This window comes from Symbiopectobacterium sp. (assembly GCF_047692315.1).
Classification (GTDB): Bacteria; Pseudomonadota; Gammaproteobacteria; order Enterobacterales; family Enterobacteriaceae; genus Symbiopectobacterium.
Genome location: NZ_JBLLJS010000014.1, coordinates 1 through 105,498, shown reverse-complemented (window position 1 = coordinate 105,498; position 105,498 = coordinate 1). Strand labels below are relative to the sequence as shown.

The following is a 105,498-nucleotide window of genomic DNA, read 5'->3' as shown; positions in this document are numbered from 1 at the left end:
AAGTCAACATCTTTCGTTCAACTTTCTAACTGACCTCGCAACCGCGAATCGCTGTTGCCGTGTCAGTGGAGGCGCAGTATAGACACTTCTCGCGCCCTGACAAGCGCTAATTTCAATTTTATTTCTGAGTGCGCATTTTTTCGGCGAATAGCATATCAAACCAGCATAGCTGACTCTGTTTTATTCCGATCGCCCCATTTTACCGCGCATTAATCCCCATTGACCGATGAGCAACCGACTCGCGCATCACTAACTCCGGCGTTAACACCAACACCGTTGGCTCCGTATCGGGGTGTTCCAGGCGATATAACAGCGTATCTACCGCCAGTTCTCCCAATTCATCTTTGGGTTGATGAATGGTTGTTAATAGCGGAGACATATAACGCGCCAGTTCAATATCGTCATAACCCACCACAGCCATATCCGCAGGAATAGACAATCCCGCCTGATAGAGCGCGTGATAAACCCCGACGGCCATTGCATCATTGCTACAGAACACGGCATCCGGCCTTTTCGTCAGCGACAGCAATTTACGCATCGCCTGATATCCGGTTTCAAACTCGAAATCGCCCAAGACAACATAGTCATCAGGAACGGGCAAACCTGCACGCTGCATCGCTTGCCGATAACCTAACAGTCGGTTATAGGCCGTTGTTTTATCTTGTGGGCCAGCAATACAGGCGATATTACGGTAACCGCTGTCGATCAGATGGCTGGTTGCAATATCCCCGCCAAGCAAGGAATTATCCTTGATAACATCGCTGACGCCTTCAAACGGCGACCAGTCCATCATGACCAGAGGAATTGACGGGTAACGATTAATGGTTTCAGAGGAAGGGCGATGACTCTCGGTGCACATGATTAGCAGACCATCAACCCGTTTTTGCATCAAGGTTTCCAGGCTACGGTCCAGCCGGTTATGATCGCCTTCAGTATTGCAAAGGATCAGGCTATATCCGCGCTCATAGCAGCTGCGCTCAACGCCACGCACCACTTCAGCATAAAACGGGTTGCTACTGGCCGTAAGCAACATACCGATGGTTTGCGTCTGATTGATCTTCAAACTGCGTGCCAGAGCAGACGGCGCATAGTTGAGCGAATCAACCGCCGCCAATACCCGCTCACGCACCGTGTCGCTAACGAAGCGATTGTTATTAATTACATGTGAAACTGTTGAAGTCGACACGCCCGCCAGGCGAGCAACATCCTTCATTGTGGCCACGTATCACCCCTGGGAGTGTAAAAATGCGTCGATCTCATTGCGCCACGGCACGGAAGGTTGAGCGCCAGAGCGAGTTACCGCAATTGCAGCGGCAGCATGGGCAAACTTCACGGCTGTTTGCATTGGTTGATTTTCCAGAAGTGCCGTTACCAGCGCACCATTAAAGGTATCGCCCGCCGCAATAGTGTCTACCGCCTGAACCCGAAAACCGGGAATGCGCTGACCTTGCCCGTTTTCACCCAGCCATACGCCCCGACTGCTCAACGTAATCAGCACAGTAGCAATGCCTTTATTATGCAATATTTGCGCAGCCTGCGCGGCATCTTGCTCGTTTTGTACGGTAACACCAGTAAGACGCTGCGCTTCGGTTTCATTCGGCGTAATCATATCCACCAGCGCCAGCAGTTCATCCGGCAAGTCACAGGCAGGAGCCGAGTTTAAAATCACGCGGGTTTGGTGCTGATGCGCTAACTGGGCAGCGGCAATAACGGTCTCCAGCGGAGACTCGAGCTGCATTAACAAGGCAGAAGCATCAATGATCTTTTGACGATGGCGCGCCAGAAAATCGGGGGTGACCGCCGCATTAGAGCCTGCATTAATGCCAATCATATTCTCAGCATCGCCATTAACAAAAATCAGCGCCACGCCAGTGGTTTCATGCGCAACGGTTTCAACGGCAGAAACATCTATCTGGTCGCGCGTCAGCTGCTGGAGAATACGGGTACCAATATCATCCTCACTCACACCCGCAATAAATGCAATATCAGCACCGCTACGCCCGGCAGCAACTGCCTGATTGGCACCTTTACCACCAAAAGCGACCTGATATTGCTTACCGATCACCGTTTCGCCTAGTTGAGGGAAGTGTGCCAGATTAAGGATATGGTCAGCATTAATACTGCCCAACACCACGAGTTTGCCCGTTTTCATAGAAATCTCCCCAAAAGTGATTAAAAGCGCCGCCTTATTTCGGAAGCGCAGTTTTTCTTTGTTGTAATAACTTATTCTTTAGCAACCAGTTTCAGGTCAACCGGGATAATGGCCTGCACCTTTTCACCTTTGATGACTTTGTCAGCGGTTTGCACACCGATTTCACCGATTTTTTCAGGGCGTTGTGCAACCGTGGCCGCCAGTTTTCCGCCCTCAACTGCTTTTACGCCATCCTGAGTGCCATCAAAACCGACCACCATCACGTCAGTTTTACCTGCGGTTTGCAGAGCACGCAGCGCACCTAGTGCCATTTCGTCGTTTTGTGCAAAAACGGCTTTTACATCAGGATGTGCAGTGAGCAGGTTCTGCATTACGTTCAACCCTTTGGTACGATCGAAATCGGCTGGCTGGCAAGAATGGCGAATTTATTTTTCTCAGCGGATTTCATGAATCCGGCTCCGCGCTCACGGGCAGCGGAAGTCCCTGCAATGCCTTCAAGTTGGATCACTTTGGCACCTTCACCCAATTTTTTCGCGATGAAATCACCAGCAACTTTACCGCCAAATGCGTTATCAGAAGCTACATGACTCACGACCGTGCCACTGCCCGCCACGCGGTCCAGCGTAATCACCGGAATGTTAGCTTGATTCGCCAGTTTCACCGCATTGCCTACGGCATCAGAGTCTGTCGGGTTGATAAGCAGCAGCTTGGTACCGCGCACTGTCAGATCCTGAACGTTGGAGAGCTCTTTCGCCGGGTTGTTTTGCGAATCCAGCACCACTAGGTTGTAGCCCAATTTATCGGCTTCTTTTTGCTCTCCGTCTTTCAATGACACGAAGAACGGGTTATTCAGGGTAGAAACCACCAATGCTATCGACTCTTTTGCCAACGCATTGGCGCTCACAGTGGCACTTAATGCAACAGCAGAAACCAGCGTAACCAGTTTTTTCATATTCATAATCCAATTCCTATGCGTGTGAATGAAGGTTATTTACTGCTTTTGTTATCTACCAAAACCGCCAGCAAAATAACGGCTGACTTAACGATCATTTGGTAGTAAGAAGAAACACCTAACAGGTTCAGTCCATTGTTGAGGAACCCAAGAATCAGCGCGCCGATTAGCGTGCCGACAATGCGCCCTTTACCGCCAGCCAAACTGGTTCCGCCCAGAACCACTGCCGCAATCGCATCCAGTTCATACCCCGTGCCCGCCGTCGGCTGCGCCGACGACAAACGCGCGACTTCGATAATCCCAGCCAGTGCGGACAACAACCCACATAAGGCATAGACGATAATTTTGACTTTATCGACGCTGATGCCCGACAAGCGTGTTGCCGCTTCATTGCCTCCCAACGCATAGATATAGCGCCCGAGCCGCGTGTGGTGCAGCATGTACCAGGCAGCAATAAAAACGATAACCATCAGCCAGATCGGTGTCGGAATTCCGAGAGGGCGACCAATACCAAACCAGCCGAAGGCATCGGAAACATCGGAAAAGCCGGTGTTGATCGGGCTGCCGTTGGTGTACACCATGGTGACACCGCGCAGCAGCATCATCACCAGTGTGGCGATAAACGCCTGCACTTTCCCTTTGGCGACAATAATGCCTGTGCCCGCGCCGATTGCCGCACCGAGCGCCAACGCGCCAAATACCGCAAGCAGCGCATTCACTTCCAGGCCAACAATTGATGCCGCCACCGCCCCGGTCAACGCCAGCAGCGATCCGACCGACAAATCGATGCCTGAGGTCAGAATAACCAGCATCATCCCCACCGCCATGATGGCGTTAACCGATGTCTGTTGCAGGATATTGAACAGGTTATTGACCGTGAAAAAATTGGGGCTCATGGATGAGACCACTGCGATCAAGATCAGCAGGGCAATCAGCGACTTTTGCTCCAACAGCCACTCTTTACTGAACCAGCACTTTGCCGTGATAGATTCGGAACTCATGTCTGACTTACTCCTGCTTTACGCTATATTGCTTGCCAACCGCAGCTGCCATCAGCACTTCCTGGGTTGCCTGCTCAATGGGGAATTCACCGCTTAGGCGGCCTTCATGCATCACCAAAATGCGATCGCTAATACCAAGTACTTCCGGCATTTCGGATGACACCAAAATGATGCTGAGACCTTCTTGCTTGAACTGGTTGATTAACTGATAAATCTCTTTCTTCGCACCCACATCGACACCACGAGTAGGTTCATCAAGAATCAGTACTTTTGGCCGCGTCATCAGCCCGCGAGCAATGGCAACCTTCTGCTGGTTACCGCCGGATAACAGGCCTATCGGCTGCGCCATTGAGGGGGTTTTGATATTGAACAAACGGATAAAATCACTGACGGCTGTGCGTTCGTCTTCATGTTTGAGTGCACCAAAACCACGGCTAAAATAACGCAATGCCGTCAAAGACATGTTCTCTTTGACGGACATCCCGAGCACCAGGCCATCACGTTTGCGATCTTCAGAGATATAAACGATGCCGTTTGCCAGCCCATCCTGCGGACTGCGCGTCACCACCTCACGGCCATCCAGCGCCACGTAACCGCGCGTGCGGGGTAGTGCACCGTAAAGGATCTTCATTAGTTCAGTGCGCCCTGCGCCCATCAGGCCGGAAACACCGAGAATTTCACCCTGCCGAAGCGTAAAGCTGACGCCTTCGACACCGGACCCCGTCAGGTCTTTAACATCCAGGCGAATATCTCCCGGTGCCGTATTCAAACGCGGGTACTGCTCTTCCAGCTTGCGCCCCACCATCATTTCAATGAGTTGTTCTTCATGCAGTTGGTTGACCGGGCGTTCACCAATAAACTGGCCGTCACGCAGCACAGTTACGTCATCGCAAATTTCGAAAATCTCTTTTAAACGGTGGGAGATATAGATGATGCCGCAACCTTGTGCGGTTAACTCCTTAATCACGGTGAACAACGACGCAGTTTCAGTATCGGTGAGCGCATCGATGGGTTCATCCATGATGATCACTTTGGATTCAAAGCTCAGCACCTTGGCAATCTCGACCATTTGCTGGTCACCAATCGACAACTCGCCGACCAGTCGGCGACTGTTGTAGCGCAGATTGAGCTTTTTCAGCAGCTTATCCGCCTCGGCGTACATCCTCTTCCAATCGATATGCCCCAACGTGCCGGTAAATTCACGGCCAAGAAAAATGTTTTCAGCAATCGTCAGTTGGGGAATCAGGTTGAGTTCCTGGTGAATAATACCGATACCCGCATGCTGTGAAGATTTTGGCCCGTTAAAGGCAACCTCCTCCCCGACAAAACAAATATGACCAGCATCTTTGCGGTAAATGCCGGTGAGCACCTTCATTAGGGGGGATTTTCCGGCACCGTTTTCTCCCACCAGCGCCATCACCTTGCCGGGATAGACATTCAGGGCGGCACCGGACAGCGCTTTTACGCCGGGAAAGGTTTTTAAAATCCCCTGCAACTGTAATAAAGGTTCCATCTCGGCCTCAGAAGGTTACGCCAGCACACAAAATAATATTGGCATAGGGCGAGCATTCGCCGCTGCGAAAAACGGCCCTGCTCTGCCCGCTTTGCGTCTTGAATGTCTCGTGACTGACATAGTGCAACGCAATGGTGTTTCCCTGATGTTGTTCAAGCTGTTGCAAATGCTCACGAATAGCTTCATGGAGCACCGGGTTCTTCTCGATAATCTCTTGCGCAACGATGGCCGCTTCCACCTGCATCTCCTGCGTAATCACGCTCAGCACCTGTATAAAGGTAGGCACATTGTGTGTTAACGCCAGATCAACACGGGTTGTGGTTGCAGGAATGGGTAACCCAGCATCACACACCACTACCTGGTCGGTATGCCCAAGGCGGGCAATCACGCTCGAGACTTCGGAATTGAGTAGTACGCCTTTTTTCATTATTAACTTCACTCGCCTTAATCTCTATAGCGAAACGTTTCGCTTGCAGTAAAGTTTAAGAAAAAGTCCTGATAAAGCAAAAAAGAGTTCGCGGAATTGTGATCGTAATCGAAACGTTTCGCTATCCCAAAAATGGAGGCATAAGAAAAACATTGGGTTAGAAAATAGCCGTTGATCGCAGTCACAAAGGAAAAACAAACAATGAAACCAAATAGTGTATTTATTAAAGCATCGTTTCTTTTTTCGTATGATTCATCTCACTTCCTTTAGCTCACATCACCATACTCACAATTTAAAGAATAACGGCACCCTGACTCCTGCCGAAAAACGCTGGTTTGTTAACAGGGACATTAACGATGAAAAACATATCCCTCTCTTTGGCAGCCATCTGCTGCATGGCAGCACTCGCTGGTCAGGCACACAGTGCCGATCGGTTAACTATTGTAAAACAGTATGCCGATACGGTACTGGATAAAGCGGGCGACCATTATCACGGCACCCAGCCTTCACCTTTATTGGCGAGCGGTGTCGATCCCCGCACCGGTAAACAGCTTGAATGGATTTTCCCTGATGGGCGCACCGCAGTACTCTCCAACTTTTCCGCACAGCAAAATTTTATGCGCGTGCTGGTTGGCCTTTCTAACCTGACGGTCGATGAACGTTATCAACAGCGCGCCAAAACCAGCGTGCGTTACTACTTCGACAACTATCAGGATAAAAGCGGTCTGCTAATTTGGGGTGGACACCGTTTTGTTGATTTGAAAACGCTTCAGCCTGAAGGGCCGAGTGAAAAAGTGTTGGTGCATGAGCTGAAAAATGCCTATCCCTTCTACGAGCTGATGTTTGCCGTGTATAAACCGGCTACGGTTCGCTTCATTCGCGCGTTTTGGAATGCCCACGTGTATGACTGGCAAATATTGGAAACCAGCCGTCACGGTCAGTACGGTAAGGACATAGGTAAACTGTGGGACAACAGCTTTACCCAGCAACCGCCTTTCTTCGCCACCAAGGGGCTGAGTTTCCTTAATGCCGGTAACGATCTGATCTACTCTGCTTCTCTGCTCTATAAAAACAACCATGAAGCCGGAGCACTGGTGTGGGCAAAACGGCTGTCTGAGCAGTATGTTCTGCCGCGCGATAAAAAAACCGGTCTGGGCGTTTACCAGTTCACTCAGGCGTTAAAGCGTGCTGAAACTACTGACGACAGCGATACCAACTCCAAATACGGTGACCGCGCTCAACGTCAGTTCGGACCGGAGTTTGGGCCTGCTGCGCTGGAAGGCAATATGATGCTGAAGGGCCGCACCAGCACGCTCTATTCTGAGAATGAGCTGATGCAGTTACAACTGGCGAAAGAGTTGGGCAAAGATGGCGATGATATCAAGAAATGGACGCTGGACGGCCTGAAGGCTTTCGCCAAATACGCTTATGACGAAAGTAACAACACCTTCCGCCCGATGTTGGCTAACGGTACCGATCTTTCTAACTACTCGCTGCCGCGCGATGGTTACTACGGTAAGAAGGGCACGGTGCTGAAAGCCTACCCAGCCAGCAGTGATTTCCTGTTGTCTTACGCCCGCGCCTATACGCTGGAGAAGGATGCCGATCTGTGGAAAGTGGCGCGCGGTATCGCCAAGGGGTTGGATCTGGGGGATATCGGCTCCGCACCGGGTAAAGGCGTCAGCGTCAATGTCGGCACCAAGAATAGCGACCCGTATGCTATTTTCGCGCTGATCGATCTGTGGCAGGCAACGCAGGATAAAACCTACCTGACGGTAGCAGAAAAAGTGGCCGACAACATCGTCAGCAATAACCTGCATAACGGCTTCTTTATGAATTCTGCCAAGTCGCAATATGCATCTATCGATAGCATCGATCCCTACGCGCTACTGGCACTGGAAGCTACGCTGAAAAATAAACCGCAGACCGTTGCCCCGTTCTTAAACGGTTCCGGCTTTACCGAGGGGGCTTATCGCATGCCGGACGGCAGCGCCCGCGTCTCCACCCGTGATGATGAACTGTTTGCCCTGAAGGAAGGAGAAACCTTAAAACCGAACGGTAAATAGTCGCCTAAAAATGACGCCCTCTATCAATGAGGGCGTCATACGCTAAATCTCTACCTGAATCCCCAGCTCTATCAGCCGGTTCAGCGGTATCTCAAACTGATCGGCCGCGCGCAACGCATTACGACTCGGCATCATAAACACCTTTTGCCGCGTACGCGCAGATACCAGGGCCGTTTGCCCATGGTCAGCGACTCGTTTGGACATGAAAAACGACGTTTCCATCATTTGGCAAGCCAACCCCTCCTGCCAGCAGCGGTGAAACACCTCTTCCACGTTGGGGGTTTCACGCCAGCCGTAGTTGGCTATCACGCGCCAGAAGGTTGGAGAAAGCTGTTCAACCGTGACTCGCTGCACGTTATGCACATAAGGAACGGCTTCTGTACGCATGGTCAGCAGCACCACTATTTCGTGCAATACCTTGTTGTGCTTGAGGTTATTCAGTAATGCAAAGGGGATGACGTGCGTAGCGCGCGAGAGATAGACCGCCGTACCCGGCACCCGTACCGGCTGGTTTTTTTCAAGCGAGACAATCATCGCATCCAGTGAATTACCATGTTCGTGCAAACGGCGCAGCAAACGGAAACGCTCGCTCTTCCAGGTCGTCATGATGGTGAACATGATTAACCCCAGCGGCAACGGCAACCAACCACCGGAAAGGATCTTGACCACGTTGGCGAGAAACAGCGGAATATCAATCAACAACATCGCCACCAGCAGCAGCCACACCAGATAGCGGTGCCAGTGCCAGTTTTTTACCGCCACGGTCGCGGAAAGAATGCTGGTCAGCACCATGGTTCCGGTTACCGCAATACCGTAAGCCGCCGCCAGATTGCCAGAATGCCAGAATGCTCAAAGCTGACGATGACAATCACTACCGCCGTATACAGCAGCCAGTTTATCGCTGGAATATAAATCTGCCCGGATTACATGTCTGACGTATGGACAATCCGCATCGGCGGCAGGTACCCCAGACGCACAGCCTGGCGCGTCAGCGAGAATACACCGGAAATGACGGCCTGGGAGGCAATGATGGTAGCCAGCGTTGCCAGGATCAGCAGCGGTATCAGCGCCCAGTCGGGTGACAGTAAAAAGAAGGGATTTTTGATGGCTTCCGGATTGCGCAGCAGCAATGCCCCCTGACCGAAATAGTTGAGCACCAACGACGGCAACACGACGGTGAACCAGGCCAAACGAATGGGGAATTTACCAAAGTGCCCCATATCCGCGTATAGCGCTTCCACCCCGGTGATCGCCAGCACCACGGCGCCCAGCGCAAAGAAGGAGATAAACTTGTATTCCATAAAGAAACGCACGGCATAAACCGGGTTCAATGCCTGAAGCACCTGTGGCGTTTCCATCACGCTGCGCGCTCCCAGCACGGCCAGCGTCAAAAACCAAATCAGCATCACCGGACCCACACTGCTAGTGCCGTGCTTCTGAATGGCGAACAGCAACGTCAGGACAATCACCGACAGCGGCACTATGTAGCTATCCAGCTCAGGCGCAGCAATTTCTATCCCTTCCATCGCGGAAAGCACTGACATCGCTGGGGTGATCACCACTTCACCATAAAAGAACCCGCCGCCAATCAACCCCATGATCACCACAATGGATGTCATGCGATCGCTGGTGTGACGTCCAGCCAGTGACATCAGGGTCAAAATGCCCACTTCCCCGGCGTTGTCGGCCCGCATCACATAGGAGAAATACTTGAGCACCAGTAGCCAAAAGATCAGCGAGAGAAAGCCAAACACCGAATGTTGCTCGACGTCAAACCCAAACTGTCCGGAAAGACATTCCCTTAATGTATAAAGCGGGCTGGTGCCGATATCACCGTAAACCACGCCAATAGCTGCCAATGTAATGGCAGGAAGCGATTGCTTATGCTCTGAGCTCATAACGCCTATCTTCTGTTGTTTTCACTTTGCGACTTCCGCTGTTTTCACTGCGTAGAGAGCAACGCGTTTTTCGTAGACTTCGCCCAAAAGCACACAGTATGCATATATTCATGCAAAAACCTATCCCTTCACGCTCTATCGAAACATCCGGAAATAAAGTGGTTTATTGATTAACATAGCCAAAGATGGCAATAATCGACGCTTATATAATTAAAAAATCTGTGATCTGCCGTATATTATTGCATCGTCGTTGATGACTTCATCTCTCGCCATCTTTTCGGACGTCGTTGCGCTCACTTGATGATTTTTGACAACAGGCGACAGTAGTAGCCCCTGTTTTGGGTCATCAGAGAAAAAACGGATTCATTATGCTTCAATCATCCTCCTCGGCCGATCGTATTACACGCCTAAGCCATGCTCTCGAACACGGCCTTTACGAGCGCCAGCACGCTATACGTCTGTGCCTGCTTGCCGCGCTCAGTGGCGAAAGCGTGTTTTTACTCGGGCCACCGGGTATCGCCAAAAGCATGATCGCGCGTCGCCTGAAGTTCGCTTTTCGTGACGCTCGCGCTTTCGAATACCTGATGACACGCTTCTCCACTCCGGAAGAAGTGCTTGGCCCGCTGTCGATTCAGGCGCTAAAAGATGAAGGGCGCTATCAGCTCCTTACCGACGGCTACTTGCCGGAAGCGGAAATCGTCTTTCTGGATGAAATCTGGAAAGCAGGCCCAGCCATTCTCAATACCTTGCTGACAGCCATCAATGAGCGGCGCTTTCGCAATAGCAGCCATGAAGAAACGATTCCCATGCGGCTGCTGGTTACTGCTTCCAACGAACTGCCCGAATCAGACAGCAGTCTAGAGGCACTCTATGACCGCATGCTTATCCTCCTGTGGCTGGATAAAGTGCAAGAAAAACAAAACTTCCGCGCATTGTTGACGCACACAGGAAGCGATCGCGACAACCCGGTGCCACCTTCTCTGAGCGTCAGCAACGAAGAATACCAGGCATGGCAAAGCGCCATCGATCGTATCGCCCTGCCTGATGCCTGTTTTGAGCTGATTTATGCACTGCGCCAACAGTTGAATACCACAGACAACGCGCCTTATGTCTCCGATCGATGCTGGAAGAAAGCGCTGCGATTGCTACAGGCGTATGCTTTCTTCAGCGGCCGTGAAAGTATCGTTCCACTCGATGTCATCTTGCTGAAAGATTGCCTGTGGCACGATAGGGATTCACAGTCGCTGGTGGAACAGCAAACCGAGCAACTCGTCACCGCACACGCCTATCAGCAACAGGCACCGTTGTTCCGTTTGCAGCAGTTAAATGTAAAACGGCAACAATATCAGCAGCAACAAAGCGAGTTGCAGGCGATTACGGTCGAAAAACAGGGGGCATTCCTCAGCCGTAAAGCCCACTATCTGCTGCCGGAAATACTGAATAAAGAGACGCTGACATTGGTGTTGCAGCGCCCGTTGGTACTGAATAATATTGACGTTACACATATAGTGTTAGAAAAAAACGCCTTGCAGTCATGGCTGCAAAAAGGCGGAGAAGGCGAAATCAGAGGGAAACTCAACGGCATCGGGTTTACCCGGCATCTCGATATGTACGTGGATGATCACCTTCATCTTGCGGTGCGTGATATCAGCCTACAAACCACCATTCTTTCTTTACCTGAAAAGCGAGACTGTACCATTCCGAAATAACTAAATGATAAATATTAAAATTTAGTCAGAAATTGCGTGAGCAGCGACGCCTATTTCACCACCATCAGCCGTGTTTGTTCGTCCCTGCCGACTGGCTGGCAAAAATAGAAGACAGCCTGCAACAGGTTGACGAGCAGATACAGCTCTCGTTACAGGATTGATCGGATGTTGACGTTAGAATCGCTGGAAATGCTGTTGTCCATTGACGAAAACGAGCTCTTGGACGACCTGGTTGTCGCGCTGTTGGCTACGCCACAGCTTGTGACCTTTCTTGAACAGCACCCGAGAATGAAAGCGGCGCTGCTGCACGATCTGCCCGAATGGAAAGCGTCACTCAAACAGCGCCTGCCGAACTGGAGCGGGAATTTACCTGTTATCAAAATACTCAGGCCATCGACAATCTGACCTTCCAGTCACGCATTCCGCGCATTGTGGATACGTTACAAACAGTTGATACCCCTTTTCTTCCTCAGGCAAACAAGTTGATCGCCCATGCGGAACCGACGCTTGGGCAGCGGTTTAGCAATGCCTTTCATTCCCTGTTCTTACAGCGCTGGAAAATGAGTCTTTCTCTGCAAACAGTCTCCTTGCACCATCAATTGATGGAAGCAGAAAAAGAGACCCTGTTAGACGAATTACAGCAACGGCTGACCTTGACCGGCAAGCTGGAAGACGTTTTGGCGGAAAACGAGACAGCCGCTGGGCGATTATGGGATCTTAGCGCCGGTAAATTGATTAAAACGAGCTACAAACGCTGAGCAACTTCTGCGATTTTCTGCAAAAACAGCCTTCACTACAACGTTTAGCCGAACGTTTAGGCCGCAGCCGGGAAACTAAATCCGTTCTCTCTACCGAGGCACCGCGTGAAGCCTTTCGCGTTATGGTTCGCGAGCCAGATACCGTGCCAGAGCAGGTCGATGGCATCCACCAAAGTGATGATATTCTGCGTCTGCTTCCCGCCGAACTGGCCTCTATGGGCATCAAAGAGCTGGAATATGAGTTCTATCGCCGTTTGTTGGAACGACGGCTGCTGACCTACCGGTTACAGGCACGAAAAGGTGATTGAGCGTCCTGTTTCGCATCAGCAAAACGAACAGCAGCCCAGAGGGCCTTTTATTGTCTGCGTAGATACCTCCGGGTCCATGGGAGGCTTCAATGAACGCTGTGCCAAAGCGTTCTGCCTGGCATTAATGCGCGTCGCTCTCGCGGATAATCGCCGTTGCTACATCATGCTGTTCGCGACGGATATCGTGCGCTATGAATTGACCGCCGTAACCGGTATCGAACAGGCTACACGTTTTCTCGGCCAATCGTTTCGTGGCGGCACCGACATGGCGGCCTGCATGACATCCCTCTTGGACAAACTGGAAGATGATGTTTGGCACGATGCGGATGCAGTGGTGATTTCCGATTTTATCGCGCAGCGCTTGCCTTGAAGAGACAGCGCAACGTATTCGGCAACGACAGCAGCAACATCACCAAGCGAGACTGCCCAATACCACCGCCAATGGTTTGCGGCATTTCACCGCGTAACAATGCCTGGTGCCATTCCAGTGCCAGACGATCGACATCGCCCGTCAGCGTCAGTTGACGTTTAAGCGCATCAGCATCCACACGAATACCCATAGAAGAGAGCTCAAAGGCATCGTTCAACGCCGGGTTCCATACCAGAATATCGCCGTTCAACCCTTTCAGACCCTGTTCACCCGCTGACGACCAGTCATCATAATCCGGTGCACGCACATCGTGACGCTCACCGTGGGATAGCGTTCCACCGATGCCGATCAGGAACACGGCACCCAACTCTTTGGCAATGGCGCGTTCGCGTCCTTTCGCATCCAGTTCAGAGTAACGCTTGAGCAGCGTATCGCTGTGCACAAAATGAATGGTTTCCGGCAGGAAAGGCGTCAGGCCAAACTTACGTCTGACCTCCGCTTCGGTGCTTTTTATTGCCTGATAAATGTTCTCAACGGTAGATTTCAAATAGCCGATGGAACGCTCGCCATCACACGTTCCCAGTCCCACTGATCAACATAGACAGAGTGGATCGGGCTTAAGCGATCTTCATCCGGACGCAGCGCTTTCATGTGGATATAGATCCCCTCCCCCGCGCTAAAGTCATATTCACCTAAGGTTTTACGCTTCCATTTCGCCAGGGAGTGCACCACTTCAAACGTGGCGTCAGGTAGCGCTTTCACGTGTACCTGCACCGCTTTCTCGCTACCGGAGAGGTTATCCTGAGTGCCATCGCCCACGCGGCTCAGAATCGGTGCCTGAACTTCAATCAGACCCAACTTCTGCGCCAGTTGTGCAGAGAAAAAGGATTTCACAAACGCAATTTGTTGTTGTTTTTAGATATAGCTCTTTTTCATTTACCCATGTCCGTCGTCACTGTCTATTGTGCAATTAAGCAATAGAATGGCAGTGAAACTCAATAATCCAGCAAAGAAACAGGCATCATGGTTTTGATTCCTCATTTAACGCATGCTAAAAATGAGAAAGAGCCAAATATAAGGAAAAATTATGACTGAAATTTATCAGATCGATAATCTCGATCGCGGCATCCTCAACGCCTTTATGGAAAATGCCCGCACTCCTTACGCCGAGTTGGCCAAGCAATTTTCGGTTAGCCCAGGCACTATTCACGTTCGCGTCGAAAAAATGAAGCAAGCGGGCATTATTGTCGGCACCCGGGTCGATGTCAGCCCTAAGCAACTGGGCTATGACGTGTGCTGTTTTATCGGTATCATTTTGAAAAGCGCCAAGGATTACCCCTCTGCCCTTGAGAAACTTAATAATCTGGAAGAGGTGGTAGAAGCTTACTACACCACTGGGCACTACAGCATTTTCATCAAGGTAATGTGCCGTTCCATCGATGCACTGCAACACGTACTTATCAACAAGATCCAGACCATCGATGAAATTCAGTCCACTGAAACGCTGATCTCACTACAGAATCCGATCATGCGGACGATTGCGCCTTAAACGTCAACAGGTATATCCCTATTATCCACAGGTAGATAACAGCTCGATCACAGCGTACAATACCGCATCTTTTATTCTGACGGGCTCGGGCATGGCAGACATTACGCTTATCAGCGGCAGTACGTTAGGCAGTGCGGAGTATGTGGCAGAACATCTGGCCGAGTTACTGGAACAGCAAGGCTTTTCCACCGATGTTCAGCATGGCCCGCAACTGGACGATCTCCCGCAGAACGGATTATGGCTACTGGTGACTTCAACTCACGGTGCCGGTGAATTACCGGACAACCTGCAACCGTTGTTTAAACAGATTAGCGATCGGCAACCAGATCTTTCACTGGTTAGCTATGGGGCAATCGGGATCGGCAGTAAGGAATATGACACCTTCTGCGGTGCGATCGTTACTGTGGATCGTATTCTTGCGGATCGCGGAGCAAAAAGGATCGGTGAGATGTTGCAGATCGACATCTCCGAACACGATATTCCTGAGGATCCCGCAGAAGTTTGGCTGGTTCCCTGGGTAAAATTACTCAGATAAGCGGTTTATTTAACCACTTAATTGTGTACAACTTTATGTATATCCGGGTGAAAACCGGTAGTTATCCCAATAACTACCGTTGTTCATTTTTTGTCTTGTGAATAACCCTCTATTTTGATCCCAGTCTATACGGTATGGGATCACCGATCATTCACAGCAAACGATCATCAACAATCTGTTGATCTTCATTTGGAAAAAGTACTTATCCACATGCAGGGCGGATCTTAATAGAAGATCTAATAAGAAGATCTCTATATAAAAAGATCTTTCTTTAACTAACGACGATCCAACAGTCTTGGTCGTTTGCGTAAACTTGAGTAGAATCCCCTTCCCCAAGGCAAGCAATGATCCTAGGCACACATCGTTAGCTCGACTATTCTCGTTAACACCAGCGAGGTGCAGTACCATGTTTTATCTAGATCCTTTTGACGTCATCGTGATCGGCGGTGGTCATGCCGGCACAGAAGCCGCTATGGCAGCGGCGCGCATGGGGCGTCAAACCCTGTTATTAACTCACAATATCGATACGCTGGGACAAATGTCCTGCAACCCGGCCATTGGCGGGATCGGAAAGGGACATCTGGTTAAAGAGATCGACGCCATGGGTGGCTTGATGGCTCGCGCAGTCGATCGTGGTGGCATACAGTTTAGAATACTAAACAACAGCAAAGGTCCAGCCGTTCGCGCTACGCGTGCACAGGCGGATCGCGTGCTTTATCGTCAGGCGGTACGCACCGCGCTGGAGAATCAACCAAACCTGACGATCTTCCAGCAGGCGGTTGACGATCTTATCGTTGAGAACGATCGTGTTGTCGGAGCCGTGACCCAAATAGGGATGAAGTTCCGCGCGAAAACCGTCGTGTTGACCGTAGGGACTTTCCTTGACGGTAAAATTCATATTGGCCTGGACAACTACAGAGGCGGACGTGCTGGCGATCCGCCATCAATACCGCTATCGTGCAGACTGCGTGAGCTGCCCTTACGTGTCAGTCGTCTTAAAACCGGTACGCCACCGCGTATCGATGCACGCACCATTGATTTCAGCGTGCTGGCACAGCAGCATGGCGATAACCCGATACCGGTGTTCTCGTTCCTGGGGAACGCCAGTGAGCACCCGGCACAGATGCCGTGTTACATCACCCACACCAATGAGAAAACTCATGAGGTGATCCGCAATAACCTGGATCGCAGCCCCATATATGCCGGTATGATTGAAGGTATTGGCCCTCGCTATTGTCCATCAATCGAAGATAAGGTGATGCGTTTTGCCGATCGCAATGCGCATCAGATTTTCCTTGAGCCAGAAGGGTTGACCAGTAACGAAATTTACCCTAACGGCATTTCTACTAGCCTGCCGTTTGACGTTCAGTGGCAAATTGTCCGTTCCATGCGGGGAATGGAAAATGCCAAGATCGTGCGTCCGGGCTATGCCATCGAATATGATTTCTTCGATCCGCGCGATCTTAAACCCACGCTGGAAAGCAAATTTATTCACGGTTTGTTTTTTGCCGGGCAGATTAACGGCACGACCGGCTACGAAGAAGCGGCAGCTCAAGGCATGCTGGCCGGCTTGAATGCAGCACGTCTGGCGTTCGATCAGGAAGGTTGGTTCCCGCGTCGCGATCAGGCTTATCTGGGCGTGTTGGTGGACGATCTGTGTACGCTCGGTACCAAAGAACCCTACCGCATGTTCACTTCACACGCTGAATATCGCCTGATGTTGCGTGAAGACAACGCCGATCTGCGTTTAACTGAAATCGGCCGTGAGCTCGGCATGGTAGATGATTATCGCTGGGCGTGCTTCAACGAGAAACTGGAACATATCGAGCAAGAACGACAGCGCTTACGCGAACTGCGCGTTCACCCTCACAGCGAACAGCGTGATGCCGTGGATGCGTTGCTAAAAACGCCGCTGTCGCGCGAAGCAACCGGTGAGGAACTGCTGCGTCGCCCAGAGATGGATTACTCCACCCTGACGGCTTTACCGATGTTTTCACCCGCACTGTCAGATGTTCAAGCGGCAGAGCAGGTTGAAATTCAGGTGAAATACGAAGGATATATCGCGCGTCAGCAAGATGAGATTGAAAAACAACTGCGCAATGAAAGTACCGTGCTACCAGCGGATCTGGATTACCGCCAGGTTAGCGGGCTTTCCAACGAAGTGATTGCCAAGCTTAACGATCATAAACCGGGATCCATCGGACAAGCTTCGCGCATTTCGGGAATTACTCCAGCAGCGATCTCTATCTTGCTGGTTTGGTTGAAAAAGCAAGGGTTGCTGCGTCGCAGAGCCTGATAACTGTGCTGCGCATATAGCGCAATATGGTGTGTCATCGTATGTGGCTGTTCCTGACAGCCATATTTCATCAGATATGGCAGGATAAGCGCGTGAAAGACAAATTAGACGCTCTATTGCAGCGAGCGGATATCTCTGTGAGTGAGCAACAAAAAAATTCGCTACTCCAGTATGTTGAGATGCTGCACAAATGGAACAAGGCCTATAATCTCACGTCTGTGCGCGACCCGCAGGAGATGCTGGTACGCCATATCATGGACAACATTGTGGTTGATCCACATTTGCAAGGCGATCGGTTTATCGATGTGGGGACAGGACCGGGATTACCGGGTATTCCACTGGCTATCGTACGTCCGTCTGCGTTGTTTACGCTGCTGGATAGTCTGGGAAAACGTGTGCGTTTTCTGCGTCAGGTTCAGCATGAACTCAAGCTGGATAATATATTTCCTGTTCAGTCCCGGGTGGAGGAATTCACCATTGAGCCGCCTTTCGATGGCGTTATCAGCCGAGCGTTTTCCTCTTTGCTTGATATGCTCGAGTGGTGCAAGCACCTGCGACCGGGCGCTTTTATGCCCTGAAAGGGGTAGTTACCGAAGAGGAATTAGCCGCATTGCCTACATCGATAGGGGTAGAACGTGTCGTACGTCTATCTGTACCTGAACTGGAAGGTGAACGTCATTTGGTGGTTCTTAAACCAAACTAATTTTGCGTTTTATCAAATAAATTATAACTAATTGTATCAGAAAGACCATTTACGCCTGATGGGTATTATTTACGGAAAAATGGGCGCCGATCACCATTTTTTTACAAACCATAGCGGCATTGCATAAAGTTTGTTTCCATTTGAATAGTAACATGAGAAATTAATCGTTACTGTGGATACTCGATGATAAATCCACATGTTAAAGACATAAGAAAATAATGTTAACGATGTCAATGCTCGGTTTGTGTGATGTTTTTGGGGCGTTTGAAAAAATGCCATTATTTAACTATTTGAATTTAATTAAGATAAATAGCTATTTTTGCTAAAGACTTAAAAAAACCGATCTGATATAAAGCGTATATGTCATTTTTATGTGATTGATATCACATATTATCGGTTAATTGAAAGGCTTACGGGCTGCGGCTGTTGTCTCGATTGTTAGTAAAAATAAGGCTTGAGAAAGAGTTTTAAATTATTGTTCACCTTTTTGCTACTTATCGATTGAATTCGCAGGCGTGAACCGTATAATTTGCTCGTTTTTCGCCGCTTGACTCGATGGGATAAAGGCAGTTTTATACGTCAGTCAGTCTCTGGAAAAGGAACGAAGAGCAAAACGCATGTCTGTCTCCCTTATACAGTGGAAAACCGGCCTTTTTGGGGCTGATGTTGCAGGCGGCTACGTTCGTGTTAATCAGCGCCGTTTTTTTCCTGCGCAGCGTGGAGGCCGGAGCTTCCGCTTTAGCGGGGGGGCTGCCGAATGTGTTTTTTGTGCTTTTCGCCTTGTGTCATCAGGCGGGTAAGCCAATCGAAGATCGCGTTGCCTGGTCGTTTGCTGTTGGCGAAGCGCTGAAAGTATTTATCACCATCGCATTGCTGGTGGTGGCGTTAGGATTTTTCAAGGCGGCGTTTGTTCCCCTTGGCCTGACGTATCTGGCGGTGCTGATAATGCAGATAGTGGCGCCAGCCGCCGTTAACCGTTACCGTATTAACAACAACAGGGTAAGGAACATCATGTCTGCATCTACTCCCCAAGAGTATATCGGTCATCACCTGAAACATTTACAGGTGGGTTCTGGGTTCTGGTCGATTAACGTCGATTCGATGTTTTTCTCAATCGCACTTGGGATCCTGTTTCTGGTCATCTTCCGCAAGGTGGCGAAAAACGCGACCAGCGGTGTGCCCGGTAAACTGCAAACCTTTGCGGAGATGATCATTGGTTTTGTTGATGGCAACGTGCGTGACATGTTCCATGGCAAAAGCAAACTGATCGCCCCTCTGGCGCTGACCATTTTCGTTTGGGTGTTCCTGATGAACGCCATGGACCTGTTGCCGATCGATCTTCTGCCATTTATCGGCGAGCATTGGATTGGATTGCCTTACCTGCGCGTAGTACCGACGGCGGATGTCAATATCACGCTTTCCATGGCGCTGGGCGTGTTTATCCTGGTGCTGTTCTACAGCATCAAAATGAAAGGTGTTGGCGGTTTTGTTAAAGAACTGACCATGCAACCTTTCAACTATCCGGTCTTTATTCCCATCAACCTGATTCTTGAAGGTGTCAGCCTGCTGTCCAAACCGGTTTCTCTCGGCTTGCGATTGTTTGGCAACATGTATGCGGGTGAGTTGATCTTCATCCTGATTGCCGGTTTGCTGCCGTGGTGGTCGCAATGGTTGTTGAATGTGCCTTGGGCGATATTCCACATCCTGATCATTACGCTTCAGGCCTTTATTTTCATGGTTCTGACGGTTGTTTATCTCTCGATGGCATCTGAAGAGCATTGATTTTTCTTTCAACACAATAACGTTCTAACTGAAACAAACTGGAGACTGTCATGGAAAACCTGAGTGTGGATCTGCTGTACATGGCTGCCGCGTTGATGATGGGTCTGGCAGCGATCGGTGCTGCGATCGGTATCGGCATTCTGGGTGGTAAATTCTTGGAGGGAGCGGCTCGCCAGCCTGACCTGATTCCTCTGCTGCGTACACAGTTCTTTATCGTTATGGGTCTGGTTGACGCCATCCCGATGATTGCTGTTGGTCTGGGCCTGTATGTGATGTTTGCGGTCGCCTAACCCGGTAACGCTGGTTAGGTATTTAACATCAATCATTTAACTTAAAAGAGGCATTGTGCTGTGAATATTAATGCAACAATCCTCGGCCAAGCCGTTGCGTTCGTCCTGTTTGTCTGGTTTTGCATGAAGTATGTATGGCCGCCGCTGATGGCTGCCATCGAAAAGCGTCAGAAAGAGATTGCTGACGGTTTGGCTTCTGCGGAACGTGCCAAAAAAGATTTGAACTTAGCGCAGGCTAATGCCACCGATCAGCTGAAAAAAGCCAAAGCGGAAGCTCAGGTGATCGTAGAGCAAGCCAATAAACGCCGTGCTCAGATCCTGGATGAGGCCAAAGCGGAAGCAGAAGCTGAACGTAGCAAAATCGTGGCGCAGGCGCAGGCTGAAATTGAAGCCGAACGTAAACGTGCTCGTGAAGAGCTGCGTAAACAGGTTGCCATGCTGGCGATTGCCGGTGCCGAGAAGATTATTGAACGTTCCGTGGATGAAGCTGCTAACAGCGACATCGTTGATAAACTGGTCGCTGAACTGTAAGGAGGGAGGGGCCGATGTCTGAATTTGTCACGGTAGCTCGCCCCTACGCCAAAGCAGCTTTTGACTTTGCGGTTGAACATCAGGCTGTTGAACGCTGGCAGAACATGCTGGCGTTTGCCGCTGAGGTCACACGCAATGAACAGGTTGCCGCTCTGCTGTCTGGTGCTATGGCACCGAATCTGCTGGCGATCACCTTCATTGACGTTTGTGGCGATCAACTGGATGAGCCCGGCCAGAACCTGATCAAGGTGATGGCGGAAAATGGGCGTTTACTGGTGCTTCCTGAAGTTCTGGAACAGTTTGCGCAACTCCGCGCCGCGCAGGAATCGACGGTTGACGTCGAAGTTACCTCCGCAAGCGCACTGAGCGAGCCGCAACTGGACAAGATTACTTCCGCCATGGAAAAACGTCTGTCACGCAAAGTGAAGCTGAATTGCAAAATTGATAAGTCTGTTGTCGCAGGCGTGGTGATCCGCGCGGGCGACATGGTGATAGATGGCAGCATCCGCGGTCGTCTGGAACGCCTCGCAGACGTCTTGCAGTCTTAAGGGGACTGGAGCATGCAACTGAATTCCACCGAAATCAGCGAACTGATCAAGCAGCGCATTGCTCAGTTCAATGTGGTGAGCGAAGCTCACAATGAAGGTACTATTATTTCCGTCAGTGACGGGATCATTCGCGTACACGGCCTGGCCGATGTCATGCAAGGGGAAATGATCTCCCTGCCCGGCAACCGTTACGCTATCGCCCTGAACCTGGAGCGCGACTCCGTAGGTGCGGTGGTGATGGGGCCGTACGCTGATCTTGCCGAAGGCATGAAGGTCAAATGTACTGGCCGTATTCTGGAAGTGCCGGTTGGCCGTGGCCTGCTGGGCCGCGTGGTGAACACCCTGGGGGCACCTATCGACGGCAAAGGCCCGGTTGAGAACGACGGGTTCTTTCCGGTAGAAGCGATCGCTCCGGGCGTTATCGAACGTCAATCCGTTGATCAGCCGGTACAAACGGGCTACAAGTCCGTTGACGCCATGATCCCGATTGGTCGTGGTCAGCGTGAATTGATCATCGGCGACCGTCAGACGGGTAAAACCGCACTGGCTATCGACGCCATCATCAACCAGCGTGATTCCGGCATCAAGTGCGTGTACGTGGCTATCGGCCAGAAAGCCTCCACCATCTCCAACGTGGTGCGTAAACTGGAAGAGCACGGCGCATTGGTCAACACTATCGTTGTTGTGGCAACCGCGTCTGAATCTGCTGCCCTGCAATACCTGGCTCCGTATGCCGGTTGTGCGATGGGTGAATACTTCCGTGACCGCGGTGAAGATGCACTGATTATTTACGATGACTTGTCCAAACAGGCCGTCGCTTATCGTCAAATTTCCTTGCTGCTCCGTCGTCCGCCAGGTCGTGAAGCTTACCCAGGCGACGTTTTCTACCTCCACTCCCGTTTGCTGGAGCGCGCGGCGCGCGTTAACGCCGATTACGTAGAAGCGTTTACCAAGGGTGAAGTAAAAGGGAAAACCGGTTCATTGACGGCGCTGCCCATCATCGAAACTCAGGCAGGTGACGTTTCCGCGTTCGTTCCTACCAACGTAATCTCGATTACCGATGGTCAGATCTTCCTGGAATCGAACCTGTTCAACGCCGGTATTCGCCCTGCGGTTAACCCAGGTATCTCCGTATCCCGTGTGGGTGGTGCAGCGCAGACCAAGATCATGAAGAAACTGTCCGGTGGTATTCGTACCGCATTGGCACAGTATCGTGAACTGGCGGCGTTCTCCCAGTTTGCTTCGGATCTGGATGATGCAACGCGTAAGCAGCTGAATCATGGTCAGAAAGTAACTGAACTGCTGAAACAGAAACAGTATGCGCCGATGTCCGTTGCGCAGCAGTCTCTGGTGCTGTTTGCCACTGAACGTGGCTATCTGGCGGATGTAGAACTGGCGAAAGTAGGCAGTTTCGAAGCGGCGCTGTTGGCGTATGCCGACCGCGAGCACGGCGATCTTCTGCAACAAATCGACCAGACTGGCGCTTATAACGATGAGATCGAGGGTAAGTTCAAAACTATCCTTGATACCTTCAAGGCAACCCAGTCCTGGTAACGCCCGTTGGCCTGCCTGATGGCAGGCCTTCAGGCATTGAGGAGATGCAAAGATGGCCGGCGCAAAAGAGATACGTAGTAAGATCGCAAGCGTCCAGAACACGCAGAAGATCACCAAAGCGATGGAAATGGTCGCCGCTTCCAAAATGCGTAAATCGCAGGATCGTATGGCGGCCAGCCGTCCTTATGCAGAGACCATCCGCACGGTGATTGGTCACCTGGCGTTAGGGAATCTGGAATATAAACATCCGTACCTGGAAGAGCGTGGCGTTAAGCGCGTCGGGTATTTGGTGGTGTCCACTGACCGTGGCCTGTGCGGTGGCTTGAACATTAACCTGTTCAAAAAACTGCTAGCAGACATGAAAGCCTGGAGCGATAAAGGTGTACAGAGCGATCTGGCGATGATCGGTTCCAAAGGCGTTTCGTTCTTCGGTTCTGTGGGTGGCAACGTTGTTGCTCAGGTTACCGGCATGGGGGATAACCCTAGCCTGTCCGAACTGATCGGGCCGGTAAAAGTGATGCTGCAAGCCTATGACGAAGGTCGTCTGGACAAGCTGTATATCGTGAGCAATAAGTTCATCAATACCATGTCTCAGGAACCCCAAGTGGTTCAGCTTCTGCCTCTGCCTCTGCCTCTGCCGCCTGCGGACGATGGCGAGTTGAAGAAAAAATCCTGGGATTACCTGTATGAACCCGATCCTAAGTCGCTGCTGGATACCCTGTTGCGCCGCTATGTGGAGTCTCAGGTTTATCAGGGCGTCGTAGAAAACCTGGCCAGTGAACAGGCCGCTCGTATGGTTGCGATGAAAGCCGCAACGGATAACGGCGGTAGCCTGATCAAAGAGCTGCAGTTGGTTTACAACAAGGCTCGTCAGGCCAGCATCACGCAGGAACTTACCGAGATCGTATCGGGAGCCTCCGCGGTTTAAACCAGGTTTACGAATTACGTATTGTCGAATTACGTAGAGGATTCAAGATGGCAACTGGAAAGATCATCCAGGTAATCGGCGCTGTGGTCGACGTCGAGTTCCCGCAAGATGCCGTACCAAACGTGTACGATGTGCTTGAGGTTGAAAACGGTGCTGAAAAACTGGTGCTGGAAACGCAGCAACAATTGGGCGGCGGCGTTGTTCGTTGTATTGCAATGGGTTCTTCCGACGGTTTGCGCCGTGGGCTGAAAGTGAACAGCCTGGGCCACCCGATCGAAGTTCCGGTTGGTAAAGCGACGCTGGGTCGTATTATGAACGTACTGGGCGAACCGGTCGACATGAAAGGCGAGATCGGCGAAGAAGAGAGTTGGGCGATTCACCGTCCGGCACCGAGCTACGAAGAGCTCTCCAATTCCCAGGAACTGCTGGAAACGGGTATCAAGGTTATCGACCTGATGTGTCCGTTTGCCAAGGGCGGTAAAGTGGGCCTGTTTGGTGGTGCAGGTGTAGGTAAAACGGTAAACATGATGGAGCTGATCCGTAACATCGCGATCGAGCACTCCGGTTACTCCGTATTTGCCGGTGTAGGGGAACGTACCCGTGAAGGTAACGACTTCTACCACGAAATGACCGACTCCAACGTTATCGATAAAGTATCACTTGTCTACGGTCAGATGAACGAGCCGCCAGGTAACCGTCTGCGCGTGGCACTGACCTGCCTGACCATGGCGGAAAAATTCCGTGATGAAGGTCGTGACGTACTGCTGTTCGTCGATAACATCTACCGTTATACCCTGGCCGGTACGGAAGTATCCGCACTGCTGGGCCGTATGCCTTCTGCGGTAGGTTATCAGCCGACGCTGGCGGAAGAGATGGGTGTGCTGCAAGAACGTATCACTTCTACCAAAACCGGTTCTATCACGTCTGTGCAGGCCGTATACGTTCCTGCGGATGACTTGACTGACCCGTCGCCAGCCACCACCTTCGCCCACTTGGATGCGACCGTGGTACTGAGTCGTCAAATCGCGTCTCTGGGTATCTACCCGGCTGTTGACCCGCTGGATTCCACCAGCCGTCAATTGGATCCGCTGGTGGTTGGTCAGGAACACTACGACGTAGCGCGTGGCGTGCAGTCTATCCTGCAACGTTATCAGGAACTGAAGGATATCATCGCGATTCTGGGTATGGACGAGCTGTCTGAAGAAGACAAACTGGTCGTTGCCCGTGCGCGTAAAATCCAGCGCTTCCTGTCGCAGCCGTTCTTCGTGGCAGAAGTATTTACCGGTTCTCCGGGTAAATATGTGTCACTGAAAGACACTATCCGCAGCTTTAAAGGCATTATGGACGGTGAATACGACCATCTGCCGGAGCAGGCGTTCTACATGGTTGGCTCCATTGACGAAGCAGTGGAAAAAGCCAAGAAACTGTAACGCCTGTGAGGAGGGTGATATGGCTGCAATGACTTACCATCTGGATGTCGTTAGCGCAGAACAGGAAATGTTCTCCGGCCTGGTGCAGAAGATCCAGGTGACGGGGAGCGAGGGTGAACTGGGTATTTACCCGGGCCATACCCCTCTGCTCACTGCCATTAAACCTGGTATGGTGCGTATCGTTAAGCAACACGGTGAAGAAGAGTATATCTATCTGTCCGGCGGCGTCCTTGAGGTGCAACCGAACTCCGTGACCGTGCTGTCCGATACCGCCATCCGTGGGCAGGATCTTGATGAAGCACGCGCTCTGGAATCCAAGCGTAAAGCGGAAGAGCACATTCGCAATTCTCATGGCGATGTGGATTTCGCACAAGCTTCCGCGGAATTGTCGAAAGCAATTGCGAAGCTGCGTGTTATTGAGCTGACCAAAAAAGCGATGTAACTTGCGCATTCAGTAAAAAAGGCCGATCTACCGATCGGCCTTTTTTTATTTCTGGGCCTTGGAAAGATCCATTTGGTGAACAAGTGTGGCAGTCTGAACCTCTTCAGGTATTTGATAGTTAAATCTTATTAGGGTGTAGCATCTAAAATAAAACGGAAAAGGACGTTAGTGAAACATGGAACAGGAAATGGGTTTTGTTTTTATGCCGTCATTGATCTCGATACTCATCAATGCTCAGGAGAAAAAAGGTGCGTTGCTGACTCAGGAAGAAGTTGAGGGTATCCGCGATCGCTCGGTTGTTATGAGTATGCCGAAATCTGTTTGTGAGAAAATGGATAAAGACCGAGGCTACAAGGATATTGATCCTGAATTTGCCTGGCTTGAATACTTACATCACAACGGGGTTCTTGATGAGATTATCAAAGAGATTAAATCGGAAGATTAATTATTAAATTTCAATATGTTAATCGCGGTTTTTTCGATGCCTGGAATAACGCGAACCTGTTGAGCCAATAAAAAAACGGCGGGATGACTCCCGCCGCTTGTCCGAATTTTTTTCAGTCAATCATTTCTTTTTCAGGAAATCACCCAGTACCAGATTGCCTTTCGCATCGCGTGCGAAGGTTTCCGGCACCGTGACCGAGACAAAGTTCTTCACTGTCATCTCTTTTCCCTGGGCGTTAACAGAGAGGCCGTCTTTGATAAAGAAGTTGCTGTTGTCTACATTTCCCACCACGGCGTCGTCGTATTTGCCTTCTTTGGTTTTCAGGGAAACGTTGTTTTTAAACACACCTTGTTTTTCCGGGCCAGAGTAAGGGCTTGGGCGGAAAATAAAGTTGAAGCGTTGGTTATCCAGCGCCGTGTTGTTTTCTACCGCCAGCGCGCCGGGGTTAAAGTTATCAGTAAAACCATCCAACTGGTTGCCAACAGCGATGCTGTTTTTCACCTTGTGCGCCACTGGCTGCCCTTCACCGCCCATTTTGAAGCCGTTACTGGTGTTGTTCATGGCAATTGAATTCTCGATCACCACAACGCCGTTAGCGCCGTCTTCAATCTTGTTGAACAGATCGAAACCATCGTCAATGTTGTTGTGAGAAAACGCACCGTGAATCACGTTGCCTTCACCAACGCGCATTTTGACTGAGAAACCGTCGGCGTTGATTTTGCCTGGATCCTGGTTGCTGTGTGATTCAGAGTTCAGAATCAGGTTGTGGCTGGCCCACAGCGGACGGCCTACATCACCGGAAGAGGAAACCTGAATCCCGGTATCGTCACAATGGTGTGCCAGTACCTGTTCGATGGTGTTGTAGCTGCCTTCGATACGGAACGGCTTCTCAGTTATTTCGATGCCTTTCACATGCCAGTAGCTGGCGTTCAGTTGCAGCCCGTGAATCACTGCTTTTTTGCCCTGAGCGAACAGTTTTTTCGGTGCCTTCTGGCTGCCGCTGGCGCTGACGGGAATAGAAGAAGCACTGTAATCGACGTCTGCTAGCCATAAGGTTGCTCCTGCTGGCAATACGTTAATTGCGGTTGCGAAATCTAACGGGGCATTTTTGCTGCCATCGTTGCTTGCCTGACCTTGCGCAGAGACGTAGAGACATTCTTGGCATCAGCCAGTTTGACTTTCTCTACGCTGAATGTCGCTTCTTTCGCTGCTTTATCATCTCCTTCTGTTGGCAGATAAACGATTTTGAAGTCACTTCCTGCACTCAGTTTGGCGGGAACGCTCAGCGTCTCACCGGCTTTAACGGTATGTGCGCCGCCCAGCGCTTTGCCGCCCTGAGTGATAGTGACCGTACCGGCATAGTTGGCGCGCAATTGCACGTCATAGTTATCACCCACACTTTTGCTGGAAGACATCACCTGGAATACTGGGGCAAACGCGGCAAATTTGAATTCCGGCGAGGCTTTGGTTTGTGCTGGAGAAGTCGTCAACTGCGCATCACTGACGGTGATCTTGGCATTACGCGAAGCGAAGAAGCCCACATAGTAATGGTCTTTATCCAGCTTGGTGACGAGATCCGCCCCCTTCACGTCTTTGGTTACCCAGTTGTCGCTGTCTTTAGGCGCATAAGACGTCACAAAACCATCATTGGTACGTTCCACCTTCATACGGAAAGAAGGGGTCTGTTCAAGATTAATTTTTTCCTGAATATTGGTTTTTGTGATCTTGGCACCCGCGTTGCCCCACGGCTGCATCACGCCGTTACGCACGATAGCTTGCAACCGGACCTCAGTATGGGATTTTTTTCCTACGTCATGATGGCATTCATCACCATGTTGGAGGCGGTAGGGAACTCCTCATAGCCTTCCTTCAACGGGTTTTGACGCGGTGCACCGATAATGTCGCGCACCAGAATCCCAGCCCCTTCCTGTGCGGCCGGTTTAGCGCCATTTTCCGGGCCAAACTGATCGACTGTCACGGTAGCTTGCAAGGTGAAATTCACATTAGCTGGCAGCGTGGTGTAGAAGAAAGTTAAGCCATCGTGCGTGTTGGAGATTTTACCGCCGCGACTTTCGATGGTGATCGGCGCTGAGAGATCGGCTTTATCATCTACAGTCAGCTTTTTGCCGTTGATGGTGACATCGTTAACGCCAATCTTTTCTGGCAGAACGTTGGAAGAGAAGTTAACGTCGGTCGATTGGCCGAAGGCGATGCTATGCCATACCGGTGCGGGTTGTTCAGTTGCGTGTGCTGTGAAGCTAAGGAACAGAAAGGACGGCGCCATGGCTACTGTGGCAAGCTGTAAAGCACTGAGTTTCATTGTATCCCCTTGGGTATTGATTATTGAGTTGTGGGGGTATCATGACACAAATGAAACGCTGCTTCTTTTGTGTTTATCACAAATGGAAACATATAAAACGAAAGTCTGTTTTTCCTGAAAACTGGATTCAATATCCGTTACTGCGTTATAGCCACTTTTCGGAAAAGATGAATTAAAAAAACCGCCAGTACGGTTTAGACTTGGGTACACTTTCTTTTTCCTCGCCAAGCGCGGTGAGGCGGTATTTTTCGTTGAAAAATATGTAGTAATCCGCGTTGATAACGGGTTTACTTTCATTCAGTTGAATCTGTGGGTTATCAATTCGTTTTATCAGGGTGGTGCATGTCTAACAGTGTCATGAGCGTGGTTATCCTTGCTGCTGGCAAGGGAACACGTATGTATTCCGATCTTTCAAAAGTGCTTCATCCGCTCGCTGGCAAGCCGATGGTTCAGCACGTGATTGATGCTGCTATGGAAACCGGCGCCAAACAGGTGCATTTGGTCTACGGACACGGTGGCGATTTACTGAAAGACAGGTTAACCAACTCGGATCTGAATTGGGTACTGCAAGCAGAGCAGCTCGGTACTGGCCACGCCATGCAGCAAGCCGCGCCGTTTTTTGCTGATGATGAAGACATTCTGATGCTGTACGGTGATGTCCCTTTGATATCACCGGTCACACTGGCGCGCTTGCTGGCGGATAAGCCGCAGGGAGGTATTGCGCTCCTGACGGTGAAACTGGACGATCCAACCGGTTATGGCCGCATTGTGCGCGATGAGAAGGGATCCGTCGTCGGGATTGTCGAGCATAAAGATGCGATAGAGCAACAGCGCCAGATTAGCGAAATTAACACCGGTATTCTGGCGGCAAACGGTCAGGATCTGAAACGCTGGCTGAGCCAGTTAAACAATAACAACGCACAAGGCGAGTATTACATCACAGACATTATCGCCATGGCTGTATCGGAAGGCCGCCGTGTTGAAGCAGTGCATCCCGATAACCTGAGCGAAGTGGAAGGGGTTAATAATCGCTTGCAACTGGCAGCGCTGGAGCGAGTGTTCCAACGGGAACAGGCCAATAAACTCCTGCTGGCGGGCGTAATGTTATTAGATCCAGAGCGTTTTGATCTGCGTGGGACATTAACGCACGGACGTGATGTTAGTATTGATGCTAATGTCATTCTTGAAGGTCAGGTCTCTTTGGGGAACCGGGTTGAGATTGGTGCGGGTTGTGTCATTAAAAACAGCGTGATTGGCGATGGCTGCATCCTCAGTCCCTATACCGTGTTAGAAAATGCGGTTCTGGACGCTGACTGCACGGTAGGGCCGTTTGCGCGCCTGCGGCCGGGGGCTGAGCTGGCGCAGGGGGCACACGTTGGCAATTTTGTTGAGATGAAAAAGGCGCGCTTGGGCAAAGGCTCCAAAGCGGGTCATTTAACCTATCTTGGCGATGCGGAAATCGGCGATGATGTGAACATTGGCGCGGGCACCATCACCTGTAACTATGACGGTGCCAATAAGCACAAAACCGTAATTGGTGATCGGGTTTTTGTGGGGTCTGACAGCCAGTTAGTGGCACCGGTGACGGTGGCGAGCGGCGCAACGATTGGCGCTGGCACCACGGTAACGCGTGATGTGGAAGAGAATGCGCTGGTGATCAGCCGCGTAAAACAGCGCCACATTTCAGGTTGGGCGCGGCCCGTTAAGAAAAAATAAGTGCTATCGCCTCCCGGTTCGTGGAGGCGGTTTTGCGCGGTGTTTTAGGCTAAAGCACTGCACAAAACATAATAATCCCCAACTCTCTACAAGGCTCGGGGACGCCGGAAAAACCGGCACGATCAGGTCAAAGACGTCGAAAGTGACACAATATGTCACGCGTATAGGAATACACATCCATGTGTGGAATTGTAGGCGCAGTTGCGCAACGCGATATTTCTGAAATTCTGTTAGAAGGGCTTCGTCGCCTTGAGTACCGTGGTTATGACTCTGCGGGGCTGGCGGTGGTTGACGGCGAGGGGCATGTTGCCCGCGTTCATCGTCTGGGTAAGGTGCAGATGTTGGCGCAAGCGGTGGAAGAACATCCGCTGGCGGGCGGTACGGGCATCGCCCATACCCGTTGGGCAACGCACGGTGAGCCGTCAGAAGAGAATGCTCATCCCCACGTTTCCGGTCCTATCATTATTGTTCATAACGGCATTATCGAAAACCACGAACCGCTGCGTGAAACGTTGATCGAGCGCGGCTATCGCTTTGTCTCTGAAACTGATACCGAAGTGGTCGCACACCTGGTGCACTGGGAACAGCAACAAACCGGTGGCGCGCTGGTTGACGTGGTAAAACGCGTGATCCATCAACTGCGTGGTGCTTACGGTATGGTAGTGATGGACAGCCGCGATCCGAGCGTGCTGGTGGCTGCCCGTTCCGGTAGTCCGCTGGTAATTGGGCGCGGTGTCGGTGAAAACTTCCTCGCTTCTGACCAACTGGCCCTGCTGCTGGTTACCCGTCGCTTTATGTTCCTGGAAGAAGGCGACGTGGCTGAAGTGACGCGCCGCACTGTGCGTGTTTTTAACCGCGCGGGTGAACTGGTTGAGCGCGAAGAGATTGAATCCAAAGTCAATTACGACGCGGGTGACAAAGGCGCTTACCGCCATTACATGCAGAAAGAGATTTACGAACAGCCGATGGCGATCAAAAATACCCTGGAAGGGCGTTTTAGCCACGGTGAAGTGAATCTGTCTGAACTGGGCCCGAAAGCGGATGAACTGCTGGCCAAGGTGCAACATATTCAGATTATTGCCTGCGGTACTTCCTACAACTCGGGCATGGTTTCTCGTTACTGGTTTGAAGCATTGGCTGGTGTCCCTTGTGATGTGGAAATCGCGTCGGAATTCCGCTATCGCAAACCGGCGGTGCGCGCGAATAGCCTGATAATCACCCTCTCCCAGTCCGGTGAAACGGCGGATACGCTGGCAGCGCTGCGCTTGTCCAAGGAGCTGGGGTATCTGGGATCGCTGGCGATTTGTAACGTGGCGGGATCTTCTCTGGTACGTGAATCCGATTTGGCGCTGATGACCAAAGCCGGTACGGAAATCGGCGTGGCGTCTACCAAGGCGTTTACCACCCAGTTAACGGTGCTGCTGATGCTGGTGGCGCGTATTGGTCGTCTGCGCGGTATGGATGCCCAGATTGAGCACGACATCGTCCACGGCTTGCAAGCGCTGCCTGCGCGTATTGAGCAGATGCTGTTGCAGGACAAGCTGATTGAGTCTCTGGCGGAAGGTTTCTCTGATAAGCACCATGCGCTGTTCCTGGGGCGCGGCGATCAGTACCCTATCGCAATGGAAGGTGCTCTGAAGCTCAAAGAGATCTCCTACATTCATGCGGAAGCTTATGCTGCGGGTGAGTTGAAGCACGGTCCGCTGGCGCTGATCGATGCGGATATGCCTGTCGTGGTGGTTACGCCCAACAATGAGCTGTTGGAAAAACTGAAATCCAACATCGAAGAAGTGCGCGCGCGCGGCGGTGAACTCTATGTGTTTGCCGACGAAGAGGCGGGTTTTGTCAGCAGTGAAAATATGCGCATCATTCCGCTGCCGCATGTGGAAGAAGTGATTGCCCCAATCTTCTACACCGTGCCGTTGCAGTTGCTCTCCTACCACGTGGCGCTGATCAAAGGCACCGACGTTGACCAACCGCGTAACCTGGCGAAATCGGTGACGGTGGAGTAACTGCTAATCTGATTCATATGTTAATAAAAATACCGGGCAGCAAGTGCCCGGTATTTATTTGACCTAATCAGAAACGCGCTTCTATATCCGTCTCCAAAGTGTGGGAGCCCGCGGTGGTTTCCAGGCTGGCGAGTCTGCTCGGTGCCGTTGTATGCATTGATAATTAATCCCTTTATAGGACACCCGTTGCCCAACTTCATACTGCGCTCCCAATTGCCATGCAGGGTACTGGGGCGGCGGAGGTGGCGTCACTCCGCCTAACAAAATATCAACCTCTCTGAGAGCTTCATTCACATTAGGTCTAACGCCAATCCCCTGCCCTTGTGCTTGTCGTGAACCACTGCGTTTTATAACTTGCAGCATGTCTCGAGAACTTAATACCACACCATAAGTCGCTCTAGTGTAGGACTGAATAAGCGCTATGGCTCCCGTTAATAGCGGTGTTGCGCTGGAGGTGCCACTGTAGGTTCCTGTATAAGCGCGTAAGGGAAACTGGAGGTGGATTTTGTAAACCACCATACCCGGTTGTCGTTACATTCTCCCCCCAAGAGTTGGCACTGAGGTAGAGATTAAAATTAGAGAAAGATAATCGTTGTCCGTTTTGAGAGCTGCAGGCTCCAGCCATGATGCCGCCGCTGTCACCCAAGCCATTGAATTGACCTAATTGACGAAGGTTGTGTCCACCATTCCCTCCGGCAAAGACCACTACAGCACCAGTACGTACTAATGTATTAATTCGACTCCAAAATGCGACACTATGCACCATAGGGACCAGAATTCCACTGGCAACCAGAATCTGATTATTTATTGCTACAATATCGCCAGGTCGAAAATTAGCTATGCAATTAAAAGCTATTCCTGTGACACCAAAGTTATTATTAGCACGAATAGCCCCCATTGTTGCTGTGCCGTGATTACGATCTCCGGTTCGGTTAGTAAATACTCTTATGCTACCGATCAAATCTTCATGCTGATTTTCTACACCGAAGTCAGAAACATGAACCCCAATCATTTGTCCAGAAACATTGCGCGCCCATGTAGCGCGTACGTTCATTCCTTGTCCTGGGTCCAGATAACCCTATCGAGAGGTAAAATTTGGCGTATTGGAAAAATGTTGCGGTTGGTCACCTTCATTTTGAGTATGCGTTGTATCATCAACTCCCTCTGTATTCAACAGCGGGGAAGATGATGTACAATCCGGTTCTTCATAATTATCCAGTGGAGGCGGATATACTAGTTTGCTTAACAATGCGCAATATTCCACATAGTCTAGCCTCTCAATTTCCTGAGCTAATGCCAGTAACTGTGATTCAGGGATGTTTGGATCAACTTTATATATGTAAGCACACTGCGCTAATATTGGCGATATTTTTAATATTTTATTTATTGTTTTTCGCGTAAATCTCGGTTCAAAAATTAGTTGGCTTCTTAAACTATAATAAATTGGAACTCGATCTTCATTTTCATTTTTTTAGTTTATCAAGGCCATTTTCATAAAACTTAACCTCCAGATAATTATCTACCCCTTGAACCAGTGCCAAGTGGCCCTTTAAGCTTTTAAAATGCTGCGGCGGTGGGGCGGCAATAGTGGGACGGGTGGTACAACGATATCACTAGAATGTAACTCCTGAACAGCTCTATCTGCTGAATACACTTTGGCTGATAGAGTGAATGTAGCAGGCTCTGGGATATCAAAGCTCAGTAGTTCATCACCGCGTCCTTTTTTTTTCCTGAATTAAAAAACCTTCTTGATAAAGTGAATATACTATTTTTTATTTTCTACATGTCCTTCGCAGAAAGCATATATTTTTCCGCTTGGTCTGTAGTCACGATAGTGGTTAAGTGTAATTGTCATATTTGACTCTCATAGGGTTTTACAGAGGTTTTTATTTAAAACACTGTGCCAAGAAAACAAACATCAATGGTTAATGGTTGTTTTATCGGTTTGTGTGGGGAAATCCACATTGTAAATCTAATGCGGTTTCATGATAATTCAAATTAATTTAATTATATTTTGATAATTGTTAGCTTGTTATTAATTTTGATGTTGTTTTTTTTTAGGTTAATTAAATTAATGATTGTTTTGATTTTATAGTGATGATTTTTAATTGTTCGTTATTTTTTATGGCTAATGATTTGTATGCTACGCAAATTTTTTAAGATTTAACGTACAGCTATTAAGATGTTTAATAGCATGCTATTTGTTTGTAATTTATTAATATTTATTAATATTTATTAGTATTTTAATGTCTTAATGAAATAATTTCCATTAAATAAAAAATGCATTAAGCATGGATAACCCTCTGTGATATCAATGACTATTTAGTTATTGATTTTTTTATTAAGTGATTTTTAACGCCGTTTCGTTATTCTTTAGCCTGGACTTCAATAAGAAAGACCAGGCCGCTGTCTGAATAGAGCAGATAACTATTGTTATCTTACCTGCGCGCAAAAGCCAGCAACACCCCCAATCCCACCAAGACTCCCCAAAGGTTCTGTCGATCCAATGGCGCACGTCGAGCAGCCGTTCACGTATTGAGCCTGAGGAGAAGAACAGTGCGACCAGGCAAAACCATGAGATGTGCGCCACAGAGATAAAAATGCCGTAACCGATTTGCACCATCAACGGCGTCTGGGGGCTTACCACCTGCATAAACAGGCTGACGATAAATACTGTCGCTTTGGGATTTAACGCATTGGTGAGAAAACCTGTGCGTAGCGCTACCCAATCGGAAACGGAGGCAACGCCCGTATCCTGGCTGGGCGTAGGTGGGTTTGGCGCGCAACATTTTTACCCCCAACCAGATGAGGTACGCAGCGCCAATCAGTTTTATCGTATTGAACAGCCACAGGGATTGCTAAATGATCAACCCGATGTATAGGTCGCATGAACCAGAATCCCACCGCCAATCCCCAGGGCTGTGAATATTCCCACACGGCGCGATAGCAGCAGGCTATTACGTGTCACCATGGCAAAATCAGGCCCTGGGCTAATAACGGCAAACAGTGTTATTGTGAATACAGCAAGATACTCGACCATACATTACCTTTTGAACATCAAATTAGATATCAATATGCTATGCAAACCACATAGGGATAACTAACGATGATTTCTGACAGTAATGGTGAGTTAGACTCACCATTAGACGTAAATCAAACCCGCCTTCCTTCGCTGCTGGCGCTACGCTGTTTTGAGACCGCAGCACGGTTTGAGAACTTCACGCGTGCAGCCGAAGCGTTGAATTTAACGCACGGTGCTATTAGTCGTGCGGTGCGTATGCTGGAGGATGATTTAGGGGTGGCGTTGTTCGAAAGACGTCGTCGTCGCGTTTTTCTCACTCAGGCGGGGCGTTCGCTGGCGCAAGCGGTGCATGAAGGGCTGGCGGTCATACAGCGAGCCACTAGTGAACTGCGTGCCAGCGCGCGTCAGAAGCGGCGCTGGGTCGTGTCATGTGAACCCACATTGCTGATGCGTTGGCCTGATTTTTAGGCTAAACATCCGGATCGGGACATTCATCTGGTTGCTGGTGGAGGCGCATTTTCCTTTCATGCTGGCATTGATTTGGCCATTCGGCGCGATGATTTCCCGTTGCCTGATGGCTATCATGCTGAATACCTGTTCAGTGAAAAAGTCGGGTCAGTGTGCCGACCTGATAAAGTGGGTGCCTGGTTTTCTCCCGCTGAAAACGCATTGTCATTAAGTGCCAATGCGCCACGTTTACACAGTCGCACGCGCTTGAGTGCCTGGCAAACGTGGAGTGAGGTAACACAACATCCAGTGCGTGATAGCAGTGAACAAACGTTCGAGCACTTTTATTTCAGCTTACAAGCTGCCGTTGCCGGGTTAGGGGTTGCGATTGGGCCATGGCAATTGGTTCGAGATGATATTGCCAGTGGCGTTCTGGTCGCGCCGATGGGATTTGTCGAGGAGGGTTCCAGCTACTGTCTGCTGTCGCCTTCCCCTTTATTTCCTGATACTTTTCAGGCAGATTTATTGGCCTGGTTACGCGCAATGGCTTGAATAACAGCCGTTCTCCTGCGGATAACATGCGGCGTTGAGTGCAATCCAATATGAACACTTTTTGAATGTCATAAAAATGTCATATTTCATACATTTTACTGTCACGTAATTGTCCTATTTTTCCTCCTGCGAACTACACTCTGATCAATAAAGAATCTGGGTCGACACCTTTAAAAAATCCCACAGGAGGGATTATGAAACTGATGCGTACCACGATTGCCGGTCTTGTTATGGCAACCTTCTCCCTGACGGCGGTCAACGCCTCAGCTGCCGTTAACCTTACCGGTGCAGGTGCTACGTTCCCAGCGCCGGTCTATGCCAAGTGGGCAGACTCTTACCAGAAAGAAACGGGTAATAAAGTTAACTACCAAGGTATTGGTTCTTCTGGCGGCGTTAAGCAGATTCAAGCAAAAACGGTTGATTTCGGTGCATCTGATGCCCCGCTGGTCGATGAGAAGCTGGCTGAAGATGGCCTGTTCCAGTTCCCGACCGTCATCGGTGGTGTGGTTCTGGCGGTTAACGTTTCGGGCATCAAATCTGGCGAACTGACGCTGGATGGTAAAACGCTGGGTGATATCTACCTGGGGAAAATCAAAAAATGGAACGATGCGGCCATCACTAAACTGAACCCGGGAGTTAAACTGCCGGATCAGGATATCGCTGTTGTTCGTCGCGCTGACGGTTCCGGTACCTCTTTTGTGTTCACTAGCTATCTGGCGAAAGTGAACGCAGAATGGAAAGAAAAAATTGGTGCAGGCTCAACGGTTAACTGGCCGACCGGTCTGGGCGGTAAAGGTAACGACGGTATCGCCGCGTTTGTTCAGCGTCTGCCGGGTTCTATCGGTTATGTTGAATACGCTTATGCCAAGCAGAACAACCTGGCTTACACCAAGCTGATTTCTGCCGACGGTAAAGCTGTTCAACCGACGGGTCAGTCATTCAGTAACTCAGCCAAGGGTATCGACTGGAGCAAATCCTTTGCCCAGGACCTAACCAACCAGCACGGTGCTGACGCATGGCCAATCACCTCTACCACCTTCATTCTGGTTCACCAGAAACAAGAAAAACCAGAGCAGGGCGCTGAAGTGCTGAAGTTCTTTGACTGGGCGTTCAAGAAAGGTGGTGAGCAAGCTGTGGCTCTGGATTACGCCACGCTGCCAAACGAAGTGGTCGATCAAATTCGTGCCGCATGGAAAACCAGCGTAAAAGACAGCAGCGGTAACGCTCTGTTTAAATAAGCATTGAAACAGTATGCAAGCCCTTGTGCTGTTAACAAGGCACTGACATAAGTCATGGCGGATGGGCGGGAAGCTCGTCCGCCTTTGCCTGTCAAAGGATATATGCCCGAATTATTTTGGGTATAACACTGAAGAAGAGAGCTCTATGGCGGAGTATAAGCCAACCATGAAAGCCCCCGGAAAGCTGGGCGACGTCATCTTTAGCGCGATGGTAAGATTCTCCGCGCTGCTGACGTTGCTGCTGCTGGGCGGTATCATCGTATCCCTGATCGTGGCATCCTGGCCAAGCATTGAGAAGTTTGGCCTGGCGTTCTTGTGGACCAAAGAGTGGGACGCGCCTGCCGGGCAGTTCGGTGCGCTGGTGCCGATTTACGGTACCGTTGTGACCTCTTTGATTGCCCTGATTATTGCCATCCCTATCAGTTTCGGTATCGCCTTGTTCCTGACTGAACTGGCCCCGAACTGGTTAAAACGCCCGCTGGGCGTTGCCATCGAATTATTGGCCGCCATTCCGAGTATCGTTTACGGCATGTGGGGGCTGTTTATCTTCGCCCCGTTGTTTGCCAAATACTTCCAGCAGCCGGTAGGGAATATCCTGTCCGGTATTCCTATTTTGGGCACGCTGTTCTCTGGCCCTGCGTTTGGTATCGGTATTCTGACTGCCGGTGTGATTCTGGCCATCATGATCATTCCTTATATCGCCGCCGTAATGCGCGACGTGCTTGAGCAAACACCGGTGATGATGAAAGAGTCAGCCTACGGCATTGGTTGTACAACGTGGGAAGTGATTTGGCGCATCGTGTTGCCTTACACCAAAAATGGTGTGATTGGTGGCGTCATGTTGGGATTAGGGCGTGCGCTGGGCGAAACCATGGCAGTGACCTTTATCATCGGTAACACCTACCAGTTGGACAGTCTATCGTTGTTTATGCCTGGCAACAGTATTACTTCCGCGCTGGCTAACGAGTTTGCCGAAGCGGAATCTGGCTTGCACACTGCGGCATTGATGCAGCTCGGCCTGATCCTGTTTGTGATTACCTTTATCGTGCTGGCGCTGTCTAAGTTGATGATTATGCTTTTGGCAAAAAATGAGGGGGCACGCTAATGGCGGCGTTAGGAATGGAACAAGAAGCCACTCTGGCGCGTACCCGGCAGAAAATGCAGGCCTGGCGTCGTCAGAAAAACCGCATTGCGCTGTGCCTCTCGATGACCACCATGGCATTCGGCCTGTTTTGGCTGGTATGGATCCTGTTTTCTACCGTGGTGAGAGGGATCGACGGCATGTCGTTGGCGCTGTTTACCGAAATGACGCCACCGCCCAATACGGCGGGTGGTGGGCTTGCCAACGCCATTTTCGGTAGCGGATTGCTGATTTTCTGGGCGACAGTATTGGGTACACCGCTTGGCATTATGGCGGGGATCTACCTGGCAGAATATGGTCGTAAATCCATTATTGCCGAAGTGATTCGCTTTATTAACGATATCTTATTGTCAGCGCCTTCCATTGTGGTTGGCCTGTTTGTCTACTCGATTGTCGTGACCAAAATGCAGCACTTCTCAGGTTGGGCGGGTGTGATTGCGCTGGCGCTGTTGCAGGTGCCTATCGTCATTCGTACCACGGAGAACATGCTGAAACTGGTTCCCGATAGCCTGCGTGAAGCGGCCTATGCGCTGGGAACGCCAAAGTGGAAAATGATTTCGGCCATCACATTGAAAGCCTCTGTCTCCGGCATCATCACTGGCGTGCTGCTGGCAATTGCCCGCATCGCGGGGGAAACCGCACCGCTGCTGTTTACGTCGCTGTCCAACCAGTTCTGGAACACCGACATGATGCACCCGATCGCCAATCTACCGGTCACTATCTTCAAATTTGCCATGAGCCCGTTTGTGGAGTGGCAACAGTTGGCCTGGGCGGGGGTGCTGCTGATTACGCTGTGCGTGCTGTTGCTGAACATTGTGGCACGTATTCTGTTCACGAAGAAAAAATATTAATGGATTCAACGGTGTGTCGGATGGCATGCCAGTTAAAAGAGAGAAGTCTTAATGAGTATGGCTACCGAGACATCCAACAGCAAAATCCAGGTGCGCAATCTGAATTTCTATTACGGAAAATTTCATGCGCTGAAAGATATTACGCTGGATATTGTCACCAATCAGGTGACAGCGTTTATCGGCCCATCTGGGTGCGGCAAATCTACACTGTTGCGTACGCTGAACAAAATGTATCAGCTCTATCCGGAACAGCGCGCGGAAGGGGATATTTTGCTGGATGGCAATAATATTCTTACCGACAAACAGGATGTGGCGTTGTTGCGCGCCAAAGTGGGTATGGTGTTCCAGAAGCCGACCCCGTTCCCGATGTCGATTTATGACAACATCGCTTTCGGCGTGCGCCTGTTTGAGAAGCTGTCCCGTGCTGATATGGATGAGCTCGTGCAGTGGGCCTTGACCAAGGCCGCACTCTGGCAGGAAACCAAAGATAAGTTGCATCAGAGCGGATATAGTCTCTCTGGCGGTCAGCAACAGCGTTTGTGTATTGCGCGCGGTATCGCTATCCGCCCCGATGTGTTGCTGCTTGATGAACCCTGCTCGGCGCTGGACCCGATCTCTACGGGCCGCATCGAAGAACTGATTTCCGAGCTGAAGAAAGATTATACCGTTGTGATCGTCACCCATAACATGCAACAGGCAGCACGCTGTTCGGATCACACGGCATTTATGTACCTGGGCGAACTGATCGAATTTAGCGATACAGATACCCTGTTTACCGCGCCCAAACAGAAACAGACCGAAGACTACATTACCGGTCGCTACGGTTGATTACAGGAAGCATCATGGACAATCTGAATCTGAACAAACACATTTCCGGGCAGTTCAACGCTGAGCTTGAACACATTCGCACCCAGGTGATGACCATGGGAGGTTTGGTTGAGCAGCAACTGACGGATGCCATTACGGCAATGCATAACCGTGACGCTGAGTTGGCTCAACGCGTGATTGAAGGTGATGCCAAGGTGAATTTGATGGAGGTGACCATCGATGAAGCCTGCGTGCGTATCATTGCCAAGCGTCAGCCAACGGCGAGTGATTTGCGTCTGGTGATGGCAATCATCAAGACCATTTCTGAGCTGGAGCGTATCGGTGATGTGGCGGATAAAATCTGCCGCACCGCGTTGGAGAAATATTCACATCAGCATCAGCCTTTACTGGTTAGCCTGGAATCGTTGGGTCGTCACACTGTCGAGATGCTGCATGATGTGCTGGATGCCTTTGCGCGTATGGATCTGGATGAAGCTATTCGTATCTACCGTGAAGATAAAAAGGTCGATAAAGAGTATGAAGGCATCGTACGTCAACTGATGACGCACATGATGGAAGACTCACGCACCATTCCGAGTGTATTGACCGTGCTGTTTTGCGCCCGTTCAATTGAACGCATCGGTGACCGTTGCCAGAACATCTGCGAGTTTATTTTCTATTTCGTTAAAGGACAGGATTTCCGCCATATTGGTGGTGATGCGCTGGAAAAACTGCTGGAAAAAGAGAAAAACGGACCCGCACCTCAGTGATCTTTGCTTGCTGATACGCCCCGAACGGGGCGTATTGTTGTATCCGCTTTATTTTAAAGAGTAATGTCTATCACTTGATTTTCACGCTGGATAGTCAGTGCCAATTTTCCTTTTGGCTCCTGAAGAAATAAATTTCTCACCGTTTTTATTTTTTCTGGCGGATACGTGGTGTTGTTAATTTTTAATATCTTATCACCATTTTTTAATCCATACTTCTGTATTTCTTCGTTATTGTTGTAAAAAACTTCAATGTTTCCATCCATGTAACGTATGGCAATGGATCGTTCATGCGGAATGTTATTTTTTTAATAGAGTCAGTATCATAGCAAAACATCATGCGTGAAGGGATAAATGTGTAGCGTTTAAAACGAGACAGGAAATCCATTCCGACATGAAATTTCCCTTCTTGATTATCTGAAAATTCCATTTTACCTAATGGCAATCCATTAAATACAAAGTCCTGTAAGATATATTGGTTGGTTTTTGTTACACCACCCGCTTTTGCCATTGGTTCATTGATAGAAGCTAATTCAATCGGCAGTTTATTCTCTTTTACATAATTGATAAACTCATTGGAAACGAAACTTTGATCGGCGCCAGTATCAATACGAAAAGCGACGTCATTATTGTTATATTTAAACCAGAGTTGGGGTAATCTGTTGTAACTGTCATCATAACCGGTACAAGCCTGATAATCCGATGCAGAGGGTGCAGTTTCAGAAACGATAACATTTTTTTGTTATTATCGACTTTCCAGTTAAACCTTCTGAACGTATCAATACCAATGATGCCGTCTATTTTCATCCCGATTGATTGGGTAACCAGCGACAAATCTAGCGAAACCCATAGGTCACTGTCATTGATTTCTTTCGTACCAATGAAAAAGGTGGTTGGCTTTAACAGTGTGAATTGATGGCTCTCAAGACGTCCAGAAACCGTAGTAATGCTCGAAAACTCCTGACGATAATTATGAGGGATCTCTGATGAGAGTACGAGGCTCGTTATCGTATTTGCAATTTTTTTATCAATTATGGTAACGCTGGCACCGGTATCAACGAGAAAGTTTAATTTCTTGTTATTTATCATGACTGGGATCACAATGTCATCTTCGATGTTTGTTTCGAGAATTGTCCCTGTTTTTTATTATTTTGCGTTTCTCTCTCGTTTTTTTCCAGATAATCGCATCCTATCACGCTTGATACACAGAGTAATATTGATGCTATTTTGGTTATTTTTTCGTGGCTTTAGAGGCATGTTTATTCCTTTGGTTGCTGTGTTTTTTGAAAATTCTATTGTGATAAATATAAACAAAATATAAACAATGTTTGGGTTTGCGAGAATTAGACGCATTTTTAAGTATAATGTTCAGCCTTGGTTGTAAGGAGTCTGCTATGGCAAGGGAATGCTTTTGTTTGAATGTTGGGCCATTACAGTTTATCAGGAAGTTTTTAAGTACGTGTTTGCCTTGATAAAATAATTTTTTACTCAACGTCGATAGTCTTGAATCGCCGCTCTGGATATCTGTCTACTGCTGAGGGTAGTATCTCTCTATGTATTGATATGCTATCTGGTTGAGTGTTTTTCCTCATTATTCATCGTTTTTATCTGTATTTAAAGCCGCTCAAGACGGCTGGAGTATAAACTCATGATAAATAATTTATTGATCATTGATTGACACTTTATCTTCTTGTGAAGATAAAGACGAAAGATTTTCATCAAAAGAAAGAGAATAGAGTAATGCAATTGAAGTATTTGGCTTTTATCCTTTCCTTATCTATGGCTTTTTCTGCTACGGCAAACACCGGACAGGGTATTTTTCCCGAAGGGAACGGGAGAGGGAATATTGGTTTAGGAACCCTGAGCGGTAAGGCCCAAGAGCGCGTTTACCTTCCAAAGTATAGTGGTCGAAATGCCTGGCAATATAATGAGGGTATATGGAACTGTGCAACGAACAGAAAAGGTAATCAACCCTTCGATGGCTACGGTGAGGGCGGTAACGACAAGGTTGTAAGTGCTCGCGGTATTGAAAACTACAACCTTATCACCACTGTCGGTGTGCAATACACCTTCTAAACCGGATAGCCGGACGATTCGTCCGTCTTCTTCCCTATTCACTTACGTTTCATCTGTCCTCAAACGCTATCTCAGAGTCTGAAACTCGGCTATGTGACATAAAATTATAATATTATCCATTTTTATTATTTCCTGATTGTCGTACGGGCTGTTAGCTTGCTTGTTAACAAAACTTATAAGGGTGACAAGGAAAATGGTGAAAAATCAGTTTGTTACATTAACATTATTGGCGGGTTTGATTTCTGTTTCCGGTATCGCTCAGGCGGACAAGCTGGATGATATTCAGAAAGCGGGCGTGGTGAAAATTGCTGTGTTAGACAGTAACCCGCCGTTTGGTTTTGTCGATCCGCAAACCAAAAAGCTGGTGGGTTATGATGTGGATATCGCTGAAGCCATCGGTAAAGCTCTGGGTGTGAAAGTAGAACCGCGCGCTACCAACCCGGCTAACCGTATTCCCTTACTGACTTCGCAGAAAGTCGATTTGATTGCCGCCAACTTCACCATTACGGATGAACGCGCCAAGCAAGTTAATTTCAGTATTCCCTACTTTGCCACAGGGCAGAAATTTATTGCCCGTAAAGGCGTGCTGAAAACGCCGGAAGACATTAAAGCGCTGCGTATCGGTGCTGACAAAGGTACAGTTCAAGAGATCACGCTGCGTGAACATTACCCGACGGCGAAAGTTATCTCTTATGATGACACGCCGCTCGCCTTTGCGGCCCTGCGCAACGGTAACGTTCAAGCCATCACTCAGGATGATGCCAAGCTGGTTGGCTTACTGGCCAACGTGCCAGATGCACAAAAAGCAGAGTTTGAAATCTCTCCGTTTAGCATCACTAAGGAATACCAAGGGGTGGGCGTACCTAAGGGCGAAGATCGCCTGACGCAAAAGGTCAATGATACGCTGCTGCAATTGGAAAAAACCGGCGAAGCTAAACAAACCTACGATCGCTGGTTTGGGCCGACCACTAAATCTGCTCAACCGCGTGGTGATTTCACTTTCGCGCCGTTGGATAAACAGCCTAAAGCCTGATGCCATTATCTGCCCAAACGTGCAAACGTGAGGCTATAGGTTTCTTCAGGTAACGCCCCATTCCGCCCTCTGTTGCACAGAGGGCATTGTCGTTTCTGCAACAGAGAGTTTTTACTACCGCGAACAGGTTATGACATTGACTGAAAACGTTGCTTCTTTTTTGGAAAACTGGCTGCTGGCTCCTCATTATCTGTCATGGCTGTGGCACGGTTTTTTGCTGACATTGTGGCTTTCTCTGTGTGTCATCGTGCTGTCAACGCTGCTGGGAATGGTGCTTGCTGCCGCAAGATATAGCCAGCGTAACCTGCTGCGCTGGCCTGCGATCGCTTACAGCACGCTCTTTCGCGATACGCCGCTGCTGGTGCAATTGTTCTTCTGGTATTTTGGCGCTGCGCAGTTGCTGCCGAGTGCGCTGTTGCAGTGGCTGAATTCACCCCATGATGTTGCCATTGCGGGTAGGGTCCTGAGCTGGCCTTCATTCGAATTCATCGCCGGGCTGATTGGGCTGGCGCTCTACTCCAGCGCATTTATTGCGGAAGAGATTCGTGCAGGGATAGGCGGTGTCGCGCGCGGACAAAAATACGCGTCGCTGGCGCTAGGGCTGACGCCCTGGCAAGCCATGCGTTATGTGGTGCTGCCTCAGGCGCTGAAAATTGCATTGCCACCGCTGCTGGGGCAATACATGAATATTATCAAGAATTCCTCTCTGACGATGGCGATCGGCGTCGCCGAACTCTCTTATGCATCGCGTCAGGTGGAGACGGAAACCTTGCGAACCTTCCAGGCGTTCGGCGTGGCGACAGTGCTGTATATAGCTATCATCGCACTTATCGAAGGATGGGGCATGTGGCGGCAGCAACGTCAATTGGTGCGAGGACACTAACATGGATTTTACGATTATCAGCGATAACCTCAGCTATCTGCTGTGGGGCACGTTCCCTGATGGGCCGCTCGGTGGAGCCGCATTGACGCTTGTCATCAGCGCACTGGCGGGTATCGCTTCGGCGATTTTGGGCACAGTGCTGGGGGCTGCGCTGGCGATGTCACGAGGCTGGTTGGGGGCGCTGCTGGCGTTGGTGTTGGGGTTTTTCCGTGCGATTCCGGTGATCATGCTGATTTTCTGGACCTATTTCCTGCTGCCGATTTTGTTTGGCGTCGATATTCCTGAAATTACTACCGTGGTGTGTGCTCTGGCGTTTATTGGGGCGGCTTATCTGGCGCATGGCGTCAAGGCGGGGATAGTTGCTATCAGTCAGGGGCAGTGGCAGGCAGGGTTGTCGCTCGGTTTCAGCCGCTGGCGTGTACTGTGGTTTATCGTGTTGCCTCAGGCGCTACGCATGATGGTGCCATCGTTTATTAACCAGTGGATTTCCTTAATCAAGGATACATCGCTGGCGTATATCGTTGGCGTAGGCGAGCTGACATTTCTGGCAACGCAAGTTAACAACCGCAGTATGGTCTACCCCACTGAAGTGTTTCTGTTTGTGGCGCTGGTTTATTTTATTATCTGTCTGGCGCTGGAACTGTTGGCGTATCGCGTCAGCCAGCACTATGCGGTGCATGCACGGGCTGACGCGCCAAAACGTCGGTTTTGGTGGCGCTTTAGGCCGCGCCCGGCATAACGCGGCCTAAAGTCGTCAGGCTTGATGTTCCAGCCTTTTTCGCGCCACAGTTGCGGTAATTCACCCATATTGTGGAACGTGGTGACCAGCGGGTGATCGATCGGTGGATCATGAGGATCGGCGCAGTAGTAATACACCGGAATGCCCGCTGCTATACTAGCTTCAACGCCTGAAAACGAATCTTCCACTAACAGACAGTTCGCCAGATTGACCTGCATCTGCTGGGCGGCGTGATAGATAACGGCGGGATCGGGCTTCCATTTTTTCAAATCATAACCGCTATACAGACGATCGGCGAAGTGCTCACGCAGCCCGGTTAACCCGAGCGAGTGCTGCATTTTGCTTACCGGGCCGTTCGACACCACGCCCATTGGCACGGTAATGGCGGCAAGCAGTTGCGGAATGCCGTCGATGGCTTGCAGCGATTCTTCAAACAGCCGGGCGATCTCTTCACGGAAGTGTTTTTCCAGCGTTTCGGGCACCACTGTCAGGCCATGCTGTGCACTCACGCGATCGATAATGTCGTAGAGCTTGACGCCTTTGTAGGTCTTGATGACCTCCTCCAGCGATAACTGTAAGCCGTAGGGAATAAAAATATTCACATAGGCCTGGCAACAAATCACTTCGCTGTCGACCAGCGTGCCATCACAATCGAAAAAAACACATTCGATCGAAGACATGGGGTTCCTTATTGGTAACGCGTGTTGTTCGCCCACTACTTTACCCCACCGCGTCAGCATTGTGACCTTATAGGGTGTAAACACGATAAAACCCTGTTTTTCCCTGGTTTTCATTTTTTGCTCTGAAGGGGGATAGTTATCGCACGTTCGCTCTTTTTCCCGCGTACTTGCGGAAAAATTCGTACAATTACAAGGTGTATTTAAAGATATCGGTTGCGATAACTTCCACTTATAGCAAGAAAAAAAACCTGCCAACGGCGTTAATCTCTGCACATTTTGTTATAGGATACCCACCGACCATAATTCCTTATCTGGAACGTTGATAATGAAAACATCACAACCTGAGCTTACGGGAGAGCAAAGCTTATTGGAGCGCGTATTCAAACTGCGCCAACATGGCACTACGGCGCGCACGGAAACGATTGCTGGGTTCACTACCTTTCTTACCATGGTATACATCGTTTTCGTTAACCCGCAGATTCTGGGGGTTGCGGGCATGGGTGTTTGTGACCACCTGTCTGATTGCCGCATTTGGCAGTATTTTGATGGGGCTGGTGGCTAACCTGCCGGTTGCGATGGGGGCAATTTTCTGGGGCGCTGTCGGATTTCTGTTACTGACCATTTTTCAGATTCGCTACTGGATGATCGCTAACATCCCGATCAGCCTGCGTTTAGGAATTGCCAGCGGTATCGGTTTGTTTATCGGCATGATGGGCCTGAAAAACGCCGGTATCATCGTTGCCAACCCGGAAACGCTGGGGACCATCGGTAACTTGACTTCTCACAGTGTCCTGCTGGGCGCGCTGGGATTCTTTATCATTGCGGTGCTGGCATCGCGTAACATTCACGCCGCTGTGCTGATTTCCATCGTGGTAACCACTGGTATTGGTCTGCTGTTAGGTGATGTGAAATTTGCTGGCGTGTTTTCGATGCCGCCGAGCGTCACGTCCGTCGTGGGTCAGGCTGATCTGGTCGGGTCACTGAATTTGGCGCTTTCCGGTGTGATCTTCTCTTTTATGCTGGTAAACCTGTTTGACTCTTCCGGTACCCTGATTGGTGTGACGGATAAAGCCGGGTTGGTGGACGCGCGCGGTAAATTCCCGCGTATGAAACAGGCGCTCTACGTCGACAGCATTAGCTCGGTGGCCGGTTCCTTTATTGGCACCTCCTCCGTGACGGCGTATATCGAAAGCTCTTCCGGCGTGTCTGTTGGCGGGCGTACTGGGTTGACGGCAGTTGTGGTGGGGATTCTGTTCCTGTTGGTGATTTTCCTCTCTCCATTGGCCGGCATGGTGCCCGCCTATGCGGCGGCAGGTGCGTTGATTTATGTCGGGGTGTTGATGACCTCTAGCTTGGTGCGCGTGAAGTGGGACGATCTTACTGAAGCGGTGCTTGCGTTTATTACTGCGGTGATGATGCCGTTCAGCTTCTCTATCACGGAAGGGATTGCCCTGGGCTTTATCTCCTATGTGGTGATGAAAGCGGCAACCGGACGCTGGCGTGAAATCAGCCCTTGTGTGGTGGTTGCGGCGCTGTTCCTGCTGAAGTTTATCTTTATCGACGCACATTAATCGCACACGCTGTCAGCGATAAAAAGCCCCGTCTGCTGCGGGGCTTTTTTTATGTTAAACCGAAGGGATTCTCTCTGCGACGTGGCTGATGAGCTTGATGTAACTGCGCGATTGCCGCTGCTGCTGGATTATCTCACCGGTTTTACTCATCACGCCGTCCCCCTGATAATCCCAGGTTACTAAATGATTTATCGTTGGAATCCGCGCACAGGCCCAGGCCAGATAACCGTCGATGTCGCTAATCACCTCAAGGGAGGGAAAGTGCATCGAGCGTAATCGACCGGAAGCTGGGTGCAGCCGCAGGTTATTGCCGCTGATTTGCTCAGGCTCGGTCATTTTCATGATGGCCTGCCGGATAGTATAAAGCTGTGTGGCGGCTTCTAACGGATCGCTTTGGGCGTTGATCCAAGCAGTTTCTGCCGGCGTTTGCGCCTGTGTGTGGCTCGATGTGACATGGGGGGGCGCAAATGGACAATCTCAATATCAATCCCCACTTTTCCTTCTTCGCTCAGCAGGATTGCCCGCATATGCCAGACTGAAATCGGGAAGATAGGGATCGAGAAAGCGAGGACGCTCATCAGGGGCAAGCGTCAATGCGGGTAACACAGGGTAGCCGAAAAAATAGAACATCATCTCGGCCAGCAGTGCGCGACTTTTTAAGTAGCGTTCACGCCGCCTGGCAGGCAGTTCCTGCGCAGCGGCGATCAGCTCATCGGGCAAACGCTGTAGATCGGGTAATGCCTCCGTGCCGGTCCACCTGACAAAATGGCAGGTCATGCTTCACTCCGTGATGATAACCAAGGGGCGAATGTGATCCGATTCGTCCCGATAAAATACAAATTATATGCATATTAACAGACTATTATATGAACAAAAGTAAAAACGCCCATAAGTTAGCGAGATCGGCTATCAGCAGAAACAGAGATTTTTAACTACAGCAGACGGATATCTGCGTTATCTCGTGCCGCCTGTTGCTGCTTTTTGAAGCTCCTTTGTTGCAGCTCACTGCTGCTCACCAACGTCAATGCGGATGTCGGACACACCCGCACGCAGGAAAGGGGATGTCGCAACATCGACGCAGAGATCGCACTTGCGCACCTCGCTTTTTGACGATGCGCCTTGTGATGTAACCACCAATCGGCAATCACAAAAGCGTTCATTAAAGCGTTTCCTCGCGCGACGAGTTGAACTGGGAGGCCAGTGAGACGGCCGGCAAAGAAGCAATCGTGCTCTGTAACCCCATTTGATCGAGCATGCTGATGGCGGCCTTGCGCCCGTCAGCGATAGCGGTTACCACCAAATCAGCACCGTGCACGGCATCGCCACCGGCAAAAATACGCGGATGGTTGGTCTGGCATGGGCGTCGACCATTGCCGCGCGCGGGCGCGTTAATGTGGCCCCAATCATCCAGCCTCACCTTGGCCTCTTCGAGCCACGGCATGCTGTGCGGCTGGAAGCCAAACGCGGTGATGACAGCTTCGGCGGGTTGCACAAATTCCGAGCCGGGGATGACGCGTGGCCGACGGCGGCCGCTGGCATCGGGTTCCCCCATCTCTGTTCTGACCAGGCTGATGCCGCAGACGTTGCCCTTTTCATCCAGGCAAATCTTTTGCGGCTGAACGTTAAACATAAATTCCGCACCCTCTTCGCGCGAGTTCTTCACCTCTTTTTTCGAACCTGGCATGTTGGATTCATCGCGACGATAGGCGCAAGTTACGGATGATATACCCTGACGCAGTGAGGTTCGCAGGCAATCTATGGCAGTGTCACCGCCACCGAGCACCACAACGCGCTTTCCTTCCATCGAAATATAGGGTTCTCCTTCCAGATCGGGCAGGCCCATAACCCGTTTGGTGTTGGCAATCAGGAACGGCAACGCATCGTAAACACCGGATGCATTTTCCAGACCCGCTTTCATCGAACGGTAAGTGCCGACACCGAGGAACAGGGTTTCGTATTCCTCTATAATCTGCGACAGAGCGATATCTTTCCCTACTTCGGTATTGAGCTGGAAGTTAATGCCCATTTCACTAAACAGGTGACGGCGGTGGGTCAGCACTTTCTTGTCCAACTTGAAAGGCGGAATCCCAAAGGTCAGCAGGCCACCAATCTCTGGGTGACGATCGAACACGGTAACCTCAACGCCATTGCGCGCCAGCACGTCCGCACAGGCTAAACCGGCGGGCCCGGTACCAATGATCGCAGCGCGCTTGCCGGTCGGCGTAACGCCGCTCATATCCGGCTTCCATCCCATCGCCATGGCGCTGTCCGTGATGTAACGCTCGATATTGCCGACGGTAACCGCGCCGAATTCTTTACCCAATGTGCAAGCGCCTTCGCACAACCGGTCCTGTGGGCATACGCGACCGCAGATCTCCGGCAGGCTGCTGGTTTGGTGTGAAAGCTCTACCGCTTCCAGAATGCGGCCCTGTTTTGCCAGATTGATCCAGTGCGGAATACTGTTGTGCAGTGGTCAGGTCCATTCACAAATAGAGTGGTTGCCGCAAGAGAGACAGCGACCCGCCTGGTCTTGCGTCTGTTCAGCAGAAAAACCATGATAGATTTCGTCAAACGTGGTTTTACGCAACTCAATGGGCTTTTTCTTTGCCTCTACGCGCGGCCAGTTTTGGCGCTGTTTGAGTGGATTGCCACTTGGTGCCGGGACCGGCGTGGCGCGTTGCCAGGTGGTGGCTGAACGCTGTGCCATTGCTTGCTGTTTGGCTTTTCGCTTCGCCTCCAGCGTCTGTTCGCTCACCAGCGTTAGCGCTTGCGTCGGGCAGGCAGCCACGCACGCCTGACCTTCTGGGCGATCAATGCGCAGGTCGCATTTATGCGCGAGTGAGGCCGGACTCGTTGGTTCTGCGACCATCGACACGGCCCCAAACGGACAGGCAAGTACACAGGTCTTGCAACCGATACATTTATCTTTTAACAGTTGGATGCTGTTGTCTCTACGCACCAGTGCTTGCGTAGGACACACGCTGGCGCAGGGGGCATCTTCACAATGACGGCAGGTTACCGCAGAACGCAGTTCTGGCGTATTAAAGGCCTATGCGGGGTAAAAACGCATCCGCGCTTGCAGGATACTGGTTGTCGTTGTGTGAAATGACACAGGCGATTTCACAGGCTTTACAGCCCATGCAATCTTGAGCGTTAGCAATAACAAAGCGATTCATAACCTCTCCCTGACACATCTAGCCGATAAAAAAGAACCCAGAGTGGTGACGACAAACGTCCCGCAGCATTTTTGCCGCGCACATTCCCCGAGCCGTATGAGCAAAGATCATCGGCGAGGCGTTACTCTCTGATTGTTAACGTTCGATTTTTGTCTGGTCACCCAGAAAGCGGTTTGGAAGGGGTTGGCACGGGTCTCGCACTCGCAGGAGAAAATACAAGAAAAAATACAACTTCCCCCCATTTACTGTCTCTCATCCTACTGTCTCCCTGTGTCTGTAATCTTGATGTAGGACATGTAAATAGAGGGTTAATGAGGGAGAGTCATTGAACGGGATGAAAAATAGTGTTTTAATTCAGTTTGTTACGTTGCGTTGTTTTACTTAGTTCAACATCGATTATTCAGCATAATGTGCCATGAAATGACGAAATAATAAACAATAACATTTGTTTTATTGTGGTTTTGGCGTTTTTTGTTATTAAAAATAAGAGAAACAGCTAGTGACAGGTCTTTACATTCATCATATTGTAATATTACCGATAAATGAAATTTAACATAATGAATTTATTGGTTATTTTTTAATTCCCACGGAGGTGGTCAATTAAGACTACAAAAGAATATTGATAAGGGATTAGTCTATGAAGAAAAAAGTCATCTTGGGTTCTCTATTGGTATCCGCGGCATTATTAAGTGGATGTGCAACAGAATCCTCACGCAGCGTTGAGACACCCAAAGTCACCTCCTACCAAACGGCATACCAGGGCGTTCGTAGCCCGATTTCTGTTGGCAAGTTTGAAAACCGTTCTAACTACATGAACGGTATCTTCTCTGATGGCGTTGACCGTTTGGGAAACCAATCAAAAACCATTTTGGTTAGCCATCTTCAGCAAACGGGCCGCTTCAATGTGTTGGATCGCACCAACATGGAAGAGATCAAAACTGAAGCGGGTATCAAAAGGCCAGCAGCAAAAACTCAAAGGCGCGAGCTATGTCATCACGGGCGATGTGACCGAATTTGGGCGCAAAGAAGTGGGTGATCACCAGCTGTGGGGCATTCTCGGTCGCGGAAAAACGCAGGTTGCCTATGCAAAAACCACGTTGAATGTGGTCAATGTGCAAACGTCTGAAGTGGTTTACTCGGTACAGGGTGCGGGTGAATACACGTTCTCTAACCGTGAGATTATCGGCTTTGGCGGTACGGCAAGCTATGCTGAATGGAAAAGTTCTGGATCTTGCCATTCGTGAAGCAGTGAACAACCTGGTGTCAGGTATTGAGAGCGGCGCATGGCGCCCGAGCAACTAACAGCATAGGGATTGCTACGTATGTCTTATGGAAAAAAGGCGCACTGCTGCTGGCCGCAGCGGTGTTGGCAGGTTGTGCTTCGGAACCCAAAACGATTTATAGCTGGGACAATTACCAACCCACGCTGTACCAATATTATCAGCAAGATAAAACCAGCCCTGAAGAGCAGATCACGGCGCTGAATCTGGCGCTTGAAAAAGCCAAAGCGAAAAATAAACCGGTTCCACCCGGATTACACGCTCAGCTTGGCTTACTCTACGCCAATACCGGGCGGGGCACGGAAGCCCGTCAACAGTTCGAAACGGAAAAAGCGCAATTTCCTGAATCTGCGCCTTACATGGATTTTCTGTTGAGCAAAAATAAAGGAGCGGCCAAATGAACCGTCTGTTGGGATTTCTCGGGCTGGCATTCGCTTTGCTCCTGACCGGCTGTGCCAAGCCGACACCTTATGATTACACTGCATTTAAGCAAAGTTGGCCGAAATCCATTCTCGTGCTGCCGCCGATGAACCATTCTACGGACATTAAAGCGGGTCCCAGCATGTTGACGCAGGTGACCTACCAGTTGGCGGAAGCGGGGTATTATGTGTTCCCGGTAGCGGTAGTGGATGAAACCTTCAAGCAAAATGGAATGACGACGGCTCAGGACATTCATGCCGTCAGCTTCGAAAAGTTACGCCAGATTTTCGGCGCTGATGCTGCGCTCTATTTGAATGTCAAAGACTACGGCTCCAAATACATGGTGCTCAGCAGTGAAACTCGTGTAACGGCGGAAGCGAAGCTGGTGGATTTGAAAACCGGAAAACAGATTTGGAACGGTGTTGCCACCGCCTCAAGCAGCGAGCAGCAATCCAACTCTAACGGCATCCTTGGTGCGCTCGTGCAGGCGGCGGTAGAGCAGATTGCCAGCACGGTTTCTGACAAAGGGCATGATATCGCCGGTATCACCAGCGTTCGCTTGCTGTCTGCGGGCACGCCGCGCGGTGTGCTGTATGGCCCGCGTTCGCTGCAATATGGCAAAGATGGTCTGTAAGTTACCTCACGTTTAAACACGTTATCGATCAAGAAGGAGCGTTAATCTATTACGCTCCTTTTTTTATCTAAGTAAACAGCTCGCTTGTGAGTCACAGTAGCGTCAGCGTAACCTCAACATTATTGCGTGTGGCGTTAGAAAAGAGACAAAGGATGTGCGCCTTTTCTATCAATGCCTTCGCCTGTGTACTCTCCATACCCGGAAGGGCGATTTTCAATTCGGCCTCAAGGCCAAATCCATTGGGAATTTTGCCAATACCGACATGGGCTTCGATCGTTGCTTCTGGCGGGATCGTGATTTTTTCGCTGTTGGCAACAAAGGCTAACGCAGCGAGAAAACAGGCTGAATAACCTGCCGCAAACAACTGTTCGGGGTTGGTTCCCGTGCCTCCCATTGCTTTTGGGGTGTCCAGCTTGATGTTCAAATCCCCACCGATTGCGCTTACATGGGCGCCATGGCCGCTGGTTGCCTTTGCTTGTGCGACATAGATCGCCTTTTCTATTTTCATTGCCCAATACCCCATTTTTTCATGGTGTTAAAAATAAAAAATCTAGCATAAGATATTGGTTGCTGTTTTTTGGGGGCCATTATTAGGCTTTAAATATCGATTTTTGTAATGATTTTTTATTTCGCGTGCAACCTGTTCAAATAAAGATTTTTTTGTATTATCACTCGAGGCTTTAGGCAAGTATGTAGTGGTCTATTTTGGGCTGAGCTTTTGAAAAGCCGATTATTAATAGTTACTCGAAGAAAAAAACGCATTCTTTAACTGTTTTTTATTTAACATTAGAACAATAAGGGGAAATTTATTTTCCGGGTATTCGGCTAATGCATAAGTATTTTATAGGGTGATAGTACTATGAGTGTGAGTTTTTTAGGCGGTTCAGCTTTAAATAAAAAAATTTATCTAATCTTGTCACTTACAATGATAAAGGTGAGGCAACGAAGCTTAGCTTGTGGGATAGATTTGCTGATCTTTTCAAATCCTGTAAAAAGAAAGATGTCGTTAATACGTTTTACAACCTTATTCATGGAAGTCGGAATGAAAGGTTCGAGGCTAAAGAAAACAACAAGTTTTATTGTTTTGAGCAATTAAAAAGGCTGGCTGGCGTCGAGCATCAGCATCTGTTCAACGTACGCGAAGAACAACACAGTGCCAGCAAGAGTAAGTACACATTCTCAATCGATGGCGAAGATATCGTCAGCTTTGATTCTGAAAGAAATGGATATTCACTCGCTGAGTTGGGTGCTTCGACATTACCGGTCGTGGACAATTATGAGCGTATTGTATACGACTATATGAAGAATCATGAAGAACGCTTCTTGATTGATTATAAAGACACAAAAACGAATGCGGATTTTGGCGCAGACGAGCTTTTGGATTATAGCTGTTTCTTCTTGAAAAATAATGCGGATATAAGAAGAGAGCTTTTTGCACATGGACTTATAAATATGGATGTGATGGATATACTCAGGGATGATATGAACGATCGTTTTCCCATCGATGAGAATCGAAGAGATTATGTACTTACAGTAATCGCCAGTTCGTTGAGATCGCTGAATCAGTTGGATAGCGATTACATGTGAAGCATGGTACCTATTCTGTTATTTCAGACTTCGAATAAATTTATTCGAAGTCTGGGGAATATTGCTAATTGATGTATGGCGGGCGTGTCAGTTATCGAACAGAACTTGCCAGGGCACGATCGTTTTCCTGTCGCTCTAACGCCAATTCAATCAAGGCAGTGATGAGGTCGGTATAGCTCAGGCCGCTCGCTTGCCACAATTTGGGGTACATGCTGATGTTGGTGAAGCCGGGCAGCGTATTCACCTCATTGATAATCACTTCATCGTCAGGCGTGAGGAATACGTCTACGCGCGCCATACCCTGACACTCAAGCGCCTGGAATGCTTGCAAGGCTATGTGCTGGATTTTGCCGTTGATTTCAGGCGAAAGCTCCGCCGGTGCGCGCACCAACGCGCCTTGCTCATTGATGTATTTGGTATCATAAGAGTAAAACTCATCGCTCAGCACAATTTCGCCACAGACGCTGGCTTTCGGGTGATCGTTGCCCAACACCGCGCACTCGATTTCTCTGCCAACAGTCGCGGCTTCTACCAGCACCTTGTGATCGAACTGGAAAGCCAGATCGATGGCCTGTTGATATTCTGATTCGTTACGCACTTTGCTAACGCCTACGGATGAGCCCTGATTGGCCGGTTTGATAAACAGTGGCAGCCCGAGTGAGGCGCTGATGCTGGCAAAGCTGTGACGTTGGAGATTAGCGCGATTCAGGGTAACAAACGGTGCCACCAGCAGGCCAGCATCACGCAGCAGGCGTTTGGTGACGTCCTTATCCATGCTGACAGCAGAGCCAAGTACGCTGCTTGCCAACAAACGGAATATTGGCCATTCTCAGCAAGCCTTGCAGTGAGCCATCTTCTCCCAACGTACCGTGCACGATGGGAAAGATCACATCCAGCTATGTAAGCGCGTGGGCATTCTGACTTTCGATCACTTATTGCTGCGTTTGTCCTGGGATCAGAGCGACGCTCTTATTCGAACGGTTCAACGCGATAAGTGCTGGATTTTCGGCATTGAGCAGATAGTTTGACGCATCGTTGATATGCCACGCACCTTGCTTGTCGATGCCAAGCAGAGTCACATCAAACTTGGCTTTATCGATGGCATCAATAAGATTCTTGGCCGATTGTAACGAGACCTCGTGTTCAGCGGACTTACCGCTAAAGATGATGCCTATGCGTAGCTTTTTCATGCGTTGATTCCTGTGTTGTGGTGCTGAACCTCTAGCGCTTAGGATACTGATTAGATAATCAAGAGCCTCTGCGATCAAGCGCTTCACGGTATTCCTGCGAAAAAAATTGCTTGTTGGAGAAAGACGTGTTCATGAACGGTTGAAAAGGCATTGTGCTATTGTTTCGAATGAGTGGCATACGCTAGGGCGTGTTATTTATAAATACACTCGGAGGATATAGCGATATGGAAATCGAACTTTCAAGGGGAAGAAAATTACATCATGGTGATATGGCGAATTTGGTTCAGTACGACGATAAAAAAAGCAACTGCGTTGAATTTATGGCAACGATTTCTCGATCTATTCAGAATATCGCCGAAAAAAGCAGTTGTTGACTCTCTTTATGAAAACATCAATGAAAACCCTGAAGCCAAGCTTGGCGGCGAGGTATATTATTGTTTTTATAATTTTGAAAAACTTAAATCCCTTGCATTACCAGCATATAGAGATCTCTTTAAAGTAGGAGTTCAATCCCTGGGTATGAAAGGACCAGATACACCTTTTCGATAGACAAGGTTGATATCTACAGCTTTGATACACCGAATAGCTGGAATTCACTATCTGAACTGTCATTTAATCAATTACCGTTAGTGGAAGACTACAGCCATATTGTTAAAAACTACGCAGCCGATAATTAGGTTGAATTTAAGAAACAATTCCCGGATACGAAAATAAGAAATGGTTACGGCGGGGATGAGGTGATGGACTACAGCTGCTTTTTTTTAGAAAGAAACCCGGACATCAAACTTGCTTTGCTTGAATATGGACTTTTTGATCTGGATATCACGAATGCCTTTGTTAAAGAAATGGAAGAACAACTTAAAGGTGATGATGATCGGTCTGGAAAGATAAATTACCGACTGATCACACTGCAAGTATCGCTCAAATACCTTGAAAGCAGAGGGTTCATGGGGTGATATATTCGCAGGCAGCGGGGGCCGTGCGAGGGCGAAAACTCACTGCCTGTGATGTTTTATCGCGTTACCCTCCGCTCCTCTGGGCGGTCAGCGCATTGCTTTTACTCTGCGTGAGTTTTTCATGCTGATGTTTGCGTTGACCCATTTCTTCAATAATAAGCGCAAAGCGTTTCTCATTAAGTTGATAAAAGATGCCCATGGTTAATGCGGCGATAATCGCGAGCCCACATGGCCACAGAAAAATGAGCTGACGCAGACCAAGCAAGGTAGTATCACTCTGTGCCACATTCGGAATATAGCCGATTTGTGTCAGCATAATACCCGGCATCACGGCGGTGCCGGACGTGCATCAAGCGTGGTTAACACCGCGTTCGAGCAGCGCGAAGTTTCCCTGACCGATGAAAAAAAGGCGATTGCTGAGGCCATCGCCGATTATATCTTGGATGGCTCGACGATTTTCATCACCATCGGTACTACGGTGGAGCATGTTGCCCGTGCCCTGCTGAACCACAATGAGCTGCGCATTATCACCAACAGCCTACGCGTTGCACATATTCTGTATAAGAATCCTCGCTTTGAAGTGATGGTGCCAGGTGGTACGCTACGTCCCCACAACAGCGGCATTATTGGCCCGGCAGCCAACGCCTTTGTATAAGGATTTCGCGACATATCTTGCTCGCTGCCGATCACACCAAATACCACGCCTTTGCTGCGGTGGATATCGGCAATATCACGCAAGCGGCGGCATTGTTTACTGATGAAATGCCGCCTGCTGCGTTAAAAACGCGCCTCAAGGAGAGTCAGGTGGAGATCATTATTTCCAGTGAGGAAGTGCCAAAGCATGAATAGTTGCTGAGCGCCAGTCTATTGATGGCGAGCATCAGCAGATGTTCCCTCACTGTTTAACGCTATGGAATGGGGTCTTTGGTTTTGAACGAGATCCCTAAGCCTGTTTAACTCGACAAGTCGCTTCAAATGAATGGATTTTGATATTGTAAAAATTTTATCATTGTCATTAACTTCAACGAATCTGGTGTTCATGACATCAGTGATGTTTTCATTTTTTTATTTATAAAACTGTTTTTATTTTCTGGGTTTGCTTTTAAATATTCCTGGATTCTATATTTACTTTGAGTGTGTTTGTAAAAATCAGCGGGTAAGAATTTATCGGAGATGTTTTTTCTAATAAACCCTTCAGCGTTAGGCTTTGTCATTTTGTTATCGGCAATGAATTTGTGCAAAGAATAAATAGCCTCTTCATGCTTGTGAATTTTTTTGGCTATTGCCAGGCTGAACATGGCGCAATCGTAATGACTTCTTTGGATATCCAGTTCTACCACACAAAATCGATCGCTGAGGTTGACTTTTTCAAGTGCTAACTTGACGTTAAATGTAAGCATGCCGGATGCGTCGCTGCTTGATTTTGAGGATTCAAAAAATAATATGGAGGGTTTCCCATTGATGGATTTTACATCAATAACCGCGCTGTGAGGGATTCTGTCGCTTATTCTTATAATATATCTCTGGTCATGGTTATTTTTATTTTTTATTTTATCTAAAACTCCTTGCGGTGTTTCTACATATGATAAATTTAGTCCATGTTTATTTTTGTTAGCGATATCAACCCAGTATGGCATTAGCTTTGCGTCAAGCTGGGATAAATCATCATTGAGAATTTTTTTTCTGGTCAATACTCTACTCTATCTTTTCTATTTGTTTTTTTATTTCTTTAATGTCAATGTTTGCTGCTTTATCATTCACCGCTTGACCTAATGTTTGGTAATGACTGGATGTTATCGAAGGGAGCATGTTATTCTCTATAGGGTTTTATATTTAGGCTGGTATTATATAGAGGTTCGCGATGGTGTTATGCTAAATGCTTTTAAAATTACGCTTTTTATCTTGATTATCAAAGCATGTTAACGTCAACAAGGCATGGTTAACGATGCTGAGTATAATCAGTATCGATTCATGCCCGTTTTTTTACATTGCAGTGGTTTACTCTTGAAATAATAATTTGCGGTACATTTCATTAAACCTGTCCATCAGTATATAGGTGGCATCTTTCCGCTTGTGCTGATCAATCATAGGTACAAGACGCCGGAAATGTTCACTGGCACAATGCGTATCCAGTGCTGAACGGTCTGGCCACTGCTTCACTTCCCAATACAGAAAGTGAAATCTCATTATAAAACAATGAAATTATAGTTTTTTGAGGCGGGTGTGGGCAAAGGATTCATCGTGGCATTTACCTCATGTTGCCTACATCCTTCTTACACGTTATAGCAGGTAAATGAATACTTAACGCCTATAGCGTGTAATATTTATTCTACCGTCTACAACTGGTAGAATAAGATAATGAAGGTCACCAACAGCAAACGGCTTAGCAGCTATCTGAAAGATGTTCGTATCACGCAGAAGCTTTCACAAGGGAAAGTGGCCAGTAAAGTGGGTATTCGCCAGGACACGGTATCCAGCTTTGAACAACATCCTGATTCCACCAAGCTGGAAACCTTCTTTAAGATCCTGTCGGCATTGAATTTAGAACTTACGGTTACTCCCAGAAACGCAAAGGCAGCCAATAACGAGGCCTCTGTTGCAACATCATCCTGGAAAGAAGAATGGTAATGGCAGCGCTCGACGTTTACATGAACGGCTATCGGGTGGGGGTATTGAACAAAACGAGCAGTGGAGCGCATCATTTTTCCTATGATGAGAACTGGCTCGGATTGCCGGGGAGTCGCCCCATCTCTCTCTCTATGCCGCTATGCCGCTATGCCGCTATGCCGCTACGCCATCAGCCCTATCAAGGTGATGAAGTTTATAATTTCTTCGACAATTTGTTGCCGGATAACCCGGATATCAGAAGACGGATTGTCGTTAGACATCACGCAGATTCCACCCAGCTGTTTGATTTGCTGGCCAAAGTGGGGCAGGACAGTGTCGGGGCGTTGCAATTGGTGCCGCAGGGTACACCTGTTCGCGATATAAAACAGATCGAATACAAAACCATATCCGAACAACAGCTTGAAAATATACTGACGGGATATCTGGCCGATGCGCCGCTGGGGATGATTGATACAGAAGATGATTTTCGTATCTCTATTGCTGGCGCTCAGGAAAAGACGGCGCTGCTCTATCTGGATGGCCACTGGCGTCTGCCTCTCAATGCCACGCCAACTACGCATATCATTAAGCTACCGATTGGTAAGATCGAGAGTCACTCCTACTCTATTGATATATCTGACAGCGTTGAGAATGAATATCTGTGCCTGTTCATTGCCAAGGCATTTGGGCTGCTGGTACCGCACTGTTTTATGCTCAAGGCCGGCAATATAAAAGCGCTAGCGGTAGAACGTTTTGATCGTAAATACTCCTCGGATGGCAGTTGGATTATGCGGTTGCCGCAGGAGGATTTTTGCCAGGTATTAAACGTTCCCTCCGCACTGAAATACGAAAATCATGGTGGACCGGGTATTTCTGCCATTATGTTGGTGCTATTGGGTGCGGTTGAGCCACAAAGGGATCGTTATCGCTTTATGCAGGCTCAGGTGCTGTTTTGGCTATTGGCCGCAACGGATGGGCATGCGAAAAACTTTTCCCTGTTTATTGAATCTGAGGGACGCTATCGTCTCACGCCTTACTATGACATTCTCTCTATGTACCCGGCGATGGGCGGTCGAGGAATTGACCGCAGAGAGGCCAAACTGGCGATGGGATTGACCGGTTCAAGAGGCAAGAAATACGCTATTGAGCAGATCTTTCCACGGAATTTTTTCCAAACCGCAAAAGCGGTTGGATTTGCCAGAGAATCGATGGAAAGCATTTTGACTGAGTTTGCGCAGTCGATAGATGCTGTTGTTGTGAAAATCAGCAACCAACTACCTGATGATTTTCCTGCGTCTATTCGTGATGCGATTCTCGCAGGCATGCAGGCCAAGGCGCGGCGATTAATGACCGGGTGGGAATAGGCACCTTATCGGTGCCTGTCTGCGTGAGTGTGGCTGCTACTTCCCAATACAAAAACTCGAGAAAATCCGCCCCAGCAAATCATCGGAAGTAAATTCGCCGGTGATTTCGCTCAGTGCCTGTTGTGCCAGCCGCAGCTCTTCCGCCAGCAGTTCACCTGCGTAAGCGCTCACTAACTGTTCTTTGCCTTGCTCCAGATGCTGTGCGGCGGTTTCCAGCGCTTGCAGGTGACGGCGGCGTGCCAGGAAGCCTCCTTCGGTGTTGCTGGTAAAGCCCATGCTCTGTTTTAAATGGTTGCGCAGGATATCTACGCCATCGCCGGTTTTGGCTGACAAGCGAATAAGTGAGTAAGTGTTCACCTCTTCAATGCCTTCTGGTTCGCCAGTGATATCGGCTTTATTGCGCACCACGGTGATTGGCAGCGTGGCGGGCAGGCGTGCCATAAATTCTGGCCAGATTTCGGCGGGTGATGTGGCCCCCGTCGTGGTGCTATCAACCATAAACAGCACGCGGTCAGCCTGCTCAATCTCTTGCCAGGCACGTTCAATGCCGATGTGTTCCACTTCGTCGCTGGCATCGCGCAGCCCGGCGGTATCGATGATATGCAGCGGAATGCCATCGATATGAATATGCTCACGCAGTACGTCGCGCGTGGTGCCCGCGATAGCGGTCACGATCGCCGCCTCGCGCCCAGCCAGTGCGTTAAGCAGACTGGATTTGCCCGCGTTTGGGCGTCCAGCAATCACCACCTTCATGCCTTCACGCAGCAGGCTGCCCTGATGCGCTTTTGCCTGCACGCCAGCCAGATCGGACATCAAGCCGTTTAATTCTGCCTCAATCTTGCCATCAGAGAGAAAATCAATCTCCTCGTCAGGGAAATCGATGGCAGCCTCAACGTAGATACGCAGGTGAATCAGTACTTCCACCAGACGATGAATGCGGGTGGAGAATGCGCCTTGCAAGGAGTTAAGCGCGGAGCGCGCCGCCTGCTCAGAGCTGGCATCGATCAGGTCAGCGATGGCTTCTGCCTGCGCCAGATCGAGCTTGTCGTTGAGGAACGCGCGCTCGGAAAACTCACCGGGACGCGCAATGCTCAAGCCTGGCAGCGCCAGAATACGCTGCATCAGCAAATCGAGAATAACCGGGCCGCCGTGCCCTTGCAGTTCCAGCACGTCTTCGCCGGTAAAGGAGTTGGGGCCGGGAAACCAGATGGCAATACCTTGATCCAGCGTGCTGCCGTCGGCATCGCGAAACGGCAGATAATCCGCATAGCGCGGCTTGGGTAATTTACCCAGCACAGCACGTGCCACGTCGGCAGCCTGCCTCCCGGACACGCGCAAAATACCTACGCCGCCGCGTCCGGGAGGCGTGGCTTGGGCTACGATGGTATCGGTATGGCTCATGATGGTTTCTCTGTTGCGATGCAATAACGTTGCGATTAAACAAAAAAATAAGGCGGCCAGCAGCCGCCTTATTTTCAGACTTGTGCAGCCCGCTTATCCTTCTCTTTCTTGTCGCGGCTGTGCAGGCCTTTCTTCTCCAGACCGCGGTAAATCAACTGCTGCTGGATAATGGTGACCAGGTTGCTGACGATATAGTACAGCACCAGACCAGACGGGAACCACAGGAAGAACACGGTAAAGATCACCGGCATGTAGGTCATGATCTTCTGCTGCATCGGGTCGGTCACTGTGGTCGGCGACATCTTCTGGATGAAGAACATCGTGATACCCATCAGGATCGGCAGGATGTAGTAGGGGTCTTGTGCAGACAGGTCAGTGATCCACAGGATGAACGGCGCATGGCGCAGCTCAACCGAGCTCATCAGCATGTAGTACAACGCCAGGAAGATAGGCATCTGGATCAGCAGCGGGAAACAGCCGCCCAGCGGGTTCACTTTCTCAGCCTTGTACAGCGCCATCATTTCTTGGCTCATGCGCTGCTTGTCATCACCGATACGCTCGCGCATGGCTTGCATTTTCGGTTGCAGCATACGCATTTTCGCCATCGAGGTGTACTGCGCTTTGGTCAGCGGGTACATGATGCCACGCACGATAAAGGTGATGGCGATGATGGAGAAGCCCCAGTTACCGATGAAGCCGTGCAGGAATTTCAGCAGTTTGAACAGCGGCTGGGAAATAAACCACAGCCAGCCGTAATCCACGGACAGATCCAGATGCGGTGCAACGGCCGCCATCTTGTCCTGAATTTCCGGGCCAACCCACAGCACCGCGCTGATGTCTTTCTGCGCGCCGGCTTCCACCGTTACCGGTGTAGCTTTAAAGCCAATCGCCGCTAAACCGTTACCCAACTGCGAGGTGTAGAAGGTGTTGGCACCGGCGGTGGTCGGGATCCACGCGGTAGCAAAATACTGCTGCAACATCGCAACCCAGCCGCCATCAGTGGTGACGTTCAGGTTTTCTTTCATGTCGCTGAAGCTGTATTTCTTGTACTTATCGTCGCTGGAGGAGAACGCTGCGCCACGATAGGTATGGAGTGCAAAATTGCTGCTGCCGGTATCGCGGTGCTTCGGCAGGTTAATAGACTGTTTCAACTGGCCAAACAGCGTTAACTCCAACGGTTGTGCGCTGGTGTTGTTCACGTTGTAGCTGACGTTCAGCGCGTAGTCGCCGCGTTTGAGCACGAACGTTTTGGTGAAGGTCACGCCGTCAGCGTTGGTGTAGGTCAACGGAATGGTCAGCGAGTCCTGTCCGTCGGCCAGTTCAAAATGATCCTGTGCGGCAGTAAATAACGGACGTGCGCCGTTCGCCGGATTATCCGGACCGTGTTTACCCGTCAATCCACTCTGTGCCTGATACACGAATTCCGGCGTGGTTTCCAGCAGCAGGAATGGCGTAGTAGAGTGCAGTTTATCAGGGAACGCCAGCAGATTGGCTTGTTCGATATCGCCGCCGCGCGTATTGATAGTCAGCGACAGCACGTCGGTTTTCACCGTGATCAGTTTACCCTGACCGCTGTTAGGCACGCCCTGGCTGGCGGTATCACCGTTGACTGCGTTCGTCGCTTGTTGAATGGCTTGCGTTGAAGCAGCAGGCGGATTTTTATCCGTCTCCCACGTCTGCCAGATCAGAAAGCTTACGAATAGCAGAGCGATGAGAAGAAGATTGTTTTGCGAATCCATCGTTAATATTCTCTGTTATTGTCGGGTTTTGGCGGTACGGGATCATCACCACCAGGGTTCAAAGGGTGGCATTTTAATACGCGTTTGAGCGTCAACCAACTGCCTTTTATCATGCCAAACCTGCGTGTGGCCTCAATGCCGTATTGTGAACAGGTTGGGCGAAAACGGCAATGTGGCCCCAGCAGCGGGCTGATAAAGAGTTGATAACCGAGTATCAACCCGATCAGGAGGCGCGAGCCAAGCGACAGTGCCGTTGCCATAATTTTTCCAACGCTTCCGTCAACGTACGGTTATCCAGATCGGCCACCCCTTTTTTAGCGATCACCACAAAGTCCATCGCAGGTAAAGTGTGTTGATGCCAACGAAAGCTTTCCCGCGTCAGACGTTTAATCCGATTGCGTTCATGCGCACGTTTAACATGCTTTTTGGCGACAGTAAGACCGATACGAGGATGCCCCAGCGAATTCAGGCGGCCGAGGATGGTGATTTGCGGCGTGCCAGCCCGTTGTGGCTGCTGGAAGACGAAAGCGAAATGGCTGGGAGTTAACAAACGTAACTCCCTGGGAAAAGCGAGCTTAACCACTCGGGGGGGGTTAGCTTTTATTACTTAGAAACGGTCAGACGAGCACGGCCTTTTGCACGACGGCGGGCCAGAACCTGACGACCATTTTTAGTGGCCATACGAGCACGGAAACCGTGGCTACGGTTACGCTTCAATACGGACGGTTGGAAAGTGCGTTTCATGGCGATTTCTACCTAAACTTGGATAATTGACTTCACAGTAAACGCGTTTGGCGCTCCGGCTTGAACACTAACCGGCGTGAACACTGACCGACGCCTCAATCGCATACATCAAAGATAAAGAGGCGAGATTGTAATAATTGTACAGTCCTGAGTCAATTGGCATCACACGCCTATGGAGCCCTTTCCGCAATAAATTTGGGGAATTCCTGCCTGGAACAGCACAGAAGGGCATCAACGCGTCGGGCTGAAGATTATACGGACTCTGCATTAAATCGCAAGGATCCTGACAAGATCCTCGATGCGGGATCATGATCGCTATCACTCCGGCGCGGACGTATATTCGGTTATGCTACGCTTCTGCCCTGTGCAAGCCAGTGCCATCGCCGTGCGGCACGTGGCGGCCAAGAGTGATAAGAATAGCCTGTGGATAAAGAGGATCGAAACTGTGCGGAAAGGGAAGATCTCTGCCGAGGATTAGGTTATGATCCGCCGTCCCGTGAACGATCCTTTCTTCGGGATCGTCTCGGCAACCGCATGGACATCATCAGATGCGCGGTGCACTCAGGATCCTGCCATTGCAGCTTCCGGGTCATAATCATGAATTACACTAACTAACGTATCTGATTCTTTTCTATTTTAATCTTGTTCGAGTGGAGTCCGCCGTGTCACTTTCGCTTTGGCAGCAGTGTCTTGCCCGTTTGCAGGATGAGTTACCTGCCACAGAATTCAGCATGTGGATACGTCCGTTACAGGCGGAACTGAACGACAACACGTTGGCGCTCTATGCGCCAAACCGTTTTGTGCTGGATTGGGTAAGAGACAAGTACCTCAACAATATCAATGGACTGCTGAACGATTTCTGCGGTATGGATGCGCCTTTGCTGCGTTTTGAAGTGGGTAGCAAACCGCTGGCTGCGGCGGTGGTGAGCCACCAGCCAGCCAGCCAGCAGGCGGCCGTGCAGCCGATCAGGCAGGCACCCGTGCGACCCAGTTGGGACACGCCGGTGACGCAGATAGAGCACACCTATCGTTCCAACGTTAATCCGAAACACTCGTTCGACAACTTCGTTGAAGGTAAGTCAAACCAGCTGGCACGCGCGGCGGCGCGTCAGGTCGCGGATAACCCCGGTGGGGCGTACAATCCCCTGTTTCTCTACGGTGGCACCGGTTTGGGTAAAACCCACCTGTTGCACGCGGTAGGCAATGGCATTATTGCGCGCAAGCCAAATGCCAAAGTGGTCTATATGCATTCTGAACGCTTTGTGCAGGATATGGTCAAAGCCTTACAGAACAATGCGATCGAAGAGTTCAAACGCTATTACCGTTCCATCGATGCCCTGCTTATCGATGATATCCAGTTTTTTGCCAATAAAGAGCGTTCTCAGGAGGAGTTTTTCCACACCTTCAATGCCCTGCTGGAAGGCAATCAACAGATCATCCTTACCTCGGATCGTTATCCCAAAGAGATCAATGGGGTAGAAGATCGTCTGAAGTCACGCTTCGGTTGGGGCCTGACCGTGGCGATCGAGCCGCCGGAGCTGGAAACGCGTGTGGCGATCCTGATGAAAAAAGCGGATGAAAACGACATCCGCCTGCCGGGCGAGGTGGCGTTCTTTATTGCCAAGCGGCTGCGCTCCAACGTGCGTGAGCTGGAAGGCGCACTGAACCGCGTGATCGCCAACGCCAATTTTACCGGCCGCGCCATTACCATCGATTTCGTGCGTGAAGCGTTGCGCGATCTGTTGGCGTTGCAGGAAAAGCTGGTGACTATCGACAATATTCAAAAGACGGTTGCGGAGTACTACAAGATCAAAGTTGCCGATCTGCTGTCCAAACGGCGATCTCGATCGGTGGCGCGTCCGCGCCAGATGGCGATGGCGCTGGCGAAAGAGCTGACAAACCATAGCTTACCGGAAATTGGTGATGCGTTTGGCGGTCGTGACCACACCACTGTGCTGCATGCGTGCCGCAAGATCGAGCAGCTGCGTGAAGAAATTCACGACATCAAGGAAGATTTCTCTAATTTAATCAGAACATTATCTTCATAATATTATGAAATTCATTATAGAACGCGAGCATCTGCTAAAACCGTTGCAACAGGTGAGCGGCCCATTAGGTGGCCGTCCGACGTTGCCGATTTTGGGCAACCTGTTGTTACAAGTCACGGACGGCGCGCTGTCGTTGACTGGCACCGATCTGGAAATGGAGATGGTGGCTAAGATTGCGCTGTCTCAGGCCCATGAACCCGGCGCGACCACGGTTCCAGCGCGTAAGCTGTTTGATATTTGTCGCAGCTTGCCCGACGGTGCGGAGATTACCGTCACGCTGGAGGGCGACCGGATGCTGGTGCGTTCCGGCCGCAGCCGTTTCTCTCTTTCAACGCTTCCGGCATCTGATTTTCCTAATCTGGATGACTGGCAGAGCGAAGTGGCGTTCTCGTTGCCGCAGGCAACGCTGAAACGTCTGATTGAAGCTACGCAGTTCTCCATGGCGCATCAGGACGTGCGTTATTACCTTAACGGCATGCTGTTTGAAACCGAAGGAGAAGAACTGCGCACCGTGGCAACCGATGGCCACCGACTGGCGGTATGCGCTATGCCGATTGGTCAGTCGCTGCCGTCTCATTCGGTGATCGTGCCGCGTAAAGGTGTGATTGAGCTGCTGCGGCTGTTGGATGGTGGAGATACGCCATTGCAGTTACAGATTGGCACGAACAACATCCGCGCCCATGTGGGGGATTTTATCTTTACCTCCAAGCTGGTCGATGGCCGTTTCCCTGACTACCGCCGCGTGTTGCCGAAAAACCCAGACAAGGCACTGGAAGCGAGCTGCGATCTGCTGAAACAGGCTCTTGCGCGTGCGGCGATCCTGTCTAACGAAAAGTTTCGCGGCGTGCGCCTGCACCTGATTCAGAATCAGTTGAAAATTACCGCCAACAACCCGGAACAGGAAGAGGCGGAAGAGATTCTGGACGTGCAGTACAACGGCACGGAGATGGAGATCGGCTTTAACGTAAGTTACGTGCTGGATGTGTTGAACGCGCTGAAGTGTGAAGATGTGCGTTTGCTGCTGACCGACTCTGTCTCCAGCGTACAGATTGAAGACGGTGCCAGCCAGGCGGCGGCATACGTTGTGATGCCGATGCGGTTGTAACGGGATTCTCTTGATCTGCTCCATTTTTTGCGTGAATGCCGACGCTTGCCGTCGGCATTCACGCAGGTTGTCGCGTACAGGATCTGGTTGTCCATGGCTCTGACCCGCCTTCTGATTAAAGATTTCCGTAATATCGCTTCTGCCGATTTGGCGCTCATCCCCGGATTCAATTTTCTGGTGGGGGAGAACGGCAGCGGAAAAACCAGCGTGCTGGAGGCTATCTACACGCTGGGGCACGGACGTGCGTTTCGCTCCATCCAGGCGGCACGCGTGATTCGGCATGAGCAGCCGGAATTTATTCTGCACGGTCGGCTGGATGGCCTGGAGCGCGAACGTTCGATTGGCCTGAGTAAAAACCGGCTGGGCGATAGCACCGTGCGTATCGACGGCAGCGATGGTCACAAGGTGGCGGATCTGGCGCAGTTGCTGCCGATTCAGCTCATCACGCCTGAGGGGTTCACGCTGCTCAACGGTGGGCCAAAATACCGGCGTGCCTTTCTCGATTGGGGCTGTTTTCACCATGAGCCCGGCTTTTTCGCTGCCTGGAGCAACCTGAAACGGTTACTGCGCCAGCGTAATGCCGCGCTGCGCCAGGTGGGACAGTATCGCCAACTGCGCGCCTGGGATCAGGAACTGATTCCGCTGGCGGAGCGCATCAGCACCTGGCGAGCGGATTATACCGCGGCGATAAGCGCGGACATTACCGCGACTTGTGAGCAGTTTTTACCGGAGTTTTCTCTGAGCTTCTCTTTCCAGCGCGGCTGGGACAAAGAGAACGACTATGCCGAACTGTTGGAGCGGCAGTTTGAGCGCGACAGGCAACTGGGCTACACCGCGCTGGGTCCGCACAAAGCGGATTTTCGTATCCGTGCGGGCGGCGTGGCGGTGGAAGACATGCTGTCGCGCGGGCAGTTGAAGTTATTGATGTGTGCGTGGCGATTGGCGCAGGGAGAATTCCTCACTCGCCATAGCGGTGCCAAGTGTATTTATCTGATAGATGATTTTGCTTCCGAACTGGACAGTACCCGCCGCCGTTTGTTGGCTGAGCGGTTAAAAGCCACCGAGGCTCAAGTATTTGTCAGCGCGATCAGCGCTGAGCAGATAGATGACATGATCGGTGAAAAGGGCAAGATGTTCCGTGTGGAACAGGGTAAAATAACGGTTCAATTACAGGACTAAAATGAGCGAGAAACGTTGATGTCGAATTCTTATGACTCCTCAAGTATCAAAGTATTGAAAGGGCTGGATGCGGTACGTAAACGCCCGGGTATGTACATCGGTGATACGGATGACGGCACAGGCCTGCACCACATGGTATTCGAGGTTGTGGACAACGCTATCGACGAGGCGCTCGCTGGCTTCTGCAAAGATATTGTTATTACCATTCACAAGGATAACTCGGTTTCGGTGCAGGATGATGGCCGTGGCATCCCTACCGGTATTCACGAAGAAGAGGGTGTCTCCGCTGCCGAAGTGATCATGACCGTGCTGCACGCGGGCGGTAAGTTTGACGATAACTCCTATAAAGTCTCCGGCGGTCTGCACGGCGTAGGGGTGTCTGTGGTTAACGCCCTGTCTGAGAAGCTGGAACTGACTATTTATCGTGATGGCAAGATTCACCACCAAATCTACCGACACGGTGAACCACAGGCTCCTCTGGCTGTGGTGGGTGATGCCGACCGTACCGGAACCACGGTGCGTTTCTGGCCGAGCATGGAAACCTTTAGCAATGTTACCGATTTCGAATATGACATTCTGGCCAAGCGCCTGCGTGAACTGTCATTCCTGAACTCCGGTGTTTCCATCCGTTTGAGCGACGAGCGCGAGCAGGGTAAGGCCGATCACTTCCACTATGAAGGCGGCATCAAGGCATTTGTTGACTATCTGAACCGAAACAAGACGCCGATTCACCCGCAGGTGTTCTATTTCAGCGCAGAAAAAGACGATATCGGCATGGAAATCGCCATGCAGTGGAACGACGGGTTCCAGGAAAATATCTACTGCTTTACCAACAACATTCCGCAGCGCGATGGCGGTACACACCTGGCGGGTTTCCGTGGGGCGATGACGCGCACCCTGAACAGCTACATGGAAAAAGAGGGCTACAGCAAGAAGGCCAAAGTCAGCGCTACCGGTGACGATGCGCGTGAAGGGTTGATTGCCGTGGTATCCGTGAAGGTGCCGGATCCGAAATTCTCCTCGCAGACCAAAGACAAACTGGTCTCTTCCGAGGTGAAAACTGCGGTCGAATCGCTGATGAACGAACGTCTGGTCGATTACCTGATGGAAAACCCGGCTGACGCCAAAATCGTGGTCGGCAAAATTATCGATGCTGCGCGCGCGCGCGCAGCCGCACGTAAAGCGCGTGAAATGACGCGTCGTAAAGGTGCGCTCGATCTGGCCGGCCTGCCGGGCAAGCTGGCGGATTGTCAGGAGCGCGATCCGGCGTTGTCTGAACTCTACCTGGTGGAAGGGGACTCAGCGGGCGGCTCTGCCAAGCAGGGGCGTAACCGTAAGAACCAGGCCATTCTGCCGCTGAAAGGTAAAATCCTTAACGTGGAGAAAGCGCGTTTTGACAAGATGCTCTCTTCTCAGGAAGTGGGCACGCTGATCACCGCGCTGGGCTGCGGCATTGGCCGCGACGAATACAACCCGGACAAGCTGCGTTACCACAATATCATCATCATGACCGATGCCGACGTCGATGGTGCGCACATTCGTACTCTGCTGTTGACCTTCTTCTATCGTCAGATGCCGGAAATCATCGAACGTGGCCACGTCTTTATCGCTCAGCCTCCGCTGTACAAGGTCAAGAAAGGCAAGCAAGAACAGTACATTAAAGATGATGGAGCGATGGACCAGTACCAGATCGCGCTGGCTCTGGATGGTGCTGCGCTGCACATCAATGCTCAGGCTCCTGCGTTGCAGAGCGAGCAGGTGGAACTGCTGGTGAAAGAGCACCACAGCGTACAACGGGTTATCGATCGTATGGAACGCCGTTATCCACGTGCGTTGCTGAATGCCTTGATTTACCAGGACACGCTGGCTGAAGGCGATCTGCAAGATCGCGCCAAAGTGGAAAGTTGGTTGGCGACGTTGGTGAAAACCCTCAATGACGGCGATGTGCACGGCAGCAGCTACAGCGGAACGTTGAGCGATAACCAAGAGCTTGCCGAGCCAGTACTGCGCGTGCGTACCCACGGGGTCGATACCGATTATGCACTCGATGCAAACTTTGTACGTGGCAGTGAATACCGCAAAATCGTGCTGTTGGGTGAAAAACTGCGCGGCCTGTTTGAAGACGGTGCGTACATCGAGCGCAGTGAGCGTAAACAGCCGATTGCCAGCTTTGAGCAGGCGCTGGAGTGGCTGGTGAAAGAGTCACGCCGTGGGTTGAACATCCAGCGTTATAAAGGTCTGGGTGAAATGAACCCGGAACAGCTGTGGGAAACCACCATGGATCCGGAAAGCCGCCGCATGCTGCGTGTAACGGTAAAAGATGCTATGGCTGCGGATGAACTGTTCACCACGCTGATGGGCGATGCGGTTGAGCCGCGCCGTGCCTTTATCGAAGAGAATGCGTTGAAAGCGGCCAACATTGATATTTGATGATTAATATCTAATGTGATGTCGCGACACAAAAAAACCGCCGCGTTGCCTGAGCTACGCGGCGGTTTTATTTTGCGTCACACGGCAGCGGTAGCGCGGCGCTTGCTGGCGGCCCAAGGGCTGGTGGATCTACGCCCCAATAAGCGCGTGGTGGTGGCTTCTCTGGCGGCAAATGAGATCGAAGACATGCTGGTGGTGTACACCGAAATGGAAAAACTGGCGGGCCGACTGGCGGCGCTGCAAGCGACGGACGACGATCTTCACGCGCTACAGCAGCAGGAACAGGCGCTGATGGCGGCGTTTCATGCCGGGGAATCGCTGCGTTATTTTCACGCCAATCAAGCTTTTCATCGGGCGTTGGTGCATGCTTCGCACAATGCCACACTGATTGAACTGCACAATAATCTCAATGCCCGTCTTTATCGCACGCGCTTCAAAGGAAACCAATGGAACGCACGCAGCGGCGACTGGCAGCGCGTGGCCGAAGAGCACAGTAAAATTCTGCGCGCCATCGAGACGCGAAATGGCGATCTGTGCGCGGAACTGCTGGCCCGCCACCTGAACGGTGCGCGTGCTTCCCTGCACGCGGACTGATCCGGTGAGCATCCCCGCTGATACAGCGGGGATCATCTTAAGGTTTAGGTTCTACCCATACCCCTGCCAGATTTCCTTCAACGCCATCTGCCGTGGGCGAATGGTCGTGAACGCGCGGGTTGTAAATGGTGATGAACTGCGGCGACAGTAGGTTAATGTCCGGCGCGTCATGCATCACAATTTTCTGGAATTGGCGGAACTGCTCAATGCGTTTGGCGCCGTCATTTTCCGTCTGTGCCGCTTCCAGCAGGCGATCTACTTCGGGGTTTAACGTAGTGGGAGGTATTGGAGAACGGCAACCCGACGCGGTAGTTCTTCGACCAGTAGAGACGTTGTACGCCTGCGGTAGGATCGTACAGGTTGGCGAACATGTTCAATGCCAGCGTAAAGTCGCGATCGGTATACACGCGTTTGGTGTGAGACGAAATGTCCGATGAGCGCAACGTTACGGCAACGCCAATTTTTGCCAGTGACGCCCGCGTGAAATCGGCGATACGACGGAAAGCATCGTCATAGGTGTTGTAATCCAGCGTGATGCTAAAGCGCGTACCGTCTGAGCCGCGCGGGTATCCGGCTTCATCCAGCAGGCGGTTGGCGGCAGCCAGATCGAAGGGATACGGGGTCGGAGACGGATCGTGGAAGGTTTTCAAGCCGGGTGCAACGGGGGATGCCGTGGGCGTCGCCAGGCCGAAATAGGCAACGCGAACCAGCGCATCCCTGTCAATGGCGTGAGAGAATGCCTGACGCACGCGCAGGTCTTTGAAAATCTTATCATCCAGATTGAATTGCAGTGACGCGACGCTGTAGGAGTAATTATTCCCCTTGGTTTCAAAGCCCAGTTTACCCTCTTTCTTCAATCGGGCAATTTCACTCAGCGCAACCGGAGTGCGGTAGGCGATGTCAGCATCACCGGTTTCCAGCGCCAGCGTGCGCACGACGGCATCCGGTGAGAACTTGACGATCAACTGATCTAGATAGGGTTTTGGGTTATCCCAATAGTTGGGGTTGCGTTTGTAGACAATATGGCTGCCGCGCACCCATTCGCTGAAAATATACGGTCCGGTGCCGACAGGCGCGTTGTTATTGGCATTTTTCAGCGGATCGCCGCCCGGCACGTCATAAATATGTTTCGGCAGAATCGGTGTTTCGCCGGCAGCAAAGGCGCGTAGCAAATAAAGTGCAGGGTGTGATAACTCAAATACGGCAGTCAGCGGATCGGGGGTTTTAATGTCACTCACGTTAGCAAAGGTGCTTCGGGCACGCGGGTGTATTTGTTTAAGCAACTGAATGGAATAGGCCACGTCAGCGGAGGTAAAAGGCTGACCGTCGTGCCATTTCACGCCCTGACGCAAATGGAATGTATAGGTTTTGCCATCGGGGCTGATGTCCCAGGACGTTGCCAGCTGCGGCTGCGCATTAAGATCGTAATCGTAGGTCAGCAGACCTTCCGTGACTTTACCACTGACTGCAATGGCCGGTTGCGCGACGGTGGCGAGTGAAACCAATGTGGACGGTTCACTGGACAGTATCAGCGTCAGCGCACATGCCGCCGCGCTGCGGCGGCATGTGCGCTGACGGCCAGCCACCCTGAGAGAAGAAGTGCGTTACCTCCCCAGCGAGACAAACGGGTAAACCATGACATAAAACCCCCTGGTTGAAGATCGAAAAAAGCAAAATGGGTGAGCGAAATTCAACCTAACAAATATATATTTTATATTGTATAAACTTTATGGGATAACCAATTGCGTAAACTGCAAATGCACATCACGCGCCCGTGTTCGCTATCATGAACCTCACAGCGCTTTCTCATGACCTTCTGACACAATCATCTCTAAAGAAGCGGGGAGCCACACTCGCTGTGCGCAAGACGTTTGGCGAAAAGCGACCGTGCCAGCGGGCGGCATCGGCGTGTGCTTGCAACCTCTCAATTCGACGCTGCTGTTACCGATCCGATGGAGCTTGCTCAGGCTGTCAGGTTTTTTAGGCGTATGGAGAGCAAATTCCCCTCTATTGACATGTAGCAAGCGGGAAAGGCTGTTTAACTTCATTGATGAGCACGTCCATAGGTGTTCAGGTAGCGGTAGGCTCCCGAAGAAACGGCTATATTATGCTGATAAATAAAGGAATGAATGTCAAAAAACCGTTTGTTAGGAATCTACCCGATATGGTGTATGGCTAAACAGGTTACGGATGTGCAGTACTTGATTGAACGGCAGCAGCGGGAATGATGGGCAGCTTTTCATCGTGGTGGATGTGCGCGCAGTGAATCATCCGGCTTTTCTTTGCCCGAACGCGAATAGTCATAAGGCAACAACAAGGTATCCATGACGGCGGAAAACGGCATATCGAGAATCACCAGTGGCGTCATGGCCCAACTGGTATCATCGCTGTGCAGCACGTCAATATTGGCACGCGTACCGGAGTAGTAACCCTGATCGGGGCCGGTATGTGTCATCACGCTGGAACAGCCGCCGGTAAGCGACAGCCCACTTCCTGCCATCAACAAAGAGAGTGCAGTACGTTTCAGTACTTTCATATCGCTGTCCATTGAGAAATGGTCGGCTCATGCCAGGCCTTGCCACTGTGTAACGGGCTACAAATAAGATGTCATGTTTTGTGTTTTGGTGGTAGTACTTCATTTTCCGATAAATTTTTCGGAAAATGAAAAATTGCTTCTATCGCAACCTTGAAAATTTGAGCCTGGTCCCCATCTTTATTGTAGCCCCAGATTATGACGCTATGCCGACAGGGTAGCCGATGGGGTGTAGGGCCTGTCTATCAAAGAAGGTTCATATCAATCCTCGCTGAATTTTTAGGAGGCTGTAATGCGTAATTTCGATTTCTCTCCCCTGTATCGTTCTGCGATTGGTTTCGATCGCCTGTTTAATCTGCTGGAAGCCGGGCAAGGCCAGGGCAATGGCGGATACCCTCCATATAATGTTGAACTGGTTGATGACAACCATTACCGCATTGCCATTGCTGTCGCGGGTTTTGCCGAGAATGAGCTGGAGATTACCGCTCATGACAACCTGTTGATTGTGAAAGGCGCACACGGCGGTGAACCGGTAACATGTAACTATCTCTATCAGGGAATTGCCGAGCGCAATTTTGAGCGCAAATTCCAACTAGCCGAGCACATTCAAATTACTGGCGCCAATCTGGAACATGGTTTGCTTTATATCGATCTGGCGCGCGTAGTTCCGGAAACGATGAAGTCACGCCGTATTGATATCAAGTAATACGACTTATACGTTTTAACGCCCGCCCGCCGTTAGGGGGCGAATTCGGTGGAGCCTGCCTGCTCCCCTGAAGGCACACTCTCGCTTCAAAGAAGGAGTCACATTATGCGTAACTATGATTTATCACTGCTGCTGCGTCAGTGGATTGGTTTTGACAAATTGGCCAGCTCAATGCAGGGCGGCCAGGAAACCGTTGAGTTTCCTCCCTACAATATTGAGAAAAAAGACGACAACCATTATCGCATCACGCTGGCCCTGGCGGGATTTCAGCAAAGTGAACTGGCGATTGAAGTGGAAGGCCCGCGTCTGACGGTAAGCGGTACGCCGACGCTGCCGGAGAAGAAGGTGGAATATTTGCATCAGGGTCTGGTATTTAAACCGTTCACCCTGAGCTTTATGCTGGCGGAGCACCTGTCTGTCTCCGAGGCGAAATTTGAACTCGGTTTGCTGCACATCGATCTGGTGCGTGAAGTCCCGGTAGAACTGCAACCGCAGCGTATTGCCATCGGCGGTAGCCGCCCCGAGTTAACGCACTCGCCAGAAACGGCCAGTGATGCGTAATCCATAAAATAACGCGGTGAGTCTGTTATCAATCCCCGGCCTTTGCTGGGGATTTTTATTTCCACATCATCCATAAGGATTTGTGCTGGAAGGCACGGATTCCCACTTCTCCTTTTGCCAGACTGGCTGTCAGTGGCGCTTTTGTGGCGTAAGTCTAGACTGATTTTCAAGCGAAAAGACGGCTGTACAAGGATACGGCTATGAGTGATATCACACTTACCGTGAGTATGCTGGCGTTAGTAGCAGTATTGGGGCTGTGGATAGGCAATTGGCGTATCTACGGTGTTGGGTTGGGCATTGGCGGCGTGTTGTTCGGCGGTATTGTGGTGGGGCATTTCGCCCAATACTTTCAGTTCACCCCCAACAACGACATGCTGCACTTCATTCAGGAGTTCGGGCTCATCCTGTTTGTCTACACCATCGGGATTCAGGTGGGCCCGGGCTTCTTCTATTCGTTGCGTGTTTCCGGTTTGCGATTGAACGGCTTTGCGCTACTGACGGTGCTGCTGGGCTTGTATCGTCACCATTATCATTCATAAGCTGTTTGCCGTTCCGTTGCCGATCATTCTGGGGATTTTTTCCGGTGCGGTGACCAACACCCCGTCTCTGGGCGCTGGCCAGCAGATCCTGACCGATTTAGGATCGAATCCAGCGCAGGTCACCCTGATGGGCACAGGCTATGCCATGGCCTACCCGCTGGGGATTTGCGGCATTCTGCTGGTGATGTGGCTGCTACGCGTGGGCTTTCGGGTTATGGTTGAGGCGGAAGCCAGACAGTTTGATAACAGTAACGGCCATCACCATGAGCAGTTACAAACCATGAACATCAAGGTGGATAACCCGAATTTGCAAGGATTAGCGATTCAGGATGTGCCGATGCTTAATAGCGATGCGATAGTCTGTTCCCGACTGAAACGCGGCGATACGCTGATGGTGCCCGCGCCCGCCACCTTGATTCAACTGGGCGATTATCTGCATCTGGTGGGTGTCCTATGGAGCCTGTATTACCATTATTCCGCTGTTGATCGTCGGCGTACTGGCGCGAACGGTCGGGAAAATGAACTACCTGACCCTGTGCGGCATGTTGGCGGGTTCGATGACAGACCCGCCAGCGCTGGCCTTTGCCAACGGGTTGCATGCCACCAGTGGGGCATCGGCGCTCTCGTATGCGACTGTTTATCCGTTAGCGATGTTTCTGCGTATTATGTCGCCCCAGTTGCTAGCGGTATTATTTACCGCATTATTATTTTATTTTACGCATCACTTTTTCTAATAACTTAATTTCCATTTATTACCCCGTGACTGAACGCACTTTTTTGATGGCGCATATGATGCTAAATGGCCAAGATATTTAAACTATTAAATCGTTTTAGTAAGTAAAATAATGCTCATTTCACTGCTATTTATTCTATCATACCCCTGTTAATCATTACGATTTGATGGAGCGAGAAAAATACCCTGACCAATTGTTTTCTCGCCTTTTTTCTGCTGCTGATGTATCCGCTTTCAGAATATCCTTATTACCGAATTAGAATGAGAATCAAGAGAATAAGATATTGGTAATCGGGGTGATGAAGGAAGAATAACGAAACACCGCTCCTCCGCACTGCATTGGGTGGAAAAAAACGAATTCCGTTTTAATCTTTTAGCGTGGTGTTTTTATGTCTGCAAACAATAGCAGGTTAGTTAAGCTCCTCATCATTATCGGTATTGCAGTTGCATTATGGTTATTACCCGTGCCGGAGGGCGTCAAACCCGATGCCTGGCATCTGATGGCCATCTTCATTGCCACCGTTATTGGTCTTATCCTCTCCCCGTATCCCCTTGGTGCCATGGCGATGTTCAGTTTGACGTCCGTGGCGATCCTTGGTTTGCTCTCGATTAAAGACGTGTTGGCCGGGTTTAGCGATCCCACCATCTGGATGAGCGCCTGCGCCTTCTTTATCTCACGCAGTTTTATCAAAACCGGTTTTGGCCGTCGTATCGGTTTGCTATTCATCAGCAAACTGGGTAACAGCTCGCTCGGTCTGGCTTATGGTCTGGTGTTCACTGACCTGCTGTTTGCCCCGGCGATGCCTTCCACTTCGGCGCGTTGCGGTGGGATAATCACGCCGTTATTCCGTTCTATCTCCGAAGCCTATGATTCTACGCCGGAGAAAGGCACCCAGCGCCGTATCGGGGCGTTTCTGGTGCAGTCCATTTTCCAGTGTAACGCCATCACCTCAGCCATGTTCATGACATCCATGGCCGGTAATCCGATGGTGGCGAAACTGGCGGCGCAGCTCGGTATTCACACCAGCTGGACGGATTGGGCGCTGGCAACGCTGGTGCCGGGCATCCTTTCTCTGGCGCTGATTCCCTATCTCATCTACCGCTTCTATCCGCTATCCGCCTGAATTGAAACAAACCACAGAAATGCGCGCCATTGCTGTGGAACGGTTGCGTGAAATGGGGCGAATGACGCGTGACGAATGGGTCGTGTTGGGCGTGTTCCTTGGTCTGGTCACCTTCTGGGTGCTGGGTTCGACGCTGAATATCGATGCGACCTTGACCGCATTGGCGGGCCTGAGCGTGTTGCTGCTGAGTCGTGCGTTGAGCTGGGATGACGTAGTCGGCGAGAAAGAAGCCTGGCACACCGTGGTGTGGTTCGCTGTGCTGATGACGCTGGCAGGGCAACTGAACAAAATGGGATTGATTGCCTGGTTGGGGCAACTTGCAGGCAACGCTGTCAGCGGGTTCCACTGGCTGCCGATGTTGGGTATCTTGCTGTTGGTTTACTACTACAGCCACTACCTGATGGCGAGTGCGATTGCCCATATCAGCGCCATGTATGCCATTTTCGTTTCCATTGCGTTGGCAGCGGGTGCTCCGCCGATGTTGACCGTGCTGGCGTTTGGTATCTTCAGTAACCTGTTCATGTCTACCACTCACTACTCAAGCGGCCCGGCATCGATCCTGTTCGGGTGTGGCTATATGCCGCTGGCAACCTAGTGGAAAATTGGCTTCTTTATCAGCCTGGTCGTGATTCCCATCTGGCTGGGTATTGGCGGCATGTGGTGGAAGGTATTGGGATTCTGGTAATCCCCGTCAGCCTGCGTCATTGTCCCGTAACGCGGGACAATGACGCAGGACGATAAATACTGAAAAACAGGTTAAGATAAGGATATCCAAGGTGATTCCGGAGCACGACATGAGCAGGAAAAAAGCACCGATGAAGCTGGGAACATCCGTTTTTCTGATGGTCTCTGTCGTGTTAGGCGCAGTATTGCTGGTGGTCTACGCCCTGCTGTTTTTCCGTATCAACCAACTCTCTGAAAACAGCCTGCGCGACAAGGCATTTGCCATTGCGCGCACCTTTGCCGCCTCCCCGGTGGTGATTGATGAGTTGCAAGGATTGGGCAACCCCGAGACCATCACGCACCGCAATCAACTGCTGTTTGTCACCGTGACCGATATGGACACTGTGTGTCATACCCACCCGGAACGGGAGCGCATCGGTGAACATTTTGCCGGGCGCGACATTTACCCTTCGCTACGGGTGTTTACACCGGTGTTTAACTATGACGGCAAGCAGGTTGGCGTCGTGGCGTTAGGGATTGCCCTGACCAGCGTTCAGAAAGTGATCAGTGAAAACCGCTGGATTATTCCTTGGGCTCTTCTGGCGGGTGCGTTGGTTGGCGGGCTCGGCACGCTGGTGCTGGTGAAAATCCACAAGTGCATCATGCTGGGATTTGAACCCTATGAAATTTCCAACCTGTTTGAACAGCGCAATGCGATGCTTAAGCAGATCAAGGAAGGGATGATTGCCGTGGATGAAAGCGGGCGCATCACGGTGATTAACGATGAAGCGCGAAGGCTATTCCGGCAGGGGAATATGGCGGCCAATGCCTCGTCAGAAACCATCAGAGAACAGTGGATGGAGCATCTTCGCCTTAAGCAAGTGCTGGAAAGTGGTATCGCTCAACGCGATGAAGAGATCAACATTAACGGCAACTTGCTGCTGACCAACACCGTGCCAGTGACGGTAAAAGGTAACGTAATTGGCGCTATCGCCACGTTTCGTGACAAAACCGAGATTGGCCAACTGTTGCAGCGCTTGACGGGGATGTCCTACTACGCCGATGCGTTACGCGCACAATTCCACGAGTTTATGAACAAGCTGCATGTGATTTTGGGCATGCTGCATTTGAAATACTACTCGCAGTTGGAAGACTATATTTTAAAAACGGCAAACAACTATCAGGCAGAAATCGGCTCCATTATTCGCAAGGTGAAATCGCCCGTTATTGCCGGTTTCTTGCTCGGTAAGATCAACCGGGCACGCGATCTCGGCATACAACTGTCGATAACAGAAGAAAGCCTGTTACCCGAAACTGACGATGTGGATGCTACCAACGAATTGATCACCGTTTTGGGTAACCTGATTGAGAATGCCATGGATGCAATGAGTAACATGGAAAACGGTGAAATTAGCGTGAGTTTCCATCATCAGGATGGGCGCTTAAACTGCATCGTGGGCGATGATGGCCCCGGTATTACGTTGGAAAATCAGCACCGTATTTATGAACAAGGATTCTCCACCAAGGGTTCCGGGCGCGGAATCGGTCTTTACCTGACCAAGCAGAGCCTGGAATAAAGTGGGCGGCAGTATCGATTTTGAGTCGGAACCTGAGATTTATACCCAGTTTTTCGTGAATATTCCTTATCAAGCCAAGGCTGTTTAACCATGATAAATGTACTGATTGTTGATGACGATGCCATGGTTGCAGAACTTAACCGTTCCTATCTGAGCCAGGTGCCCGGGTTCAACTGTTATGCAACGGTGCCAACGTTACAGCAGGCGAGAAATTTACTGATGCAGCCAGATTCTGAGATCGATCTGGTGTTGCTCGATATTTACATGCAACAGGATAACGGGTTGGACCTGCTGCCTACTATTCGTGAGTTCAGCGAACAGACGGACGTCATTATTATCTCTTCCACCAGTGATGTGTATACCATCAAGAAGGCACTGCATTATGGCGTGGTCGATTACCTGATCAAACCGTTCCAGTTCTCCCGTTTTGAACAGGCGCTGACGGCTTACCGTGAAGAAGCGAATCTGCTGAAACACCGCGAGTTTGTCGCTCAGTCGGATATTGATAGCCTGATTCGTCGCACCAGCGGCGGTGTGGCGGGCGAGCGCAAAAAGTTGCCGAAAGGGCTGACCAGCCTGATGCTACGCACCGTATGCGAATGGATTGAAGGTAATCAGGGGCGGAATTTTCGACGGAAATACTGGCGAATGCGATTGGCATTTCTCGCGTCTCTTGCCGTAAATATCTAATTTATCTTGCTGACACTAATATTCTGGCCACCAATATCCTCTACGGCTCTACGGCTCTACGGCTCTACCGCCTGCTGCCGGAGAAACAAGACGCGCTGCGCCAGTATTGCGAGTAATCAGTACGCTTAAGTGAATACGAAAGGCCGCGACAGGTTGAGGTATCCTCAATCATGTCGCGGCCTTGTTTTATATCACCTTGAGTTCAACGATTATGCTTTTTCATCAATAAAACAGATTCTTATCCGGTGTCCATCAGGATCGAGAACGGCAAAGGAATAACCAAAGTCGAGCTAGGCAGGTTTTTGGGTCACGGTGGCCTGATGATGAGTCCCCCCAGGTTTGATAAAGTGCATCAATCTCTGGTTTATTCTGTACCGTAAACACAATCTCACCCGAAGGTATGCTGGCAATCTGGTTGATGCCGGGTTCAACGGTGTAACACGACCATAGACCTAGCTTGAAGCCATTTTCAAAAACAAACAGCGCAAAGGTGGGGCTTTTTTCCACGGGGTTGATGTCAAACAGCTGTGCGTAAAAATCGCTGCTTTTCATCACGTTGCTGACGTACGGAATCGAAATATCGGCGGATAACATGGCGGTCTCCTTGGTGGTAGACCGCCATATTAATCAGGCGCAGTGACAGTTTTTGTCAGCAGACCGAGCTGCTGGATTTCATTACAGCAACCAGCCCATAAGCAGCGTTGCGCCGATCACGGTAGAGGCACCACCGATACGCGTTGCGATTTGTGCGAACGGCATCAGTGACATACGGTTGGACGCCGAAAGAATGGCGACGTCTCCAGTACCACCCAGGCCGCTGTGGCAGGTGGTGACGATTGAGGCTGCAATGGGGTACATATTCAGGCGCGGAGCGATCAGGAAGCTGACCAGTGCCATAGAAAGCGCCACGGATCCACAGACGATAACGTAGCCAACGGAGAACACCGCAACCATGCTTTCCAGCGGAATATAAAGCATCCCCAAACCAATCATCAACGGCCAGACCAGCGAGCTGGAGACGAATTTATAGACGCTGTGCGCGCCGGTTTCCATCGTGGCGGGAATAACGCGGCTGTATTTGCAGAACACGGCAATCAGGATCATCAGTACTGGCCCAGGAATGTGCACCAGTTTCTCGAACAGGCCGCCGACAATAAAGAAAGCGCAAATCATCAGCAGACCGCCACCCATCAGATGGAAATCCACCGGTTTCGGCGTGTCGTTAACCGTGAACAGATTTTGCTCTTCATCACTGCGAACCAGACGCCCCTCACCGTTAAGATCTTTACGGCGCATACCGAGGCGAGACAGGATACCCGCGCAGAAAATCGCGAAGATATTGCCGACCACTGCCGCAGGTGCCAACTGTGCTACATAGACATCCGGTGCCTGGCCCAGCAGGGCGGAATAGGCCAATGACAGCGGAAAAATACCTTCGCCGATGCCGCCGCCAATGATGGGAACGATGATAAAGAAGAAGGTGTGATACAGGCTGTAGCCGCACAATTTACCCACCAGCAGACCTGTTACCACCGCGGTGACGGTACCGATCACCAGCGGTACGAACATGCGCACCATCCCCTGAATCAGGATTTTGCGGTTCATGCCCAGAATACTGCCGACAACCAGACAAGCGATAACAAAGTAGAGAAAATTCGCTTCCTTCATCAGCAGGTGCACGGTCTTCATGGTGTTGTCGTTAAACGGGTGAAAATAGACCAGTATTGATGGCACCATCAAACAGAGGATGGCTGGGCCACCGATATCTTTAAAGACCGGAATGGTGTGGCCAACATGCGCGAGCAAAAAACCCAGTGTCATAATAACGGAAAAACCACCGATCATATTTTTCGGCAGATAGCCTTCATAGGAGGCAGCAAAAACAACTGAGGCGATAGCAATAAATAATGCAACGGGTACTGAGCCAATTTTAGTTTTCAAAAATTGGGTGAAGAACGACAGTTGAGACGTTGGTTTGGCAGCGATCGTGCTCTCGTAGAGGACATCGGTTTCAGTTCTTTTCATTATGTTTACTCCGCGTAAGCGGGTTATATATTTACGGATTATCCTTATTGTTAGTAAGATAAAATCTTTTATTATCAATAAATAAAGAGGTTATTAAAGAGGGTGGTTGTGTCAGTGGATATATTATCCATGAGTAACCTGTCATGATTAAATTTTAAATATAATAAAACATCCATGAGCAAATGAAATAATTGTGAGGTTGACGGCAACTCTTTTTTAAATAAGTTATCTCAAATTAATGTAGTTAAATTTATTTTTTATTATCAAAGGGGTTTTGGATTGATTGCATTAATGGTTATTAAATTATTATATCGTTAATATAATTAAACAAGATGATTTTTAATTTAAATAACTAATGTTTGTGGGGTTTTTCAGTAATGCTTTGTGGCATCGTTGATAGATCTTACCAACGATCTGTTGTGAGAGGTTTTTTTATGTAGCGTAACTAGTTGGTGCCAGACTAATGATGTCTGTGATAATTATCACTAATTCTTATGTTCTTTCGGAACTTTTACCTGACATTAACGTTTTTAACAAGCGTTGTTGCTCATTGATTCATCGTTTGACATAAGATGTTTCATGTTTTTTTTATGGTGATAATTTCTCATATAACAAAAATTTTCAGATGATGGTTTTGTGTGGTTTTTTTATCGATTTTTTTATAATCTTTCATGTTGTGTTCTATTGTTTAACTTGTGGCGATTTTGTAAATCCCTACCCATTATATTGACGTTAGGGTGATCTGTTGCCATATTGACGGGGTTGGAAGGGGGGACAACGGATTGTCAGACTGATGCCGGGTTCGCACCTATCCGCAGGCCACTCTCACATACTGCCTCATCTCCCTCCTTACTTGAGTGAATTATAGCCTTCGGGCAAAAAAGTACAGACCACAGCCACCACATGACGCGCTGCGTCGATACTGATGAGAACGGCCTCTTGTCGGCGGCGAGTAAAAATATCCTGGTCTGAATTTCATCAATACACAACATCCACAATGGAGTACACGTAATGGAAAAATCCTTGTCGAAATCAAGGGTGCTCAAAATCGGACTCGGCTTGCTGGCCATGTCTGTCGCAGCCGGTCTCCAGGCAAAAACCCTGGTCTATTGCTCCGAAGGTTCTCCTGAAGGTTTCAACCCGCAACTGTTTACTTCCGGCACCACCTTTGATGCCAGCTCAATTCCTATCTATAACCGTCTGGTTGAGTTCAAAAGCGGTACTACCAAAATTGAACCGGGTCTGGCGGAAAAATGGGACATCAGCGAAGATGGCAAAACCTATACCTTCCATCTGCGTAAGGGCGTGAAGTGGCAAGACGGCAAAGAATTCAAGCCGACGCGCGAATTCAATGCGGATGATGATGTGCTGTTCTCTTTCCTGCGTCAGCAAGATCCGAACCATCCGTATCATAAAGTGTCTGGCGGCAGCTACGAATACTATCAAGGCATGGGCATGCCGGAACTGATCAGCAAAATTCGAAAAAGTGGACGATTACACTGTCCGTTTCGTGCTGACCCGTCCGGAAGCGCCGTTCCTGGCCGACCTGGCGATGGACTTTGCGTCGATTATGTCCGCAGAGTACGGTGCCAACATGCTTAAAGCAGACACCCCGGAGAAGATCGACCTGAACCCGATCGGCACCGGCCCATTCCAGTTGCAGCAGTACCAGAAAGATTCCCGTATTCTTTACAAAGCGTTTGATGGCTTCTGGGGCAAGAAGCCGGGCATCGATCGCCTAGTGTTCTCCATCACGCCGGATGCGTCCGTGCGTTATGCCAAGCTGCAAAAAGATGAGTTCCAGATCATGACGTATCCTAACCCGGCCGATCTGTCCCGCATGAAAGAAGACAAAAACATCACGCTGCTGGAAAAACCTGGCTTGAACGTGGGTTACCTCTCTTTCAACCAACGTGCAGAAAAAACCGCTGGATAACGTCAAAGTGCGTCAGGCACTGACCTACGCGGTAAACAAGGGCGCCATCATTGACACGGTGTATCAGGGGGCGGGCCAGGCGGCCAAAAACCTGATCCCACCGACCATGTGGGGCTTTAACGACGATGTGAAGGATGATTACTCCTACGATCCGGAAAAAGCCAAAGCATTGCTGAAAGAAGCGGGTGTGGGTGATGGCTTCACCGTGGATCTGTGGGCGATGCCGGTTCAACGTCCGTACAACCCGAATGCGCATCGTATGGCGGAAATGATCTAGTCTGACTGGGCTAAAGTCGGCGTGAAAGCCAAGATTGTCACCTACGAGTGGGGTGAGTACCTGAAACGCGCCAAAGCGGGTGAACACCAGACTGTCCTGATGGGATGGACTGGCGATAACGGGGATACGGATAACTTCTTCGCGACCTTGTTCAGCTGTGACACGGCAGAAAAAGGCTCTAACTACTCCAAATGGTGCTACAAGCCGTTTGAAGATTTGATTTAGCCTGCGCGCGAAACGTCTGATCACCAGAAACGTATTGATATGTACAAACAGTCACAGGTTGTGATGCACGATCAGGCTCCTGCGTTGATTGTCGCTCACTCCACGGTCTATGAGCCTATCCGTAAGAACGTGAAAGGCTATGTGATCGAGCCACGTGGCGTACACAGCTTCAATAACGTGACCCTGGATTAATTCAGCCTGCCATTTCATGGGCACTCTGGCCCCGCCCCAAACGCACCGACGGTACGTTTGGGGCGGGGCCAGAGTGCCCGTAAAAATCTAGCTGTGAGCATTGATAAGCCTGGCAGCCTATGAGCCGTCAGGCACTTATATACAGAGAGTTCGGGATATGTTTCAGTTCATACTCCGGCGTTTGGGGCTGGTTATCCCAACGTTTATTGGTATTACCCTACTGACGTTTGCCTTTGTGTACATGATCCCCGGTGACCCGGTGATGATTATGGCAGGCGAACGCGGCCTTTCTCCTGAGCGCCATGCGCAGCTGCTGGCTGAGCTGGGGCTTGATAAGCCGTTATGGCAGCAATATGTCAACTATATCAACGGTGTGCTGCACGGCGTCTGGGTATTTCCCTTAAGAGCCGCATCCCGGTGTGGGATGCGTTTGTGCCGCGCTTCAAGGTCACCCTCGAGCTGGGTGTCTGCGCGATGATGTTTGCCGTGATTGTCGGTATCCCGGTGGGGGTGCTGGCGGCGGTTAAACGCGGTTCCATTTTCGATCACACCTCGGTCAGCCTGCCGCTGACCGGCTTTATGCTGATCGATACCCTGTTCTTCGGTGAGCCGGGCGATTTTATCGATGCCGTGATGCACATGATTTTGCCTGCCGTGGTGCTGGGGACGATTCCGCTGTCGGTGATCGTGCGTATGACCCGCTCCGCCATGCTGGAAGTGCTGGGTGAGGATTACATCCGCACCGCACGCGCCTGCAGAGCAGTTCCTCGATACGCTGCTGCTCGGTGAAGCGCTGCGTTGGAACCACTTTCTCGGCATTGCTATCGCTACCCTGGGCATGTTTGTGTTGGCGGAAGGCGGCATGCTGAATCAGACCACTACCGGGTTGACGCTGCTCACGATGCTGCCGACGTTAGGCGGCGCGCGCTCCTGGGCATTCGGCAATATCAGCAACAAAGTCATCATGAGCCGCCACGGTGCGGGTCTGAATGTGATGTCGCTGGTGGTGTGGAGTGCTTTGGTACCGATAGGGCCGTTCTTGCTTTGCTCCTGGCTATTTGATAGCCAGGAAGCGATTGTCACCAGCCTGACAAACATTCACATGAGCACGGTACTGGCGCTGGGCTATCTGGCATTTGTTGCCACCATCATGGGATTTGGTATCTGGAGCAGCCTGCTGGGGCGCTATGAAACCTGGCGCGTCGCACCGTTGACATTGTTGGTGCCGGTGTTCGGCATGCTGAGCGCTGCGCTGTTTCTTGATGAACACATGACCCTGCTTCAGGTGGCGGGAGCGCTGCTGATCATGGTAGGACTGCTGGTCAACGTGTTTGGTGGACGTCTTGCCCTGCTGGCGCGGGCGCATAGCGTATCTTAACGAACCCTCACCACCGCTATTCTTTTGCCGCTTTTCTGCAACCTGAAACCCGCTGGGAAAAAGTAAAATTGCAGTCAAGCGGCAATGTCTGTAGCTCAGCCTTGTAGCAATGTATGAATAGCTTAAAAGGGATTTAATCTATGCATGCGGCTCCGTGTTCTGTTTTCTCTGGTGTCAGTGCTTCCCTGTCAGTTTCTGCCAACGATGAGTGCCATGAATCATGGTTTGATGTGTTGGAGCAACAGTGCGTGGATGATATCTGGTTCGATGTTCGTGAGGGCTTGCAGTCGGACCCCCGCTCGCTGGCAGAAAAAGCGGAATATCTGGTGCCCTTTACTGAAGACTGCCGGCGTGCTGTCAAACAGATGGTCCAGTATCTTGGCGAGGTGAAGCAGAACGAGTTTATTGCCACGGGATTGGCGCGACTGTTGCCCGGCTTGCCGCTGGGTGTTATCGCTGTTGCCCACAGCCTGTATATCTCTATCACCGAAAAAAGGGATATCGATCTGGCATTTCTCAATACGCTGGGGATGCTATCAGCAGACATGCTGAGTGGAGGGAATGTGATTTCTCATCTGGCAGATTTCATAAAGTAAACGCTTCTCGACTATACCGGAATGCCCTACTTTTCCCAGTTTCTGCCTCAGGAGCCAAACGCTTCTTGCCATGCGATTTATCTGGCGCTCGGGCTTCTGGCGATTTCCACCCGGTATTGGATGACGCAAGAACCAGCACCTCAGCGCAGGCTGCTGCGCGTCCCGGTCTTTTTTGCCAATCTGTTAATCCGGATTGATATCTACTGGCAGCCGCTTTCATTCATGGCACAGAATGTCGGTAAAATCCCCCATCTTCCAGTGAAAAGCCTTGCGGTGCGCTCATCTGCGGTGAAAATTGCCAACAGTGAGGCCGTTCTTCCTGTGGTGGCGGGTGCGATTGTCACCACGGCGCTGTCTACTCAACGTTCGGACGTGCGCAGCCGTGTGATCATCGGTGAGGTTGGCGGCGCAGTAAGTACGGTGTTACTGGGAAGCGTAAATCTTATTTATCATGCTTGTCTTAGGCGCGGTGGTGCTTCCACACACGAATCCGAAGCGGCCTTTGTGCAGAACAGGCGCGAGCGGGCCGTTCCTTTTCCCACTCAGACCGTCAAACCTGCCATGAAATAAACCTGAAAACGCTGTCTCCTGCCGGATTACGCGGATTCAAACTGGTCAGCGATATGCACGGCAACACACAACCCGTCACCTACCGTCTCCTGAATGCCTGTCTGTTGGTGTATTTTGAGTCGGTTAACGGCATCAACAGCCTGGTGTTTGATATCCCTAAGTCTAGCGATGACTGCAATGCGTTAAACATCTTCCTGAAGCGTAAAATGCCTGCCCACAACGCTAGGGTTCGTTTCTCAATACGCGTAAATGCCTATTATCCTGAAGTCCACTTTTTTACCTTAACCGACAGGGAAGGTCATACCTCGGTGGCGCTTGGCAGGGTGAATAACGCGTACTTTATGGATATCCATGAGGGTGCAGAAAAAGTTCGGTTAACCGATACGACATTGCCGCTGGATGTGATGCGCTTTATCAACATGGATGTGATTGTCCGCCAACACGAAAGCGGTTGGCGGGTCGATATCAAAAGGTACGGCAGGACAATTTTCTCCCGTGTGCTCCAGCAAAAACCGAGGGTTGCCTCGCTTGGTATTGGCAGCAATACGCCGCTCAAGGAATACCGTCGGACGATTGAAATCCGATCCTTGCAGGTAAAAGCGTTGCCGCCCGTGCACTGAGTTTGGTACTGCGTGCCGGACGCTGCATTTTTCCCCAACCGCTTAGCGCGCAATTCTAACCGCTTAATACGCTATGCCGACGTCGATACAAATTGCTTCTGTGCGCTCGCGCGCATTACCGTATCGTCGCGCCATCACCACACCCCACACAGTCAACGATTCCTGCCTTGTCCAACATGGACGCCAACGGCGTGGTGGATGCTCGATATTGTTCGATAAAGATTAAAAAAACAGACTATTAAGACTTAATTTGCCTGAAGGATGTCTTATGAAAAGCAGTACTATACTCAAACACATTCCCTGGGTGATGCTTGCCGTCATCGGGGCATCTTGCCTTGGCGTGGTTGCACTGCGCCGCGGCGAACACGTGAGCGCACTGTGGATTATCGTCGCTTCCGTGTCCGTCTATCTGGTGGCATATCGCTACTACAGTCTCTATATCGCACAGAAAGTCATGCAGTTGGACCCAACCCGCGCTACGCCGGCGGTGGTTAACAACGATGGCCTGAACTATGTGCCCACCAACCGTAACGTTCTGTTCGGTCACCATTTTGCGGCTATCGCAGGCGCAGGCCCGCTGGTAGGACCGGTGCTGGCTGCGCAGGTCGGCTACCTGCCGGGTACGCTATGGCTGCTGGCAGGGGTGGTGCTGGCCGGCGCCGTGCAGGATTTCATAGTGCTGTTCCTCTCCACTCGCCGTAACGGTGCGTCGCTGGGTGAAATCGTCAAGAAAGAACTGGGTCCGGTTCCGGGCACCATCGCGCTGTTCGGCTGCTTCCTGATCATGATCATCATCCTGGCGGTGTTGGCGTTGATCGTGGTGAAAGCACTGGCAGAAAGCCCGTGGGGCGTGTTCACCGTATGTTCTACGATACCGATCGCGCTGTTTATGGGTATCTACATGCGTTACCTGCGCCCGGGCCGTGTAGCGGAAGTCTCCGTTATCGGTATCGTGCTGCTGGTAATGGCTATCTGGTTTGGCGGCGTGGTGGCTCATGACCCGTACTGGGGCCCGGCGCTGACCTTTAAAGATACCACCATTGCCTTTATGCTGGTGGGTTATGCCTTTGTTTCCGCGCTGCTGCCGGTATGGTTGATTCTGGCACCGCGCGACTACCTGGCCACCTTCCTGAAAATCGGCGTTATCGTTGGTCTGGCTATCGGCATCGTGATCCTAAACCCGGATCTGAAAATGCCGGCGGTGACTCAGTTCGTTGACGGCACCGGTCCGGTATGGGAAGGCACCCTGTTCCCGTTCCTGTTTATCACCATCGCTTGTGGTGCGGTGTCTGGTTTCCATGCGCTGATTGCTTCCGGTACCACGCCGAAACTGCTGGCGAATGAAAACGACGCGCGCTTTATCGGTTACGGCGCGATGCTGATGGAATCCTTTGTTGCGGTCATGGCTCTGGTGGCTGTGTCCATCATTGAACCTGGCCTCTACTTTGCCATGAACACCCCGCCGGCCGCGTTGGGCATCACCATGCCTAACCTGCACCAGTTGGGTACCGCAGATGCGCCGATGATCATGGCGCAGCTGCAAGAAGTCTCTGCGCACGCCGCTGCGACCGTTAGCTCCTGGGGCTTCGTTATCTCTCCTGAGCAGATCATGCAAACGGCGAAAGATATCGGCGAACCTTCCGTGCTGAACCGCGCAGGCGGTGCACCGACTCTGGCCGTGGGTATCGCGCACGTGTTCCACCAGATTATTCCTGGTGCCAACATGGGCTTCTGGTATCACTTTGGTATCCTGTTCGAGGCGCTGTTTATCCTGACGGCTCTGGACGCCGGCACCCGTTCTGGCCGCTTCATGCTGCAAGACCTGTTGGGTAACTTTGTGCCGTTCCTGAAGAAAACCGATTCGCTGGTTGCGGGTATCATCGGTACGGCGGGCTGCGTCGGTCTGTGGGGTTACCTGCTGTATCAAGGCGTGGTCGATCCGCTGGGCGGCGTGAAGAGCCTGTGGCCACTGTTCGGTATCTCTAACCAGATGCTGGCCGCTGTGGCGCTGGTGCTGGGTACCGTTGTGTTGATCAAGATGAAACGCGCTCAGTACATTTGGGTCACCGTGGTGCCTGCTATGTGGCTGCTGATCTGCACCACCTGGGCGCTGGGCCTGAAACTGTTTAGCGACAACCCGCAACTGGAAGGCTTCTTCTACATGGCTAACATGTTTAAACAGAAGATTGCCGAGGGCGGTGCCGATCTGAGTGCACAGCAGATTGCCAACATGAACCACATCGTGATCAACAACTACACCAACGTGAGCCTGAGCATCCTGTTCCTGTTCGTGGTGTACAGCATCATTGCCTACGGTGTGAAAGTGGTGATTGAGTGCACCGGCATGGCCGATCCTGGCCCTATCACCCAAACCTTTTTCTCCAATGAGCTGATTTGCGAACGCTTTATGCTGGATGGCATCATCACGCTGGTGGATGCGGTGCACGCGCAGCAACAGCTCGATCAGTTCACCATCGCCCAATCGCAAATTGGTTACGCCGATCGTATCTTGCTGACCAAAACCGATGTGGCAGGCCAGGATGAAGCGTTGCTACAGCGCTTGCAGCGTATCAACGCGCGCGCGCCGATTTACACCGTGGTCAACGGCGAGATCGATCTCAGCCTGCTGTTCAACGTCGATGGCTTTATGCTCAACGACAAACTGACGGTAAAAGCCCCGCTGTTCCGTTTCGTGGCACCGCAACAGAACAACGTGGAGTCTATCGTGGTGGAGCTGGATCACGCGGTGGATTTCACGGCGGTTTCCGACGTGATGGAAGACTTCTTACTCAAATATGCCGATAACCTGCTGCGTTACAAAGGCATACTTGCCATTAAGGGTGACTCGCCGACTGCTGTTTCAGGGCGTGCAGCGCCTGTACAGCGCGGATTGGGACAGAGAGTGGCTGCCAGAAGAAAAGCGCGGCTGCATCATGGTCTTCATCGGGCTGGAATTACCGGAGCAGGAAATCCGTGACGGTTTTGCCCGTCTGATGTGACAGATCATCAACACTCCGCCTCCCCACTGACCGTGAAGAGGCGGAGATGTTGAATGCTCTAGGCCGTACTGGCCTCCTGCGCGGGTTCGTTATGCAACCGCTGACGCTGGCGTAGCGTCGGGAACCATTTCATCCACAGTGCGACGACCAACAGCGTACCAATGCCGCCAAGCGCCGCTGTGGGCACCGCGCCCAACTACGCCGCAAGCAGACCGGATTCAAACTCGCCCAGTTGATTCGAGGTATTGATAAAAATTGAATTGACCGCACTCACGCGGCCACGCATGTCGTCTGGGGTATCAAGTTGCACCAGCGCGCCGCGAATCACCATGCTCACCATATCAAACGCCCCAAGGGCAAACAGCGCCAGCAGTGATAGCCATAATTGCGTGGACAGGGCAAACACCAGCGTCGCGACACCAAAACCAGCCACGGAAGAGAACATAATCATGCCCACGTTGCGCTCCAGTGCGCGACGGGTTAGCCAAAAGCCCATCAGCAACGCCCCAACGGCGGGCGCGCCGCGCAGCAGCCCCAGCCCCCACGGGCCAGTGTGCAGGATATCTTTGGCAAAGATGGGCAACAGCGCCGTAGCCCCGTCCAGCAATACGGCAAACAGATCTAGAGAAATAACGCCCAACACATCAGGTCGGGCACGGATAAAACGCACTCCGGCAAACAGCGTGGCGAAACTGGCCGGCACGCGTCGCACCGGTTCCTGTACATAGCGCAGTCGGCTGACCATGACCATTGAGATCAGATACAGCAATGCGGTAGCGATATACACGGTGCCTGCGCCAGCCACGTACAGCAGGCCGCCCAGCGCCGGGCCGACCATCATGGCGGCTTGTCCGGCAGCAGAGTTTGCCGCCATGGCGCGCGCCAGCATGTTGGGTGGCACCAGTGCAGGCAGCATGGAAAGCAATGCCGGGGCTTCCATGGTTTTGGCGATGGCGATGAGCAGCACCAGCCCAAGAATGGTTAACTCATCCGGCTGTTGCGTAAAGGCCAGTACCGCCAGCAGGGCGATGGCGAGCCACTCCACGAGCTGGCCGATTAAAACGATACGTCGGCGGTCAAACTGATCGGCAATATGCCCGGCGGGCAGTGCCAGCAGCACGGAAGGTAAAAACTGCGCCAGACCAATCAGGCCCAGATCAAACGCGCGGTCGGTAGCGGAGTAGATTTGCCAGCTCACCACGATGTTGAGCATCTGAAAACCAAAGCTGGACGCGGTGCGGGCCAACCAAAATGCAACGAAAGAACGCTGACGCAGCAGAGAGTCTGCGCCCGGTGAGGCAAACAAAGCCATGGTGAATCCTGGTGTTAATCCAATACGACTATTCCCCGTTGGCGGGGTTTAGGGGGGAGAGACGTTATTTTTCTTACCATCCATGGCAGGGCGTAAGCAAGATATTTTCGTGCCGGGCGAGCGCATTGCGCACGGTATGCGCTCGCCTGCCGTTTAGCGTGAATTTGCCAGTGCGGTGGTACGTTTCACTGCCGCCAGCACGCTGCGTTGCAGTCCAGAGGCAAAATCGCTGTTGTTCAATTCATACAAACCGTGCATGCCGACGCCAGCGGGTGAGTTATTGATATCCAGCAGCTGGCGTGGGTGTTTGCCGCTTAAACGTAGCATTTCCACTGCGCCGAGCAGATTTTCCTGCACCACTTTGGTCGCCAGTGGGCGCGGTAATCCTGCCAGCACACCGGCATCGGTCAACGATTCGATAAAGCAGTAAATATAGTTCGGCCCCGCCACGCCAAAGCCGGTGAATACGTCGATCAAACGTTCTTCCAGATACAGCACTTTTCCGAACGCGGTGAAGAACGCATCAAGCTTTTCAGCCTGCGCATGTTGATTCAGCGTCACGCCGCTATAGCCGTAGCCGGTGTCAGTCAGGGTATTCGGAATAACACGGGCGATGGCGCGCGTTTCACCCAACAGTGCCGTAAGCTGCGCCAGCGTAACACCGGCCACAATGGAGATAACCGTGCTGTGCGCTGAAGCAAGCTGGTTAATACGCTGCGCCACGGCCGGAATATCATCCTGCGGGCGAACGGCAATCACCACCAGATCCGCTTCTGCCAACGCTGTATCCGGTGTTTGAGCAGGCAAAGAATAGGTGTGAGTCAGGGTGGCGACACGCTCGGCATCGATATCTTCAATGCTGAACTGCGCGTCGGTCAGCGCTGGGTTGACGTGTGCGGCGCGGATAATGGCTTCAGCCATTTGACCTGCACCAATAAAATGAATGTGTGCCATAGCATTTCTCTCGTACGAATGAAAATCAGGCCGGTTTGGTGTCTTGAGACAGGCGCACGGACTTCAACGTGCTGGCGCGTACCGCCTGATAAATGGCAGCGCGGAAACCTTTGTCTTCCAACACTGCCACACCTTCAATGGTGGTGCCGCCGGGGGAGCAGACGTTGTCTTTCAGCGCACCGGGATGCTGCCCGCTTTCCAGCACCAACTTAGCGGAGCCCAACACGGTTTGTGCGGCAAACTGATAGGCCTGTTTGCGCGTTAAACCGCCAGCAACCGCGGCGTCGGCCATGGCCTCAATCAGGATAAACACAAAGGCGGGTGCCGAACCGCCAACGCCCGTTACGGCGTGGATCAGGTATTCTGGCACCTGCTCGTAGCGGCCAATGCTGCCGATCAGCGTGTTGACCTGTTCCAGTTCTTCGGCAGTCACCTGTGCGTTGGGTGTCACGGAGCAGATGGCTTAACGCACCAGCGCGGGTGTGTCCGGCATGACGCGCACCACTTTGTGCTCCGCGCCCACGACAGCGCTGATAGCATAAAGCGAGATACCGGCGGCAATCGAGACCAGAATCTGGTTGGGGTTGAGCAACGCGGCAATGTCGTGCAGCGCGGTATCAATCATATCCGGCTTCACTGCCAGAAAGATAATATCTGCCTGAAGGGCCAACACGGCATTACTGGTTGCAGCGATAATGCCGTGTTGGTTGGCAAGCCCGGCGGTAATATCAGGAATGATATCGTAAGCAATAATCTGCTGCGGCGAGATTACCTGGCTGGAAATTAACCCTAACAGGATGGCGCGTCCCATATTACCGCAGCCGATAAAACTAATTTTTTTATTCATGATGCTGTCTTTTTATTCGACTTATTTATTTGAAAGTAATAATGCAATAAGCGCAGATCAAACGTGAGTAAATATTAAACAAACCGATATTCACCGCCGCCCAGGATCACTGATTGACCTTTGACAGCCTCATTATCCGTGGTGATATGCAATGCGGTGAGGCGGTTCTCTTCACCCGATTGAAAAATAAATTGTTGTTCACCGATATACAGGGTCGTAGGCGTTTGTTCACTGGCCGAGAATTGGAATAACGTTTGCCAGTGCTTCGCCACTTGCTCTGGATGCTGCACCGTGAAGACGGCCGCCTGAAGACGAGCCTGACCCACTGGGTGCGGTCTGTCTATGTTGTGGGTACGCAGGAAATCGAGACGGGCAGCGTCATTGGTTTTCCATTGCAGGACAAAGGGATAAGGCACGCCATGGAAATCACCGCTGATGGTGAAGATGCGCCACTCGATCAAATTACCCTGTTTGTCGTGGCGTTTGCCATCCACGATGGGCGACAGCGTTAACCCCTGCTCCCGCAGCGCCTGATGGGTGGCATCAATATCATCGCTGCGCAATGCCACGCGGTAGAGCACCTGCTGTTCTGGCAGTAGGCGTGTATCCTGAGACAGCAGAAAGTCTTGCTCTTGTTCCAGCTCCTGCGCATCACGAATGCTCAGGAATTCGAGATAAGTCAGGCCAAAATAACTTAGCGCATTGTGGGTGCCCCAACCAGGGTGTGCGCCACCGGGAAAAGCAACCAGCTGATTATCGGTAAAAGCGGTAATCGCGTCATCCAGATGGTTGACATAATGTACGGCGTGATCCCAGCGTAATGTAGCCATTATTTCCCTCACTAAATAAAAATATTATTCGAACATTAGAAAGAGATTAACAACAGTTAGGTAGTGATTTTTTATCTTTGCTTTTCTGAAAAATGAATATAGCGATGCAAAAAATTATATATGCCAATTTCCTATTTCGATATGACGAAACATCATTTACATAACAATTATTACTGACTTTATGCCCTGTGCTATTCTCCTATTAATTCGAGTGACGATTCATGAATATTACCCGCAGACGTTTATTGCTTTCGACCGCCGCCGTGACGGCCACCTTGCCCTTTACGTCTTATTTATCTGCCGCGCAGGGAACGGGCGCGACGGCAGCTGGCACCCCGGTGAAAGGGGGCACGCTTAGCGTACATTTGGCTTCTGAGCAACGTATTCTCAACTCGGCGCTGCGCGCATCGACGGGGGTATACATCGTCACCAGCAAGATTATTGAATCCCTGGTGGAGCTGGATGCACTGGGCAACGTGGTACCGCAACTGGCGACAGGGTGGCAAACCTCGCCGGACGGCAAACGCATCACCTTTACGCTGCGTCAGGGCGTCAAATGGCACGATGGCAAGCCGTTCACCGCAAGCGACGTGCAGTACAATGCGCTGGAATTGTGGAAAAAACACCTGAACTACGGCACCGCCGTTCAACAGTATCTGGAAACTGTAGAAACGCCGGATGACCACACCGTGGTGTTCAACTATTCACGCCCGATGCCGATTGGTTTGCTGCTGCGCGCCTTGGCGGATCTCGGCTATGTGGTGCCACGCCACGTGTACGAAAACACCAACGTGCTGGAGAACCCGGCCAACACCGCACCTATCGGTACCGGGCCATTCAAATTTGTGCAGTACGAACGCGGACAATACATCGTCGCCACGCGCAACCCGGACTACTGGCGCGAAGGTCAGCCTTACATCGAACGTATTGTATGGCGCATCATCACTGACAAATCCGCTGCGACCGCCGCGCTGGAAACCGGGCAGGTACAACTGAGTGCCTACTCGCAGCTCTCGCTGGCCGACCTGGATCGCCTGCAACGCCACCCGGATTTCGAGGTCACGCCGCGCGGCTCGGAAGGCAACATCTTCAACAACACGGTGGAGTTTAACTTCCGGCGTAAAAAAATTGCCGATATTCGCGTGCGTCGCGCGATTGCTCACGCTATTGATGTGCCGTTCTTTATTGAAAACTTCCTGTATGGGCAGGGTAAGCCCGCCACCGGCATTATTCCGTCTACTGCCACCAACTTCTATCCGGCGAACAGCAAGCAACCCTATCCGTTCGATCGCAAGAAGGCAGAAGCCTTGCTGGATGAAGCAGGCTACCGCCGCCAGGTCAACGGCACGCGCTTTACACTGAAGCTGGTGCAGATTGTTAACGGTGAAGATGTGCCGCTGTTTGCCACCTTTATTCAGCAATCACTGGCGGAAGTGGGCATCAAAGTGGAGATTGCCAACTACGACTACGCGGGCGCATTGACGGCGGTCTACAAAGAACACAACTTTGATATCGCCACTGGCTGGCACCAGTATCGCGGCGATCTGGCGGTTTCCACCACGGTATGGCTGCGTCCCGGCAGCCCGGCGGTCGCACCCTGGACCAACCAATATGGCTGGCAGTCTGATGCTATCGACAAGCTGATTGATGATGCCGCGTCAGAAGTTGATCCGCAGAAGCGCCGTGAGCTGTATGCCACGCTGGTCGCGCAGGTGAACGAGCAATTCCCGGTGTGGTTTGCTACCGAGCGTCAGTTCCTCACCGTCATCAATAAAAAGGTGAAGAATGCGTTGAACACGGCGCGCTGGCCTTCCAGCAGTTGGCATGACACCTGGTTAGAGGGTTAATCACCGATGAGGCTGTTACTGCTGAGCGGTCGCCGTCTGGCAACAGCGCTACCCGCGCTGCTGTTGATTCTGGCCGGGTTGTTTCTGCTGCTGCAACTGGCACCGGGCGATACCGTTGATGCGCTGGTGGCACAGGTCGGCGGTGCCGACCCCACCATGATTGAGGAACTGCGCCGTTACTATGCGCTCGATCAGTCTACGTCTGTACGGTTGTGGGACTATCTGTGGCGGCTGGCGCACCTCGATCTCGGGCAGTCAGCCATTTACGGTAAGCCGGTAGCCAGTGTGATTGCTGAGCGTTTGCCCGTTACGCTGCTGCTGATGGGCACTTCGCTCGCCTTTGCCATCCCGGTCGGAATGGTGCTGGGTATTGTGTCTGCACGGCGGGTTAACCGCTGGCAGGATACGGTGATTTCGCTGTTGGGCCTGCTCTGCTACGCCACGCCCTCATTCTGGTTCGGATTGATGGGCATCTTCCTGTTCTCTATCTATCTCGATTGGCTCCCTTCCGGCGGTTTTGAAACCATCGCCAGCGGGCTGACGGGCTGGGCCAGAGTGTTGGATATCGCCCACCATCTGGTGCTGCCGACGTTAACGCTGGCACTGATTTTTCTGGCGATTTATCTGCGCATTATGCGGGCATCGATGCTTGAAGTTTCGACGCTGGATTTTGTGCGTACCGCCCGCGCCAAGGGCGTGCCGGAGACGCGCATCGTGGTGCGCCACGTGCTGCGTAATGCGCTGCTGCCGCTGGTGACGCTGATTGGGCTGCAAACTGGCACCATGCTGGGTGGTTCGGTGGTGGTGGAGAGCGTATTTGCGCTGCCGGGGTTGGGCCGATTGGCCTATGAGTCGGTGATGCAGCGCGATCTGAATACCCTGCTCGGCATTGTGTTTGTCTCTGCGCTGTTAGTGATAGCAATCAATTTTCTGGTGGACCTGCTGTATGCCCGGTTGGACCCCTGTATTGCAGGTGAAGGCTGATGGTGAACTTTTTTAAACTCTATGCGCGCAGCCCGAGCGCGCTGTTGGGCTTGATCTTGTTGGTGCTGGTGATCGGCATGGCGCTCCCTGCGGGCTGGTTCTTCCCGTCCGATCCGCTGCGCTTGGCCGGGCGTCCGTTACAGTGGCCACTGCACAACGCACGCTTCCTGTTAGGCACAGACCATATTGGGCGCGATATTGCTGCGCAGATCTTTCACGGCGCGCGCGTGTCACTCACCATTGGCGTGGTTGCCACGGCGATCGCCATTGCCATCGGCATTGTGGTAGGCGCGTTGGCCGGTTTTTACGGTGGCGTGGTAGACGACATGCTGATGCTCCTGGGCGTTACGCGACCTGTCGCTGGACTTGCGCTATAACGAAATTCTGTGCGTGGTTGGCGAGAGCGGATCGGGCAAATCCATGACCGCCAGTGCCATTATGGGACTGCTGCCGGAGCGGGTACAACCGACGCAGGGCAGCATAACCTTTGAAGGGCGTGACCTGCTGCAACTGACGCAAGAGGAACTCCGACAGTGGCGCGGTGCGCGCATCGGCATGATTTTCCAGGATCCGATGACGGCGCTTAATCCGCTGCACCGGGTTGGTGACCAAATCGCCGAAATGTTTCTTATCCATCGGCCTAAACTGACCAAGCAGGAAGTGGACGCGCGCGTCCTGCGCTTGCTGGAAGATGTGCATATTCCCGATCCTCCCACCATGGTGCGCGCCTATCCGCACCAGCTTTCTGGCGGCCAGCACCAGCGCGTGATGATCGCTATGGCGCTGGCGCTTGAGCCGCTGATGCTGATCGCGGATGAACCGACGACCGCGCTGGATGTGACCACACAGGCACAGATTCTGCGTTTGATTCGCGAGTTACAGCAGCGGCGCGGCACTTCGGTGCTGTTTATTACCCATTATTTTGGCGTGGTGGCTGATATTGCCGACCGAGTAGCGGTGATGCGCCACGGTGAACTGGTGGAGCAATGCCCGGCGGCGCAAGTGTTGTATGCACCGCGCCATGAATATACCCGTTCGCTGATTGCCGCTGTGCCATCGCTGCATCCGGCGCTGCCGCGCCCGACGCAGGAACAGCCCGCACTGCTCACCTTAAAAAACATCAATAAAACCTTCCGCGAGCCGGGGCTGTTTCGTCGTCGCCAGCGGCAGGTGGCTGCGGTGCAGGATGTCTGCCTGACGCTGCCGCAGGGCAGTACGCTGGGCATTGTTGGTGAAAGTGGTTCCGGCAAATCGACGCTGGCGCGCTGCATCGTGCGGTTGTATCAGCCGGATTCCGGCGAAATTCGCTTTGACGGGCACGATCTTGCCCAACTGAAATCTCGCGCGCTGCGTGAACAGAGCCGGGATATTCAGATGGTGTTTCAGGACCCGTTTGCCTCGTTGAACCCGCGTCAAACGGTGGGCGAAATCGTGGCCAAAGGGCTGCTGATTCGCGGCGTACCGCGCGCGCAGGCGCTGGAGAAGGTCAAAGAATTGTTTGCGCTGGTGGGGTTGGATGCCGCCGCGATACACCGGTATCCCCCATGAATTCTCCGGCGGTCAGCGTATTGGTTTGGCGCGCGCACTGGCGGTGGAACCGAAGATTCTGGTGGCCGATGAGCCGGTATCGGCGTTAGACGTCTCTGTGCAAGCGCAGGTGCTGGCGCTGTTGGCGGATTTGCGGCAACGCTTGGGCTTGTCGCTGATTTTTATCACCCACGATCTGCGCGTGGCGGAACAAGTGTGCGATCGCATTATCGTGATGAAATCCGGCAAGATTGTGGAGCAAGGGCCAACCTATCAGGTTTATCAGCAGCCGCAGCATGCCTATACCCGGCAACTGCTGGAGGCCATTCCAGGGAGTGAGTGGCAGGTGTCGGCGGCTTGAATCCGCCCACCTCCATCACAGAAACCTGAATAAAAACGGCTTGCTACTGCCCGAATGCGCGGGGTAGATACCCCGTGTAACTTTCTGGCGGCATCGTACGCGCCATGCGTCTTTTTTTGTGTCGTAGCCTTGGCGCACCCATTTTTACGGTATCTATCCGTACTGAATCAATGGTGGCTCAGGCGGGGCAGCCCTTGGGCTGGCCGGTGTCCAGTGAGGCCGGTAGTGAGATCTCCGTCTGGGCTACCACCCATGAGAATCTCACCCCAGGGGGTAGCAGTTTTACTACTCACTGGAGGTTGACGCCATGTCATCTACCCCTACCCAAACTCATACTGAATATCTTACAGCTCCCTTTCAAACCCGCATCTGGCAAGGCGTTGTGCGTTGTTTTGCTGGCTATTTGTCGGTGGGAGGGGCGTGTGATGTTTGATAACCCCCCACTGGAACTGGAGGAAATTATTGACCAATGCCGGGCGCTGGCGTCTACATTGGTTGAAATGAAACAGCCTGAAACCAAAGAGATTCTGACCTTTATTTTGCAGGAACGACTAGAGATATTGCACTGCGCCTTTCACCAGCCGGTTGCGGAGGAATAATAGGGTCGATGCCACGGTCATCCGTGGTCTTTGAGAGTACCTCTGAGGCTATCTAGCTGTCTCAGCGGAGACGTGCCACGTGGGTGGAAGAAGAATAGGCGAGCATGAATGCACGAGACATTGCGCGCTACTCGCCTATGAGCGTTACGCCGTCCGAATCAAATAATCAAACGCACTCAGCGAAGCTTTTGCGCCTTCACCGGTAGCGATGATGATCTGTTTGTAAGGCACGGTGGTGCAGTCACCGGCGGCAAACACGCCTTTCACGGTGGTTTCGCATTTGGCGTCGATGATGATTTCGCCCATGCGGTTGCGCTCCACGCTGCCTTCCAGCCATTGGGTGTTCGGCAGCAAACCGATCTGCACGAAGATCCCTTCCAGCGCCAACGAATGTTGCGTATCGTCCACACGGTTGAGGTAGCTCAGGCCAGTCACTTTCTGTCCGTCGCCTTTCACTTACGTGGTTTGCGCGTTAAGGATGATATCTACGTTCGGCAGGCTGAGCACTTTTGCCTGCAACACGGAGTCTGCTTTCAGCTCGGGAGCAAATTCCAGCAGGGTAACGTGCTTCACCACACCCGCCAGATCGATAGCGGCTTCCATGCCGGAGTTGCCACCGCCAATGACGGCAACATGCTTGCCTTTGAACAGCGGGCCATCGCAGTGTGGGCAATACGTCACACCACGCGTGCGGTACTGATCTTCGCCGGGCACGTTCATGTTGCGCCAGCGTGCGCCGGTGGCAAGAATGATGCTGCGCTCTTTCAGCGTCGCGCCGGAGGCGGTTTCAATCTGGTGCAGTTCACCGGGCACTTTGGCCGGAATCAACTTACTGGCACTTTGCAGGTCAATCACATCCACATCGTAGTCATCAACGTGGCTTTTCAGTGCGGTAGCCAGTTTGGCGCCTTTGGTTTTCGGCACCGAGATGTAGTTTTCGATATCTACGGTATCCAGCACCTGACCGCCAAAACGCTCGCCCATCAGGCCAGTACGGATGCCTTTACGCGCAGCATATACCGCTGCCGCTGCGCCTGCCGGGCCGCTGCCAATGATTAGCACATCGTAAGAGGCACGGGCGTTGAGCTTGGTCGCTTGTTTGTCACTTGCGCCTGTGTCGAGCTTCGCTACGATTTCACCTAGGCTCATGCGACCCTGGCTGAAGTGTTCCCCGTTCAGGAAAACGGTAGGCGCCCCCATCACGTTGCGGTCCTGCACTTCCTGTTGGAAGACGCCGCCGTCAATCGCGGTGTGGGTAATGTTTGGATTCAGGATCGCCATCAGGTTCAGTGCCTGAACTACGTCCGGGCAGTTATGGCACGACAGCGAATAGAAGGTTTCGAAATGGTAGCTACCGTCAATGTCGCGTACCTGCTCCAGCAGTTCCTGCGTCTCTTTCGACGGATGGCCGCCGGTTTGCAGCAGTGCCAGCACCAGCGAGGTAAATTCGTGGCCCATTGGTGAACCGGCAAAACGCGGACCGCTGTGGGAGCCGGGATTGGTGATCAGGAATGAGGGCTTGCGCTCTGCTCTTGCGTTATCTTCTCTGAAGGTCACCTGCGCCGATAAGCTGGCGATATCCGTCAGCAAAGCGCGGATTTCAGCAGATTTTGCCGAGTCGTCCAGTGTGGTGATTAACTCGACAGGTTTGGTTAATTTTTCCAGATAGGCGGCTAACTGGCTTTTCAGATTGTTGTCGAGCATGGGTCATCCTTACGTGGTGCGATAAAGCGGGGAAAATAAGATTGCTGACAAACCCTTTTCGGCGTGCCCGTGTTTCCCGGCGAATCACGACGAGGGGCACTCCGGCGGCTTACGCCGCTACGACTCCATCGCCGCACTTCACCTAACAGCGGGCGTTGTCAGCAGTCTGAAATCGGGTACAACGCACCCGATTGCGGCAAAGCAAAAATCAGATCTTGCCAACCAGATCCAGAGACGGTGCCAGCGTAGCTTCGCCTTCCTGCCATTTGGCCGGGCACACTTCGCCGGGGTGGGAAGCAACGTACTGTGCCGCTTTCACTTTGCGCAGCAGGTCAGAGGCGTCACGGCCAATGCCTTCCGCAGTGATTTCTACTGCCTGGATGATGCCTTGCGGGTCAACAATAAAGGTGCCGCGGTCGGCCAGGCCTTGATCTTCACGCATGTTTTCAAAGTTACGCGTCAGCTGGCCTGTCGGGTCACCGATCATGGTGTATTGGATTTTAGCGATGGTATCAGAGCTGCTGTGCCAGGTTTTGTGCGTGAAATGGGTGTCGGTGGACACGGAGTAGATTTCTACGCCTTTCTACGCCCAGTTTCTTAAATTCTGCATAGTGGTCAGCCACGTCGCCCAGTTCGGTCGGGCAAACGAAGGTGAAGTCAGCCGGATAGAAGAACACGCTCCATTTGCCTTCGATATCCCTTTCGGTTACTTCGACAAATTTGCCGTCTTTGAATGCTTGGTTTTTAACAATTAAGGTTTTTGCCAGTTTCCCGCCAGAATAAGTGCTAACCATGCCTTGGTAAGGCGGATGCATGGCAAAACAAGCAGCATTTATCGCTTAAATAATAGCCAAAATGCCGATTTACAGTAAAAATCGATGGTTTGATTGAATTTTAAGCAGGTTTTAAGGGGGTATGAACGGGCAAATCGCGCTACCGACCTTGCGTCGGCTAACATGAAACATAAGTGGCACTAGCGATCAATAAAGCCTTATCGATCGTTAAAACAGATCAATTACAGTGGTTTAATCATCCTCTCCCTACTTAGCAAGTAACATATGTTTTCTTGATTTAAGTAGGGGAAATAAGAGGATGTTACAGGAGATACGCTGCTGCGGTTGCCACCGATTGCTGGCAAAAGCAGAAGCGATTTACATACAGATAAAATGCCCGCGCTGCAAAGCATTTAATGAAATGAGGATGAGCAATCCCTCAACCAGAGTCTCCGAACGCCAGTCGGAGACCGGAAATGAAGCGCGCACATACTTCACGCATTCTCACACCACCCCAGCCCATTTTCGATAATGACCAGATTGTTGGATACGGCTCACACGAATTGCGGGTAGAAACCATCGCCTGCTGGCTGGCCCGCGTCATTGTAACAAGTCGGCATTATAGCCGGCGGTTTGTTAATAATTCCTGGCTACATCTTGGGGTATTCTCCGGTAGGGCTTTGGTTGGCGTGATGCAGTGGGGATACGCCCTGAATCCTAACAGTGGCGCAAAAGTGGTCTCTGGCACGGGGAATCGTGAGTATATGGAGCTTAACCGCTTATGGCTGCATGATGACATGCCTAAAAATTCAGAGTCACGAGCGATCAGCTATGCCCTGAAAACTATCAGGTTACTTTATCCTCAGGTGCAATGGGTGCAATCCTTTGCAGATGAGCGCTGTGGGCGTTGTGGCGTGGTGTATCAGGCGAGTAATTTTGAATATATCGGCAGCCATTACTCGCGATTCTATGAGCTTGATGGTGAGTGGTATCACGAAATAGCCCGCAACGCGATCACGCGGGGCGGCAAGCGAGAAGAATACCTGAGGGCCAATATAGAGCGTGCAACTGTTCATCGCTTCCAGCAGTTCCGATATATCCGCTTTTTGGACAAACGCGCGAAGAGGCGCCTCAACACAAAATTATTTAAAGTGCAACCTTATCCTAAGCCGGAAACGTTAAAACCAAGTTCATGATGTTTTAGGGACAATAAAAGCGTTACATCAGTACAGCAATTGGTATCAAATAATTTTCATTTGTGTGATTTTTGAGCGTATTAAATATTTTGCCTTTCGGTATCAAATGATTTGCCGCGCTATA

At 51.1% G+C, this 105,498-nt stretch carries 74 protein-coding genes and 34 pseudogenes; 68 read left to right on the top strand and 40 right to left on the bottom strand.

The features are described from left to right. Positions 1–199 precede the first annotated feature (199 nt). The 6 genes and pseudogenes from rbsR to rbsD all read right to left on the bottom strand — a co-directional run bounded on the left by rbsR (position 200) and on the right by rbsD (position 6,045). Positions 200–1,222, bottom strand: a complete 1,023-nt coding sequence (gene rbsR, locus ACMZI0_RS08100) for a ribose operon transcriptional repressor RbsR (protein WP_415672566.1) — start codon at positions 1,220–1,222, stop codon at positions 200–202. A gap of 3 nt (positions 1,223–1,225) precedes the next feature. Continuing rightward, a complete protein-coding gene (gene rbsK / locus ACMZI0_RS08095) occupies positions 1,226–2,152 on the bottom strand; it encodes a ribokinase (protein ID WP_415672565.1) in 927 nt (308 codons plus the stop codon). Positions 2,153–2,223: 71 nt separating this feature from the next. Continuing rightward, positions 2,224–3,110, bottom strand: a pseudogene (rbsB, locus tag ACMZI0_RS08090) (ribose ABC transporter substrate-binding protein RbsB). Positions 3,111–3,139: 29 nt separating this feature from the next. Beyond that, positions 3,140–4,105: a ribose ABC transporter permease gene (rbsC, locus tag ACMZI0_RS08085; protein WP_415672564.1), complete on the bottom strand. Its 966-nt coding sequence runs from the start codon at positions 4,103–4,105 to the stop codon at positions 3,140–3,142. Between the two features lie 7 nt (positions 4,106–4,112). Next, a complete protein-coding gene (gene rbsA / locus ACMZI0_RS08080; RefSeq protein ID WP_415672563.1) occupies positions 4,113–5,618 on the bottom strand; it encodes a ribose ABC transporter ATP-binding protein RbsA in 1,506 nt (501 codons plus the stop codon). 7 nt (positions 5,619–5,625) lie between these two features. Beyond that, positions 5,626–6,045 carry a D-ribose pyranase gene (gene rbsD / locus ACMZI0_RS08075; RefSeq protein ID WP_415672562.1) on the bottom strand — a complete coding sequence of 140 codons (420 nt, stop codon included), beginning with the start codon at positions 6,043–6,045 and terminating at the stop codon, positions 5,626–5,628. A 356-nt stretch (positions 6,046–6,401) separates the two neighbouring features. On the opposite strand from rbsD, the gene ACMZI0_RS08070 reads away from it, so the two are divergent. Next, a complete protein-coding gene (locus ACMZI0_RS08070) occupies positions 6,402–8,111 on the top strand; it encodes a pectate lyase (protein WP_415672561.1) in 1,710 nt (569 codons plus the stop codon). A gap of 42 nt (positions 8,112–8,153) precedes the next feature. On the opposite strand, the gene ACMZI0_RS08065 is transcribed toward ACMZI0_RS08070, so the two are convergent. Together ACMZI0_RS08065 and ACMZI0_RS08060 are read right to left on the bottom strand one after the other, a co-directional pair. Then, positions 8,154–8,903, bottom strand: coding sequence for a KUP/HAK/KT family potassium transporter (locus ACMZI0_RS08065; protein ID WP_415672560.1), 750 nt, complete (start codon positions 8,901–8,903; stop codon positions 8,154–8,156). A gap of 8 nt (positions 8,904–8,911) precedes the next feature. After that, positions 8,912–10,009, bottom strand: a pseudogene (locus tag ACMZI0_RS08060) (KUP/HAK/KT family potassium transporter). A 368-nt stretch (positions 10,010–10,377) separates the two neighbouring features. Here ACMZI0_RS08060 and ravA point away from each other — a divergent pair. Next, a pseudogene (gene ravA, locus ACMZI0_RS08055) lies at positions 10,378–11,879 on the top strand (ATPase RavA). A 4-nt stretch (positions 11,880–11,883) separates the two neighbouring features. Continuing rightward, a pseudogene (gene viaA, locus ACMZI0_RS08050) lies at positions 11,884–13,191 on the top strand (ATPase RavA stimulator ViaA); the annotation flags it as partial. Here the strand turns inward: viaA and asnA are convergent. After that, positions 13,183–14,057: pseudogene (asnA, locus tag ACMZI0_RS08045) on the bottom strand (aspartate--ammonia ligase); the annotation flags it as partial. The pseudogenes viaA and asnA sit on opposite strands and share 9 nt — an antisense overlap. Before the next feature lie 184 nt (positions 14,058–14,241). Here asnA and asnC point away from each other — a divergent pair. From asnC to ACMZI0_RS07975, 14 genes and pseudogenes are all read left to right on the top strand, one after another. After that, positions 14,242–14,703, top strand: coding sequence for a transcriptional regulator AsnC (asnC, locus tag ACMZI0_RS08040; RefSeq protein WP_415672559.1), 462 nt, complete (start codon positions 14,242–14,244; stop codon positions 14,701–14,703). A gap of 91 nt (positions 14,704–14,794) precedes the next feature. Further along, positions 14,795–15,238 carry an FMN-binding protein MioC gene (mioC, locus tag ACMZI0_RS08035; RefSeq protein ID WP_415672558.1) on the top strand — a complete coding sequence of 148 codons (444 nt, stop codon included), beginning with the start codon at positions 14,795–14,797 and terminating at the stop codon, positions 15,236–15,238. Positions 15,239–15,644: 406 nt separating this feature from the next. Next, positions 15,645–17,534: a tRNA uridine-5-carboxymethylaminomethyl(34) synthesis enzyme MnmG gene (gene mnmG, locus ACMZI0_RS08030; protein ID WP_415672557.1), complete on the top strand. Its 1,890-nt coding sequence runs from the start codon at positions 15,645–15,647 to the stop codon at positions 17,532–17,534. 92 nt (positions 17,535–17,626) lie between these two features. Beyond that, a pseudogene (rsmG, locus tag ACMZI0_RS08025) lies at positions 17,627–18,237 on the top strand (16S rRNA (guanine(527)-N(7))-methyltransferase RsmG). Between the two features lie 621 nt (positions 18,238–18,858). After that, positions 18,859–19,206: pseudogene (gene atpI, locus ACMZI0_RS08020) on the top strand (F0F1 ATP synthase subunit I); the annotation flags it as partial. 42 nt (positions 19,207–19,248) lie between these two features. Next, entirely contained in the window at positions 19,249–20,019 is a 771-nt protein-coding gene (atpB, locus tag ACMZI0_RS08015; RefSeq protein ID WP_415672571.1) for a F0F1 ATP synthase subunit A, read from the top strand. Between the two features lie 50 nt (positions 20,020–20,069). Continuing rightward, a complete protein-coding gene (gene atpE / locus ACMZI0_RS08010) occupies positions 20,070–20,309 on the top strand; it encodes a F0F1 ATP synthase subunit C (protein WP_005976545.1) in 240 nt (79 codons plus the stop codon). Between the two features lie 60 nt (positions 20,310–20,369). Continuing rightward, a complete protein-coding gene (gene atpF / locus ACMZI0_RS08005) occupies positions 20,370–20,840 on the top strand; it encodes a F0F1 ATP synthase subunit B (RefSeq protein ID WP_415672556.1) in 471 nt (156 codons plus the stop codon). A gap of 14 nt (positions 20,841–20,854) precedes the next feature. Next, a complete protein-coding gene (gene atpH / locus ACMZI0_RS08000; RefSeq protein WP_415672555.1) occupies positions 20,855–21,388 on the top strand; it encodes a F0F1 ATP synthase subunit delta in 534 nt (177 codons plus the stop codon). Between the two features lie 12 nt (positions 21,389–21,400). Then, entirely contained in the window at positions 21,401–22,942 is a 1,542-nt protein-coding gene (gene atpA, locus ACMZI0_RS07995; RefSeq protein WP_415672554.1) for a F0F1 ATP synthase subunit alpha, read from the top strand. 52 nt (positions 22,943–22,994) lie between these two features. Then, complete coding sequence (gene atpG, locus ACMZI0_RS07990; protein WP_415672553.1) at positions 22,995–23,870, top strand: F0F1 ATP synthase subunit gamma; 876 nt, start codon at positions 22,995–22,997, stop codon at positions 23,868–23,870. A 47-nt stretch (positions 23,871–23,917) separates the two neighbouring features. Further along, positions 23,918–25,300: a F0F1 ATP synthase subunit beta gene (gene atpD / locus ACMZI0_RS07985; protein WP_415672552.1), complete on the top strand. Its 1,383-nt coding sequence runs from the start codon at positions 23,918–23,920 to the stop codon at positions 25,298–25,300. Positions 25,301–25,328: 28 nt separating this feature from the next. Then, a complete protein-coding gene (locus tag ACMZI0_RS07980) occupies positions 25,329–25,742 on the top strand; it encodes a F0F1 ATP synthase subunit epsilon (RefSeq protein ID WP_415672570.1) in 414 nt (137 codons plus the stop codon). A gap of 175 nt (positions 25,743–25,917) precedes the next feature. Further along, entirely contained in the window at positions 25,918–26,187 is a 270-nt protein-coding gene (locus tag ACMZI0_RS07975; RefSeq protein ID WP_415672551.1) for a hypothetical protein, read from the top strand. A 120-nt stretch (positions 26,188–26,307) separates the two neighbouring features. On the opposite strand, the pseudogene ACMZI0_RS07970 reads toward ACMZI0_RS07975, so the two are convergent. Then, positions 26,308–28,471: pseudogene (locus ACMZI0_RS07970) on the bottom strand (right-handed parallel beta-helix repeat-containing protein). Positions 28,472–28,849: 378 nt separating this feature from the next. Between ACMZI0_RS07970 and glmU the strand changes: the two are divergent. Beyond that, entirely contained in the window at positions 28,850–30,223 is a 1,374-nt protein-coding gene (gene glmU / locus ACMZI0_RS07965; RefSeq protein ID WP_415672550.1) for a bifunctional UDP-N-acetylglucosamine diphosphorylase/glucosamine-1-phosphate N-acetyltransferase GlmU, read from the top strand. A gap of 179 nt (positions 30,224–30,402) precedes the next feature. Beyond that, positions 30,403–32,235, top strand: coding sequence for a glutamine--fructose-6-phosphate transaminase (isomerizing) (glmS, locus tag ACMZI0_RS07960; protein WP_415672549.1), 1,833 nt, complete (start codon positions 30,403–30,405; stop codon positions 32,233–32,235). Positions 32,236–32,316: 81 nt separating this feature from the next. Here the strand turns inward: glmS and ACMZI0_RS07955 are convergent, their stop codons facing one another. The 3 genes and pseudogenes from ACMZI0_RS07955 to ACMZI0_RS07945 all read right to left on the bottom strand — a co-directional run. Beyond that, entirely contained in the window at positions 32,317–32,751 is a 435-nt protein-coding gene (locus ACMZI0_RS07955) for a carbohydrate-binding protein (RefSeq protein ID WP_415672569.1), read from the bottom strand. Continuing rightward, on the bottom strand, positions 32,633–33,289 hold the full coding sequence (locus ACMZI0_RS07950; protein WP_415672572.1) for a hypothetical protein: 657 nt from the start codon (positions 33,287–33,289) through the stop codon (positions 32,633–32,635). The genes ACMZI0_RS07955 and ACMZI0_RS07950 overlap by 119 nt, the downstream gene beginning before the upstream one ends. Positions 33,290–34,576: 1,287 nt before the next feature. Then, positions 34,577–34,909: pseudogene (locus ACMZI0_RS07945) on the bottom strand (hypothetical protein); the annotation flags it as partial. A 432-nt stretch (positions 34,910–35,341) separates the two neighbouring features. Between ACMZI0_RS07945 and ACMZI0_RS07940 the strand changes: the two are divergent. The 7 genes and pseudogenes from ACMZI0_RS07940 to phoU all read left to right on the top strand — a co-directional run bounded on the left by ACMZI0_RS07940 (position 35,342) and on the right by phoU (position 41,063). Further along, complete coding sequence (locus ACMZI0_RS07940) at positions 35,342–35,725, top strand: LysR family transcriptional regulator (RefSeq protein WP_415672548.1); 384 nt, start codon at positions 35,342–35,344, stop codon at positions 35,723–35,725. Between the two features lie 15 nt (positions 35,726–35,740). Further along, a pseudogene (locus tag ACMZI0_RS07935) lies at positions 35,741–36,256 on the top strand (LysR substrate-binding domain-containing protein); the annotation flags it as partial. 194 nt (positions 36,257–36,450) lie between these two features. After that, positions 36,451–37,494 carry a phosphate ABC transporter substrate-binding protein PstS gene (gene pstS, locus ACMZI0_RS07930; RefSeq protein WP_415672547.1) on the top strand — a complete coding sequence of 348 codons (1,044 nt, stop codon included), beginning with the start codon at positions 36,451–36,453 and terminating at the stop codon, positions 37,492–37,494. Positions 37,495–37,639: 145 nt separating this feature from the next. Beyond that, positions 37,640–38,599: a phosphate ABC transporter permease PstC gene (gene pstC / locus ACMZI0_RS07925; protein WP_415672546.1), complete on the top strand. Its 960-nt coding sequence runs from the start codon at positions 37,640–37,642 to the stop codon at positions 38,597–38,599. Continuing rightward, complete coding sequence (pstA, locus tag ACMZI0_RS07920; protein ID WP_415672545.1) at positions 38,599–39,486, top strand: phosphate ABC transporter permease PstA; 888 nt, start codon at positions 38,599–38,601, stop codon at positions 39,484–39,486. Before pstC ends, pstA begins: the two co-directional genes overlap by 1 nt. Positions 39,487–39,537: 51 nt before the next feature. Then, a complete protein-coding gene (gene pstB, locus ACMZI0_RS07915) occupies positions 39,538–40,314 on the top strand; it encodes a phosphate ABC transporter ATP-binding protein PstB (protein WP_415672544.1) in 777 nt (258 codons plus the stop codon). A gap of 14 nt (positions 40,315–40,328) precedes the next feature. After that, entirely contained in the window at positions 40,329–41,063 is a 735-nt protein-coding gene (phoU, locus tag ACMZI0_RS07910; protein WP_415672543.1) for a phosphate signaling complex protein PhoU, read from the top strand. 202 nt (positions 41,064–41,265) lie between these two features. Here the strand turns inward: phoU and ACMZI0_RS07905 are convergent, their stop codons facing one another. Beyond that, on the bottom strand, positions 41,266–41,571 hold the full coding sequence (locus tag ACMZI0_RS07905) for a hypothetical protein (protein ID WP_415672542.1): 306 nt from the start codon (positions 41,569–41,571) through the stop codon (positions 41,266–41,268). A 44-nt stretch (positions 41,572–41,615) separates the two neighbouring features. Beyond that, positions 41,616–42,161 (bottom strand): retropepsin-like aspartic protease, encoded by a 546-nt coding sequence (locus tag ACMZI0_RS07900; RefSeq protein ID WP_415672541.1) that lies wholly within the window; start codon positions 42,159–42,161, stop codon positions 41,616–41,618. Between the two features lie 573 nt (positions 42,162–42,734). Between ACMZI0_RS07900 and ACMZI0_RS07895 the strand changes: the two genes are divergently transcribed. From ACMZI0_RS07895 to ACMZI0_RS07880, 4 genes are all read left to right on the top strand, one after another. Continuing rightward, positions 42,735–43,136, top strand: a complete 402-nt coding sequence (locus ACMZI0_RS07895) for a hypothetical protein (protein WP_415672540.1) — start codon at positions 42,735–42,737, stop codon at positions 43,134–43,136. Between the two features lie 193 nt (positions 43,137–43,329). Further along, positions 43,330–44,169 carry an ABC transporter substrate-binding protein gene (locus ACMZI0_RS07890; protein WP_415672539.1) on the top strand — a complete coding sequence of 280 codons (840 nt, stop codon included), beginning with the start codon at positions 43,330–43,332 and terminating at the stop codon, positions 44,167–44,169. Between the two features lie 130 nt (positions 44,170–44,299). Next, positions 44,300–45,052, top strand: coding sequence for an amino acid ABC transporter permease (locus tag ACMZI0_RS07885; RefSeq protein WP_415672538.1), 753 nt, complete (start codon positions 44,300–44,302; stop codon positions 45,050–45,052). Position 45,053: 1 nt separating this feature from the next. After that, a complete protein-coding gene (locus tag ACMZI0_RS07880) occupies positions 45,054–45,791 on the top strand; it encodes an amino acid ABC transporter permease (protein WP_415672537.1) in 738 nt (245 codons plus the stop codon). Here the strand turns inward: ACMZI0_RS07880 and yieH are convergent. Continuing rightward, a complete protein-coding gene (gene yieH, locus ACMZI0_RS07875) occupies positions 45,719–46,471 on the bottom strand; it encodes a 6-phosphogluconate phosphatase (RefSeq protein ID WP_415672536.1) in 753 nt (250 codons plus the stop codon). The two genes, ACMZI0_RS07880 and yieH, sit on opposite strands and share 73 nt — an antisense overlap. Before the next feature lie 325 nt (positions 46,472–46,796). Between yieH and ACMZI0_RS07870 the strand changes: the two are divergent. Next, positions 46,797–48,042, top strand: a pseudogene (locus tag ACMZI0_RS07870) (NCS2 family permease). 54 nt (positions 48,043–48,096) lie between these two features. On the opposite strand, the pseudogene ACMZI0_RS07865 reads toward ACMZI0_RS07870, so the two are convergent. The 3 pseudogenes from ACMZI0_RS07865 to aegA form a co-directional block, all read right to left on the bottom strand. Continuing rightward, positions 48,097–48,819 (bottom strand): annotated as a pseudogene (locus tag ACMZI0_RS07865) (4'-phosphopantetheinyl transferase family protein). Between the two features lie 155 nt (positions 48,820–48,974). Beyond that, positions 48,975–49,167, bottom strand: a pseudogene (locus ACMZI0_RS07860) (electron transport protein HydN); the annotation flags it as partial. A gap of 34 nt (positions 49,168–49,201) precedes the next feature. Continuing rightward, positions 49,202–51,218: pseudogene (gene aegA, locus ACMZI0_RS07855) on the bottom strand (formate-dependent uric acid utilization protein AegA). 637 nt (positions 51,219–51,855) lie between these two features. Between aegA and ACMZI0_RS07850 the strand changes: the two are divergent. From ACMZI0_RS07850 to ACMZI0_RS07840, 3 genes and pseudogenes are all read left to right on the top strand, one after another. Next, a pseudogene (locus ACMZI0_RS07850) lies at positions 51,856–52,520 on the top strand (CsgG/HfaB family protein). Between the two features lie 10 nt (positions 52,521–52,530). After that, positions 52,531–52,899, top strand: coding sequence for a DUF4810 domain-containing protein (locus ACMZI0_RS07845; protein WP_415672568.1), 369 nt, complete (start codon positions 52,531–52,533; stop codon positions 52,897–52,899). Beyond that, the gene (locus ACMZI0_RS07840) at positions 52,896–53,552 is read left to right on the top strand and encodes a DUF799 domain-containing protein (protein ID WP_415672535.1); all 657 of its coding nucleotides are present in this window, start codon (positions 52,896–52,898) and stop codon (positions 53,550–53,552) included. Before ACMZI0_RS07845 ends, ACMZI0_RS07840 begins: the two co-directional genes overlap by 4 nt. Before the next feature lie 91 nt (positions 53,553–53,643). Here ACMZI0_RS07840 and ACMZI0_RS07835 read toward each other — a convergent pair whose 3' ends face one another. Then, entirely contained in the window at positions 53,644–54,060 is a 417-nt protein-coding gene (locus ACMZI0_RS07835) for an organic hydroperoxide resistance protein (protein WP_415672534.1), read from the bottom strand. A gap of 425 nt (positions 54,061–54,485) precedes the next feature. Here ACMZI0_RS07835 and ACMZI0_RS07830 point away from each other — a divergent pair. Then, positions 54,486–55,139: pseudogene (locus ACMZI0_RS07830) on the top strand (hypothetical protein); the annotation flags it as partial. A 91-nt stretch (positions 55,140–55,230) separates the two neighbouring features. On the opposite strand, the pseudogene ddlA reads toward ACMZI0_RS07830, so the two are convergent. After that, positions 55,231–56,329: pseudogene (gene ddlA / locus ACMZI0_RS07825) on the bottom strand (D-alanine--D-alanine ligase). A 261-nt stretch (positions 56,330–56,590) separates the two neighbouring features. Here ddlA and ACMZI0_RS07820 point away from each other — a divergent pair. Continuing rightward, positions 56,591–56,878, top strand: a complete 288-nt coding sequence (locus ACMZI0_RS07820; protein WP_415672533.1) for a hypothetical protein — start codon at positions 56,591–56,593, stop codon at positions 56,876–56,878. Between the two features lie 191 nt (positions 56,879–57,069). Next, complete coding sequence (locus ACMZI0_RS07815) at positions 57,070–57,285, top strand: hypothetical protein (RefSeq protein WP_415672532.1); 216 nt, start codon at positions 57,070–57,072, stop codon at positions 57,283–57,285. Between the two features lie 64 nt (positions 57,286–57,349). On the opposite strand, the pseudogene ACMZI0_RS07810 reads toward ACMZI0_RS07815, so the two are convergent. After that, positions 57,350–57,613 (bottom strand): annotated as a pseudogene (locus ACMZI0_RS07810) (MFS transporter); the annotation flags it as partial. On the opposite strand from ACMZI0_RS07810, the pseudogene ACMZI0_RS07805 reads away from it, so the two are divergent. Then, positions 57,605–58,134: pseudogene (locus tag ACMZI0_RS07805) on the top strand (DeoR/GlpR family DNA-binding transcription regulator); the annotation flags it as partial. The pseudogenes ACMZI0_RS07810 and ACMZI0_RS07805 overlap by 9 nt on opposite strands. A 188-nt stretch (positions 58,135–58,322) precedes the next feature. On the opposite strand, the gene ACMZI0_RS07800 reads toward ACMZI0_RS07805, so the two are convergent. Then, on the bottom strand, positions 58,323–58,976 hold the full coding sequence (locus tag ACMZI0_RS07800; protein ID WP_415672531.1) for a YopJ family acetyltransferase: 654 nt from the start codon (positions 58,974–58,976) through the stop codon (positions 58,323–58,325). A gap of 667 nt (positions 58,977–59,643) precedes the next feature. Between ACMZI0_RS07800 and ACMZI0_RS07795 the strand changes: the two genes are divergently transcribed. Both ACMZI0_RS07795 and ACMZI0_RS07790 read left to right on the top strand, forming a co-directional pair. Then, the gene (locus ACMZI0_RS07795) at positions 59,644–59,913 is read left to right on the top strand and encodes a helix-turn-helix domain-containing protein (protein WP_415672530.1); all 270 of its coding nucleotides are present in this window, start codon (positions 59,644–59,646) and stop codon (positions 59,911–59,913) included. Next, the gene (locus ACMZI0_RS07790; protein WP_415672529.1) at positions 59,913–61,256 is read left to right on the top strand and encodes a type II toxin-antitoxin system HipA family toxin; all 1,344 of its coding nucleotides are present in this window, start codon (positions 59,913–59,915) and stop codon (positions 61,254–61,256) included. Before ACMZI0_RS07795 ends, ACMZI0_RS07790 begins: the two co-directional genes overlap by 1 nt. A gap of 36 nt (positions 61,257–61,292) precedes the next feature. Here the strand turns inward: ACMZI0_RS07790 and mnmE are convergent, their stop codons facing one another. The 5 genes from mnmE to rpmH form a co-directional block, all read right to left on the bottom strand. Then, a complete protein-coding gene (mnmE, locus tag ACMZI0_RS07785; RefSeq protein ID WP_415672528.1) occupies positions 61,293–62,657 on the bottom strand; it encodes a tRNA uridine-5-carboxymethylaminomethyl(34) synthesis GTPase MnmE in 1,365 nt (454 codons plus the stop codon). A gap of 74 nt (positions 62,658–62,731) precedes the next feature. Beyond that, positions 62,732–64,396, bottom strand: coding sequence for a membrane protein insertase YidC (gene yidC, locus ACMZI0_RS07780; RefSeq protein WP_415672527.1), 1,665 nt, complete (start codon positions 64,394–64,396; stop codon positions 62,732–62,734). 2 nt (positions 64,397–64,398) lie between these two features. Then, the gene (gene yidD / locus ACMZI0_RS07775; protein ID WP_415672526.1) at positions 64,399–64,656 is read right to left on the bottom strand and encodes a membrane protein insertion efficiency factor YidD; all 258 of its coding nucleotides are present in this window, start codon (positions 64,654–64,656) and stop codon (positions 64,399–64,401) included. Then, a complete protein-coding gene (gene rnpA / locus ACMZI0_RS07770; protein ID WP_415672525.1) occupies positions 64,620–64,979 on the bottom strand; it encodes a ribonuclease P protein component in 360 nt (119 codons plus the stop codon). The genes yidD and rnpA overlap by 37 nt, the downstream gene beginning before the upstream one ends. A 20-nt stretch (positions 64,980–64,999) precedes the next feature. Then, positions 65,000–65,140, bottom strand: coding sequence for a 50S ribosomal protein L34 (gene rpmH / locus ACMZI0_RS07765; RefSeq protein ID WP_000831330.1), 141 nt, complete (start codon positions 65,138–65,140; stop codon positions 65,000–65,002). 662 nt (positions 65,141–65,802) lie between these two features. Between rpmH and dnaA the strand changes: the two genes are divergently transcribed. The 5 genes from dnaA to ACMZI0_RS07740 all read left to right on the top strand — a co-directional run bounded on the left by dnaA (position 65,803) and on the right by ACMZI0_RS07740 (position 72,496). Continuing rightward, positions 65,803–67,188: a chromosomal replication initiator protein DnaA gene (gene dnaA, locus ACMZI0_RS07760; protein WP_415672524.1), complete on the top strand. Its 1,386-nt coding sequence runs from the start codon at positions 65,803–65,805 to the stop codon at positions 67,186–67,188. A 4-nt stretch (positions 67,189–67,192) separates the two neighbouring features. After that, complete coding sequence (dnaN, locus tag ACMZI0_RS07755; RefSeq protein ID WP_415672523.1) at positions 67,193–68,293, top strand: DNA polymerase III subunit beta; 1,101 nt, start codon at positions 67,193–67,195, stop codon at positions 68,291–68,293. A gap of 93 nt (positions 68,294–68,386) precedes the next feature. Continuing rightward, entirely contained in the window at positions 68,387–69,472 is a 1,086-nt protein-coding gene (gene recF / locus ACMZI0_RS07750; protein WP_415672522.1) for a DNA replication/repair protein RecF, read from the top strand. Positions 69,473–69,490: 18 nt separating this feature from the next. After that, on the top strand, positions 69,491–71,902 hold the full coding sequence (gyrB, locus tag ACMZI0_RS07745; protein WP_415672521.1) for a DNA topoisomerase (ATP-hydrolyzing) subunit B: 2,412 nt from the start codon (positions 69,491–69,493) through the stop codon (positions 71,900–71,902). A gap of 18 nt (positions 71,903–71,920) precedes the next feature. Continuing rightward, a complete protein-coding gene (locus ACMZI0_RS07740; protein ID WP_415672520.1) occupies positions 71,921–72,496 on the top strand; it encodes a GntR family transcriptional regulator in 576 nt (191 codons plus the stop codon). Between the two features lie 37 nt (positions 72,497–72,533). Here the strand turns inward: ACMZI0_RS07740 and ACMZI0_RS07735 are convergent, their stop codons facing one another. From ACMZI0_RS07735 to ACMZI0_RS07720, 4 genes and pseudogenes are all read right to left on the bottom strand, one after another. Further along, positions 72,534–72,671, bottom strand: a complete 138-nt coding sequence (locus tag ACMZI0_RS07735; protein WP_415672519.1) for a hypothetical protein — start codon at positions 72,669–72,671, stop codon at positions 72,534–72,536. 46 nt (positions 72,672–72,717) lie between these two features. Then, positions 72,718–74,082 (bottom strand): ABC transporter substrate-binding protein, encoded by a 1,365-nt coding sequence (locus ACMZI0_RS07730; RefSeq protein WP_415672518.1) that lies wholly within the window; start codon positions 74,080–74,082, stop codon positions 72,718–72,720. 207 nt (positions 74,083–74,289) lie between these two features. Further along, on the bottom strand, positions 74,290–74,544 hold the full coding sequence (locus ACMZI0_RS07725) for a hypothetical protein (protein WP_415672517.1): 255 nt from the start codon (positions 74,542–74,544) through the stop codon (positions 74,290–74,292). Between the two features lie 206 nt (positions 74,545–74,750). Continuing rightward, positions 74,751–75,032, bottom strand: a pseudogene (locus ACMZI0_RS07720) (YceK/YidQ family lipoprotein); the annotation flags it as partial. 289 nt (positions 75,033–75,321) lie between these two features. Here ACMZI0_RS07720 and ibpA point away from each other — a divergent pair. The 6 genes and pseudogenes from ibpA to dcuR all read left to right on the top strand — a co-directional run bounded on the left by ibpA (position 75,322) and on the right by dcuR (position 81,738). Further along, complete coding sequence (gene ibpA, locus ACMZI0_RS07715; RefSeq protein ID WP_415672516.1) at positions 75,322–75,735, top strand: small heat shock chaperone IbpA; 414 nt, start codon at positions 75,322–75,324, stop codon at positions 75,733–75,735. A 105-nt stretch (positions 75,736–75,840) separates the two neighbouring features. After that, on the top strand, positions 75,841–76,296 hold the full coding sequence (ibpB, locus tag ACMZI0_RS07710) for a small heat shock chaperone IbpB (RefSeq protein WP_415672515.1): 456 nt from the start codon (positions 75,841–75,843) through the stop codon (positions 76,294–76,296). A 200-nt stretch (positions 76,297–76,496) separates the two neighbouring features. Next, positions 76,497–77,569: pseudogene (locus ACMZI0_RS07705) on the top strand (hypothetical protein). Between the two features lie 388 nt (positions 77,570–77,957). Then, positions 77,958–79,377: pseudogene (locus ACMZI0_RS07700) on the top strand (anion permease). Positions 79,378–79,486: 109 nt separating this feature from the next. Continuing rightward, a pseudogene (locus tag ACMZI0_RS07695) lies at positions 79,487–81,045 on the top strand (sensor histidine kinase). Continuing rightward, positions 81,023–81,738 (top strand): annotated as a pseudogene (gene dcuR, locus ACMZI0_RS07690) (two-component system response regulator DcuR). The pseudogenes ACMZI0_RS07695 and dcuR overlap by 23 nt, the downstream one beginning before the upstream one ends. 136 nt (positions 81,739–81,874) lie before the next feature. Here the strand turns inward: dcuR and ACMZI0_RS07685 are convergent. Beyond that, positions 81,875–82,216, bottom strand: coding sequence for a drug:proton antiporter (locus tag ACMZI0_RS07685; RefSeq protein WP_415672514.1), 342 nt, complete (start codon positions 82,214–82,216; stop codon positions 81,875–81,877). An 81-nt stretch (positions 82,217–82,297) separates the two neighbouring features. Continuing rightward, positions 82,298–83,647: a 2-hydroxycarboxylate transporter family protein gene (locus ACMZI0_RS07680; protein WP_415672513.1), complete on the bottom strand. Its 1,350-nt coding sequence runs from the start codon at positions 83,645–83,647 to the stop codon at positions 82,298–82,300. Between the two features lie 1,011 nt (positions 83,648–84,658). Between ACMZI0_RS07680 and dppA the strand changes: the two are divergent. The 8 genes and pseudogenes from dppA to yjiA form a co-directional block, all read left to right on the top strand. Then, positions 84,659–86,277, top strand: a pseudogene (gene dppA, locus ACMZI0_RS07675) (dipeptide ABC transporter periplasmic-binding protein DppA). Between the two features lie 157 nt (positions 86,278–86,434). After that, positions 86,435–87,030 (top strand): annotated as a pseudogene (locus ACMZI0_RS07670) (ABC transporter permease subunit); the annotation flags it as partial. A 13-nt stretch (positions 87,031–87,043) separates the two neighbouring features. After that, positions 87,044–87,655 (top strand): annotated as a pseudogene (locus ACMZI0_RS07665) (EamA family transporter); the annotation flags it as partial. A gap of 140 nt (positions 87,656–87,795) precedes the next feature. Beyond that, a complete protein-coding gene (locus ACMZI0_RS07660) occupies positions 87,796–88,251 on the top strand; it encodes a hypothetical protein (RefSeq protein ID WP_415672512.1) in 456 nt (151 codons plus the stop codon). A gap of 21 nt (positions 88,252–88,272) precedes the next feature. Then, on the top strand, positions 88,273–88,821 hold the full coding sequence (locus ACMZI0_RS07655; RefSeq protein WP_415672511.1) for a hypothetical protein: 549 nt from the start codon (positions 88,273–88,275) through the stop codon (positions 88,819–88,821). A gap of 53 nt (positions 88,822–88,874) precedes the next feature. Continuing rightward, the gene (locus ACMZI0_RS07650; RefSeq protein WP_415672510.1) at positions 88,875–89,441 is read left to right on the top strand and encodes a hypothetical protein; all 567 of its coding nucleotides are present in this window, start codon (positions 88,875–88,877) and stop codon (positions 89,439–89,441) included. Positions 89,442–89,709: 268 nt separating this feature from the next. Beyond that, positions 89,710–91,767, top strand: a pseudogene (locus ACMZI0_RS07645) (carbon starvation CstA family protein); the annotation flags it as partial. Continuing rightward, positions 91,762–92,440 (top strand): annotated as a pseudogene (yjiA, locus tag ACMZI0_RS07640) (GTPase); the annotation flags it as partial. The pseudogenes ACMZI0_RS07645 and yjiA, both read left to right, overlap by 6 nt. A 58-nt stretch (positions 92,441–92,498) precedes the next feature. Here the strand turns inward: yjiA and ACMZI0_RS07635 are convergent. From ACMZI0_RS07635 to ACMZI0_RS07620, 4 genes and pseudogenes are all read right to left on the bottom strand, one after another. Next, positions 92,499–93,752, bottom strand: a pseudogene (locus ACMZI0_RS07635) (MFS transporter). A gap of 153 nt (positions 93,753–93,905) precedes the next feature. Further along, entirely contained in the window at positions 93,906–94,706 is an 801-nt protein-coding gene (locus ACMZI0_RS07630; protein WP_415672509.1) for a pyrroline-5-carboxylate reductase family protein, read from the bottom strand. 25 nt (positions 94,707–94,731) lie between these two features. Continuing rightward, positions 94,732–95,553 (bottom strand): annotated as a pseudogene (gene proC / locus ACMZI0_RS07625) (pyrroline-5-carboxylate reductase). A gap of 74 nt (positions 95,554–95,627) precedes the next feature. Next, the gene (locus ACMZI0_RS07620) at positions 95,628–96,383 is read right to left on the bottom strand and encodes a VOC family protein (protein ID WP_415672508.1); all 756 of its coding nucleotides are present in this window, start codon (positions 96,381–96,383) and stop codon (positions 95,628–95,630) included. A gap of 221 nt (positions 96,384–96,604) precedes the next feature. On the opposite strand from ACMZI0_RS07620, the gene ACMZI0_RS07615 reads away from it, so the two are divergent. The 7 genes and pseudogenes from ACMZI0_RS07615 (at position 96,605) to ACMZI0_RS07585 (ending at position 101,701) form a co-directional block, all read left to right on the top strand. After that, a complete protein-coding gene (locus ACMZI0_RS07615; protein ID WP_415672507.1) occupies positions 96,605–98,230 on the top strand; it encodes an ABC transporter substrate-binding protein in 1,626 nt (541 codons plus the stop codon). A gap of 6 nt (positions 98,231–98,236) precedes the next feature. Next, complete coding sequence (locus ACMZI0_RS07610) at positions 98,237–99,214, top strand: ABC transporter permease (protein WP_415672506.1); 978 nt, start codon at positions 98,237–98,239, stop codon at positions 99,212–99,214. Next, the gene (locus ACMZI0_RS07605; protein WP_415672505.1) at positions 99,214–99,591 is read left to right on the top strand and encodes a hypothetical protein; all 378 of its coding nucleotides are present in this window, start codon (positions 99,214–99,216) and stop codon (positions 99,589–99,591) included. The genes ACMZI0_RS07610 and ACMZI0_RS07605 overlap by 1 nt, the downstream gene beginning before the upstream one ends. Next, complete coding sequence (locus ACMZI0_RS07600; RefSeq protein ID WP_415672504.1) at positions 99,581–100,762, top strand: ATP-binding cassette domain-containing protein; 1,182 nt, start codon at positions 99,581–99,583, stop codon at positions 100,760–100,762. The genes ACMZI0_RS07605 and ACMZI0_RS07600 overlap by 11 nt, the downstream gene beginning before the upstream one ends. Further along, positions 100,731–101,102 carry a hypothetical protein gene (locus tag ACMZI0_RS07595; protein WP_415672503.1) on the top strand — a complete coding sequence of 124 codons (372 nt, stop codon included), beginning with the start codon at positions 100,731–100,733 and terminating at the stop codon, positions 101,100–101,102. Before ACMZI0_RS07600 ends, ACMZI0_RS07595 begins: the two co-directional genes overlap by 32 nt. A 104-nt stretch (positions 101,103–101,206) precedes the next feature. Then, positions 101,207–101,377 (top strand): annotated as a pseudogene (locus ACMZI0_RS07590) (ash family protein); the annotation flags it as partial. Between the two features lie 150 nt (positions 101,378–101,527). Further along, positions 101,528–101,701 (top strand): hypothetical protein, encoded by a 174-nt coding sequence (locus ACMZI0_RS07585; RefSeq protein WP_415672567.1) that lies wholly within the window; start codon positions 101,528–101,530, stop codon positions 101,699–101,701. Between the two features lie 144 nt (positions 101,702–101,845). Here the strand turns inward: ACMZI0_RS07585 and ahpF are convergent. Both ahpF and ahpC read right to left on the bottom strand, forming a co-directional pair. Continuing rightward, positions 101,846–103,405, bottom strand: a pseudogene (gene ahpF, locus ACMZI0_RS07580) (alkyl hydroperoxide reductase subunit F). A 208-nt stretch (positions 103,406–103,613) separates the two neighbouring features. Continuing rightward, positions 103,614–104,199: pseudogene (ahpC, locus tag ACMZI0_RS07575) on the bottom strand (alkyl hydroperoxide reductase subunit C). Positions 104,200–104,497: 298 nt separating this feature from the next. On the opposite strand from ahpC, the gene ACMZI0_RS07570 reads away from it, so the two are divergent. Both ACMZI0_RS07570 and ACMZI0_RS07565 read left to right on the top strand, forming a co-directional pair. Next, positions 104,498–104,710, top strand: a complete 213-nt coding sequence (locus ACMZI0_RS07570; RefSeq protein WP_415672502.1) for a Com family DNA-binding transcriptional regulator — start codon at positions 104,498–104,500, stop codon at positions 104,708–104,710. Continuing rightward, on the top strand, positions 104,655–105,374 hold the full coding sequence (locus ACMZI0_RS07565) for a protein mom (protein WP_415672501.1): 720 nt from the start codon (positions 104,655–104,657) through the stop codon (positions 105,372–105,374). The genes ACMZI0_RS07570 and ACMZI0_RS07565 overlap by 56 nt, the downstream gene beginning before the upstream one ends. Positions 105,375–105,498 lie beyond the last annotated feature (124 nt).

Bases quoted from the DNA above. Each gene is read 5' to 3' on its own strand.
- gyrB (WP_415672521.1), top strand. From the start codon at position 69,491: ATGTCGAATTCTTATGACTCCTCAAGTATCAAAGTATTGAAAGGGCTG.
- ACMZI0_RS07815 (WP_415672532.1), top strand. From the start codon at position 57,070: ATGGACTACAGCTGCTTTTTTTTAGAAAGAAACCCGGACATCAAACTT.
- recF (WP_415672522.1), top strand. From the start codon at position 68,387: ATGGCTCTGACCCGCCTTCTGATTAAAGATTTCCGTAATATCGCTTCT.
- ACMZI0_RS07980 (WP_415672570.1), top strand. From the start codon at position 25,329: ATGACTTACCATCTGGATGTCGTTAGCGCAGAACAGGAAATGTTCTCC.
- ACMZI0_RS07610 (WP_415672506.1), top strand. From the start codon at position 98,237: ATGAGGCTGTTACTGCTGAGCGGTCGCCGTCTGGCAACAGCGCTACCC.
- mioC (WP_415672558.1), top strand. From the start codon at position 14,795: ATGGCAGACATTACGCTTATCAGCGGCAGTACGTTAGGCAGTGCGGAG.
- atpD (WP_415672552.1), top strand. From the start codon at position 23,918: ATGGCAACTGGAAAGATCATCCAGGTAATCGGCGCTGTGGTCGACGTC.
- ACMZI0_RS07950 (WP_415672572.1), bottom strand. From the start codon at position 33,289: ATGAACGTACGCGCTACATGGGCGCGCAATGTTTCTGGACAAATGATT.
- ACMZI0_RS07840 (WP_415672535.1), top strand. From the start codon at position 52,896: ATGAACCGTCTGTTGGGATTTCTCGGGCTGGCATTCGCTTTGCTCCTG.
- rbsK (WP_415672565.1), bottom strand. From the start codon at position 2,152: ATGAAAACGGGCAAACTCGTGGTGTTGGGCAGTATTAATGCTGACCAT.
- ACMZI0_RS07595 (WP_415672503.1), top strand. From the start codon at position 100,731: ATGCCGCCGCGATACACCGGTATCCCCCATGAATTCTCCGGCGGTCAG.
- ACMZI0_RS07905 (WP_415672542.1), bottom strand. From the start codon at position 41,571: ATGGCAAAAGCGGGTGGTGTAACAAAAACCAACCAATATATCTTACAG.
- ACMZI0_RS07940 (WP_415672548.1), top strand. From the start codon at position 35,342: ATGATTTCTGACAGTAATGGTGAGTTAGACTCACCATTAGACGTAAAT.
- rpmH (WP_000831330.1), bottom strand. From the start codon at position 65,140: ATGAAACGCACTTTCCAACCGTCCGTATTGAAGCGTAACCGTAGCCAC.
- ACMZI0_RS07890 (WP_415672539.1), top strand. From the start codon at position 43,330: ATGGTGAAAAATCAGTTTGTTACATTAACATTATTGGCGGGTTTGATT.
- yidD (WP_415672526.1), bottom strand. From the start codon at position 64,656: ATGGCAACGGCACTGTCGCTTGGCTCGCGCCTCCTGATCGGGTTGATA.
- rbsD (WP_415672562.1), bottom strand. From the start codon at position 6,045: ATGAAAAAAGGCGTACTACTCAATTCCGAAGTCTCGAGCGTGATTGCC.
- yidC (WP_415672527.1), bottom strand. From the start codon at position 64,396: ATGGATTCGCAAAACAATCTTCTTCTCATCGCTCTGCTATTCGTAAGC.
- ACMZI0_RS07885 (WP_415672538.1), top strand. From the start codon at position 44,300: ATGACATTGACTGAAAACGTTGCTTCTTTTTTGGAAAACTGGCTGCTG.
- yieH (WP_415672536.1), bottom strand. From the start codon at position 46,471: ATGTCTTCGATCGAATGTGTTTTTTTCGATTGTGATGGCACGCTGGTC.
- atpB (WP_415672571.1), top strand. From the start codon at position 19,249: ATGTCTGCATCTACTCCCCAAGAGTATATCGGTCATCACCTGAAACAT.
- rbsA (WP_415672563.1), bottom strand. From the start codon at position 5,618: ATGGAACCTTTATTACAGTTGCAGGGGATTTTAAAAACCTTTCCCGGC.
- ACMZI0_RS07680 (WP_415672513.1), bottom strand. From the start codon at position 83,647: ATGAAAAGAACTGAAACCGATGTCCTCTACGAGAGCACGATCGCTGCC.
- ACMZI0_RS07975 (WP_415672551.1), top strand. From the start codon at position 25,918: ATGGAACAGGAAATGGGTTTTGTTTTTATGCCGTCATTGATCTCGATA.
- ACMZI0_RS07880 (WP_415672537.1), top strand. From the start codon at position 45,054: ATGGATTTTACGATTATCAGCGATAACCTCAGCTATCTGCTGTGGGGC.
- ACMZI0_RS07725 (WP_415672517.1), bottom strand. From the start codon at position 74,544: ATGAAGTTAAACAGCCTTTCCCGCTTGCTACATGTCAATAGAGGGGAA.
- ACMZI0_RS07630 (WP_415672509.1), bottom strand. From the start codon at position 94,706: ATGGCACACATTCATTTTATTGGTGCAGGTCAAATGGCTGAAGCCATT.
- ACMZI0_RS07585 (WP_415672567.1), top strand. From the start codon at position 101,528: ATGTTTGATAACCCCCCACTGGAACTGGAGGAAATTATTGACCAATGC.
- ACMZI0_RS07570 (WP_415672502.1), top strand. From the start codon at position 104,498: ATGTTACAGGAGATACGCTGCTGCGGTTGCCACCGATTGCTGGCAAAA.
- ACMZI0_RS07650 (WP_415672510.1), top strand. From the start codon at position 88,875: ATGCACGGCAACACACAACCCGTCACCTACCGTCTCCTGAATGCCTGT.
- ibpA (WP_415672516.1), top strand. From the start codon at position 75,322: ATGCGTAATTTCGATTTCTCTCCCCTGTATCGTTCTGCGATTGGTTTC.
- pstC (WP_415672546.1), top strand. From the start codon at position 37,640: ATGGCGGAGTATAAGCCAACCATGAAAGCCCCCGGAAAGCTGGGCGAC.
- glmS (WP_415672549.1), top strand. From the start codon at position 30,403: ATGTGTGGAATTGTAGGCGCAGTTGCGCAACGCGATATTTCTGAAATT.
- ACMZI0_RS07795 (WP_415672530.1), top strand. From the start codon at position 59,644: ATGAAGGTCACCAACAGCAAACGGCTTAGCAGCTATCTGAAAGATGTT.
- dnaN (WP_415672523.1), top strand. From the start codon at position 67,193: ATGAAATTCATTATAGAACGCGAGCATCTGCTAAAACCGTTGCAACAG.
- ACMZI0_RS07820 (WP_415672533.1), top strand. From the start codon at position 56,591: ATGGTGATATGGCGAATTTGGTTCAGTACGACGATAAAAAAAGCAACT.
- pstA (WP_415672545.1), top strand. From the start codon at position 38,599: ATGGCGGCGTTAGGAATGGAACAAGAAGCCACTCTGGCGCGTACCCGG.
- ACMZI0_RS07790 (WP_415672529.1), top strand. From the start codon at position 59,913: ATGGCAGCGCTCGACGTTTACATGAACGGCTATCGGGTGGGGGTATTG.
- mnmE (WP_415672528.1), bottom strand. From the start codon at position 62,657: ATGAGCCATACCGATACCATCGTAGCCCAAGCCACGCCTCCCGGACGC.
- atpG (WP_415672553.1), top strand. From the start codon at position 22,995: ATGGCCGGCGCAAAAGAGATACGTAGTAAGATCGCAAGCGTCCAGAAC.
- ACMZI0_RS07740 (WP_415672520.1), top strand. From the start codon at position 71,921: ATGTCGCGACACAAAAAAACCGCCGCGTTGCCTGAGCTACGCGGCGGT.
- glmU (WP_415672550.1), top strand. From the start codon at position 28,850: ATGTCTAACAGTGTCATGAGCGTGGTTATCCTTGCTGCTGGCAAGGGA.
- pstS (WP_415672547.1), top strand. From the start codon at position 36,451: ATGAAACTGATGCGTACCACGATTGCCGGTCTTGTTATGGCAACCTTC.
- ACMZI0_RS07615 (WP_415672507.1), top strand. From the start codon at position 96,605: ATGAATATTACCCGCAGACGTTTATTGCTTTCGACCGCCGCCGTGACG.
- ACMZI0_RS07655 (WP_415672511.1), top strand. From the start codon at position 88,273: ATGCCCTACTTTTCCCAGTTTCTGCCTCAGGAGCCAAACGCTTCTTGC.
- atpE (WP_005976545.1), top strand. From the start codon at position 20,070: ATGGAAAACCTGAGTGTGGATCTGCTGTACATGGCTGCCGCGTTGATG.
- ACMZI0_RS08065 (WP_415672560.1), bottom strand. From the start codon at position 8,903: ATGGTGCTGACCAGCATTCTTTCCGCGACCGTGGCGGTAAAAAACTGG.
- ACMZI0_RS07735 (WP_415672519.1), bottom strand. From the start codon at position 72,671: ATGCATGACGCGCCGGACATTAACCTACTGTCGCCGCAGTTCATCACC.
- atpH (WP_415672555.1), top strand. From the start codon at position 20,855: ATGTCTGAATTTGTCACGGTAGCTCGCCCCTACGCCAAAGCAGCTTTT.
- asnC (WP_415672559.1), top strand. From the start codon at position 14,242: ATGACTGAAATTTATCAGATCGATAATCTCGATCGCGGCATCCTCAAC.
- ibpB (WP_415672515.1), top strand. From the start codon at position 75,841: ATGCGTAACTATGATTTATCACTGCTGCTGCGTCAGTGGATTGGTTTT.
- phoU (WP_415672543.1), top strand. From the start codon at position 40,329: ATGGACAATCTGAATCTGAACAAACACATTTCCGGGCAGTTCAACGCT.
- ACMZI0_RS08070 (WP_415672561.1), top strand. From the start codon at position 6,402: ATGAAAAACATATCCCTCTCTTTGGCAGCCATCTGCTGCATGGCAGCA.
- pstB (WP_415672544.1), top strand. From the start codon at position 39,538: ATGAGTATGGCTACCGAGACATCCAACAGCAAAATCCAGGTGCGCAAT.
- ACMZI0_RS07605 (WP_415672505.1), top strand. From the start codon at position 99,214: ATGGTGAACTTTTTTAAACTCTATGCGCGCAGCCCGAGCGCGCTGTTG.
- ACMZI0_RS07660 (WP_415672512.1), top strand. From the start codon at position 87,796: ATGCATGCGGCTCCGTGTTCTGTTTTCTCTGGTGTCAGTGCTTCCCTG.
- atpA (WP_415672554.1), top strand. From the start codon at position 21,401: ATGCAACTGAATTCCACCGAAATCAGCGAACTGATCAAGCAGCGCATT.
- ACMZI0_RS07685 (WP_415672514.1), bottom strand. From the start codon at position 82,216: ATGTTATCCGCCGATATTTCGATTCCGTACGTCAGCAACGTGATGAAA.
- rbsC (WP_415672564.1), bottom strand. From the start codon at position 4,105: ATGAGTTCCGAATCTATCACGGCAAAGTGCTGGTTCAGTAAAGAGTGG.
- ACMZI0_RS07620 (WP_415672508.1), bottom strand. From the start codon at position 96,383: ATGGCTACATTACGCTGGGATCACGCCGTACATTATGTCAACCATCTG.
- ACMZI0_RS07835 (WP_415672534.1), bottom strand. From the start codon at position 54,060: ATGAAAATAGAAAAGGCGATCTATGTCGCACAAGCAAAGGCAACCAGC.
- mnmG (WP_415672557.1), top strand. From the start codon at position 15,645: ATGTTTTATCTAGATCCTTTTGACGTCATCGTGATCGGCGGTGGTCAT.
- ACMZI0_RS07565 (WP_415672501.1), top strand. From the start codon at position 104,655: ATGAAGCGCGCACATACTTCACGCATTCTCACACCACCCCAGCCCATT.